Source organism: Martelella limonii (assembly GCF_013344475.1).
Lineage (GTDB): Bacteria > Pseudomonadota > Alphaproteobacteria > Rhizobiales > Rhizobiaceae > Martelella > Martelella limonii.
In genome coordinates this window covers 1-111,218 of the sequence record NZ_JABUOU010000003.1, presented here as the reverse complement: position 1 = coordinate 111,218, position 111,218 = coordinate 1, and the positions used below count along the sequence as shown (strand labels likewise).

General features: G+C 61.6%; 111 protein-coding genes, 1 tRNA gene and 1 pseudogene (1 of these 113 running past the window's edge). 54 read left to right on the top strand and 59 right to left on the bottom strand.

The features are described from left to right. Positions 1-51 carry the beginning of an NAD(P)-dependent oxidoreductase gene (locus tag HPQ62_RS08270; RefSeq protein WP_174802074.1) on the bottom strand. 816 nt of this gene lie to the left of the window's left edge, so 51 of the gene's 867 nt are visible here — the first part of the coding sequence; it begins with the start codon at positions 49-51; the stop codon falls past the left edge of the window. Between the two features lies 1 nt (position 52). Next, positions 53-1,636, bottom strand: a complete 1,584-nt coding sequence (locus HPQ62_RS08265) for a peptide chain release factor 3 (protein WP_174802073.1) — start codon at positions 1,634-1,636, stop codon at positions 53-55. Between the two features lie 347 nt (positions 1,637-1,983). Here HPQ62_RS08265 and dut point away from each other — a divergent pair, with 347 nt between their 5' ends. Together dut and HPQ62_RS08255 are read left to right on the top strand one after the other, a co-directional pair. After that, the gene (dut, locus tag HPQ62_RS08260) at positions 1,984-2,442 is read left to right on the top strand and encodes a dUTP diphosphatase (RefSeq protein ID WP_174802072.1); all 459 of its coding nucleotides are present in this window, start codon (positions 1,984-1,986) and stop codon (positions 2,440-2,442) included. Next, complete coding sequence (locus HPQ62_RS08255) at positions 2,442-3,329, top strand: GNAT family N-acetyltransferase (RefSeq protein ID WP_174802071.1); 888 nt, start codon at positions 2,442-2,444, stop codon at positions 3,327-3,329. Before dut ends, HPQ62_RS08255 begins: the two co-directional genes overlap by 1 nt. Before the next feature lie 6 nt (positions 3,330-3,335). Here the strand turns inward: HPQ62_RS08255 and HPQ62_RS08250 are convergent, their stop codons facing one another. After that, positions 3,336-3,968: a LysE family translocator gene (locus tag HPQ62_RS08250; RefSeq protein WP_174802070.1), complete on the bottom strand. Its 633-nt coding sequence runs from the start codon at positions 3,966-3,968 to the stop codon at positions 3,336-3,338. A 226-nt stretch (positions 3,969-4,194) separates the two neighbouring features. On the opposite strand from HPQ62_RS08250, the gene cysK reads away from it, so the two are divergent. Next, positions 4,195-5,163 (top strand): cysteine synthase A, encoded by a 969-nt coding sequence (gene cysK, locus HPQ62_RS08245; protein ID WP_174802069.1) that lies wholly within the window; start codon positions 4,195-4,197, stop codon positions 5,161-5,163. A gap of 350 nt (positions 5,164-5,513) precedes the next feature. Here cysK and HPQ62_RS08240 read toward each other — a convergent pair whose 3' ends face one another. Beyond that, positions 5,514-6,416, bottom strand: a complete 903-nt coding sequence (locus HPQ62_RS08240) for a response regulator (RefSeq protein WP_342343689.1) — start codon at positions 6,414-6,416, stop codon at positions 5,514-5,516. Next, complete coding sequence (locus HPQ62_RS08235) at positions 6,409-9,780, bottom strand: hybrid sensor histidine kinase/response regulator (RefSeq protein ID WP_174802067.1); 3,372 nt, start codon at positions 9,778-9,780, stop codon at positions 6,409-6,411. The genes HPQ62_RS08240 and HPQ62_RS08235 overlap by 8 nt, the downstream gene beginning before the upstream one ends. A 167-nt stretch (positions 9,781-9,947) precedes the next feature. Here HPQ62_RS08235 and olsC point away from each other — a divergent pair, with 167 nt between their 5' ends. Together olsC and HPQ62_RS08225 are read left to right on the top strand one after the other, a co-directional pair. Next, a complete protein-coding gene (gene olsC, locus HPQ62_RS08230) occupies positions 9,948-10,760 on the top strand; it encodes an ornithine lipid ester-linked acyl 2-hydroxylase OlsC (protein WP_244629609.1) in 813 nt (270 codons plus the stop codon). 242 nt (positions 10,761-11,002) lie between these two features. Next, the gene (locus HPQ62_RS08225; RefSeq protein ID WP_174802066.1) at positions 11,003-12,391 is read left to right on the top strand and encodes an MATE family efflux transporter; all 1,389 of its coding nucleotides are present in this window, start codon (positions 11,003-11,005) and stop codon (positions 12,389-12,391) included. A 47-nt stretch (positions 12,392-12,438) separates the two neighbouring features. On the opposite strand, the gene HPQ62_RS08220 is transcribed toward HPQ62_RS08225, so the two are convergent. Genes HPQ62_RS08220 through HPQ62_RS08210 form a run of 3 tightly spaced genes read right to left on the bottom strand, consistent with a single transcriptional unit; the run spans position 12,439 to position 15,735 of the window. Beyond that, a complete protein-coding gene (locus HPQ62_RS08220) occupies positions 12,439-13,305 on the bottom strand; it encodes an alpha-1,2-fucosyltransferase (RefSeq protein ID WP_174802065.1) in 867 nt (288 codons plus the stop codon). Between the two features lie 21 nt (positions 13,306-13,326). Then, on the bottom strand, positions 13,327-14,751 hold the full coding sequence (locus HPQ62_RS08215; RefSeq protein WP_174802064.1) for an FAD-binding oxidoreductase: 1,425 nt from the start codon (positions 14,749-14,751) through the stop codon (positions 13,327-13,329). Further along, on the bottom strand, positions 14,752-15,735 hold the full coding sequence (locus HPQ62_RS08210) for an L-threonylcarbamoyladenylate synthase (protein ID WP_174802063.1): 984 nt from the start codon (positions 15,733-15,735) through the stop codon (positions 14,752-14,754). A 67-nt stretch (positions 15,736-15,802) separates the two neighbouring features. Between HPQ62_RS08210 and HPQ62_RS08205 the strand changes: the two genes are divergently transcribed. The 5 genes from HPQ62_RS08205 to HPQ62_RS08185 all read left to right on the top strand — a co-directional run bounded on the left by HPQ62_RS08205 (position 15,803) and on the right by HPQ62_RS08185 (position 20,758). Next, positions 15,803-16,171 (top strand): RidA family protein, encoded by a 369-nt coding sequence (locus tag HPQ62_RS08205; protein WP_174802062.1) that lies wholly within the window; start codon positions 15,803-15,805, stop codon positions 16,169-16,171. Between the two features lie 116 nt (positions 16,172-16,287). Then, on the top strand, positions 16,288-17,532 hold the full coding sequence (locus HPQ62_RS08200; protein ID WP_174802061.1) for an aromatic ring-hydroxylating oxygenase subunit alpha: 1,245 nt from the start codon (positions 16,288-16,290) through the stop codon (positions 17,530-17,532). A 1-nt stretch (position 17,533) separates the two neighbouring features. Then, positions 17,534-18,619 carry an FAD-binding oxidoreductase gene (locus HPQ62_RS08195; protein ID WP_280516263.1) on the top strand — a complete coding sequence of 362 codons (1,086 nt, stop codon included), beginning with the start codon at positions 17,534-17,536 and terminating at the stop codon, positions 18,617-18,619. A gap of 78 nt (positions 18,620-18,697) precedes the next feature. Next, positions 18,698-19,930, top strand: a complete 1,233-nt coding sequence (locus HPQ62_RS08190; RefSeq protein ID WP_174802060.1) for a Zn-dependent hydrolase — start codon at positions 18,698-18,700, stop codon at positions 19,928-19,930. 66 nt (positions 19,931-19,996) lie between these two features. Next, the gene (locus HPQ62_RS08185; RefSeq protein WP_174802059.1) at positions 19,997-20,758 is read left to right on the top strand and encodes a Stf0 family sulfotransferase; all 762 of its coding nucleotides are present in this window, start codon (positions 19,997-19,999) and stop codon (positions 20,756-20,758) included. On the opposite strand, the gene HPQ62_RS21180 is transcribed toward HPQ62_RS08185, so the two are convergent. Continuing rightward, complete coding sequence (locus tag HPQ62_RS21180; RefSeq protein WP_280516262.1) at positions 20,743-20,874, bottom strand: hypothetical protein; 132 nt, start codon at positions 20,872-20,874, stop codon at positions 20,743-20,745. The two genes, HPQ62_RS08185 and HPQ62_RS21180, sit on opposite strands and share 16 nt — an antisense overlap. Before the next feature lie 199 nt (positions 20,875-21,073). Here HPQ62_RS21180 and HPQ62_RS08180 point away from each other — a divergent pair, with 199 nt between their 5' ends. From HPQ62_RS08180 to upp, 3 genes are all read left to right on the top strand, one after another. Next, positions 21,074-22,294 (top strand): phosphopentomutase, encoded by a 1,221-nt coding sequence (locus HPQ62_RS08180; RefSeq protein ID WP_174802058.1) that lies wholly within the window; start codon positions 21,074-21,076, stop codon positions 22,292-22,294. Next, positions 22,291-23,253 carry an adenosine deaminase gene (locus HPQ62_RS08175; RefSeq protein WP_174802057.1) on the top strand — a complete coding sequence of 321 codons (963 nt, stop codon included), beginning with the start codon at positions 22,291-22,293 and terminating at the stop codon, positions 23,251-23,253. Before HPQ62_RS08180 ends, HPQ62_RS08175 begins: the two co-directional genes overlap by 4 nt. Positions 23,254-23,358: 105 nt before the next feature. Continuing rightward, complete coding sequence (gene upp / locus HPQ62_RS08170; protein ID WP_174802056.1) at positions 23,359-23,988, top strand: uracil phosphoribosyltransferase; 630 nt, start codon at positions 23,359-23,361, stop codon at positions 23,986-23,988. Between the two features lie 63 nt (positions 23,989-24,051). Here upp and HPQ62_RS08165 read toward each other — a convergent pair whose 3' ends face one another. Both HPQ62_RS08165 and HPQ62_RS08160 read right to left on the bottom strand, forming a co-directional pair. Beyond that, positions 24,052-24,498 carry a GNAT family N-acetyltransferase gene (locus HPQ62_RS08165; RefSeq protein ID WP_174802055.1) on the bottom strand — a complete coding sequence of 149 codons (447 nt, stop codon included), beginning with the start codon at positions 24,496-24,498 and terminating at the stop codon, positions 24,052-24,054. Beyond that, a complete protein-coding gene (locus tag HPQ62_RS08160; RefSeq protein WP_174802054.1) occupies positions 24,495-25,445 on the bottom strand; it encodes an aldo/keto reductase in 951 nt (316 codons plus the stop codon). Before HPQ62_RS08160 ends, HPQ62_RS08165 begins: the two co-directional genes overlap by 4 nt. A gap of 135 nt (positions 25,446-25,580) precedes the next feature. Here HPQ62_RS08160 and HPQ62_RS08155 point away from each other — a divergent pair, with 135 nt between their 5' ends. Then, positions 25,581-26,570, top strand: a complete 990-nt coding sequence (locus HPQ62_RS08155; protein WP_174802053.1) for a Gfo/Idh/MocA family protein — start codon at positions 25,581-25,583, stop codon at positions 26,568-26,570. A 27-nt stretch (positions 26,571-26,597) separates the two neighbouring features. On the opposite strand, the gene HPQ62_RS08150 is transcribed toward HPQ62_RS08155, so the two are convergent. Genes HPQ62_RS08150 through HPQ62_RS08140 form a run of 3 tightly spaced genes read right to left on the bottom strand, consistent with a single transcriptional unit; the run spans position 26,598 to position 28,553 of the window. Continuing rightward, positions 26,598-26,948, bottom strand: coding sequence for a hypothetical protein (locus HPQ62_RS08150; RefSeq protein WP_174802052.1), 351 nt, complete (start codon positions 26,946-26,948; stop codon positions 26,598-26,600). Further along, positions 26,941-28,290 (bottom strand): phage head spike fiber domain-containing protein, encoded by a 1,350-nt coding sequence (locus HPQ62_RS08145; RefSeq protein WP_174802051.1) that lies wholly within the window; start codon positions 28,288-28,290, stop codon positions 26,941-26,943. Before HPQ62_RS08145 ends, HPQ62_RS08150 begins: the two co-directional genes overlap by 8 nt. Then, the gene (locus HPQ62_RS08140) at positions 28,290-28,553 is read right to left on the bottom strand and encodes a spike base protein, RCAP_Rcc01079 family (RefSeq protein ID WP_174802050.1); all 264 of its coding nucleotides are present in this window, start codon (positions 28,551-28,553) and stop codon (positions 28,290-28,292) included. Before HPQ62_RS08140 ends, HPQ62_RS08145 begins: the two co-directional genes overlap by 1 nt. Positions 28,554-28,675: 122 nt before the next feature. Between HPQ62_RS08140 and xseA the strand changes: the two genes are divergently transcribed. Next, on the top strand, positions 28,676-30,136 hold the full coding sequence (gene xseA, locus HPQ62_RS08135) for an exodeoxyribonuclease VII large subunit (RefSeq protein WP_174802049.1): 1,461 nt from the start codon (positions 28,676-28,678) through the stop codon (positions 30,134-30,136). 111 nt (positions 30,137-30,247) lie between these two features. On the opposite strand, the gene HPQ62_RS08130 is transcribed toward xseA, so the two are convergent. The 7 genes from HPQ62_RS08130 to dapF form a co-directional block, all read right to left on the bottom strand. Beyond that, positions 30,248-31,504 (bottom strand): aminopeptidase, encoded by a 1,257-nt coding sequence (locus tag HPQ62_RS08130; protein ID WP_174802048.1) that lies wholly within the window; start codon positions 31,502-31,504, stop codon positions 30,248-30,250. A 112-nt stretch (positions 31,505-31,616) separates the two neighbouring features. Then, positions 31,617-32,264 (bottom strand): septation protein A, encoded by a 648-nt coding sequence (locus tag HPQ62_RS08125; protein ID WP_174802047.1) that lies wholly within the window; start codon positions 32,262-32,264, stop codon positions 31,617-31,619. Positions 32,265-32,423: 159 nt separating this feature from the next. Continuing rightward, positions 32,424-33,845: a signal recognition particle-docking protein FtsY gene (ftsY, locus tag HPQ62_RS08120; protein WP_174802046.1), complete on the bottom strand. Its 1,422-nt coding sequence runs from the start codon at positions 33,843-33,845 to the stop codon at positions 32,424-32,426. 108 nt (positions 33,846-33,953) lie between these two features. Then, complete coding sequence (mtaB, locus tag HPQ62_RS08115) at positions 33,954-35,216, bottom strand: tRNA (N(6)-L-threonylcarbamoyladenosine(37)-C(2))-methylthiotransferase MtaB (protein WP_174802045.1); 1,263 nt, start codon at positions 35,214-35,216, stop codon at positions 33,954-33,956. 59 nt (positions 35,217-35,275) lie between these two features. Continuing rightward, positions 35,276-35,782 (bottom strand): hypothetical protein, encoded by a 507-nt coding sequence (locus HPQ62_RS08110; RefSeq protein WP_174802044.1) that lies wholly within the window; start codon positions 35,780-35,782, stop codon positions 35,276-35,278. Positions 35,783-35,794: 12 nt separating this feature from the next. After that, positions 35,795-36,307: a hypothetical protein gene (locus tag HPQ62_RS08105; protein ID WP_174802043.1), complete on the bottom strand. Its 513-nt coding sequence runs from the start codon at positions 36,305-36,307 to the stop codon at positions 35,795-35,797. A gap of 51 nt (positions 36,308-36,358) precedes the next feature. Next, a complete protein-coding gene (gene dapF, locus HPQ62_RS08100; protein WP_174802042.1) occupies positions 36,359-37,249 on the bottom strand; it encodes a diaminopimelate epimerase in 891 nt (296 codons plus the stop codon). Between the two features lie 276 nt (positions 37,250-37,525). Between dapF and HPQ62_RS08095 the strand changes: the two genes are divergently transcribed. Together HPQ62_RS08095 and HPQ62_RS08090 are read left to right on the top strand one after the other, a co-directional pair. Beyond that, on the top strand, positions 37,526-38,419 hold the full coding sequence (locus tag HPQ62_RS08095) for a DMT family transporter (RefSeq protein WP_174802041.1): 894 nt from the start codon (positions 37,526-37,528) through the stop codon (positions 38,417-38,419). A gap of 29 nt (positions 38,420-38,448) precedes the next feature. Then, a complete protein-coding gene (locus tag HPQ62_RS08090; protein WP_174802040.1) occupies positions 38,449-39,138 on the top strand; it encodes a DNA alkylation repair protein in 690 nt (229 codons plus the stop codon). A gap of 51 nt (positions 39,139-39,189) precedes the next feature. Here the strand turns inward: HPQ62_RS08090 and HPQ62_RS08085 are convergent, their stop codons facing one another. Then, positions 39,190-40,218: an MBL fold metallo-hydrolase gene (locus tag HPQ62_RS08085; protein ID WP_174802039.1), complete on the bottom strand. Its 1,029-nt coding sequence runs from the start codon at positions 40,216-40,218 to the stop codon at positions 39,190-39,192. Between the two features lie 309 nt (positions 40,219-40,527). Here HPQ62_RS08085 and ffh point away from each other — a divergent pair, with 309 nt between their 5' ends. The 7 genes from ffh (at position 40,528) to rplS (ending at position 45,456) form a co-directional block, all read left to right on the top strand. Beyond that, positions 40,528-42,069 carry a signal recognition particle protein gene (gene ffh / locus HPQ62_RS08080; protein WP_174802038.1) on the top strand — a complete coding sequence of 514 codons (1,542 nt, stop codon included), beginning with the start codon at positions 40,528-40,530 and terminating at the stop codon, positions 42,067-42,069. Further along, positions 42,070-42,381, top strand: a complete 312-nt coding sequence (locus tag HPQ62_RS08075; protein ID WP_174802037.1) for a chorismate mutase — start codon at positions 42,070-42,072, stop codon at positions 42,379-42,381. It begins immediately after the preceding gene. Between the two features lie 30 nt (positions 42,382-42,411). Further along, entirely contained in the window at positions 42,412-42,795 is a 384-nt protein-coding gene (rpsP, locus tag HPQ62_RS08070; protein WP_174802036.1) for a 30S ribosomal protein S16, read from the top strand. A 230-nt stretch (positions 42,796-43,025) separates the two neighbouring features. Beyond that, on the top strand, positions 43,026-43,592 hold the full coding sequence (gene rimM, locus HPQ62_RS08065; protein WP_174802035.1) for a ribosome maturation factor RimM: 567 nt from the start codon (positions 43,026-43,028) through the stop codon (positions 43,590-43,592). Between the two features lie 4 nt (positions 43,593-43,596). Then, complete coding sequence (gene trmD / locus HPQ62_RS08060; RefSeq protein ID WP_174802034.1) at positions 43,597-44,292, top strand: tRNA (guanosine(37)-N1)-methyltransferase TrmD; 696 nt, start codon at positions 43,597-43,599, stop codon at positions 44,290-44,292. Next, positions 44,285-44,830: a GNAT family N-acetyltransferase gene (locus tag HPQ62_RS08055; protein WP_174802033.1), complete on the top strand. Its 546-nt coding sequence runs from the start codon at positions 44,285-44,287 to the stop codon at positions 44,828-44,830. The genes trmD and HPQ62_RS08055 overlap by 8 nt, the downstream gene beginning before the upstream one ends. 158 nt (positions 44,831-44,988) lie before the next feature. After that, a complete protein-coding gene (rplS, locus tag HPQ62_RS08050) occupies positions 44,989-45,456 on the top strand; it encodes a 50S ribosomal protein L19 (RefSeq protein WP_174802032.1) in 468 nt (155 codons plus the stop codon). 193 nt (positions 45,457-45,649) lie between these two features. Here rplS and HPQ62_RS08045 read toward each other — a convergent pair whose 3' ends face one another. The 7 genes from HPQ62_RS08045 to urtA form a co-directional block, all read right to left on the bottom strand. Beyond that, complete coding sequence (locus HPQ62_RS08045; protein ID WP_174802379.1) at positions 45,650-45,985, bottom strand: FmdB family zinc ribbon protein; 336 nt, start codon at positions 45,983-45,985, stop codon at positions 45,650-45,652. Between the two features lie 274 nt (positions 45,986-46,259). After that, complete coding sequence (gene fmdA, locus HPQ62_RS08040) at positions 46,260-47,489, bottom strand: formamidase (RefSeq protein WP_174802031.1); 1,230 nt, start codon at positions 47,487-47,489, stop codon at positions 46,260-46,262. Positions 47,490-47,529: 40 nt separating this feature from the next. Then, on the bottom strand, positions 47,530-48,219 hold the full coding sequence (urtE, locus tag HPQ62_RS08035; RefSeq protein WP_174802030.1) for an urea ABC transporter ATP-binding subunit UrtE: 690 nt from the start codon (positions 48,217-48,219) through the stop codon (positions 47,530-47,532). Positions 48,220-48,230: 11 nt separating this feature from the next. Continuing rightward, on the bottom strand, positions 48,231-48,986 hold the full coding sequence (gene urtD / locus HPQ62_RS08030; RefSeq protein ID WP_174802029.1) for an urea ABC transporter ATP-binding protein UrtD: 756 nt from the start codon (positions 48,984-48,986) through the stop codon (positions 48,231-48,233). Between the two features lie 11 nt (positions 48,987-48,997). After that, the gene (urtC, locus tag HPQ62_RS08025; protein ID WP_174802028.1) at positions 48,998-50,131 is read right to left on the bottom strand and encodes an urea ABC transporter permease subunit UrtC; all 1,134 of its coding nucleotides are present in this window, start codon (positions 50,129-50,131) and stop codon (positions 48,998-49,000) included. Positions 50,132-50,142: 11 nt separating this feature from the next. Further along, positions 50,143-51,069 carry an urea ABC transporter permease subunit UrtB gene (gene urtB, locus HPQ62_RS08020; protein WP_174802027.1) on the bottom strand — a complete coding sequence of 309 codons (927 nt, stop codon included), beginning with the start codon at positions 51,067-51,069 and terminating at the stop codon, positions 50,143-50,145. A gap of 81 nt (positions 51,070-51,150) precedes the next feature. Further along, entirely contained in the window at positions 51,151-52,407 is a 1,257-nt protein-coding gene (urtA, locus tag HPQ62_RS08015) for an urea ABC transporter substrate-binding protein (RefSeq protein ID WP_174802026.1), read from the bottom strand. 350 nt (positions 52,408-52,757) lie between these two features. Here urtA and HPQ62_RS08010 point away from each other — a divergent pair, with 350 nt between their 5' ends. From HPQ62_RS08010 to HPQ62_RS07975, 8 genes are all read left to right on the top strand, one after another. Then, the gene (locus tag HPQ62_RS08010) at positions 52,758-56,132 is read left to right on the top strand and encodes an ATP-binding protein (RefSeq protein ID WP_174802025.1); all 3,375 of its coding nucleotides are present in this window, start codon (positions 52,758-52,760) and stop codon (positions 56,130-56,132) included. Beyond that, on the top strand, positions 56,125-57,051 hold the full coding sequence (locus tag HPQ62_RS08005) for a response regulator transcription factor (RefSeq protein WP_174802024.1): 927 nt from the start codon (positions 56,125-56,127) through the stop codon (positions 57,049-57,051). Before HPQ62_RS08010 ends, HPQ62_RS08005 begins: the two co-directional genes overlap by 8 nt. 141 nt (positions 57,052-57,192) lie before the next feature. Further along, positions 57,193-57,375 (top strand): hypothetical protein, encoded by a 183-nt coding sequence (locus HPQ62_RS08000; protein WP_174802023.1) that lies wholly within the window; start codon positions 57,193-57,195, stop codon positions 57,373-57,375. 101 nt (positions 57,376-57,476) lie between these two features. Further along, on the top strand, positions 57,477-58,271 hold the full coding sequence (locus HPQ62_RS07995) for a transporter substrate-binding domain-containing protein (RefSeq protein WP_174802022.1): 795 nt from the start codon (positions 57,477-57,479) through the stop codon (positions 58,269-58,271). A gap of 7 nt (positions 58,272-58,278) precedes the next feature. Further along, entirely contained in the window at positions 58,279-59,145 is an 867-nt protein-coding gene (locus HPQ62_RS07990) for an amino acid ABC transporter permease (RefSeq protein WP_174802021.1), read from the top strand. 249 nt (positions 59,146-59,394) lie between these two features. Further along, entirely contained in the window at positions 59,395-60,804 is a 1,410-nt protein-coding gene (leuC, locus tag HPQ62_RS07985; protein ID WP_174802020.1) for a 3-isopropylmalate dehydratase large subunit, read from the top strand. A gap of 315 nt (positions 60,805-61,119) precedes the next feature. After that, positions 61,120-61,824 (top strand): 5-oxoprolinase subunit PxpB, encoded by a 705-nt coding sequence (gene pxpB / locus HPQ62_RS07980; protein WP_342343688.1) that lies wholly within the window; start codon positions 61,120-61,122, stop codon positions 61,822-61,824. Next, positions 61,821-62,759, top strand: coding sequence for a 5-oxoprolinase subunit C family protein (locus HPQ62_RS07975; RefSeq protein WP_174802018.1), 939 nt, complete (start codon positions 61,821-61,823; stop codon positions 62,757-62,759). The genes pxpB and HPQ62_RS07975 overlap by 4 nt, the downstream gene beginning before the upstream one ends. A 40-nt stretch (positions 62,760-62,799) precedes the next feature. On the opposite strand, the gene HPQ62_RS07970 is transcribed toward HPQ62_RS07975, so the two are convergent. Beyond that, on the bottom strand, positions 62,800-64,284 hold the full coding sequence (locus tag HPQ62_RS07970) for an NAD-dependent succinate-semialdehyde dehydrogenase (RefSeq protein WP_174802017.1): 1,485 nt from the start codon (positions 64,282-64,284) through the stop codon (positions 62,800-62,802). A 392-nt stretch (positions 64,285-64,676) separates the two neighbouring features. Between HPQ62_RS07970 and HPQ62_RS07965 the strand changes: the two genes are divergently transcribed. Continuing rightward, entirely contained in the window at positions 64,677-64,919 is a 243-nt protein-coding gene (locus HPQ62_RS07965; protein WP_174802016.1) for an Lrp/AsnC ligand binding domain-containing protein, read from the top strand. Positions 64,920-64,975: 56 nt separating this feature from the next. Here the strand turns inward: HPQ62_RS07965 and folD are convergent, their stop codons facing one another. From folD to HPQ62_RS07930, 7 genes are all read right to left on the bottom strand, one after another. Next, positions 64,976-65,875 carry a bifunctional methylenetetrahydrofolate dehydrogenase/methenyltetrahydrofolate cyclohydrolase FolD gene (gene folD / locus HPQ62_RS07960; RefSeq protein ID WP_174802015.1) on the bottom strand — a complete coding sequence of 300 codons (900 nt, stop codon included), beginning with the start codon at positions 65,873-65,875 and terminating at the stop codon, positions 64,976-64,978. 108 nt (positions 65,876-65,983) lie between these two features. Continuing rightward, complete coding sequence (locus tag HPQ62_RS07955; RefSeq protein ID WP_174802014.1) at positions 65,984-66,469, bottom strand: F0F1 ATP synthase subunit B; 486 nt, start codon at positions 66,467-66,469, stop codon at positions 65,984-65,986. Positions 66,470-66,473: 4 nt separating this feature from the next. After that, the gene (locus HPQ62_RS07950; protein WP_174802013.1) at positions 66,474-67,058 is read right to left on the bottom strand and encodes a F0F1 ATP synthase subunit B; all 585 of its coding nucleotides are present in this window, start codon (positions 67,056-67,058) and stop codon (positions 66,474-66,476) included. 87 nt (positions 67,059-67,145) lie between these two features. Further along, positions 67,146-67,373, bottom strand: coding sequence for a F0F1 ATP synthase subunit C (locus HPQ62_RS07945; RefSeq protein WP_018063478.1), 228 nt, complete (start codon positions 67,371-67,373; stop codon positions 67,146-67,148). A gap of 88 nt (positions 67,374-67,461) precedes the next feature. Further along, a complete protein-coding gene (locus HPQ62_RS07940; protein ID WP_174802012.1) occupies positions 67,462-68,214 on the bottom strand; it encodes a F0F1 ATP synthase subunit A in 753 nt (250 codons plus the stop codon). Positions 68,215-68,284: 70 nt separating this feature from the next. Then, positions 68,285-68,620 (bottom strand): AtpZ/AtpI family protein, encoded by a 336-nt coding sequence (locus HPQ62_RS07935; RefSeq protein ID WP_174802011.1) that lies wholly within the window; start codon positions 68,618-68,620, stop codon positions 68,285-68,287. 186 nt (positions 68,621-68,806) lie between these two features. Beyond that, positions 68,807-69,784, bottom strand: coding sequence for a magnesium transporter CorA family protein (locus HPQ62_RS07930; RefSeq protein ID WP_174802010.1), 978 nt, complete (start codon positions 69,782-69,784; stop codon positions 68,807-68,809). Positions 69,785-69,993: 209 nt separating this feature from the next. On the opposite strand from HPQ62_RS07930, the gene HPQ62_RS07925 reads away from it, so the two are divergent. Beyond that, on the top strand, positions 69,994-70,662 hold the full coding sequence (locus HPQ62_RS07925; protein WP_174802009.1) for a phosphoribosyltransferase: 669 nt from the start codon (positions 69,994-69,996) through the stop codon (positions 70,660-70,662). Between the two features lie 54 nt (positions 70,663-70,716). On the opposite strand, the gene HPQ62_RS07920 is transcribed toward HPQ62_RS07925, so the two are convergent. Both HPQ62_RS07920 and HPQ62_RS07915 read right to left on the bottom strand, forming a co-directional pair. Then, complete coding sequence (locus tag HPQ62_RS07920; protein ID WP_174802008.1) at positions 70,717-71,736, bottom strand: PRC-barrel domain-containing protein; 1,020 nt, start codon at positions 71,734-71,736, stop codon at positions 70,717-70,719. 214 nt (positions 71,737-71,950) lie between these two features. Then, the gene (locus HPQ62_RS07915; RefSeq protein WP_174802007.1) at positions 71,951-73,456 is read right to left on the bottom strand and encodes an HWE histidine kinase domain-containing protein; all 1,506 of its coding nucleotides are present in this window, start codon (positions 73,454-73,456) and stop codon (positions 71,951-71,953) included. A gap of 329 nt (positions 73,457-73,785) precedes the next feature. Here HPQ62_RS07915 and HPQ62_RS07910 point away from each other — a divergent pair, with 329 nt between their 5' ends. The 5 genes from HPQ62_RS07910 to dgcA all read left to right on the top strand — a co-directional run bounded on the left by HPQ62_RS07910 (position 73,786) and on the right by dgcA (position 79,492). Further along, entirely contained in the window at positions 73,786-74,190 is a 405-nt protein-coding gene (locus HPQ62_RS07910) for a ferritin-like domain-containing protein (RefSeq protein WP_342343696.1), read from the top strand. A gap of 136 nt (positions 74,191-74,326) precedes the next feature. After that, positions 74,327-75,745, top strand: a complete 1,419-nt coding sequence (locus HPQ62_RS07905; protein ID WP_174802005.1) for a phosphomannomutase — start codon at positions 74,327-74,329, stop codon at positions 75,743-75,745. A gap of 77 nt (positions 75,746-75,822) precedes the next feature. Next, positions 75,823-77,256: a mannose-1-phosphate guanylyltransferase/mannose-6-phosphate isomerase gene (locus HPQ62_RS07900; RefSeq protein WP_174802004.1), complete on the top strand. Its 1,434-nt coding sequence runs from the start codon at positions 75,823-75,825 to the stop codon at positions 77,254-77,256. A gap of 251 nt (positions 77,257-77,507) precedes the next feature. Further along, on the top strand, positions 77,508-78,509 hold the full coding sequence (gene dgcN / locus HPQ62_RS07895; RefSeq protein WP_174802003.1) for an N-acetyltransferase DgcN: 1,002 nt from the start codon (positions 77,508-77,510) through the stop codon (positions 78,507-78,509). Continuing rightward, positions 78,506-79,492, top strand: coding sequence for an N-acetyl-D-Glu racemase DgcA (gene dgcA / locus HPQ62_RS07890; RefSeq protein ID WP_174802002.1), 987 nt, complete (start codon positions 78,506-78,508; stop codon positions 79,490-79,492). The genes dgcN and dgcA overlap by 4 nt, the downstream gene beginning before the upstream one ends. Before the next feature lie 6 nt (positions 79,493-79,498). On the opposite strand, the gene HPQ62_RS07885 is transcribed toward dgcA, so the two are convergent. The 4 genes from HPQ62_RS07885 to HPQ62_RS07870 all read right to left on the bottom strand — a co-directional run bounded on the left by HPQ62_RS07885 (position 79,499) and on the right by HPQ62_RS07870 (position 84,062). After that, positions 79,499-80,710, bottom strand: coding sequence for a GTP-binding protein (locus tag HPQ62_RS07885; RefSeq protein ID WP_174802001.1), 1,212 nt, complete (start codon positions 80,708-80,710; stop codon positions 79,499-79,501). Between the two features lie 354 nt (positions 80,711-81,064). Then, positions 81,065-81,721, bottom strand: coding sequence for a GntR family transcriptional regulator (locus HPQ62_RS07880; RefSeq protein WP_174802000.1), 657 nt, complete (start codon positions 81,719-81,721; stop codon positions 81,065-81,067). Then, a complete protein-coding gene (argE, locus tag HPQ62_RS07875; RefSeq protein WP_174801999.1) occupies positions 81,718-82,875 on the bottom strand; it encodes an acetylornithine deacetylase in 1,158 nt (385 codons plus the stop codon). Before argE ends, HPQ62_RS07880 begins: the two co-directional genes overlap by 4 nt. Positions 82,876-82,877: 2 nt before the next feature. Beyond that, a complete protein-coding gene (locus HPQ62_RS07870) occupies positions 82,878-84,062 on the bottom strand; it encodes a M24 family metallopeptidase (RefSeq protein WP_174801998.1) in 1,185 nt (394 codons plus the stop codon). 369 nt (positions 84,063-84,431) lie between these two features. Here HPQ62_RS07870 and HPQ62_RS07865 point away from each other — a divergent pair, with 369 nt between their 5' ends. From HPQ62_RS07865 to hisG, 3 genes are all read left to right on the top strand, one after another. Continuing rightward, positions 84,432-85,802 (top strand): aspartate aminotransferase family protein, encoded by a 1,371-nt coding sequence (locus HPQ62_RS07865; RefSeq protein ID WP_174801997.1) that lies wholly within the window; start codon positions 84,432-84,434, stop codon positions 85,800-85,802. A gap of 78 nt (positions 85,803-85,880) precedes the next feature. Next, positions 85,881-87,002 carry an ATP phosphoribosyltransferase regulatory subunit gene (locus HPQ62_RS07860; RefSeq protein WP_174801996.1) on the top strand — a complete coding sequence of 374 codons (1,122 nt, stop codon included), beginning with the start codon at positions 85,881-85,883 and terminating at the stop codon, positions 87,000-87,002. Between the two features lies 1 nt (position 87,003). Continuing rightward, entirely contained in the window at positions 87,004-87,705 is a 702-nt protein-coding gene (hisG, locus tag HPQ62_RS07855; RefSeq protein WP_174801995.1) for an ATP phosphoribosyltransferase, read from the top strand. A gap of 188 nt (positions 87,706-87,893) precedes the next feature. Here the strand turns inward: hisG and efp are convergent, their stop codons facing one another. Further along, entirely contained in the window at positions 87,894-88,463 is a 570-nt protein-coding gene (efp, locus tag HPQ62_RS07850; protein ID WP_174801994.1) for an elongation factor P, read from the bottom strand. Between the two features lie 133 nt (positions 88,464-88,596). Here efp and epmA point away from each other — a divergent pair, with 133 nt between their 5' ends. Further along, complete coding sequence (gene epmA, locus HPQ62_RS07845; protein ID WP_174801993.1) at positions 88,597-89,676, top strand: EF-P lysine aminoacylase EpmA; 1,080 nt, start codon at positions 88,597-88,599, stop codon at positions 89,674-89,676. Between the two features lie 24 nt (positions 89,677-89,700). Here epmA and HPQ62_RS07840 read toward each other — a convergent pair whose 3' ends face one another. Continuing rightward, positions 89,701-90,804: a glycoside hydrolase family 5 protein gene (locus tag HPQ62_RS07840; protein ID WP_174801992.1), complete on the bottom strand. Its 1,104-nt coding sequence runs from the start codon at positions 90,802-90,804 to the stop codon at positions 89,701-89,703. A gap of 298 nt (positions 90,805-91,102) precedes the next feature. Between HPQ62_RS07840 and purU the strand changes: the two genes are divergently transcribed. The 6 genes from purU to HPQ62_RS07810 all read left to right on the top strand — a co-directional run bounded on the left by purU (position 91,103) and on the right by HPQ62_RS07810 (position 94,815). After that, positions 91,103-91,987 carry a formyltetrahydrofolate deformylase gene (purU, locus tag HPQ62_RS07835; RefSeq protein WP_174801991.1) on the top strand — a complete coding sequence of 295 codons (885 nt, stop codon included), beginning with the start codon at positions 91,103-91,105 and terminating at the stop codon, positions 91,985-91,987. Positions 91,988-92,479: 492 nt separating this feature from the next. Beyond that, positions 92,480-92,686 carry a hypothetical protein gene (locus tag HPQ62_RS07830; protein ID WP_174801990.1) on the top strand — a complete coding sequence of 69 codons (207 nt, stop codon included), beginning with the start codon at positions 92,480-92,482 and terminating at the stop codon, positions 92,684-92,686. Positions 92,687-92,780: 94 nt separating this feature from the next. Further along, on the top strand, positions 92,781-93,110 hold the full coding sequence (locus HPQ62_RS07825) for an ElaB/YgaM/YqjD family protein (RefSeq protein ID WP_244629608.1): 330 nt from the start codon (positions 92,781-92,783) through the stop codon (positions 93,108-93,110). Further along, entirely contained in the window at positions 93,110-93,529 is a 420-nt protein-coding gene (locus HPQ62_RS07820; RefSeq protein WP_174801988.1) for a hypothetical protein, read from the top strand. The genes HPQ62_RS07825 and HPQ62_RS07820 overlap by 1 nt, the downstream gene beginning before the upstream one ends. A 68-nt stretch (positions 93,530-93,597) precedes the next feature. Continuing rightward, the gene (locus tag HPQ62_RS07815; RefSeq protein WP_174801987.1) at positions 93,598-94,416 is read left to right on the top strand and encodes an aldo/keto reductase; all 819 of its coding nucleotides are present in this window, start codon (positions 93,598-93,600) and stop codon (positions 94,414-94,416) included. Between the two features lie 126 nt (positions 94,417-94,542). After that, positions 94,543-94,815 (top strand): usg protein, encoded by a 273-nt coding sequence (locus tag HPQ62_RS07810; protein WP_174801986.1) that lies wholly within the window; start codon positions 94,543-94,545, stop codon positions 94,813-94,815. Here the strand turns inward: HPQ62_RS07810 and HPQ62_RS07805 are convergent, their stop codons facing one another. The 10 genes from HPQ62_RS07805 to msrA all read right to left on the bottom strand — a co-directional run bounded on the left by HPQ62_RS07805 (position 94,816) and on the right by msrA (position 104,279). Further along, positions 94,816-95,337, bottom strand: coding sequence for a hypothetical protein (locus HPQ62_RS07805; RefSeq protein WP_174801985.1), 522 nt, complete (start codon positions 95,335-95,337; stop codon positions 94,816-94,818). It abuts the gene before it with no gap. Between the two features lie 53 nt (positions 95,338-95,390). Further along, positions 95,391-96,701 (bottom strand): thymidine phosphorylase, encoded by a 1,311-nt coding sequence (deoA, locus tag HPQ62_RS07800; RefSeq protein WP_174801984.1) that lies wholly within the window; start codon positions 96,699-96,701, stop codon positions 95,391-95,393. Positions 96,702-96,704: 3 nt separating this feature from the next. Next, entirely contained in the window at positions 96,705-97,478 is a 774-nt protein-coding gene (gene deoC / locus HPQ62_RS07795) for a deoxyribose-phosphate aldolase (protein WP_174801983.1), read from the bottom strand. 3 nt (positions 97,479-97,481) lie between these two features. Then, positions 97,482-98,279, bottom strand: a complete 798-nt coding sequence (locus HPQ62_RS07790; protein WP_174801982.1) for a purine-nucleoside phosphorylase — start codon at positions 98,277-98,279, stop codon at positions 97,482-97,484. Beyond that, on the bottom strand, positions 98,276-98,674 hold the full coding sequence (cdd, locus tag HPQ62_RS07785) for a cytidine deaminase (RefSeq protein ID WP_174801981.1): 399 nt from the start codon (positions 98,672-98,674) through the stop codon (positions 98,276-98,278). Before cdd ends, HPQ62_RS07790 begins: the two co-directional genes overlap by 4 nt. Further along, positions 98,674-99,645, bottom strand: coding sequence for an ABC transporter permease (locus tag HPQ62_RS07780; protein WP_174801980.1), 972 nt, complete (start codon positions 99,643-99,645; stop codon positions 98,674-98,676). The genes cdd and HPQ62_RS07780 overlap by 1 nt, the downstream gene beginning before the upstream one ends. Positions 99,646-99,648: 3 nt before the next feature. Further along, positions 99,649-100,761 (bottom strand): ABC transporter permease, encoded by a 1,113-nt coding sequence (locus tag HPQ62_RS07775; protein ID WP_174801979.1) that lies wholly within the window; start codon positions 100,759-100,761, stop codon positions 99,649-99,651. 7 nt (positions 100,762-100,768) lie between these two features. After that, complete coding sequence (locus tag HPQ62_RS07770) at positions 100,769-102,274, bottom strand: ABC transporter ATP-binding protein (RefSeq protein WP_174801978.1); 1,506 nt, start codon at positions 102,272-102,274, stop codon at positions 100,769-100,771. 127 nt (positions 102,275-102,401) lie between these two features. Next, on the bottom strand, positions 102,402-103,394 hold the full coding sequence (locus HPQ62_RS07765) for a BMP family lipoprotein (RefSeq protein ID WP_174801977.1): 993 nt from the start codon (positions 103,392-103,394) through the stop codon (positions 102,402-102,404). A 234-nt stretch (positions 103,395-103,628) separates the two neighbouring features. Continuing rightward, positions 103,629-104,279 (bottom strand): peptide-methionine (S)-S-oxide reductase MsrA, encoded by a 651-nt coding sequence (gene msrA, locus HPQ62_RS07760; RefSeq protein ID WP_174801976.1) that lies wholly within the window; start codon positions 104,277-104,279, stop codon positions 103,629-103,631. Positions 104,280-104,529: 250 nt separating this feature from the next. Here msrA and HPQ62_RS07755 point away from each other — a divergent pair. The 3 genes and pseudogenes from HPQ62_RS07755 (at position 104,530) to HPQ62_RS07750 (ending at position 106,026) form a co-directional block, all read left to right on the top strand. Then, positions 104,530-104,619: transfer RNA gene (locus HPQ62_RS07755), tRNA-Ser, on the top strand. 141 nt (positions 104,620-104,760) lie between these two features. Beyond that, positions 104,761-104,922, top strand: a pseudogene (locus tag HPQ62_RS21220) (DUF6538 domain-containing protein); the annotation flags it as partial. A gap of 192 nt (positions 104,923-105,114) precedes the next feature. Continuing rightward, a complete protein-coding gene (locus tag HPQ62_RS07750; protein WP_244629607.1) occupies positions 105,115-106,026 on the top strand; it encodes a tyrosine-type recombinase/integrase in 912 nt (303 codons plus the stop codon). 22 nt (positions 106,027-106,048) lie between these two features. Here HPQ62_RS07750 and HPQ62_RS07745 read toward each other — a convergent pair whose 3' ends face one another. Together HPQ62_RS07745 and HPQ62_RS07735 are read right to left on the bottom strand one after the other, a co-directional pair. Further along, on the bottom strand, positions 106,049-106,363 hold the full coding sequence (locus HPQ62_RS07745) for a hypothetical protein (RefSeq protein WP_174801974.1): 315 nt from the start codon (positions 106,361-106,363) through the stop codon (positions 106,049-106,051). Positions 106,364-106,578: 215 nt separating this feature from the next. After that, positions 106,579-107,706: a hypothetical protein gene (locus tag HPQ62_RS07735; RefSeq protein WP_206678056.1), complete on the bottom strand. Its 1,128-nt coding sequence runs from the start codon at positions 107,704-107,706 to the stop codon at positions 106,579-106,581. Between the two features lie 286 nt (positions 107,707-107,992). Here HPQ62_RS07735 and HPQ62_RS07730 point away from each other — a divergent pair, with 286 nt between their 5' ends. Together HPQ62_RS07730 and HPQ62_RS07725 are read left to right on the top strand one after the other, a co-directional pair. Continuing rightward, complete coding sequence (locus HPQ62_RS07730; RefSeq protein WP_174801973.1) at positions 107,993-108,322, top strand: hypothetical protein; 330 nt, start codon at positions 107,993-107,995, stop codon at positions 108,320-108,322. Then, on the top strand, positions 108,319-110,331 hold the full coding sequence (locus tag HPQ62_RS07725; protein ID WP_174801972.1) for a hypothetical protein: 2,013 nt from the start codon (positions 108,319-108,321) through the stop codon (positions 110,329-110,331). The genes HPQ62_RS07730 and HPQ62_RS07725 overlap by 4 nt, the downstream gene beginning before the upstream one ends. Here the strand turns inward: HPQ62_RS07725 and HPQ62_RS07720 are convergent. Beyond that, positions 110,328-110,741 carry a hypothetical protein gene (locus HPQ62_RS07720; protein ID WP_174801971.1) on the bottom strand — a complete coding sequence of 138 codons (414 nt, stop codon included), beginning with the start codon at positions 110,739-110,741 and terminating at the stop codon, positions 110,328-110,330. The two genes, HPQ62_RS07725 and HPQ62_RS07720, sit on opposite strands and share 4 nt — an antisense overlap. A 61-nt stretch (positions 110,742-110,802) precedes the next feature. After that, positions 110,803-111,218: hypothetical protein (locus HPQ62_RS07715; RefSeq protein ID WP_174801970.1), on the bottom strand; the 416-nt coding region annotated here is incomplete at its 5' end.

Sequence of the window (111,218 nt, the reverse complement as noted above, 5' to 3'; positions counted from 1 at the left end):
GCCCATGCGGCCCATGCCGCAAATCCCGATCACTTCCTTGCCGGCTGTCATGTCACGCTGCCTTCGACTGATGGTATTCCTTGATCGCGATCATGCGGATATCGGGCGCGCGTTCGCTCTCGTAATTCAGCGAGAAGCCGTCCTGCGCCAGGAACACCGGATCACCGTCGAGATCGCGAGCAATATCGCCGCGATGGCTGGAAATGAACTTTTCGAGGTCGGCCGTCTTTTCCGCCGAAATCCAGCGGCAGATCGAGAACCGCGCCATTTCGAACGACACCGGCAGACCGTATTCGGCCTTCAGCCGCTCCTTCAGCACGTCGAGCTGCAGCGCGCCGACGACGCCGACGATCGCGGGCGAGCCGTCCTCCGGCGTGAACAATTGCACCACGCCTTCCTCGGCCATCTGCTGAAGGGCTTCCTTCAGCTTTTTCGCCTTCATCGCATCTTCCAGCCGCACGCGGCGGAGGATTTCCGGCGCGAAGTTCGGCACGCCCTGAAACACCAGCGCCTCGCCATCGGTCAGCGTGTCGCCGATGCGGAGCGCGCCGTGGTTCGGGATGCCGACGACATCACCGGCGTAAGCGGTATCGGCAAGCTGGCGCTGCGAGGCGAAGAAGAATTGCGGCGCAGTCAGCCCCATCTGCTTGCCGGTGCGGGCAAGCCGCGCCTTCATGCCGCGCGTCAGCGTGCCGGAGCACACGCGCACGAAGGCGATGCGGTCACGATGGTTGGGGTCCATATTGGCCTGGATCTTGAACACGAAGGCGCTCATCTTGGGGTCGGTGGCTTCCACGGTGCGGATATCGGCCACCTGCGCGCGCGGCGCGGGTGCGAAATCGGAGAGCGCGTGGATCAGGTCGCGCACGCCATTGTTCCTGAGCGCCGAGCCGAAATAGACCGGCGTCATGTGGCCCTCGAGAAACGCCTGCCGGTCAAAGACGGGATAACCGTCGATGGCGAGCTCCGCCATTTCCGACCATTCCTGCCGTTCGTGGCCGGGCAGCTTTTCGGCGACCACTTCCGGACCGTTGACCTTGGTCAGCGTCTTTTCGCTGTCGCCGTAGCGCACGGCGCTTTCCTTCAGATGATAGGTGCCGCAGAAGCTCTTGCCCTGTCCGATCGGCCAGGTCATCGGCACGGTGTCGAGCGCGAGCTTCTCCTGCACTTCCTCGAGAATCTCGAAGGTATCGCGGGCTTCCCGGTCCATCTTGTTGACGAAGGTGATGATCGGGATGTCGCGGAGCCGGCAGACCTCGAAAAGTTTCAACGTGCGCGGCTCGATGCCCTTGGCCGCGTCGATCACCATGATCGCGGCGTCGACCGCCGTCAGCGTGCGATAGGTGTCGTCGGCGAAGTCTTCGTGGCCGGGGGTGTCGAGCAGGTTGAAGACGGTGTTCTCATATTCGAAGGTCATCACCGAGGTGACCACCGAAATGCCGCGCTCGCGCTCGATCTTCATCCAGTCCGAGCGGGTCTGGATCCGGTCCTTCTTGGCCTTCACCTCGCCGGCAAGCTGGATCGCGCCGCCGAACAGCAGCAGCTTTTCGGTCAGCGTGGTCTTCCCGGCGTCGGGATGCGAGATGATCGCGAAGGTGCGGCGGCGGGCAACCGCCTCGGCAAGCGTTTCGGGCATCGGTCGAATATCCTGTTGATGGCGGCCTATGTAGCGATTTGGGCCCGAAGATGCAATTGACCTGTCGCGCGGCGATGGCGAAGGATGCAGCCGAGATAAGCACGGCGCGAAATGCGCAGGATTGATATCGGGTATTCGAGGTCGGCCCGCCCCTTTCTTCTGCGTCATCCTCGAGCTTGACCCGAGGATCCACTCACGTCTCCACGCGACAGGCGTGGGTTGTCGCAATTGGCCCTACGGCGCAAGACCCGCAGGCTCCGCGCGCGACAATTGTGGTTAGATGCTCGGGTCAAGCCCGAGCATGACGCAGAAGGTGAGTGTGGCGAACAGCCGCGAGGACAAAAGCAATGAACACGGACAACGAGATGACACTGAAGCTGAAACGGCTCGAACACGCAGACGGAATCGAGCCCCCGGCCTATGAAACGTCCGGCTCCGCAGGCATGGACATCCGCGCGGCACTCGACGCGCCGATGACGCTTCAGCCGGGCAAGCGCGCGCTGGTGCCGACCGGCTTCATCTTCGAAATCCCGGAAGGCTACGAGGCCCAGATCCGCCCGCGCTCCGGCCTCGCCTTCAAGAACGGCATCACCTGCCTGAACACGCCCGGCACCATCGACAGCGATTACCGCGGCGAGGTGAAGGTGCTGCTGGTGAACCTTGGTGAAGAGGCCTTCATCATCGAGCGCGGCATGCGCATCGCCCAGGTCGTCATCGCCCCGGTCACCCAGATGCCGGTTTCCGTCGTCGATGCCGTGACCGACACCAAACGCGGCGCCGGCGGGTTCGGCTCGACGGGCGTGTGATGGCCGAAGGCCTCTCCTTCCGTCAGGACTATCTCGTCGATCCCGCCGCTTTCGAGGCACTGGCCGCGCTTTTGCAGGATACGTTCGGGATCGACATCCGCCCCGCCCTGACGCTCGCCGGCATGGATCGCACCACCGTGCCCTTCGGCTATTTCGACGAGGACGGGCGGTGCGTCGCCAATTTTTCTATGTTCTCGATGCCGCTGATGGTCGATGGCGAACGGGTGATGGCGGCAGGGTATCAGTCCGGCGCGGTCCGTCCGGAGCATCGCGGCAACGGGCTTTATCGCGACCTGATGCGCCGCGCGTTTGCCCACGCCCGCGCGACCGGCCACGCTGCCGATATCCTGATAACCGACAAGCCGGGGCTTTACGAGCCCTATGGCTTCCGGCAGGTGCGAACCTTCGGGTTCCGGGGCAAGGCGCCGGCCGCGCAACCGGGCGCCGTGCCGGGGCGCGGGGTCTCCCCGGAAAATGCCGACGACGTCGCGCTGATGGTCGGCCTACTCGCGCGCCGGGAGCCGGTGTCGCAGCGTTTTTCGGTTATGGACATGCGTGAGCTCTTCCTGCTGAACGCGCTCTGGCAGAAGGACGACACGCGACTCACCCACCTTCCGGCGCATGATGCCGTGGTCGCGTGGAAACGGGATGGAGCTCGGCTGGAGCTCCTCGATATCATCGCGCCTTCGATTCCGCCGCTTGCGGCGATCTGCGCCGGGCTTGGCGGCGGATTTGCCGAGGTCGAAAGCCGCTTCGGACCGGACCAGCTCGACTGGCCGGGGGCAGAGGCGATTGCCGATAACCATCTTCACCTGATGGCCTCCGGGCCACTTGCCGACAGGCTCAATGCCGGCCCGGTCGGCTTTACCACGCTTTCGGACTTCTGAAGCGCTCTACCGCCTCGCTTCGAACAGCATTCGGGAAACAAGGCCGAGCAGGACTGTGCCCATCAAATAGCGCTGTATGGCTGACCAGAATGGTCGTTTGGCAAGGAACAGCGCAATCCGGCCCGCGGCGATAACGATGAGTGCGTTGACCGTGAGGCTGACGGCGATCTGGCTGAAGCCGAGCACCAGCGATTGTGAAAGAACATGGCCGCGCGCCGGATCGACGAATTGCGGCAGCAGCGAGAGATAGAGCACGGCCGTTTTCGGGTTCAGGAGATTGGTCATCAACCCCATCATGAACAGCTTGCGCTTGCTGTCGCGCGGCAGTTCCTTGACCGCGAAGACGGCCCGTTCTCCGGGTTTCAGCGCATTCCAGGCGAGATAGACGAGATAGAGCGCCCCCAGGATGCGGATCGTGTCATAGGCATAGGGGACCGCCAGCAGAAGCACGGTCAATCCGAACACCGCGGACAGCATATAGACGACAAAGCCGAGCGCGACGCCGGCAAGCGAAACCAGACCGGCCATCGGCCCCTGCGAGATCGAGCGCGAGACCAGATAGATCATGTTCGGTCCGGGCGTCATCACCATCGCCAGGGCGACGAGGACAAAGGCGAGAAGGTGATGCGGTTCGGGCATAGCGGCGTCCTCTATCAGATTGTTTGCCGACGTTAGGCGGCGATTGCAGTCGATGCAACTTGCCTGCTGCCGTTCAGGCAATGGGCTGACTGGAATAAAATTTCGTGATTTCACCGATAAACGGAAAGCATTGCCTCCCGTCTCTGGCTTGCCATTGTTTCATGCCTCGAAACCGGGCCCCATCCGCCCTACCTAGTGGGTCAAGACATTCAAGGGAGCAAACAGCATGGAACAGAACGGCAAACCCGGCCGCGGGAAGGTTTACGGATCCATCCTCGAAACCATCGGCGATACACCGCTCGTGCGTCTCGACAAGCTGGCTGAAGCCAAGGGCGTGAAGGCCAATCTTCTCGCCAAGCTCGAATTCTTCAATCCGATCGCCTCCGTCAAGGACCGTATCGGCTTCGCGATGATCGAATCGCTCGAGAAGGCCGGCAAGATCACCCCAGGCGTCTCGGTTCTGGTCGAGCCGACCTCGGGCAATACCGGCATCGGCCTTGCCTTTGCAGCCGCCGCCAAGGGTTATCGCCTGATCCTCACCATGCCGGAATCGATGTCGATCGAGCGCCGCAAGATGCTGGCGCTGCTCGGCGCCGAACTGGTGCTGACCGAACCGCCCAAGGGCATGAAGGGCGCGGTCGCAAGAGCCGAGGAAATCGCGGCCGAAACCGAAAATGCGGTGATCCCGCAGCAGTTCGAAAACCCGGCCAACCCGGAAATCCACCGCAAGACGACGGCGGAGGAAATCTGGAACGACACCAATGGCGAGGTCGACATCTTCGTGGCCGGCATCGGCACGGGCGGCACCATCACCGGCGTCGGACAGGTGCTGAAGCAGAAGAAGAAGGGCGTGCATGTGGTTGCCGTCGAGCCGACGGCATCACCGGTTCTTTCCGGCGGCCAGCCCGCGCCGCACAAGATCCAGGGCATCGGCGCCGGTTTCGTGCCGGGTGTGCTCGATACCTCGGTCTATGACGAGATCGTCAAGGTCGAGAACGACGATGCCTTCGCGCTTGCCCGCGAAGTCGCCCGTCTGGAAGGCGTCCCCGTCGGCATTTCGTCGGGTGCCGCGCTGAAGGCTGCGATCGAGGTCGGTTCGCGTCCGGAAAACGAAGGCAAGACCATCGTCGTCATCATCCCGTCCTTTGCCGAGCGCTATCTCTCGACGGCGCTGTTCGACGGCCTCGGGCAGTAACGACGCTTCGGTTTTGATGGAAGGCGCGTGGCGAGAGCTGCGCGCCTTTTTTGTATGCACAGGGGCTGTATTGCTCGCTGTTCGCCCGTTTCGCCCGCCTGAGTAAAAATCGATGGCGGTTGGACTTGCTCCCAATACTCTCTCCCGCTGGCGGGAGAGATGCCCCGAAAGGGCAGTGAGGGTGGCGCGGCATTTCCAAATCTGAGGGCGTTCGAGTGGATAGACTCCCCCCTCACTGTCGCTTTCGCGACATCTCTCGCCTCCGGGGCGAGAAGATTGGAGTGGCTATGCGATGGAGGCCGCCCAAGGAAGGCAGAGTCGCGCCGGTTTCTCGACTGAGTCGGCCCCGCTCACAACCCATGCAGCACATAGGCGGCCTTGACCGCCGCCGAGGCGCGGTTTTCGACGCCGAGCTTCACATAGATGGTTTCGAGATGCTTGTTCACCGTGCGGGTGGAAAGGCCGAGAATATCGCCAATGTCGCGGTTGGTCTTGCCCTTGGCGATCCAGAGCAGCACCTCGGATTCGCGGACTGTCAGCGGGAACTGCCTGCGCAGCGTCTCGTCCTCGCTAACGGGGTTTAGCGGCGTCACGCGGAACAGGAATTCGTTGGCCCCGGTCTGCTCCAGATAGGCGATCTGGAACAGCTTGCGGTCATTGTCGGAAATCGCAAGGTTTGCACCGGCCTCCGGGTCCTCTGCGCCGAGCCAGTCGCCGATCTGGCGGGTGAGGAAGCCGAGGTCCGCACCCATGCCCGCCGCATCGGCAATCAGCCTGCCCGCCTGCGGCGTCATCCAGGCGATGCCGCCTTCGCCATCGGTTGCCAGCAGATGCCGCCCGGTCGCATCCAGCGCCACCCGCGCGCTCTGGGTCGAGCGGGCATTGGCAAGGTGAACCCGGATGCGGGCGCGCAGCTCATCGATATTGATCGGCTTTGTCAGATAATCGACGCCGCCGGATTCCAGCGCATGAACGATATGTTCGGTTTCCGAAAGCCCGGTCATGAAGATCACCGGTGCGGCCGAAGAGGGGCCGGCCTTCAGCCGCCGGCAGGTCTCGAAGCCGTCCATGTTCGGCATCACCGCATCCATCAGCACCAGATCCGGCGTGATTCTTTCGGCGATCGACAGCGCGCTTGCGCCGGAGGTCGCAATCAGCACCGAAAAGCCGGAGGTCTCCAGCGCCTCGGTCAGAAAGCTCAGCGCATCCGGGCTGTCATCGACGAGCAGAATGATTTCCCGTGCATCAGTCACTGTCGGCCTCCGGCAGTTGATCCATGAAACGGAGCAAGCCTTCGAGATCGAAGCGATCGACATAGGCCGAAGCCGCAGTCACGAATGGCTTGTGCGTGGCGGAAAGCGCCTGCAGTTTCTCCCTGATGCCGCGGTGATAGCCGATCCCGGCAAGCCGGATCAATTCCGCCCGGTCGCTTTCCGGAGGGGCCGCGGGTTCTTCCGCGGGCGTGGGGATGTTCGATGTGGCTTCCGCCTCCCGCCAGGTCAGTCCCAGCTGATGCGCCAGCACATCCTTCAGCCGCTTGATGTCGACGGGTTTTGAAAGCGTGTCATTGTGGCTGTCGTCACCGCGTCCGATCACGGCGTCGTCGCCGATATTGGCCGACAGCATGATGATCGGCCGGCCATTGCCGCGTTCGCGAAGTGCGGTGGCGAGCTGCCAGCCATTCATGCCGGGCATGCGGATGTCGAGCAGGAAAAGGTCGGGCCTTGCCGTTTCAACCTGCTGCAGGCAATCGGCGCCATCGCTTGCCAGCAGCACCTCGAAGCCCAGCTGGCGCAGGATCTCCGCCATCATCACGCGGTGATCGGCATTGTCGTCCACCACCATCAAGGTTAGCCGCGGTCCGGCATAGGAACCTGCGCCAATCCCGGCATGGACACGGATCGGGGCCAGGCGGTCGATGGAGGCAAGCATCAGCCGGACGGAGAATGTGGTGCCTTCGCCGGGCCGGCTCTTCACCGCGATGTCGCCGCCCAGCGTATTGACGAGAAGCCTTGTGATGGTGAGGCCGAGACCCAGGCCCGGCTGGTCGGCGGGCTTTGCGCCGCCGCGCTCGAACGGCTCGTAGATCCGGCCGAGATCCTGTTCGGCAATGCCGTTGCCGGTGTCGGACACGGTGAAGGTCGCCACCTGGCTGCGGTAGCGCGCATGGAAGGTGACGGTGCCGCTGTCGGTGAATTTCACCGCATTCGACAACAGGTTGACGAGGATCTGGCGCAGCCGCTTTTCGTCCGTGCGCACATAGGCCGGCAGGTTCGGATCGCGCCCATAGCGGAAGGCTAGCCCCTTGGTGCGGGCCTGGCTCTCGAACATCTCGACGATCTGGTCGAGGAATTCGGCAAGATTGATCTCGTTTGAAAACACCTGAAGCCTGCCGGATTCGATCCGCGAAATATCGAGCAGCCCGTCGATCAGGCCGGAAAGATAATCGGCCGAGCGCCGGATCGACTGGATTGCCGGCTGCCGCGCCTCAGGGATCGTCGGATCGCGCTCCAGCAGTTGCGCATAGCCCGAGACGGCGTTGAGCGGGGTCCTGAGCTCGTGGGAAAGGCCCACGACATAGCGGCTCTTGGCGCGATTGGCGGATTCGGCGGCTTCCTTGGCGGCCTGGAGGGCGGCGTCGGTCTTTTCGTGCGCGGCGATTTCCTTGAGCAGAAGCGTGGTCTGGCGCGAGGATTCCTCCTCTGCCACCTTGCGGCTGTCATGGGCGAGCACGAAGAACCAGGCGACGACGCCGGTGATCAGGGCGAACACGAAAAACACAATCAGCGCGGTATTGTAGACCACGATTTCGGTTTCCGGCGCGGCGCGGGCGGTCTGATAGGCAATCATCGCCAGGATGGCGCCGATGGCCGTGATCGAAAGCGACAGCGTGATGCCGTAGCGGCCGAGGCGGGTGGCAAGCTGGGCAACGATGCGGGCCGGCAGCAATGTGTGGGCAACGGCTGCAAGCTGCGCCTCGAACTTTGCATCCGGTTTGCAGAGATCGTGGCAGCGGCTGTCGAGCGAGCAGCAGAGCGAGCAGATCGGTCCGGCATAGGCGGGACACCAGGCCATGTCCTCGGGCTCGAACGGATGCTCGCAGATCGAGCAGGTGATCGACGGCTTCGACTGCCAGCCCTTGCGCTGACGGCGCGCGAGGTAATAGCGCCCGCCGGTGGCAACCGCGATCGCCGGTGAAGCGACAAAGGCAACGCCAAGCGCGATGAAGGGCGCGAAGGAAATGGCAAGCGTTCCGAAAAGCCCGAAATGCGCGGCGAGCGCCACCGCTCCCGACAGCGTCATCGCGCCGAGCCCGACCGGATTGATGTCGTAGAGATGGGCGCGCTTGAACTCGATGCCGGGGGGCGACAGGCCGAGCGGCTTGTTGATGATCAGGTCGGCGGATATCGTCGACAGCCAGGCCATGGCGACGATCGAGAACACGCTGAGCGAGGCCTCCAGCAGCCGGTAGATGCCGAGCTGCATCAGGAGGAGGGCGATCGCGACATTGAAGACGAGCCACACCACGCGTCCGGGATGGCTGTGGGTGAGGCGCGAGAAGAAGTTGGACCAGGCGAGCGAGCCCGCATAGGCGTTCATGACGTTGATCTTGAGCTGCGAGATCACCACGAAGGCGGCCATCAGCAGCAGCGCTGCGGTCTCGTTCGGGATCATGTAGCCGAAGGCAGTGAGATACATATGCGCCGGGTCGGCGGCCTCTGTGGCCGGAACGCCGGTGGAGAGCACCAGCACGGCCAGAAACGAGCCCGCCATCAGCTTGGGCACGCCGACGATCACCCAGCCAGGACCTGCCAGAAACACGGCAATGCGGTGATGCAGCTTGCGCGTGCCGCTGGCCGGCAGAAACCGCAGGAAGTCCACCTGCTCGCCGATCTGCGGCATCAGCGCGAAGATGACGCCTGCGGCAGCGGCAAAACCGGCGAGCGTGAAGGGCGCCGCCGTGCCGGGGGCGGCCGCTGCAGCATCCACACCGCCGAAGGCGCGCCAGAGCTCGAACTTCTCGACATCCATGAAGGCGATGAAGATGAAGGGGGCGATGTTGAGGATGATCCAGAATGGCTGGGTGACAAGCTGGAAGCGCGAAATCATTCTCACGCCATAGGTCACGAGCGGGATTACCACCACGGCGGAAATCACGTAGCTGATCCAGAGCGGGATGCCGAAGGCAAGCTTCAGCGCGCCGGACATGATCGAGGCCTCGATCGCAAACAGGATGAAGGTGAAGCTCGCATAGATCAGCGAGGTCACCGTCGAGCCGATATATCCGAACGAGGCGCCGCGCGTCAGGAGATCGATGTCGACGCCGTGGCGGATCGCATAGCGGGCAATCGGAAGGCCCGCGAGCAGCATCACGGCGGAGGCGACGATTGCGGCGTAAAAGGCATTGGTGGTGCCATAGGACAGGGTGATCGTGCCGCCGATCGCTTCCAGCGCCAGAAACGAGATCGCCCCGATCGCGGTCTGCGAAATCCGGCTCGACGAGAACCGCCTGGCGCTCTTGGCGGTAAAGCGCAGCGCATAGTCTTCCAGCGTCTGGTTGGCCACCCAGCGGTTATACTCGCGCCGGACGGGAATGATGCGTTGGCGTGGTGTCATGCAATTGCCTGAGATCAAGGTTTACCGGACTGTTTCGGCATCGCTGGCGCTTGGCAAGCAAAAACGCGTGGATATCCGTCTTTCCCGCCGCACTTTTTCCTTTTTTGTTACAATGTTAGGATCGTCGCGCGCAGGACGGTTCCATGTGCCGTATGAGAGAGGGCCCCATGACAAGAACAAACAATAACATCGCCGATCAGACCTTCGGTACCGAGGGCATCGCGCCGATGGAGCGGCCGAGTGCGGTGACGCGCTTTTTCATGGGCATCGTCAACTGGGCCGAGAAGCTCAATCTGAAATATGCGATCCACGGCAATCCGCCGGTCTATGACAATGCCACCTTCCCCTGGTCGAAGGAGATCGAGGCGGCTGCGCCCGCGATCCGCGCCGAACTGGACAAGGTGCTGCTGCGCCAGAGCGAGCTTCCGAGCTTTCAGGATATCTCCACCGATGTGAAGACGATCTCCAGCGACAATCACTGGAAGACGTTCTTTCTGCTCGGCTACGGGCTGAAATCGGAGCAGAACATCAAGACCTGCCCGGACACCTGGGCGGCGATGCAGAAGATACCGGGGCTGACGACGGTCATGTTCTCGATCTTCGAGCCGGGCAAGCATCTGCCCGCCCATCGCGGGCCCTATAACGGCGTGCTGCGCCTTCATCTCGGCATGATCGTGCCGGAAGCAGCGCCCGGTGAGCTTGCGATCCGCGTCAAGGACCAGATCTGCCACTGGGAAGAGGGCAAGGTGCTGATCTTCGACGATGCCTATGAACACGAAGCCTGGAACCATACCGACAAGACCCGCGTGGTGCTGTTCGTCGATTTCGTCAAGCCCACGCGCTTTCCCGCGAAGCTCGTCAACTGGATGCTGATGAACCTTGCCGTGTTCACGCCCTTCATCCGCGAGGGGCTGGATAACCACAAGGACTGGGAAAAGAAGTTTTATGCCGAGGCCGAGGCGCTCAGGAACCGGCCTTAGGGTCAGCGGATTGGTCGGCGGGCACTGACGCATGAGTGCGACGGCGCCCGCTTGACTTGCAGGTTGTCGCAGGCTAACCGGGCTTGGCTGCTGACGCCTGCCGCCCGCACGCCTGCAAGGGCGTTGGTGAAGTCAGTTCGATCTTCGCGTTTTCCTTTTTGAGCGACACTCGAAGCTTTCGGCAATGCGGGTCCCGCAACGCACCGTAAACCCGGCATGAGTGTCCTTGAAGGGCAACGACAATGACCGACAACGCGTCCACCACCGCGCGCGCGAACCCCTATCTTTCGGGTCCGCTTGTTCCTCTCTTTATGAAAACCGCAGCACCGATCGTGCTGCTGATGCTCGTCAGCGGTCTTTATACGATCGTCGACGCCATCTTTCTCGGCATCCTGGTCGGGCCGCGTGCGCTCGCCGCCGTGACGCTTGTGTTTCCGATCTTCATGGCCGTCAACGCGCTGTCGACGCTGGTCTCCTCCGGCATGGCCTCGATCCTGGCCCGAAGGCTGGGTGCCGGCGATGACAACGGCGCCCAGGCAACCCTGCAGTCGGCCATGGCGCTGGCAATGGTGGCGGCCGTTTCCCTGATGGTTCTCTACGTGACGCTCGGCGTCAGGCTGGTCGACTTCTTCGCGGAGGGCGATACGGGGCTTTCAGCCATGGCGAAGACCTATCTTGCGCTTCTGGTGTTCGGCAGTCCGCTTCAGTTTCTGATCGCGATCCAGGGCGATGCACTTCGCTCGGAAGGCAAGCCGGCCGTGATGGCATTGATCGGCGTGCTGGTGACCCTTGCCAATATCGGCTTCAATTATGTCTTCATCGCGGAACTCGACATGGGCGTCGCTGGTTCTGCGATCGGCACGCTTGCGGCGCAGATCGTGGCGCTTGGCGTTGCGGTCTGGCTTCGTGTATCCGGCCGCACGCCGCTGAAGCTTCTTGCGCGAACCGGCCATCGCTTCACCGAAGCGTGGCCGCGCATCCTGGCGCTCGGCCTGCCGGCCTCGCTCGGTCTTGCCGGCACCAGCCTGTCGGCCGGTTGCTACATCATCGGCATCGGCATCTGGAGCGGCGACAATCATGATGTCGCAATTGCGGCTTATGGCATCGCCTCCAGGCTTCTGACCTTCGCCTTCCTGCCGCTGCTCGGGCTGAACTTCGCCTGCCAGTCGATCGTCGGCAACAATTTCGGCGCCGGCGTCTATGAGCGTTCGGACCGCACACTGACAATCGGTCTTTTAACCGGGCTCAGCTACGGGCTTGCCGTTGAGCTTCTCTGCCACTTCGCGGCAGAGCCGATCAGCGCGATGTTCGTGTCCGACCGGGTGGTGATCGCCGAGGCGGTCCATATCGTCAGGATCGTGACGGCGGCCTATATCGTGGTGGCGCCGCTGATGGTGCTGGCCGGTTACTTCCAGGCGCTCGGCATGGCAAGCCGGGCGGCCGCGATCACGCTTGGCCGCACCTATGCCTTCACCATCCCGATGATCTTCATCCTGCCGTTCATCTTTGGTGAGACCGGCTTGTGGATGGCGGCGCCGCTCAGCGATCTCGGCATGCTGGCCGTTGCCGTCGTCGTGCTGTGGCTGAACCGAAACCGCGCCCGTTACGGGGTACTTTACGGGAAGGGCTGAGGACTTCGGTTTGGAGGCGTGCCGAGGTCGGTCCTCCGGCATCCCTGTCAGAGCCGGTCCCAGCTTGCAGGCACGATGTCGTCGCCGCAGATTGCTTCGGAGCGAAACCAGCGGGACGGGGCGATGACGTGCTTGTCGGGGCGGCTGTCGAGCCAGGCGCCCCACCAGCTAAAGGTGCTGTTGGACAGGATGTGAGCATCGCAATGGCTCATCAGCACCATGTCCTCGAAATGCCGGCCGTCATCCTGCGGATCGACAAAGGTGACCGGCCGGTTCGAGCGGATATTGTCGCGCACCCATTGTGGATCGTCGGAAAACACGAAATAGCGCGCTTCCGGCATGCGGGTTTCGATCCGCGCCATTGCCGCATGATACCATTCCGGCGAGAACGTGCCGAGCATGTCGGCAATGTCGGGGCTCAGGACGTAATCGCCGCGGCGCACATGCAGCGAAACCGCATTGCCCGACGCCATATCGTTGGCGACCGCCTGGCGCGCCGGCGCGAAAGGTTCCTTCAGCGTGAGCTCGCGGCGGATCGCATCCTGCTGATCGAGGAAATAAAGCTCGCTCTGCCAGAAGCCCGTCAGGTAGAGACGCTTGTTCAGCCTCGCGATCTCGGGAGAGAAGCCGTGTCCCGCTTCGGACACTCTTTTCTGCTGTCCCAGGCAGGAGAGGATGTGGTTCGCGATGGTCTGCTGCAGGCCGGACTTGAATTTCGGCGGGCGTTGCCATTTGCTGGTCAGCACCCGCGCCTCGATGTTGAAATGGGGCAGCTCGAACTTGCGATAGGCATCGCGCTTCATGCTGGTGATGTCGAGCGCGGTGCTGCGGCCCGTGCGCAGGCCGAGCGCGCGCGCCATGGCGTACTGGAACATCTGGTTGCCGAGGCCACCCTTGATCTGCGCCGTAATCATTGTGGTCCGGTCATGTGCATGTCAGGCCTTCAGAACCTTGTCCGGGTTCATGATGCCTGCCGGATCGAATGCCTTCTTGATGCGCTGCATCATTTCGATCTCGATCGGCTGGCGGATCCGCGCCAGCTCGTCGCGCTTCAGCCTGCCGATGCCGTGTTCTGCGGAAATCGAACCGCCATGGGCAAGCACGATCGCGTGGACGATCTCGTTGACCTCGCCCCAGCGGGCAAGGAACGCCGCCTTGTCCGCGCCTTCCGGCTGCGAGATGTTGTAGTGGATATTGCCGTCGCCGATATGCCCGAACGCGCAGATTCGTGCGCCTGCTACGGCCCGCATGACAGCCGCGTCCGCCTCATGCAGGAAGGCGGGCACGGAGGAGACCGGCACGGAAACATCGTGCTTGATCGATCCGCCTTCAGGCTTCTGCGCTTCCGACATGGTTTCGCGCATGTGCCAGAGTTCTGCGATTTCCGCTTCAGACTTGGCGATCACGGCGTCTTCGACGATGCCTTTCTCGAAGGCTTCCTCCAGCGCGGCGGTGATCATCCGGTCGGCGGAATCCTGATTGTCGAAGGTCGATATGTCGATCAGCGTGTACCACGGATAGGAGCCCGACAGCGGATTGCGCGCGCCATCGGTATGCTTCACGGTGAAGGCGAAGGCCATTTCGGCCATGAGTTCGAACCCGGTCAGCGCGGCGCCGCAGCGATTGCCGAAGAGATTGAACAGGGCAAGCGCCTGTTCGGGTGAGGAAACCGCGGCAAAGGCCACCTGATGCCCCTTCGGACGCGGGAACAGCTTCAGTACCGCGCCGGTGATGATGCCGAGCGTGCCTTCCGCGCCGATGAAGAGGTCGCGCAGATCATAGCCGGTATTGTCCTTCTTCAGCGATCGAAGGCCGTCCCAGATTTCGCCGGTGGGCAGCACGACTTCGAGCCCGAGGCAGAGATTGCGCATATTGCCATAGGCAAGCACCGCCGTGCCGCCGGCATTGGTCGCAAGATTGCCGCCGATCCGCGCCGATCCTTCGGAGCCGAGCGAGAGCGGAAACAGCCGGTCGACCTCTGCCGCCGCCTTGTGCACGTCGGCAAGGATCACGCCGCCATCGACCACCATGAAATTGCCGGAGGCATCGACCTTGCGGATCGCCGTCATCCGCTCCATCGACAGCACGATATCGGTGCCCGCCTCGCGCGGAACCGCGCCGCCGACATGGCCGGTGCGTCCGCTCGCCGGGACCACCGGCGTGCCGGTTTCGCTCGCAAGCTTCAGGATCGCCGACACCTCTTCCGTCGAACCGGGCTTCAGCACCAGCGATGTCTTGCCGTGGTAAAGGCCGCGGGTTTCGATGAGGAAGGGGGCGATGTCGCTTGCTTCGGTCAGCGCATGGCGCGCGCCGACAATGGCTGAGAAACGGGCGATCAGGTCAGCGGAAGGTCCGGTCATTCAGGCATTGTCCTCGGGGCGCGGGGCGGCAGCGCGGGCAAGGCGGTCGTTGATCGCCTCGCCGATGCCATCATGGGGGATCGGCGTTACGGCTATGGAGGTGGCGCCGCTCTGATCGGCCTGCTTCATCACGTCGTAAAGCCTGCTTGCGGCTTCGGCGGTGTCACCCGTTTCGGAAAGCTGCAGGGTGACGTGGGCGCCTTCCGCATTGCCGACCTCAGGCGCGCCGAACAGGATCAGCGCCTCTCCGGGTTCGACATGGGTCGCGTTGAGCCTGACGGCCGCGTCCGGGGCGTAATGCGATGCCATCATGCCGGGGGCTTCGATCGCGCCAGACATGGCCGGTCGCACAATGTCGAAGCCTGTCAGGCGCTCGACGGCCTCCGCCGGAATGCCGCCGGGCCGGAGAAGCGTGATGGTGTCGTCCTCGACCTTCAAAATGGTCGATTCCACGCCGACGATCGAGGGACCTGCGTCGATGATCAGCTCCAGCCGGTCGCCGAGATCGGCCTCGACATGCTGCGCCGTGGTCGGGCTCAGCCTGCCGGAGCGGTTGGCGCTCGGCGCTGCCAGCGGGCGGTCGGCTTCGGCAATCAACCTACCGGCAAAGCCGCGCGGCACCCTGACGGCGACGGTCCTGAGGCCGGCCGTTGCCGCTGGCGCGATCCCGGCATCCGGTTTCAGCGGCAAAACCAGCGTCAGCGGACCGGGCCAGAAGGCCTCTGCGAGTTCACGCGCAAGCGGGGAAAAGTCGGCATAGCGCTCGGCCATGGCAAGATCGGCCATATGGCAGATCAGGGGATTGAAGGCGGGCCGGTTCTTGGCGGCATAAATCTTCTGGATCGCCGCGCCATCGGTCGCGTCGCCCGCCAGACCGTAGACGGTTTCCGTCGGAATGGCGACCAGCTCGCCTGCAACCAGCAAGCGCCGGCCCTCGGCCAGCGCCAGGTTCTCGTCCCGGCTGATGTCGATGATCCGCGCCATGGATTTTCCGCCCTTCCTGTTTCACACTCGTTTAAGACAACAGGGCTTTCGAAAAAAGGATTTTCTGATGCGCCGGATATTCTCGGGTGGAATTTATGAGGCAAGGATCGGCTATTGCCGCGCCGTGGTCGCGGGCGGCTTCGTCCATGTCGCCGGCACGACCGCGCAGGGGACGGACATCCCCGACGATGTGGTCGGCCAGTGCCGCTCGGCCCTTGCCGCGATCGAGATGGCGCTGTTCGAGGCGGGCTCGGGCTTCGACGATGTCGTGCGGGTCACCTATTATCTTCCGAAAGCGTCCGACTTCGAGGCCTGCTGGCCGCTTCTTTCCGAAACCTTCGGCGCCAATCCGCCAGCGGCGACCATGCTTGAATGCGGTCTGATCGATCCGAAATACCGGATCGAAATCGAGGTGACGGCGCTTGCCCGCGCCTGATGCGTGCACGGCAGACGTGTCGTCTTTTCCGAAAGTCATGTCGTGATTGGAATGCATGCGGGCGGGGGCTGGTGATTAAATGAGCCATACCGCACGTCTTCGCCCCGGAGGCCGCCATGACGATACGCCAGAAAATGCTGCACGCGCTGCAGAACCGCCGTGACGGCTTCACGCTTTCCCAGCCGTTTTACACCGATCCGGATTATTTCCGCGTCGACATGGAAAACTTCTACTACCGCGACTGGCTGTTCGTCGCCCATGACTGCGAGTTGCCGCGTCCGGGCAATTATCTGACGATCCAGATCGGGGATTATTCGGTGGTGCTGACGCGCGGCCGCGACAAGGTCATCCGGGCGCTGCACAACTCCTGCCGTCATCGCGGTTCGCGGGTCTGCTCGTCGGAGAAGGGCACAACCGCCAAGCTCGTCTGCCCCTATCACCAGTGGACCTATGATCTCGACGGTTCGCTGCAATATGTCCGCCATATGGGCGAGGATTTCGACAAGGCGCAATATGGGCTGAAGCCTGTGCATTGCGAGAGCATCGAAGGCTATATCTTCATCTGTCTTGCCGAAAACGCGCCCGATATTGCGCCGCTGCGGGAAAAAATCGCGCCCTATCTCGCGCCGCACAATATTCCGGAAACCAAGGTCGCCTTCAAATCCTCGATCGTGGAGAAGGGCAACTGGAAGCTCGTCTGGGAAAACAACCGCGAATGCTATCATTGCGCGGCCAACCATCCGGAACTCTGCCGCACCTATCCGGAAGCCGCCTCCGTCACCGGCGTGCAGGGCATGGCCGATGATCCGGAAATCCAGGCGCACTGGGCCCATTGCGAGGCGGCGGGACTGGAGGCGAAGTTTTTCATTGCCCCGGATGGCCAGTTCCGCATCACGCGCATGCCGCTGATCCAGGGCGCGGAAAGCTACACCATGTCGGGCCAGCGCGCGGTGAAGCGGCCGATGGGTCCGAAGACCACAGCCGCCGGCATCGGCGCGCTGCTGCTGTTTCATTACCCGACCACCTGGAACCATTTTCTGGGCGACCACGCCATCTCCTTCCGCGTGCTGCCGCTGGGGCCGGAAGAGACCGAAGTCACCACCACCTGGATGGTGCCGAAGGACGCGGTCGAGGGGATCGACTATGATCTCGAGGAACTCACCCATGTGTGGAAATTCACCAATGATCAGGACCGCCAGATCGTCGAGGAGAATGCCCGCGGCATCCGCTCGCCCGCCTATGAGCCCGGCCCTTACTGCGCCGAGGATGAAGGCGGGGTGATGCAGTTCGTCGAATGGTATGCGAACACCTCGATTTCGCGCCTTTCCGACAAGGCCTCGCCGCTGTCGATCGTTGCCTGACATGGCGAAAGCGAAGCCCTTCAAGCATATCGACGAGATGGTGCCGTGGAATGGCCGCGAGCATATGCTCGAATGCGTGGCCTGGACGCCGGAAGCACCGGATGTGATGACCTTCACCTTCAAGGCGGAAGAGGAAAACATCTGGTTCCGCTACATGCCGGGTCAGTACATCACGCTTGAGCTGCCGGTCGGGCCGGAACCGGTTCTTCGCACCTACACCATCTCCTCGAGCCCGACCCGGCCCTTTACCATCGCCGTCACGGTCAAGGCCCAGAAGGACAGCATCGGCACGCGCTGGATGTTCGAGAACCTGCATCCCGGCATGAAGCTGAAGGCGATCGGTCCGCTCGGTGATTTTTCATACGTCACCAAGCCGGCGGACAAATATCTGTTCATCTCGGCGGGTTCCGGCATCACGCCGATGATGTCGATGACGCGCGATCTCGGCGACCGCGATCCCGATACCGATATCGCCTTCATCCATTGCGCCCGATCTCCGAACGACATCATCTTTCGGTGGGAGCTGGAGTACAAGGCGCGCTACATGCCGTTCTTCAATCTCGGCTTCATCGTGACCGAGATTGAACGCACCCAGCTCTGGTCGGGGCTGAAGGGCTTTATCGACCGTGCCAAGATCGCGCTGCTGGTGCCGGACTTCATGGAGCGCCGGGTGTTCTGCTGCGGTCCTGATCCGTTCATGGCAACGGTCAGGGAATCGCTGCAGAGCTCCAGCTTCGACATGGAGAACAACTACTTCCAGGAAACGTTCAAGCCGGAAGCCCCGCCGCCGACCGTGGTTATCGGCGATAGTCCGGACGACGACAAGCGGCTGGTGATCGAATTTGCGGAATCCGGGGTGAAGGCGGAGGTGCCGCCGGGCTTCACGATCCTCCAGACTGCGCGCAGCGCCGGCGTGCGCATTCCCGCCGCCTGCGAAAGCGGCATCTGCGGCACCTGCCGCACATTCTGCAAGTCCGGCAAGGTCGACATGCAGCATAATGGCGGCATTCTCGATGACGAGATCGAGGAGGGTTATATCCTTGCTTGCTGTTCCCGTCCGCTGACGGATGTGGAAGTCGAAGCCTGACACCTCGGTAATTTATTATAAAAATTTGCGACGGAAGCATATTTATAATAATAAATTATCCTCAGAAGGAGGGGCTTGATGAAACCCGTCGTCAACATGGAGCGGCTGCGGTCGCTTCTCAATGGCATCAATGCTTTCGGGCGTCTTGAGACCGGCGGCTTCAACCGCATCGGCTTCAGCGATGCCGACATGGCTGTGCGCGACTGGTTCGCAGCGGAGATGCGGGCGGATGGGCTGACGGTTACCCGCGACGGCGCCAATTCCGTCTTCGGCCGCTACGGCGCGGCGGATGCACCTTCGATCATGGCCGGCTCCCACCTCGACACCGTTGCAAACGGCGGCGCCTTTGATGGCGCGCTCGGCGTTGCCGTGGCGCTCGAATGCGTGCGAGCGATGAAAGATGCCGGCATCCGGCCCGCCTTCCCGATCGAGATCGTTGCCACCAGCGAGGAGGAGGGGCGTTTCGGGGGAATGCTCGGATCGCAGGCGATCGCCGGGCTCGTGACCCGTGACTGGCTTGATCACGCCGCCGATGCCGATGGCGTGACGTTGAAGGACGCGATGCGCGCCGGGGGACTTGATCCGGATGCCGTGCTCGCTTCGGCCCGCAAGCCGGGATCCGTCAAGGCCTTCCTCGAACTCCATATCGAGCAGGGACCTGTGCTGGAGCGTGAGGGCACCGCGATCGGTTTACCGGAAGGCGCGACCGGCATCGTCAATCTTCAGGTCCGCCTCCGGGGAACCGCCAATCATTCCGGCACGACGCCGATGGATATGCGCGCCGATGCCTTTGCAGGGCTTGCCGAAATCGCGGTCGCCATACCGCAGTTGATTTCCGAATCAGGCTCCGACATCGCCCGCATCACCATCGGCAAGGTCGAGCTCGCGCCAAACCATCCCCATACCATTCCCGGCGATGCGGTGTTTTCGGTGATCATTCGCGATGCCGCCGAAGAGGTGATGCGCGGCCTGCAGGCGGCTTTCGGCGAGACCTGCGCCCGGGTCTCGGGAAAGCACGGACTTGCCTTTGCAATCGAGGAAAAAAGCTTCATCCCACCGGTCGCCTTCGACCGCGAACTGGCCGCCCTGCTGCACGAGGAAGCAGGCAGCCTCGGTCTTGCCGCCCGACCGATGATCTCTGGCGCCGGCCATGATGCGCAAACGATGATGACGCTCTGCCCTTCAGCGATGATCTTCGTGCCGAGCCGGCACGGCATATCGCATGCGCCCGAGGAACACACGGATTGGCACGACATCGAAAAGGGCGCGACGCTGATGCTCGCGGCGCTGATGCGGCTTTCGGCGGGCTGACAAGGCCGTGGTGCCGCAACCGGTCTTCTGCTAGGGACACGGTCGGAGAGATGGTCGGAGACACCGATGGCAAGCCCCTACAGATCCTACATCATCTGCACCTCGCCCCGCAGCGGCAGCACGCTGCTTTGCAGGATGCTCTCTGCGACCGGCATCAGCGGCGCGCCAGATTCGCATTTTCACCGCCCCTCCGTTGAGGCATGGATGAAGAGCCATGGGGTGACGTCGGGTGAGGGAGAAGACGCGGCGGCAAGGCTTACGCGCGTCTTCGACGCGGCAGTCGCCACCGGTACTGCAGGCACGGGGATGTTCGGGCTGCGCCTTCAGTGCGGCAGCTTTCCTTACTTCATGGAGCGGCTGGCAGAGCTTCATACCGGCCTTTTTTCAGACATGGCCCGAATTGAAGCCCGATTCGGGCCGACGCGCATCATTCATCTGACGCGCACCGACAAGGTGGCCCAGGCGGTCTCATGCGTGAAGGCGGAGCAGACCGGGCTCTGGCATGTGGCGCCGGATGGCACCGAGATCGAACGCCTCGGGAACCATCGCGATCCGGTCTATGACGGTAAAGCGCTTCAGGCATGGTACGACACCATGGTTAATTACGAGCGCCAATGGGAGGACTGGTTTGCAAGGGAAGGGATCGCGCCGCTGCGGCTTGACTATGATCGCCTCTCGCTAGACCCGCGCGGCACGCTGCGGGACGTATTGCTGGCGCTCGGGCTTGATGGCAGTGCTGCCGATCGGGTTTCGCCGGTTGTGAAGAAGATCGCAGACGATATCAACGACGACTGGGCGGTAAGGCTGAGGGCTCAGATCGCCGAATAGAACTGGAACGTTGCAAAACCGACGGCGAGGATGGCCGCAAGGACGACGCCGGCGATCAGCGCGAATTCCGCACTGTGGCCGAAAGTGTTCGAACGGCGTAAGGATCGGTGTTGCATGACAGTTCTTGCTTGGGCTGCTTCGGTGACTGTCATCATCGTTGGTTTGCCTTCTTGCGGCGTTAACAGACATGGTTACTGTTCTGTAAAACTCTTGAAAGCTTGAAAGTGTTCCCGCATACCCTTGAAGAAGCTTGTGGTTTGCCAAGAGGGAAGGCAGGCGCTAGACAGACGAACCCATTTTTATCGGAAGTATTTCATGGCGCGTGCCTTTCTTTACGTCCTCGATTCCTTCGGCATTGGCGGTGCGCCGGATGCCCGCGCCTATGGCGATCTCGGCGCCGATACCCTCGGCCATATCGCAGAGTTCTGTGCAGCAGGCCTTGGCGACAGGGACGGGCTCAGATCCGGTCCGCTGGCGCTTCCCAACATGGCCGCCCTAGGACTTCTGGATGCGGCAAGGCTGGCGACTGGCAACGCAGCTGCAGGCATGACGCCGCCCGAACGTCCGCTTGGTCTATACGGTGCGGCAAGCGAGGTGTCGCGCGGCAAGGACACGCCTTCGGGTCACTGGGAGATCGCGGGCACGCCCGTTATGTTCGACTGGGGCTATTTCGCGGATGGCGAGAACTGCTTCCCTGAGGATCTGCTTGCGACAATCTACCGCGAGGCCGACATTCCCGGCAGTCTCGGCAATTGCCACGCGTCTGGCACCGAGATCATCAAGCGTTTCGGACAGGAGCATGTCTGGACGCGCAAGCCGATCTTCTACACCTCGACCGACAGCGTGTTCCAGATCGCCGCACATGAATATCATTTCGGCCTCGACAGGCTGATGAAGCTTTGCGCCGTGGTGCGCGAACTGACTTATGACCTCAATATCGGCCGGGTCATCGCCCGCCCCTTTACCGGCGAGACTGCCGAGACCTTCAAGCGGACCGCAAACCGGCGCGACTTCTCGATCGAGCCGCCGGAGCCGACGCTGCTTGACCGGGTGGAAGAGGCGGGCGGAAGCGTGCACGCGGTCGGCAAGATCTCGGATATCTTCGCCGGCAAGGGCGTCACCAAACTCTACAAGGGCGATGGCAATGCGGCGCTGGTCGATGCCAGTCTGAAGGCGATCGGGGAGGCCCGCAGCGGCGATCTCGTCTTCACCAACCTGGTCGATTTCGACATGCTTTACGGGCACCGGCGCGATGTGCCGGGCTATGCCGCAGCGCTCGAAGCCTTCGATGCCCGCATTCACGATATTGCCGAAAGACTGCGGCCCGGCGACGTGGTGGTGCTGACGGCCGATCACGGCTGCGATCCCACCTGGCGAGGATCCGACCATACGAGGGAGCGTGTGCCGGTTCTGGTCTTCGGCCCGGGCATTGTACCCGGTTCCCTCGGCGTGCGCGATACCTTCGCCGACATCGCCCAGAGCATTGCCACGCACCTGGGTCTTGCGCCCTTCAACAATGGAAGGTCCTTCCTGTGATCAAGGCCGAGCTTCACTGCCATATCGAAGGCGCCACGCCGCCCGCACTCGCCGCCCGTCTTGCCGATAAATACGGGCTCGACCTGTCGCGCTATCTCGCGGATGGCCGCTATCTGTGGAATGACTTCTCCAGTTTCATCGCCTGCTATGCGGCCATCGCAAACGTCTTCCGCTCGGAAGAAGACTTCGCAGCGCTTGCCGAGGCCTATCTCACCGAGCTTGCGGCGGTCGACACGATCTATGCCGAGCTGTTCGTGTCGCCGGAGCAGGGGCTTCTTGCCGGGCTTTCCAGGGACGGATACATGCGCGCGATCACCGCGGGCATCGAGACCGCACGCGACAAGACCGGTATCGAGGCCCGGATGGTGATGATCGGCGAGCGCCATATGGGCCCGGAACAGGTGGAAGGGGCGGCACGCTATGCTGTTTCCTGCGATTTCCCGCTGCTGACCGGCTTCAACATGGCGGGCGACGAGCGCATGGGCACGGTTGCCGATTTTGCGCGCGCCTTCGAGATCGCCCGCGATGGCGGGCTCGGCCTCACCATTCATGCGGGCGAAGTCTGCGGCCCGTTCTCGGTGCGCGATGCGCTCGATCTCGTCCGTCCGGAGCGCATCGGCCACGGTGTGCGGGCGGCGGAAGAACCCGACCTCGTGAAAAGGCTTGCCGATGAAGGCGTGGTGCTCGAGGTGTGTCCGAGCTCCAACATCGCGCTTTCGGTCTATCCGGACCTCGCAAGCCATCCGCTGCGCAGGCTTCACGATGCCGGCGTGAAGGTGACGCTGAATTCCGACGACCCGCCCTTCTTCGACACATCGCTTGAAGCCGAGTATGCGGCGGCGCGTGACGAGATGGGCTTTTCGCCTGCCGAGATCGATGGCATGACGCGCACCGCCATAGAGGCAGCCTTCGTCGACGAGGCCACCCGGGCGCGTCTCCTGGCGCGGCTTGCCGGCTGAACACGGGAAAACCGGGCGCAAGGTCCGGTTTTGCCTGGCGCATGCTTGCCGGGCGCAAGGCTTTTGCGCCATAAAGCCTCAGTGCACACAAGACGGGACATCAAAATGGACGGCGTAACGGTCATCGATCATCCTCTGGTTCAGCACAAGCTGACGAAGATGCGGCAAAAGGAAACCTCGACGGCAGGCTTCCGGCGGCTTCTGCGGGAAATCTCGACATTGCTCTGCTATGAAGTGACCCGCGATCTCGAACTGACCATGGAAACCATCGAAACGCCGATGACGACCATGCAGGCGCCGGTTCTCGAAGGCAAGAAGCTGGTCTTCGCCTCGATCCTGCGCGCCGGAAACGGGCTTCTGGAAGGCATGCTCGATCTGGTGCCGTCGGCCCGCGTCTCCCATATCGGCGTCTACCGCGACCACGATACGCTGGAAGCGATCGAATACTTCTTCAAGGCGCCCGAAGATATCGGCGAGCGGCTGGTGATCGTGGTCGATCCGATGCTCGCAACCGGCAATTCCTCGATTGCCGCCATCGACCGGCTGAAGGAGCGCGGCGTCAAGAATATTCGGTTCCTCTGCCTGCTCGCAGCACCGGAAGGTATCGAGAATTTCCGCAAGGCCCATCCCGATGTCGCGGTCTATACCGCCGCCATCGACAGCCACCTCAATGAAAAAGGCTATATCGTTCCGGGCCTCGGCGATGCCGGCGACCGGATGTACGGCACGAAATGACGATTTCGGGACGGGTTCGAGACGGGTTCTGGCACCTCTGCATGAACCCGTCCCGCCTATCGCTCAGAGCTTGAGCCGATATCGCACATAGCCGTCGGCCTCGTCATAGCTGTCATAGAGCTTACGGGCGTTCGCATTGTCGTGGTTGGTGTGCCAGTAAAGGTTGGACCAGCCGTCGCGCTTGCCTGTCGCGATCAGATCGTCGATCAGCGCCCGTCCAATGCCCTTGCCGCGATGCGCAGGGCCGACAAACAGGTCTTCCAGATAGCAGACGGGCTCCACAGACCAGGTTCTGGGATGGAGAACGCGCGTTGCAAAGCCGGCAACCGCGCCATCGGCGACCGCAAGGCGCGCGTGAACGCTGCTGGTCGGATCGATGATCCGGTTCCAGGTCATGGCCGTCACGGCATCATCGAGCTCTGTCTCGTAGAATGCCAGATATCCATTCCAAAGGGCACGCCAGTCTTCCCTGTCGCCCGGCGCCGCATCGCGGATGACCAGACCGCTCATTCCCCTGCCTCCTGCAGGAGCTGCAGATGCTCGGCAGAAAGCATCACCTCGGGCGCCCGGATCAGGCTTTCCATCTGCTCAAGCCTGGAGGCGCTGGCAATCGGCGCCGTGACGCCGCGCCGCGTCATCAGCCAGGCAAGCGCGATCGCGGCCGGCGCTTCGCCGGTCTCGGCACTCACCTTTTCGAGCGCTGCGAGGATGCGCCTTCCGCGATCGTCGAAATATTTCGCAACGCCACCGCCGCGCGCGGTTCCGGCGGCATCGTCGGCGGATTTGTATTTGCCCGTCAGGAAGCCGGATGCGAGGCTGAAATAGGTGATCACGCCGATGTCATGGTCGACGCAGAGATCGGCCAGCGGCCCCTCGAAGGATGAGCGCTCGTAGAGATTATATTCCGGCTGCAGCACGTCATAGCGCGCCCGGCCGGTATGTTCGGCAACCTTCAGCGCCTCGGCAAGCTGGGCTTCATCGAGATTGGAGGCGCCGATCGCGCGTACCTTGCCCTGTTCCCGCAGCCGCGTGAACGCGCCGATGGTCTCGTCATAGGATGTGTTTTCATCCGGCCAATGGGCGAGATAGACGTCGATATAGTCGGTCTGAAGCCGTTTCAGCGATGCCTCGACAGCTCTGGAAATCCACTGTTCGGAAAGCCCTTTCTGCCCGTCACCCATGTCGGAGCCGACTTTTGTGATGATCACCACATCCTCGCGTTGCACGCCACCGCGCTTCAGCCATTTGCCGATGATCGTCTCGGATTCGCCGCCCTGGTTGCCATCCACCCAGCGCGAATAGACATCCGCTGTGTCGATCGCATTGAAACCGGCATCGACAAACCGGTCGAGAAGGGCAAACGAGGTCTGCTCGTCAGCCGTCCACCCGAACACGTTGCCGCCGAAGACGACAGGAGCGATGGCGATATCCGTGCGGCCCAGGATTCGTTTATGCATGTTGTTCTCCGGCTCGTGAAATTGATATCTCCTGTCAAGATAGGCCCGCCTGCGTTGAATGCAAACCGGGTGAGGCAATGCTTGCGCTACCCGGATCGGGTTTTTATGCTGACACCGAACAGGTGAGGAAACTTCATGCTACGCTTTGGAATCATATCGACGGCCAAGATCGGCCGTGAACTCGTCGTACCGGCCATTACCGATGCGGAAAACTGCGTGCTTTCGGCCGTTGCCAGCCGGGATCTCGGCCGCGCGCGCCAGATGGCGGACCGCTTCGGCGCGCCGCACGCCTTCGGCTCCTACGAGGAAATGCTTGCAAGCGACGTGATCGATGCGGTCTACATTCCGCTGCCCACCTCGCAGCATGTCGAATGGGCGATCAAGGCGGCGGATGCCGGAAAGCATGTGCTGGTCGAAAAGCCGCTGGCGCTGAAGGCAGAGGATATCGCCCCCGTCATCGCCGCGCGCGACCGCAACAAGGTGCTCGTCAGCGAAGCCTACATGGTCACCTATACGCCGGTGTGGCGCAAGGTTCGTGATCTTCTTTCGGAAGGCGCGATCGGCGATCTGGTTCAGGTGCAGGGCGCCTTTACCTATTTCCTCCGGGATGCGACCAATATGCGCAACATTCCCGAGCTTGGCGGTGGCGGGCTGCCCGATATCGGCGTCTATCCGAGCGTCACCACCCGGTTTGCAACCGGCAAGGAGCCTGAGCGCGTACAGGCGACGGTGCGCTACGACAAGGAATTCGGCACGGATATCTACGCCTCGGTCCGCGCGGAATTCGAAGGCTTCGAGTTGAGCTTCTATATCTCGACCCAGCTTGCCAACCGCCAGACCATGGCCTTCCATGGCACGGACGGGCTGATCGAGGTGGTCTCTCCCTTCAATGCCGACCGCTGGGGCGAGGAGACGGTTCTGCTCTCCAACCGCGGCCACAACGAAACGAGGGCGTTCCGCTTCCAGGACAGCCGTCAGTATGTGCGCGAGGTCGAGGCATTTGCGCGCGCCGCCATGGGCGAGAATGAAGCCGTGTTCGCGCTCGAGGATTCGGTGCGCAACCAGCGCTTCATCGATGCGATCTACCGGGCCGGTAAAGCCGATGGCGGCTGGACCGAGGTCTGACCGCCAAAGGCCGCTTCTTCTTCAGGCTCAGGAAAATGTCTCCGCCGGGGTGACCGGCGGCGGCACGATGATGAAGGCGGAAAGGCTTGCCGGCAGAAGCGCGTCTTCGGCAAGCCGAAGGTTCACGTGGAATCCCGGAACGGGCGCAAGCGCGGGCTGTTCCGAGGCCTCCATGTCGACGCGCCATTCGACCGTCCCGGCTAAAACGACGCCGTCGCAGCCAGCGCCCACCGCCTTGATGGCCGTCATGCCGTCCGGCAGGCCGGTGTCGAGACAGGCGATGCGGCCGTCTTCGTCGGGCGGGATGATCGCTCCGGCCGCCTGGAGCGCCGCCAGCGCTTCCGCATGGTCGGCGAATTTCAGGAACACATCATGCATGGGGCACCGCCTTTGTCTGAAGATCGGCATCTGTCATCCGGAAGGGCCAGATCACGAGCTGGTCATACCAGCCATTGGCGAAACGGTCGGGCGACGCCGTTTCGTCCCGGCCGATATAGGCCTTGGTGAGGGTGGCATTAAGCTGAGTGGCAAGCGATTGCGGTGGGCTGGCGTTGTAACTGCCCGACCTGATCGGCCCGGTGCGGTCGATGCTGATCGCCACCCCGAAGCTTGACGTCGGTTGGGTTACGCCGGATTTGATGATCATCGACGGATCAAAGCGCAGATCACCCGTCTGGTTCAGCGATATGATCGGAAAATAGTCCTCCGCGCCCATCAAGCGCATGGTCCCGACACCGGAGAGATTTTGTCCCTGCAACAGCACGCTCGCCGCGCTTCGGCGCAGCAAAGCGACAACAGGTGCCGCCAGCTGCGCCTTGTCGGCAGGGCGTGTGACGGCGCTGCCTGCCGTCGCAATGTAGGAGGTTGGACGCGGTCCGCTCTCAAGCTGGGCGCCAAAGATCACGACTTCCTCGACACCCGTCGGGGTCCAAGATTCAGCTGAGGACGCTGTTCCTGTTTGATTGAGGCCGAGCCAGATGGTGCCAGAGGCGGCAAGCGTATTGGCGCTGACGCTGACGCGATAAAAGCCGCTTGCCTGCAGCTCTATCGTTCCCGTTGCGCCTGCCGATGCACGCGAAACCACTCCGTTCTGCAGGTCGAAACAGACGAAGAATGAACTGGCGCCATCGAAGATGCGTGCGAAGAACCACCGATGGTTCCGATGTTTCACAAACAGGGAGAGGGAATGGACGCCGGCGCTGACAGGCGTTGAAGCCGTTGTGTAGTGCGCCCCTGTCGCCGTCGTGGCAACCAGCCTGCAGGCGCTGTTTGCAATCCCGTCCGGTCCGACCTGATCGGCGATCGTCGATACGCGCCCCTTTCCCCAACCGGCGCCTGCAAAGTCGGAGCTGGCCGGCAAGAGATTTGTCGCCGGCCCCTCCAGCAGCAATTGCCGCCGGCCATTCGTGTAGTCGAAACGCGGATGATCGGCCGGCGCCGTTTTGAGGAGGCCATCCGCATCGACGTAAGTGGCCGCTCCGGGGCGGGTGATGCTCAAAAGGCTGGAAAGCGGTTTCGTCTCCAGCGTGTTCAACAGCGCAGCGGGCGCGGTGGCGATCTCGGTTGCCACGGTCAACGCGTAGCGCTCCTTGGACAGATCCAGTAAGGCGGCCGGGCCGTTGTCAGCGCCGCCGCCCGCAGGCGATGCCAGGTAGAAAGGCGTCTGCCAGAAGGATGAGGCGCTTCTCCCGCCAGGCACCGCAAGCGAGATGCCGATCATCAAATCAGCCCCACGAGAGCTGCAGCCGTGGTGCCGGTGGAAAGCACATGGCTGACGCGGATGGGAAGAATGGTGCCTGCAGCCACATTCTGGAAGGTTACCGTCTCGCCCGCGGCAAAGGTAACGGCAAGGTCTCCGGCCGTGCCGACATAGATCGCACGGGTAACCTCCTGAACGGGCGCTGCGTCATTGGCGGCAATCGGGAAGCCGTCATAGGCCGGGCTGGTGAGCGTTGCGTGGCGCGATGCAAATCTGTCCGTCATGTCGCTTCTCCTTGGTTTGCGCTGACTGTGACAATTCTGGCGCCGGGCGCGGCGAGGGGGATTTGCGGGGAGAAAAAACGTTCCGTTGTGCAACGGAAAGCAGGATCGGCTACACTCATTCCATGAGCAATCTCTTCGAGGCCGAATCGGCCACAAACCTTACGGAATTTACGGTTTCGGAGCTTTCCGGATCGATCAGGCGCACCGTTGAGGATCGCTTCGACCGCATTCGCCTGAGGGGCGAAATCTCCGGCTATCGCGGACCACATTCCTCGGGTCACGCCTATTTTTCCATCAAGGATGAGCGCGCCCGCATCGATGCCGTGATCTGGCGCGGAGTGTTTTCGGGCCTCAAGATCAAGCCGGAAGAGGGCATGGAGGTTATTGCCACCGGCAAGGTCACCACCTTCCCCGGCGCATCCAAATACCAGATGGTGATCGAGGCGCTGGAGCCCGCGGGCGCCGGCGCGCTGATGGCGCTTCTGGAAGAGCGCCGGCGAAAACTGGCGACCGAGGGCCTCTTTGACGACGCTGCCAAGAAGCCGCTTCCCTTCATGCCGCGTGTCGTCGGCGTGGTGACATCGCCGACAGGCGCCGTCATCCGCGATATCCTGCACCGCATCACCGACCGTTTTCCCGTTCACGTCGTGGTCTGGCCGGTGAAGGTTCAGGGCGAGGGCTCGGGCGATGCGGTTGCCGCCGCCATTCGCGGGTTCAACGCTCTCGGGCCCGATGATGCCGTCCGCAGGCCGGATGTGCTGATCGTCGCGCGCGGCGGCGGCTCGCTGGAGGATCTCTGGAGTTTCAACGACGAGGCCGTCGTCCGGGCGGCCTATGAAAGCAAGATCCCGCTGATCTCGGCCGTCGGCCACGAGACCGACTGGACGCTGATCGATCACGCAGCCGATTACCGCGCGCCGACGCCGACGGGGGCTGCCGAACGCGCGGTTCCGGTGAAGGCCGATCTGGTCGCCGACCAGGCAAGGCTTGCCGCCCGCCTTGCCAGCGCTGCCTCCCGCCTGATGGATTATCGCCGCCAGACGCTTGCGGGCCTTGCCCGCGGTCTGCCCTCTCTCGATCAGCTTCTCGCTTTGCCGCGCCGGCGCTTTGACGAAGCCGGGCTCAGGATCACGCGGGCGCTGGAACTCAACACGATCAACAAGCGCCGGGCCTTCGAACGCAGCGCCTCGGGTCTCTCATCCACGCCACAGCGCTTGATGATGATGATTGCGCGCGATCGCGACAAGTTGGGGGTGCTTTCGAGACGATCGGCAACGGCGATCGACAGTGCACTCAAGGCCCACCGCGCCGCCATATCCGGCCAGGAGCGCGTCCTGAATTCGCTGTCCTATCGCAATGTGCTGGCCCGTGGATTTGCGGTCATCCGCGATCAGGACAACAGACCGGTCTCACGCGCTGCAGCCCTTGCCGCCGGCGCGCCGGTCGAGATCGAGTTTGCCGATGGCAGGGTGAAGGCCGTGACGGGAGAGGGCGGAGCGTCGTCCGGGGCCCCGACGCCGTCCAAGCCGAAGAAAAAGGCCAGCGGCCCTTCCAAGCCGCCGACACAGGGAAGCCTGTTCTAGATCGGCGAAGGCCTCAGGCAGCCTTCGCGAGCGCATCATGCGCGGGTTTGTCCCGCGCATGAAGGTCTTGTGCCGGCGCCCGCTGATTTCCGGGCTGGCATGGCGCTTCGCCTATTCGGCCCACTCGCCGCCGCGCATGACCGGCGTGGCGTTGCCATCGGCGTCGATGCCGTCGATATCCACCTTGTCGGACCCGATCATCCAGTCGATGTGGATCAGCGATGAATTGCCGCCGCGCGATGCGATCTCGTCGGGCGACAGCGCTGCGCCATTCAGGAAGCACTTCGAATAGCACTGGCCGAGCGCGATATGGCAGGAGGCGTTCTCGTCAAACAGCGTGTTGTAGAACAGGATGCCGCTTGCCGAGATCGGCGAGGAATGCGGCACCAGTGCCACTTCGCCAAGCCGGCGCGCGCCTTCGTCGGTGTCGAGCACCTTGTTCAGAACAGCTTCGCCCTTGGCGGCCCTGGCGTTGACGATCCGGCCCTCGCTGAATTCGACGCGAATATCATCGATCAGCGTGCCCTGGTGCGACAGCGGCTTGGTGGAGGAAACGTGGCCCTCGACCCTCAGCCGGTGCGGCGTGGTGAACACTTCCTCGGTCGGAATGTTCGGATTGCAGATGATGCCGTTCTTGGCCATCGATGCGCCGCCGTGCCATTCATGGTCATCGGCAAGGCCGATGGTGAGATCGGTGCCGGGACCGGTATATTTCAGCGCGGAAAAGCGCTTGGCGTTCAGCCATGCGGACCGGGCATGGAGATTGTCGTTATGCTCGCGCCACGCACCGACCGGATCGGGACGGTCGACGCGCGATGCCGCAAAGATCGCCTTGGAAAGCTTGGCAACGGCGATCGGATCGGGATCGTCGGGAAACACTGCCTTTGCCCAGGCAAGGGTCGGGTAGGAAACGATGGTCCAGTTGATGTCGAAACCGGCGATCTTTTCCAGTGCCGGCTTGTAGGCCGTGGACATCGCCCGGTTGGCGCGCGACACCTTGTCTGCATCCTGCGCCGAAAGCAGCATCGGGTCGTCGCCTGCAATCGCAAGGCGGGCGGCGCCATCGGCAAAGGCCTTTCCCATGCCTTCGTATAGCCAGTCGGCGGCCTTGTCGAAGCTTGCTTCATGGCCGTTTTCGAACCGCTCCAGCGTCGCTTCCGGATCGGAAAAAAGGGTTGTCACCACTCCCGCTCCGGCCTTGTAGGCATGGCGGCTGATCAGGCGGGTGAGAGGCTGCGCCTCCAGCGGCGCGGTCATTACCAGGTCCTGGCCCTCTGCCAGGTTGAGCCCGACCTTGACTGCCACTTCGGCAAGCTTTTCAAGCTTTTCCAGATCGATCGGATGGTTAAGCCGTGTTGAAACGTTCATCGTCGCCTCGCATGGAATTGAATGTGTCGCGTTCTGTCTAACGCATTTCGAAGCCCGGTGAAATCACCGCAAGGGCAGGGCCATGGCCGAAGCGGCGTGATGACGGGAACACTCAGTGTTCCACCGTCTCCTCGTCGGCAGGGTTCACCGTGTGGCGCGTGATCAGCGGCATCTGGCAGAGGGTGAAGAAGATCGTGATCGGCATCGTGCCCCAGACCTTGAAGTTCACCCAGAAATCGGCCGAGAAATTGCGCCAGACCACCTCGTTCAGGATTGCCAGGAACACGAAGAACAGGCCCCAGCGGAAGGTCAGCTTGCGCCAGCCTTCATCGTCGAGCTTGAAGGCGGAATGAAAGACATAGCCCAGCAGCGAACGCCCGAAGACAAGCCCGCCCAGCAGCACGGCCGCAAACAGGCCGTTGACGATGGTCGGCTTCATCTTGATGAAGGTTTCGTCCTGCAGCCAGATCGACAGCGCGCCGAACACCATCACCACCGCGCCGGAAACCAGCGGCATCAGCGGCACGCTGCCGAGCACGATGCGCGAGCCGACCAGCGAGATCACGGTGGCAATCATGAACAGGCCCGTTGCCACCAGAAGCGGCGTGCCGAATACTGAAAGCACGGGAAAGGTCTTCAGCAGCCATTCGCCGCGGAAATTGGCAAAGAAGAACACCAGCAGCGGGCCGAGTTCGAAGGCGAGCTTCAGGAAGGGCTCTTCCTTTTGCGCAGTCGTGAGTTTCTTGGTTTGCTCGGTCATGGTCCCGCCGGATGGATTGGTCAGTGTCGTAATTGGCCTGTCGGCTGCGCCTCATCAACCCCAAAAGCGGCGAATTTGGGTTTATGTGGCTGAAAAACGGCTTCTGTCGGTCGCGTTCAGCCAGCCGGACAAATGCGCACGCACTGGAGCGGCCGCTCTTCAGTCCTGCTCTTCCACCTGCCGTCCGGCAATCGCCTCGGCAAATTCGGCCGCCTCGAAGGGCTCGAGATCGTCGATGCCTTCGCCGACGCCGATGAAATAGACCGGCAGCTTGTGTTTCGCGGCGATCGCCACCAGGATGCCGCCGCGCGCCGTGCCGTCGAGCTTGGTCATGACGAGGCCGGAAACGCCCGCGACATTGCGGAAGATCTCCACCTGGTTCATGGCGTTCTGGCCGGTGGTGGCATCAAGCGTCTGCAGCACGGTGTGCGGCGCGTCGGGGTCGAGCTTGCCCAGCACACGCACGATCTTGGCGAGCTCGTCCATCAGCTCCGCCTTGTTCTGGAGACGGCCGGCGGTGTCGATGATCACGACGTCGGAGCCGTTTTCCTGCCCGCGCTTGAAGGCGTCATAGGCAAGGCCTGCGGCATCCGCGCCAAGCTTGGTGCCGACGAATTCCGCGCCGGTGCGCTCCGACCATATCTTCAGCTGCTCGATGGCGGCCGCACGGAACGTATCGCCCGCCCCAAGCGTCACCTTCAGCCCAGCGCGCGTCAGCTTCGCCGCAAGCTTGCCGATCGTTGTGGTCTTGCCGGTGCCATTGACGCCGACGACCAGGATCACATGCGGCTTGTGCGAGAGGTCGAGCTGCAGCGGTTTTGCCACCGGGGTCAGCACCTTGGTGATCTCGCCCGCCATGATGCGGACGACATCATTGCCGCTGACATCCTTGCCATAACGCTCGGACGAGAGCGTATCGGTGATCCGCATAGCGGTCTCGACGCCGAGATCGGCCTGGATCAACAGGTCTTCCAGCTCCTCCAGCGCATCCTCGTCGAGCTTGCGCTTGGTAAAGAGCGCTGCGATCTGGCCGGAAAGCTGCTGCGAGGTGCGAAACAGCCCGGCGCGCAGGCGCTGGAACCAGGAGGCTCGCTTTGCCGGCTGCGGCTGCGGCGTCTCGACCTTCGGTCCGGTGACGATTTCGAAACCCTGGTTGCGGATGGCGGGCTGTTCGGCAGCGGGCTCTTCCTCAGGCTGTTCTTGCGGAGCGCTGGCCTCGACCGGCGCTGCTTCCGGAGGCACCACAGCTTTCGGTGCTTCTACAGGCCTCTCGATGGCTTCAGTGACTGTCGGAGCCGGCGCCTCAGGCGGCGTCTCCGGTGCGGTCTCTTCCCTGCTGCCCGGTCCCACCACGCCGCCAACAATGCTGTCATCGTCCCAGGGGTCGATGCTGTCTTCCTCGGCGGGCGTTTGCGGGGCGGCGTCCGCCTCCGTCAGGCGGGCGTCTTCAGCCGTCTTTTCGGCCGACGTGGCGTCTGCTTCAACGGCTTCTTCAGGCGAAACCGGTTCCTCGGGTTTCTGCTCTTCCGCGGCCTGTTTCCTGCCGAAGCTGAAGACGTTTTTCATGAAGCCAAGGGCCATGGGAATTTTTTCCTGTTTCGGGCCGGTCGCGCACCGGCCGCAAGCATGTTGCCCCTATATCCGTGTTGCGGAGGAGGCTTGTCAACGCGCCGCACGGTAAAACCGGGCTCAGACGGGGGCAAATTCCGCCGTCAGCCGCTTGCCGTCATGGCCGGTGATGCGTGCGCTCACGAACCGGCCGGGCTCAAGGCCAGCGGTCCGTACCGGGGTGAAGTTCTCGCTATGGCCGTTTTCGCCGCGTTCGGTCAGCACCGTTACCGTCGCACCGGTCATGGCTTCGAGATGGCCGGCCTTCAGCCGTTCGCCGGTCTCGCGCAGCCGCCGCGCCCGTTCCTTCACCACCACCCGGTCGAGCTGCGGCATCCGGGCGGCAGGCGTGCCGGGGCGGGGGCTATAAGGGAAGACGTGAAGCTGGGCGATATCGGCCTCTTCGGCAAAGCGCACCAGATTGACGAAATGGTCTTCCGTCTCGGTCGGAAAGCCGGCGATGAAATCGGCGCCAAAGGCGATGCCGGGGCGCAGTTCCCGCGCCTTTGCGATAAAGGCCAGCGCATCGGCCGACAGATGCCGGCGCTTCATCCGCTTCAGCATCAGGTCGTCGCCATGCTGCAGCGACAGATGAAGGTGCGGCATGAAGCGCGGCTCGTCGGCGAGAAGATCGAGGAGATGATGGTCGACCTCGATGCTGTCGATCGAGGAGAGCCTGAGCCGGGCAATCTCCGGCACCTGTTTCAAAAGCGTCTTTGCAAGCAGGCCGAGCGAGGGTTGTCCGGGAAGGTCCGCGCCGTAGGAGGTCGCGTCAACGCCGGTCAGCACCACTTCTCGGTAGCCCTGTTCCGCAAGCGTGCGGGCCTGATCGATCACCGCACCCATGGGAACCGAGCGCGAATTGCCGCGGCCATAGGGTATGATGCAGAAGGTGCAGCGGTGGTCGCAGCCATTCTGCACCTGCAGGAAGGCGCGGACATGCCCGTCAATGCTCTCGACCATCTGCGGCGCGGTCTCGGTCACGCTCATGATGTCGTTGACGATCAGCTTTTCTTCCGCCGAAACGCCAAAATCCGGCAGCGCGCGATAGTGATCGGCGACGAGCTTTTCCGCGTTGCCGAGCACCGCGTCGACCTCGGGCATCGCCGCGAAACGCGCCTTGTCGGTCTGCGCTGCACAGCCCGTCACGACGATCCGCGTCTTCGGGTTTTCCCGGCGCGCCCTCCGGATCGCCTGCCGCGCCTGTCGCACCGCCTCGCCGGTCACCGCGCAGGTATTCACCAGGATCGCATCCTCAAGCCCCGCTTCGTTCGCGGCCTTGAGCATGACTTCGCTCTCATAGGTGTTCAGCCTGCAGCCGAATGTCAGGGTTCGGACGGTCATCTGTCTCGGGTTCCGGTTCGCCCGCTATATGGCGCAGTCGGCCGCCAAATGAAAGGCCGTCAGTAAAACCGCCAGAGATTGATTGCGATTGTCGCGGCATCAAAAGGGAAGCTGAAGAGCATCGGCAGTATTCCGACCCCGCCGAGCGGAAGAGCGAGAAAATTCGCGGCGAACACGAACAGCAACAGCCGGCGGCGCTCGGGATAGGACTGCATGGATTTCAGATTGATCGCCTGCACGACGATGAATGTCAGTATCAGCAGCTCTGCCGTGAAATACTGCAGCACGAAGGATCTGGTCTTTTCGGCGTAGAGCGGGTCTGCCGCGCCGTCTGCCACCGCGCCGAGAGGCGCTGTGGCCGCCATCTGCACCCAGAACCCGATGCGGCGGATAAAGAGCGTGAAGACGGCCGGAATGATGAAATTGGCCCAGAATAGCGTCCTCAACGCCGGATCGATCGTTCTGGCCTTGCTGACAAGCGTTTCTATGAACGGCTCATCTCTGCGGCGTGCGTGGTCGAGCCGGGTTCTGATATATGTCGAAAGACGTTCTGAGGGGCTCGCCATGGCTCTATGGTCTCACAGAATGAACTGGCCGCCCGTCAGCGTCAGCAGCAGTGAAAGGGGTGATAGGGCACCTGAGCGCGCAAGCATCCAGCTCTGCGGTATGATGTCCGTCCAGACGGGCAGGATGTTGAACAGGGCTGGAATGAAACCGCAGATGCCGGTCGGCAATGCAAGGAAATTGAGCGCAAAGATCGCAAGGAAGATTGTTCCCCCTGCCGGATAGCAGCGTGCGGCCTTGAGGTTCATCCACTGAAGCGCTGAAAAGCACACCAGTCGCACCGCAATGTCCACGATCACAGCGGTCTTCAAGAACGGAAAACCCTTGTCGATCGTTTCCCCGAGATTGCTGATCGAGAAAATCGTGCGCGAAACCAGAAAATAGAAAAGCGCAGGCAAAACGAAATTGATCAGGAAGAACGCAATGGCCGGCGCTGACGGCTGCGAAAGCGCATGACCAAACACGCCGCCGTGATGCCGGGTCTCCTCTTGGAGAGTGTCGTCACTGTCAGCGCTGCGGTTGATCACGGTGCCCTCTTGTTCGCGATATCATACGCGAATTCTGATCAGAATATACATCTAAGGTTGCAGCCAGGCGCGTGTCCAATCCCCGGTCTCGGGGTCAACGCTTCCCGCCCATTCGCGCTCGGCAGGCCCGGTCATGATCACGTGGCCGTCTTCCTCACGCCAGTCGATCTCAAGCGCACCGGCGGGGAGGTAGACGGTGACCTTGCGTCCGGTTCGGCCGGTGCGCGCCGCCGTCACGGCGGCAGCGCAGGCGCCGGAACCACAGGCAAGCGTCAGGCCCGCACCGCGTTCGAAGGTTCGCAGCGACAGCGACGATGGCGAGGTGACCTGCGCGAGCGAGATATTGGCACGCTCGGGAAACATCTTGTGATGCTCGTAGCGGGGGCCAAAATTCAGGATATCGTAGCTTTCGACATCGCGGGGGACGAAGAACACCGCGTGCGGATTGCCCATGGAGGCGGCCGAAAAACGCTGCAGCGCCGGGTCGCCTTCATGCGGTTCGGGAAGGGCGATATGGGTCGTGTCCCCGGGCGTGCCGGCAAGCGGGATCTTTTCCCATGCAAATTCGGGCGGTCCCATGTCCACCGAAATCCGGCCATCGCCGAAATGGTCGGCAACCAGCCGCCCGGCAATCGTGCGGAAGTCGAAATGGCTGCGGCCATCGCCGGCATGGAGATACTCGACGACGCAGCGCGTGCCGTTGCCGCAGGTCTGCGCCATCGAGCCATCGGAATTCAGAATGTCGATCCAGCCGTCTGGCGCGTCCTCGCGCGGATCGTAAAGCGCCATGATCTGGTCGAATGCGGTGTCGGGATCGGAGTCGAGGCGCATGGCAGCCTTCGGGGTCACCTTGTCGTTGCGGCCGCGCATGTCGATCACAAGGATCTTGTTGCCAAGCCCGTTCATCCGCATCATCGGCGCAAGATTGTCGCGGTCCGCCATCGTCGGCTCTCCGTTGCTGTCAGCGCAGCTTATAGGGTGATATCGCGGCGGCGTCACCATTGTGCCGCACCAAAATCGGCAAAATTCGGCTGGGGAGAACCGCAAGCTTTCAACGCGGCCTTTGCCGGCGCCCTTATTCGTGATTAGTTCGCCGTGAGATACTGCCAATGCGGCTTGCCCCAGGGGCCCAGCCTTCGAAAGTCCACCGGAAATGCCCGCCAGCGCCATCGATCCGAACCGTCCCTCAAGTCCCGCCGCGCGGGCTGGAGCGCTGGCATGAAGGTGTCCGGCATCCTTCTTGCCTTTGCTGCGGTCTCGATCTTCTCCGCGCAGGATGCGATCACCCGTCACCTCGGGCCGCTCTATTCGCCGTTCTTCATTGCCATGGTGCGGTTCTGGGCGTTTGCCGCCTTTGTGGTGGTGATGGCCGCACGAGGGCAGGGCGGTTTTTTCGCGGCGATCAGGACCGAGCATCTCGGGCTGCAGATCGGGCGCAGCTTTCTCCTGGTCGTGCAGATCCTTGTCTCGATCTTCTCCTTCGCGATCGTGGGCCTTGCGCAGAGCCAGTCGATCTTCATGGCCGCGCCGCTCGTCGTGGCGCTGCTTTCCGTGCCCATCCTTGGCGAAAGGGTTGGCTGGCGTCGGTGGCTCGCCATCATCACCGGCCTTGTCGGCGTGCTGATCATCATCGATCCGCTGGGAGAGCAGTTCTCGTCGGCCACGCTGATCCCGGTTGCAAGCTGCTGCATCTTTGCCTTCTATTCGCTTTTTACCCGGCTTGCGGGTCGCTATGACGGCGCCGAGGTCAGCCTGTTCTACACGGGCATCGTCGGCATGGCGGTCACCAGCCTGATCGGGCCGTTCTTCTGGCAGGAACTGCTGCTTGTGGACTGGTTCTGGCTGATCGCGCTCTGCTTTACCGGTATTGCCGGCCATTATTGCCTGATCCGCGCGCTCGAAATCACCGAGGCCGTCACGGTCCAGTCCTTCATCTACCTGCAGCTCGTCTATGGCCTGCTGTTCGGCGTGCTTCTGTTTCACGAAACGCTGACCACCAACATGATCATCGGCGCGCTGATCGTCGTGGGTGCCGGCCTGTTCACCATCTGGCGCGAGCATGCGCTGAAGAAGCGCCAGGCCGTCCTGTCAATGCCATCGGGAGGGCGTTGACGGGCGCGCTTGCTTTTGGAGGCAAGACAATGCTGTCACGTGGTTCATCGGCGGAGGCTGTGATCGCAGCCCTGAATGAAAGGGCAGACCCTGCGCTGATCGCCGGCATGGACCGGGTCGGCATCAGGACCGAAAGCGCAATCGGGCTTTCCAATCCGGCCCTCCGCCAGATCGCCCGCGAAATCGGAAACGATCATGCCCGCGCGCTGGAACTTTGGCAAAGTCCGGTCCGCGAGGCGAAGCTGCTTGCCCTGCTGACCTTTGATCCTCACCGGCTCACGGCCGAAACGATGTTTGCGCTCGCCGGAGATTTCACGTCCTGGGAGACCGTGGATATGGCCGCCGACCTGTTCGTGGAGGCGGGCCTTGATCCGGCGATGATCGCCCGCTTTGCCGCAGATGACCGCGAATTCGTCCGCCGCACGGCCTTTGCAATGATCGCGGGCGCCGCCGTTCATTGCAAGGAGGCGCCGGATGAAACCTTTGTTTCCTTCCTGCCGCTGATCGAAGCCCATGCCGGCGACGATCGCAATTTCGTCAAGAAGGCCGTCAACTGGGCGCTGCGCAATATCGGCATGCGCAACATGGCCTGTCATGAGGCGGCGATGGCGGTCGCGCAGCGTCTGGCGCTTTCTGACGACCGTACCCGGCGCTGGGTCGGCCGGGATGCGGAGAAATATCTCTGTGACCCGAAACGCCTCTCGCGGCTCAAAAGCTGAAAAAAGTCCAGCATGCTGTCGGCGCGCAGCACATGGTCTGCCCCTGCTTTTCTAGCTTTCGCCTGTCTCCGGAATGTCGAAGGCCTCGCCGGGCGTGAGCGGGTTGAAGCGGCTTTCATCGATGCCTGCATCTCTCAGGGCGGATTTCAGAAGCTTCACCGGTGCGTCGATCGCCTCATCGGTCAACTGGAACGTGCCGAAATGGTGGCCGCATGCATAGGCCGCGTTGCAGAGCTGAAATCCGGTGACAGCCTCGACGGGATCCTGATGCTCGTTCTTCATGAAGAAGCGCGGCTCATAGGCGCCGATCGGCAGGTTGGCGAGCCGGAAGCCGCCATATTTCTGGGCAACGGCCCTGTAGTGGCGGCCATCGTCGAAACCGGTGTCGCCGATATGGTAGATCAGGCCTGCGGGCGTCTCGATCACGAAGGCGGCCCAGAGCGCCATGCGCCGGTCGGTGATGCCGCGCGCGGACCAGTGGTGGCAGGGTTCTGCGAAGATGCGCAGGCCGTCCTTCAACGGCGCCTGGCCGCCCCAGTCGAGAACCGTGATATCGGCATCGGGCAGCCTGGAACGGATGATGGTGTCATTGCCGAGCGGCGTGATGATCCGGGCCTTGTGGACCTTGTCGAGCCGTTCCAGCGTCGGCAGGCTCAGATGGTCGTAGTGGTTGTGGGTCACCAGCACGATGTCGATCGGCGGCAGGTCGTCGAAATTGATACCCGGCTTGGCAACCCGCCTCGGTCCGAGCGAATCGAGCGGGCTTGCGCGCTCGGTGTAGATCGGATCGGTCAGGATATTGACGCCCGCAACCTGGATCAGCAGCGTGGCATGGCCGACGGACGTGACCCGCATCCCATTGCCGGTGACCCGCTCGTCCGGCTTTGCGGGCGTGTAGCGGTGTTCGACATGTTTGGGCCAGGGCGACTTCTTGTGGTTCACCTGCCATTTGACGACTTCGCGGAAACCGGGCGGGTTCATGCCCTGCGGATTGAAGAACAGCGTCCCGTCGAAATGGTCGCTTTTCGGACCGGTGTAATAGCGATTCTTGAGTTGAAAAATGGTTCTGGCCGGTATCATGTGAAGTAACGCCTTCCTTGCCCCGTTGCGGTGCGGATACCGTTATATGTTGCAGCCGGCGTGAAAGTTCCATGGGCAGGCCGGCCACAAGACTTGACTTTGCCGCGTACTTCCTGTTTATCCGCCCTCAATTAGCTGACAGACAAGACGTTCAGCAGCCGACCGGGACCCGAAAAGGTATAAAGAGAGCCCGGAGGTCAACATCCGACAGCGCGATGCGCCCTCGGATGGATTTTTGCTTTGCGTCTTGTATTTGGCGGCTGCTGTGCCAACGTTTCGGCCTGAGCTGAAACGAAAAGGGAATGGGCCATGTTTGAAAACCTCCAGGACCGCCTTGGTTCCGTCCTCAAGGGACTGACCGGACGCGGCGCGCTTTCGGAAGCCGATGTTGCGGCTGCCCTGCGCGAGGTTCGCCGCGCCCTTCTGGAAGCAGACGTTGCGCTGGAAGTCGTGCGCGACTTCACCGCGAAGGTGAAGGAAAAGGCCGTTGGCGCGGATGTTCTGAAGTCGATCAAGCCCGGCCAGATGGTCGTCAAGATCGTTCATGACGAGCTGGTCGAGATGCTGGGCGCCGAGGGCGTCACCATCGATCTCAACGCGCCGTCGCCTGTCGTGATCATGATGGTCGGCCTGCAGGGCTCGGGCAAGACCACGACCACCGGCAAGATCGCCGCGCGGCTGACCAATCGCGACCGCAAGAAGGTCCTGATGGCCTCGCTCGACACCCGTCGTCCGGCCGCCCAGGAACAGCTCAAGCAGATCGGCGAACAGACCAAGGTCGACACGCTGCCGGTGATCGCCGGGCAGGATCCGGTCGCGATCGCCAAGCGCGCCGTCCAGGCCGCCAAGCTCGGCGGCCATGACGTGGTGATTCTCGATACCGCCGGCCGCACCCATATCGACGAACCGCTGATGGTCGAGATGGCGGAAATCCGCAAGGTCTCGAACCCGCATGAAATTCTGCTGGTGGCTGACTCACTCACCGGTCAGGACGCCGTCAATCTGGCGCGCAACTTCGACAGCCGCGTGGGAATCACCGGTCTCGTGCTGACCCGCATGGACGGCGATGGCCGTGGCGGCGCGGCGCTTTCGATGCGCGCGGTCACCGGCAAGCCGATCAAGCTGATCGGTACCGGCGAAAAGATGGATGCGCTCGAGGAATTCCACCCGAAGCGCATTGCCGACCGTATTCTCGGCATGGGCGATATCGTTTCGCTGGTGGAGCGGGCCGCCGAGACGATCGACGCTGAAAAAGCCAAGGCCATGGCCGAGAAGATGGCCAAGGGCAAGTTCGACCTCGACGACATGGCCGAGCAGCTGAAGCAGATGCAGAACATGGGCGGCATGGGCGGCATCATGGGCATGATGCCAGGCATGGGCGGCATGAAGGACAAGCTCGCCGCCGCCGGCATGGACGACAGCGTCTTCAAGCGCCAACTCGCCATCATTTCCTCGATGACGAAATATGAGCGCGCCCATCCCGACGTTTTGAAGAATTCGCGCAAGAAGCGCATTGCCGCGGGCTCGGGCACGTCCGCTGCCGACATCAACAAGCTTTTGAAGATGCACCGCCAGATGGCCGACATGATGAAGGCCATGGGCGGCAAGGGCAAAGGCAAGATGAAGCAGATGATGAGCATGCTCGGCGGCGGTGGTGGAATGCCGGGTGGTCTTCCGGGTGGAATGGGCGGCATGCCCGACCTTTCCAAGCTCGATGCCAACCAGCTTGCCGAACTGCAGAAACAGGCCGGAAGCCTTGGGGGCGGCCTGCCGTCCGGTGGTCTTCCGGGTTTGGGAGGGCCGAAACTTCCGGGGCTTGGCGGCTTCGGTTTCGGCAAGGGGAAGAAGTAAATGAACGAAACGGAAATCCGCCGAGAGCTTTTGCAATACCGCCAGTCGATCGACAATCTCGATGCCGCACTGGTGCATATCCTGGCCGAACGGTTCCGCTGCACCAAGGCAGTGGGCCACCTGAAGGCCGAGCATGACCTTCCCCCCGCCGATCCGGCGCGCGAGGAACAGCAGATTTCGAGGCTTCGGGCTCTGGCGAAAAGCGCCGACCTCGATCCCGACTTTGCCGAGACATTCCTGAATTTCATCATCAAGGAAGTCATCCGGCACCATGAGCAGATCGCCGCCGAACACAGCGGCATCGAAAAGTAAAAGGCCAAAAGGCCCTAAGGAGAAAAGAAAATGGCTATCAAGATTCGTCTCGCCCGCGGTGGCTCCAAGAAGCGTCCGTACTACCACATCGTTGCTGCCGACGAGCGCGCCCCGCGCGATGGTCGCTTCATCGAGAAGCTCGGTTCCTGGAACCCGATGCTGCCGAAGGACGCAGAAGACCGCGTCGTGTTCGATGCCGAGCGCGTGAAGTACTGGCTTGGCACCGGCGCTCAGCCGACCGACCGCGTGCTGCGCTTCCTCGCCGAAGCCGGCATTGCCGAGCGCAAGGTTCGCAACAACCCGAACAAGGCAAAGCCCGGCAAGAAGGCCGAAGAACGCGCTGCCGAGAAGAAGCAGAAGGCTGAAGAAGCCGCCGCTGCTGCCGCTGAAGCAAGCGAAGGCGCTGCTGAATAAGCAAGGTCTCTCGGCGTGGTTCATCGTGGGGTCGTCCCGTTGTGATCCGCGCCGCCGCCGTCCTTATGCCATGCCCTCAGCCGTCATGCCCGGGTCGAGCCCGCGGGTGGCTGAGGGACGGGGATGCGGGACGGACGCTTTCTCAAGAAGTCTGAGGCCGGGCGCTTGCGTCCGGCCCTTTTCCTTTGCCCAGAAAGGGCATAGAAACATCTGAAACGGAACGTTCGATCATGGCGAAGCTGAAAGACCCGGTATTGATGGCAACCGTCGGCGCGGCGCAGGGGCTGCGCGGTGAGGTGAGGGTTCGCTGCTTCACCGCCGATCCGCTGACGGTCGGCGATTACGGCCACCTCCATGCAGAAGACGGACGCTCCTTCGAAATCCTCGAAACCCGGCCGGGCAAGAACAACATGATCGTGATCCGCTTTCGCGGGGTCAATGATCGTGACGCCGCCGAGGCGCTTCGCGGCCTCGACCTGTTCATCGAGCGCGAAAACCTGCCGGATGACGAGCTTGATGACGAAGAATATTTCTACGCCGATCTCGAAGGCCTCGATGTCTTCGATGAGGCCGGCAATGCCTATGGCGCCGTCAGCGCGATCTTTGACTTCGGCGCGGGCGACCTTCTGGAACTGAAGGGCCCGGGCCGCCGTCCTGTCCTGATCCCGTTCAACGAGAATGCCGTGCTCGAAGTCGACTTCGAGGACGGGCGTATCCTGATCGATCCTGTCGCTGCCGGCCTGATCGACGAGAACGACGGGGACGGCCCCGACTTTCCCGGCACGCGCGGCAACTGACGCGATGTCCTTCAAGGCGACCGTACTGACGCTCTATCCGGAAATGTTTCCGGGCCATCTGGGTTTTTCGCTGGCCGGAAAGGCTGCCGGGCGCGGCGACTGGTCGCTCGAGGCCGTCAATATCCGCGATTTTGCCGACGACAAGCACAGAAGCGTTGACGATACGCCGGCCGGGGGCGGCGCCGGCATGGTGCTGCGCGCCGATATACTGGCAAAGGCGATCGATGCGGTCTCTGCCGATGACGGCCGGCCGCGCCTGCTGATGAGCCCGCGCGGGCGGCCGCTGACGCAGAAGCGGGTGCGCGAACTTGCTGCAGGCCCCGGCGCGGTGATCGTCTGCGGCCGCTTCGAGGGCGTCGACCAGAGGGTGATCGACGGCCGCGCGCTCGAGGAAGTTTCGATAGGCGACTACATCCTGTCGGGCGGCGAGCCCGCAGCGCTCACGCTTCTTGATGCCGTCGTCCGGGTTCTGCCCGGCGTGATGGGGAACGCCGAATCGGGCACCCACGAGAGCTTCGAGGCGGGGCTTCTCGAACATCCCCATTATACGCGGCCTGCCGAATGGGAAGGCCGAACCATCCCGGAGGCGCTGACCTCGGGCAACCATGCTGCGATCGACAGGTGGCGCACTGCAGAGGCTGTGAAGCTCACCGGCGCGCGCAGGCCCGACCTTCTGCCTGCAGGCAGCAGCGATGACTGATCAGGTCCGGCTTGTTGCATTCGGCGAGGATGATTTCGATCTGCTGGCAAGCTGGTTCGACAATGCCCGCGCTCTGGCGGAATGGGGCGGAACACGGCTTTCCTTCCCACTGGACCACGCACAGCTTTCCGCCATGGTGATGCGTTCCCGGGGCGAGAGGCCGGAATGGCCGTGTTACAAGGTGATGCAGGGCGACCAGGTGATCGGTCACGGCCAGCTGGCCCTTGACAGGGCCGATGGTATCGCGCGGCTCTGCCGGATTGCGCTTTCGCCCGAGATGCGGGGGAAGGGGCTTTCCCGCCCGCTGCTTGCCTGTCTCGTCGATGAAGCGCTGAAGGACCCGGCGATCGAGCGGCTGGAGCTCAACGTCTACGATTTCAATGAAGCGGCGATCCGCGCGTACCAGGCCTTCGGCTTCAGGCTGGAAGGGGTTCGAAGGTCTTCCGCCCGCTTTGCCGATGCGCGCTGGAACACGGCGATGATGGGGCTCCTGCGTCCGGAGTGGGAAAACCGCGCGAAAAAGGGTGACAGGGCCTGAAAAATCGTCTATAGGCCCGCCCTGACCGGTGTTTTCCGGTTACCCAAATGAAGAACCGCGTAACGCCCCGGCCGAGAAGGCCAATCCGGCGGCTTTGACCAAAGGATGATTGTCGGGCGCTCTGGCTGTTGAAGCAAGACTGACAAGAGGTAAGACCGATGAACATCATCGAGCAGCTCGAAGCTGAAGAAACCGCGCGCATCAATGGACTGCGCGAACTGCCCCCGTTCGAAGCCGGCGACACCGTGCGCGTCAACGTGCGCGTGACGGAAGGTACCCGTACCCGTGTACAGGCCTTCGAAGGCGTCTGCATCGCCCGTTCCGGCGGCGGCATCCACGAGAACTTCACCGTTCGCAAGATCTCCTACGGCGAAGGCGTCGAGCGCGTATTCCCGGTTTACTCGCCCCAGGTCGAAGGCGTTGAAGTCGTTCGCCGCGGTAAGGTCCGTCGCGCGAAGCTCTACTACCTGCGCGACCGTCGCGGCAAGTCGGCCCGTATCGCCGAGAACACCTCGATCCGTTCGCGTCGCCTGAACGACGACGCCCGCGAAGCAGCAGCGTCTGCCCGCGCTGCCGCCAAGGCCGAGAAGGAAGCCGCTGCCGCCGAGAAGGCGAACGAAGCGTAAGCTTTCCTTTTTTCATGAAGTTTGAAAGGAGCCGCCACCGTGCGGCTCTTTTTTTTCGTTTGCACCCTGTGCGCGATCGCTGCCGCACAAGCGGTGTTTCAGCGCGCGCCGCAGGGCGAGGGCGCCCGGGCCCAGCCCGCGCATGGCGCCGTTTGGCCGGGTGAAGACCGCCGGAACTGCAGCGTCTGGCGGATCAGTGTCCGATCATCCAGGGCCGCGCCGAGGGGAAGCTCTTCGCGCCGTCTGCGCGATAGACTGTCTTCGACGCCTTCTTGCCGCCTCCGCAGCACCCGCAACCCGGGCCGTGACCGAGCGATTTCGAGGTCTTGGGGGCATGGGAGGAGCGCTCATTGGTGGCAAGCGCCGTGCGGGTCGCGCCATCCATCATCGCGAAGAACGGCGTGGTGAAGAAGGCGCGCGGCGAGGCCGTGCCGCATGCGGGACAATCGCAGGGCTCGCCGGAGAGTGCCATCGGACGGGTTTCGGTGAAGGATCCGCAATCGGGGCAGTTGTAATCGTAATTCGGCATGTTCTGGTCCTCGTGAATGTGCATGAGCAGGTCATGTGACCGCTGTACTTTCGTCGCGATCGCCTTTCGTCTTGAACTGAAGATGCCAGGACGCAGGAGCATGCGCGGCTCTTCCAAAGAAAGGGGCGTTGCCCCACTTCCGGGTGTCACCCTCGGGCTTGACCCGAGGGTCCAGGCGACATCCTCCGCATGGCCTGGATGCTCGGGTCAAGCCCGAGCATGACACCCGAGAGAGCGGAAAGGCGGCGTCCGCAAGAACGGCCGCCCCTCCCCATCAGAGATCCGGCGCAAGCGGAATGTCGATCGCGCCGTCGAGGAATTTCTTCGGTCCATCGGCGCCCGGCATCATGTCGAATTCGAAGATGTCGAGCGGCAGCCACAGCGTGGCGCAGGAGTTCGGAATATCGACGACGCCGGAGATATGCCCCTGCACCGGCGCTGTGCCGAGGATCGCGTAAGCCTGGGCGCGGGTGTAGCCGAACTTGGTCATGTACTCGATCGCGTTGAGGCAGGCCTGGCGGTAGGCGACATTGACATCGAGATAATGCTGCTTGCCGCTTTCATCGACGGAGATGCCCTCGAAGATCAGGTAGTCGTCATATTTCGGCACGATCGGCGACGGCTTGAAGATCGGGTTCTTGATGCCGTATTTGGCCATGCCACCCTTGATCAGGTTGACCTTGATATGCAGCCAGCCGGCCATTTCGATGGCGCCGCAGAAGGTGATTTCGCCGTCGCCCTGGCTGAAATGCAGGTCGCCCATGGAAAGACCGGCGCCGTCGACATAGACCGGGAAATAGATCTTCGAGCCGCGCGACAGATCCTTGATGTCGCAATTGCCGCCATGTTCGCGCGGCGGCACGGTGCGCGCGCCTTCCGCTGCCGCCTTGTCGCGTTCCTCGCCCTTGAGCTTGCCCATATGGGCGGACTTGGTGTTCGGCAGTTCGCAGAGCGCAGGCACCCGGTTCGGATCGGTGTCCTTCAGCGCCTTCTCGCGGGAATTCCACATGTCGAGCATGGGCCGGTCCGGCAGGCAGCCGATCAGGCCGGGATGGATCAGTCCGGCATAGCGCACGCCCGGAACGTGGCGGGATTTGGTGAACATGCCCTCGAAATCCCAGATCGATTTCTGTGCTTCCGGGAAATGCTCGGTCAGGAACCCGCCGCCATTCTTCTTGGAGAAAAAGCCGTTGAAGCCCCAGAGCATGTCTTCCTTGGTGCCGATATCGAGAATGTCGACCACCAGAAGATCGCCGGGCTCCGCGCCCTTCACGCCGATCGGGCCGGAGAGATAGTGGACCTGTTCCAGCTCGACATCGCGCACGTCCGCGGCATCATCGTCGTTCTTGATCTGGCCGCCGGTCCAGTCATAGGTCTCGACCTTGAAGTCGTCGCCCGGCTCGACCCAGCAGGCCATCGGAATATCGGGATGCCAGCGGTTGTGGATGTTTTCGTTGGTGTGGGGCGATTGGCTGAGATCGACCTTGATCAGCGTGTCTGTCATTTCTGCTACTCCTTCAGTTGCTGGGCGGTGGTTTTTGAAGTCAGACGGAGAGGAAGCCGGCGACGCGGGCTTCGTCGATGCCCGCACGCGGGCTTTCATGGACGATCTCGCCCTTCTCGATGACGAGCACGCGGTCGGCCATGTCGAGGGCGAAGCTCAGCACCTGTTCGGAAACGAGAATGGAAAGCCCCATCTCGTCGCGGATGCGGCAGAGCGTGCGGGCCATTTCCTTGATGATCGAGGGCTGGATGCCTTCGGTGGGCTCGTCGAGGAGCAGCACCTTGGGCTTGGAAGCGAGCGCGCGGGCGATCGCAAGCTGCTGCTGCTGTCCGCCGGAAAGATTGCCGCCGCGACGGCCCTTCATCTCCAGAAGCACGGGGAAGAGTTCGTAGATATGCTCCGGTACGGTGCGCTCGTCGGTGACGGTGAGGCCCGTCTCGATATTCTCCTTCACCGTCATCGACGAGAAGATCATCCGGCCCTGCGGCACATAGGCAAGGCCTGCCGCCACCCGCTGGTAGCTCTCCATCGTCTGCACCGGCGTATCGCCGATGCGGATCACGCCGGAGGACGACGGCAGCACGCCCATCAGCGATTTCATCAGCGTGGTCTTTCCCATGCCGTTGCGGCCCATGATGGCGACGATCTCGCCCGGCTGGAGGGCGAAGTTCATGCCGTGGATGACCGCGCTCTGGCCGTAGCCGACATGCAGGTTCTCGATTGCAAGCATGATTGTGCCTCCTAATGCCCGAGATAGACTTCGATGACCTTGGGGTCGTTCTTCACATGCGCCATCGAGCCTTCCGACAGCACCTTGCCCTGGTGCAGCACCGTCACCCGGTGGGCGATGTCCTCGACGAACTTCATGTCGTGCTCGATCACGATCACAGACTGGTTGCGGATGATGGTGTTCAAGAGATCCGCGGTCTTGATCCGCTCGGCGACGCTCATGCCGGCGACCGGCTCGTCAAGCATCAGGAGCTTCGGGCTCTGGATCAGCAGCATACCGATTTCGAGCCACTGTTTCTGGCCGTGGCTGAGGATTGCGGCCTCGGTGCCGAGATGATCCTTCAGGAAGATCATCTCGGCGACCTCCTCCACCCGGTCGCGCACCTCGGCATCGCGGCGGAAGAACAGCGCGCCAAAGACGTTGCGGCCGCGCGGAAACGACAGTTCGAGGTTTTCAAAGACGGTCAGGTCTTCGTAGATCGAGGGATTCTGGAACTTTCGGCCGACGCCTGCATGCACGATCTTGTGCTCGGCCATGCCGGTGAGTTCATGGCCGTCGAAGCGGATCGTGCCTTCGGTCGGTCGCGTCCTGCCGCAGATAAGGTCCAGCACCGTAGTCTTGCCGGCGCCGTTCGGGCCGATGATCACGCGGATTTCGCTTTCATCGACATAGAAGGAGAGGTCGTTCACCGCCTTGAAACCATCGAAGGAAACGGTCAGCCGGTCGACGCTCAAGAGAAAGTCTTTCTGTTCGGTGGGGGCGTTCATGATCGTCTACCTCACTGGGCCGGTTCGGTGGCGGGGGTGTCGTCGGAACGGGAGGAGCGGAACTTTCCGAAGGCGCGGCCGAGCGCGGGTTCCACATGGTCGTGGAAGAGACCGGCAAGACCGTTCGGGAAGGCCATGACGACGCCGATGAACAGGCCGCCCATGGCAAACAACCAGAGCTCCGGGAAGCTCTCGGAAAAGGTGGTCTTGGCGTAGTTGACGATCAGCGCGCCGTAGATCGCGCCGAACAGCGACAGCCTGCCGCCGACCGCGCAGAAGATCACCATTTCGATCGAGGGCACGATGCCGACGAAGGAGGGCGACATGAAGCCGACCTGGAGCGTGAACATCGCCCCGCCGATCGCCGCGAGACCGGCCGACAGGCAGAAGATGAAGATCTTGAAGTTCGCGACGGAATAGCCGGAGAACCTGACCCGGTCCTCGCGGTCGCGCATGGCGACCAGCAGCCTGCCGAACTTGGAGATGCGCACGCCCTGGGCGAGGATCAGGCAGGCAAGCAGCAGCAAGGCGTTGACGAAATAGAGCACCACCTTGGCATCGTCGGTGCGGATATCCCAGCCGAGCAGGGTGCGCAGGTCGGTGATGCCGTTGACGCCGCCGGTATAGCCCTGCTGGCCGATGATCAGGATCGTCAGGATCGCGGCGATCGCCTGGGTGATGATCGCGAAGTAGACGCCACCGACCCGCCGCTTGAACATCGCAGCGCCAATGATGAAGGCGAAGATCATCGGCACCGCGATGATCGCGACCAGGGTGAAGGCGAGCGAGTGGAAGGGCTGCCACCAGATCGGGAGTGCCGTAATCTGGTTCCAGTCCATGAAATCCGGAATGCCGGGGGTGGACTGGATCGCGGTCGCTTCCGGCGTCGAGGCCTCGAGCTTTAAAAACATCGCCATGCAGTAGCCGCCCAGGCCGAAGAAGATGCCCTGGCCGAGGCTCAGGATGCCGCCCATGCCCCAGCAGAGCACGAGGCCGAGGGCGACGAAGGCATAGGTCAGGTATTTGCCGACAAGGTTGAGGCGGAACACGTCGAGCAGGCTTGGCAGCACTACCAGGATGAGGGCTGCGAGGATGAAGAAGGCCACCCACTCGCGTTTGGAAAACAGCACGTCAAAGGCTTTCATGACTTATCTCCTCAGCGGCGGATCTTGAGGGTGAACAGGCCCTGCGGACGGATCATCAGGATGCCGACGACGGCGAGCAGGGTGAGGACCTTCGCCATCGAGCCGGACATGAAGAACTCCATGGTCGACTGGGCCTGGCTGATGGTGAAGGCGGATGCGATCGTGCCGATCAGGCTGCCCGCGCCGCCGAAGACGACCACGAGGAAGGTATCGACGATATAGAGCTGGCCGGCGGTCGGCCCGGTCGAGCCGATCATGGTGAAGGCGGCACCGGCAATGCCGGCAATGCCGCAGCCAAGGCCGAAGGTCATCCGGTCGACGCGCTTGGTGTTGATGCCGACGGCACCTGCCATCACGCGGTTCTGCAGCACGGCGCGCACCTGCTTGCCGAAGGATGAACGAAACATGATGAAATAGACGACAAAGGCGACGATGAAGGTCAGCACCATCACGAACAACCCGTTGATCGGGATTTCGATCAGGTCCGTCAGCGCCACTGAGCCCATCATCCAGTCGGGCAATGTGACGCCGACCTCGCGCGCGCCGAAGACCGAGCGATAGACCTGCTGGAGGATCAGCGACAGGCCCCAGGTGGCCAGCAGCGTATCGAGCGGCCGCCGGTAGAGATGGCGGATCATCGCCCATTCCACCAGGACGCCGAGCGCGAAGGTGGCCATGAAGGCAAGGATCATCGCGATGAAGAAGTAGATCGGAAACAGCGCCGGCGCGTATTCCGTCACCACATGCGAGCACATGTAGGTGACATAGGCGCCGAGGATCATGAACTCGCCATGGGCCATGTTGATCACGCCCATCTGGCCGAAGATGATCGCAAGGCCGAGCGCCATCAGCACGAAGACGGAGAACAGGCTGAGGCCGGCAAAACCCTGCATGGCCATGATGGAAGAGAATTCGCCAATCGTATAGTCGCCAATCATCGTGGCCTCACCGGTTGGAAACGTGTCAGATCAATGCGGGAAGAAAGGCGCTGCCCGTTTTCAGGGCAGCGCAGGCCAGGCTTATTGATAGCCTTCGGGGAATGGGTTCGGTTCCATCAGCTCTTCGGTCTCGTAGACGACCTCGTACTGGCCATCGTCGAGGGCGTGACCGACGCGGGTCTTGGACCAGAGGTGGTGGTTGTCGTGGATCTTGACGTAGCCTTCCGGCGCGGTCGTCAGCTCGATGCCGGGTGAGGCTTCCTTGATCTTGTCGATGTCGAAGGAGCCGGCCTTTTCAACCGCGGCCTTCCAAAGCCAGGGGCCGAGATAGGCGGCCTGGGTGACGTCGCCGATGACGATGTCCTCGCCCCACATGTCCTTGAACGCAGCCACGAATTCGGCATTGTTCTCGTTCTGCAGGCTCTGGAAGTACTTCATCGTGGCGTAGGCGCCGACGATGTTCTCGCCGCCGATCCCGAGGATTTCGTCTTCGGTGACCGAGATGGTCAGCAGAAGCGGCTTTTCCTTGGTGAGGTCGATACCGGCAGCCTTGAGCTGCTTGTAGAACGCAACGTTGGAGCCGCCGACGACGATCGCGTAGATCACATCAGGCTTTTTCAGCTTGATCTTGTTGATGACCGAGTTGAACTGGGTGTGGCCGAGCGGATAGTATTCCTCGCCGACGACTTCGAGACCCAGCTTTTCGATGTGCTTGCGGGCGATCTTGTTGGAGGTGCGCGGCCAGATATAGTCGGAGCCGAGCAGGTAGAAGCTCTTGGCGCCCTTTTCCTTCACCACCCAGTCGATGCCGGCGATGATCTGCTGGGTCGCTTCCTGACCGGTGTAGATCACGTTCGGGCTCTCCTCGAGGCCTTCGTAGAAGGTCGGGTAGTAGAGCATGCCGTTATACTGCTCGAACACCGGCAGCACGGCCTTGCGCGACGCCGACGTCCAGCAGCCGAACACGGCAGCGACCTTGTCCTGCACCAGCAGCTTCTTCGCCTTTTCGGCAAAGGTCGGCCAGTCGGAAGCACCGTCTTCCTGGATGTATTCGATCTGGCGGCCAAGCACGCCGCCGGAAGCATTGATCTGCTCGATGGCAAGCTTTTCGGCCTGCACCGAGCCGGTCTCGCTGATCGACATCGTGCCGGTGACGGAGTGGAGGATGCCGACCTTCACGGTATCGTCCGTCACCGCAAGCCCGGTCGTGTTGACCTCGGCTGTCGGATACTCCTGTGCCGCTGCGGGGAATGCCGCAGTGGCAATCAGCGGCAGCGCCGCCAGCCCGGCAAGCAGAGCCCGCCGCGCAATCGATAGTCTCTTAAGTTCGTCCCTCATGGCAGAGCCTTTTCATGTCTCTGGGTTTCGGTCTTGCGCTGGCTGTTGCCGCCAACTGAGGGGAAGTTCGCCAGCAATGAGCCGGCGCAACAATGGAGCGTTTGACGTATATGCCCTGGAGCGTTTTACCCGTAGCATCGGGGACAGTTGGAAGGCAGAAGGCCCTATCAGGCTGAAACGACAGGCCAATTCGCCCGAGGGACAAATGGCCGGTTCTGCATCCGACAGGGGTTAAATTTTTATCGAGCGCGGCTTGCCGTGATCTGGAACGGAACTTGCGTCTTTTGATGTGAGATCCCGCCCGGAAGGTGCGCAACAAAGGAGAGTGGGATGACGGGGGATATCGGGGCGTGACAACCGCCGAGCGTATTCCGCGCAACCGGCGGACCTACAACAAGTGGGTGGCGAACCAGACGCTGGAGGACTACGCGCTCAGGTTCACAGCCTACAAGGTACGCCGTTTTTCAAACTGGCGGATCGCCAATACGGCGCTTGGCGCGATCTCGTTTCTGGCGCTTGAGGCGATCGGCGGCGCGATCACACTCAACTACGGGTTTTCCAACGCAGTCACCGCGATCGCTGTGTGCTGCCTGATCATCTTTCTGATGGGCGTTCCGATTGCCTATTATGCAGCCAAATACGGCGTCGATATCGATCTTCTGACGCGGGGCGCCGGCTTCGGCTATATCGGCTCCACCGTCACCTCGCTGATCTATGCGACCTTCACCTTCATCTTCTTCGCCATCGAGGCGGCGATCGTTGCGACCGCGCTGCAGCTTTGCACCGGATTGCCGCTGTCGATCGGCTATATCGTCAGCGCGCTGGTGATCATTCCGCTGGTCACCCACGGGGTCACCTTCATCAGCCGGTTTCAGGCCTGGACCCAGCCCTTCTGGGTGGTGCTGCAGCTTGCGCCCTTCATCTTCATCGCGCTGCAAAGCCATGATTCGATCCGCCAGTGGACAGGCTATTCGGGGCTGTGGGGCTTTGCGGACGGCAGCGCCGACATTGTCCATTTCGGCGCTGCCTCGGCTGTCCTGTTTTCGCTCGTCGCACAGATCGGCGAACAGGTGGATTTCCTCCGCTTCCTGCCGCGCCGCACCAGGGGCAATCACCTGCGCTGGTGGGCTGCACTTCTGGCGGCAGGTCCCGGCTGGATCGTGATCGGCGGGCTGAAGATCCTCGGCGGCTCTTTTCTCGCCTTCTTTGCCTTCAAGCAGGGTGTGCTGTTTCACGATGCCTCCGATCCGACCCAGATGTATCTGAGCGTGTTCCGCGAAATGCTCGGTTCTCCTGAACTGGCGCTCGGCGTGGCCGGCATCTTCGTGGTCATCTGCCAGATGAAGATCAACGTCACCAATTCCTATGCCGGGTCGATCGCCTGGTCGAACTTCTTCTCGCGCCTGACCCACAGCCATCCCGGCCGCGTCGTCTGGCTGGTGTTCAATGTCATGCTCGGCCTGCTTTTGATGGAATTCGGGGTCTACAAGGCGCTGGAACAGACGCTCGGCCTCTATTCCATCGTGGCGGTCGCCTGGATGGCGACGATCGTGGCCGATCTCGTGATCAACAAGCCGCTCGGTCTGTCTCCTGCAGGCATCGAGTTCAAGCGCGCGCATCTCTATGACATCAACCCGGTCGGATTCGGCGCCATGTGCATGGCGGCGCTTCTCGGCCTTGCCGCCTATTTCGGCTTCTTCGGCGAGACGCTTGCCCATGTCTATATCTATGTCGCGCTGACGGCGCCCTTTCTGCTTTCACCCGCGATCGCGCTTGTTACCCGCAGCCGGTTCTACATCGCCCGCACGCCGCCCTCGGAGTGGAAAAGCGCCGAGCGCATCCAGTGCTGCCTGTGCGAGCATCATTTCGACAGCGAGGACATGGCGCGCTGCCCGGTCTATGCCGGACCGATCTGCTCGCTCTGCTGCACGCTCGATGCGCGCTGCGGCGATGCTTGCAAGACCGATGCGCGGCTGAAGGACCAGATCCGCACCTTCGCAACCGCCTTCCTGCCGAAAAGCCTCGCGGCCTTCCTCGAAAGCCGGCTTGCGCGCTATATCGCGGTGCAGACCATCGTCACCGCGCTGATCGGCACCGTGTTCTGGCTGATCTATTTCCAGTCCACCTTCGACCCGTCGCTGCCCGCCCACCACATCGCCGCGGTGATGTGGAAATTGTTCGTGATCCTGTTCATCATCTCCGGCATCATCGTCTGGCTGTTCGTGCTGGCGCAGGAAAGCCGGAACTTCGCCGAGGACGAGTCGCGCAAGCATACCCGCATGCTGATGGACGAGATCATCGCCCATGACGAGACCGGCAAGCTTTTGCAGAAGGCCAAGGAGCAGGCCGAATCCGCCAATCAGGCGAAAAGCAAATATGTCGTGGGCCTGAGCCACGAACTGCGCACGCCGCTGTCGGCGATCCTCGGGTATGCGCAGCTGCTGGAGCGCCAGAAGGGGCTGCCGGTCTATATCCACAACGCCGCCCGCACCATCAAGAGGAGCGGGGAACATCTGGCCGACATGATCGAGGGTCTGCTCGATATTTCCAAGATCGAGGCCGGCAGGCTCGAGATCTTCCGCCACAAGATCGCGCTGCGTCCCTTCCTCGACCAGATCGTCGACATGTTCGCGCTGCAGGCCAAGGCCAAGGGCATCGGCTTCGAATTCAACGCCACCTCCAACGTGCCGGATTACGTCTTCACTGACGACAAGCGGCTCAGGCAGGTGCTGATCAACCTTCTGTCCAACGCGATCAAGTTCACCGATCAGGGTGAGGTGCGGCTGACCCTTTCCTATCGCGGACAGGTGGCGACCTTCGAGATCGAGGATACCGGCATCGGCATTTCAGACGCGGATATCGAGCGCGTGTTCCTGCCGTTCGAGCGCGCTGAACAGCCCGCCAACGCGTCGCGCCCGCCGGGAACGGGTCTCGGGCTCACCATCACCAAGCTTCTGGTGGAAATCATGGGCGGCGAGCTTGTGGTGCGCAGCCGCTACGGCAAGGGCACCTATGTCTCGATCCGTTTGATGCTGTCATCCGCCAAGGAGCCGGTCGAGACCTCGTCCTCGATCACTTCGGTCAGCGGCTATGAAGGGCCGCGCCGCACCATTCTGGTCGCCGACGACGATCCGGCGCAGCGGGCACTTCTCGAAGACGTGCTGCGGCCGTTGGGCTTCACAGTCCTCACAGTTTCCGACGGTCCGGCCTGCCTTTCGGCGCTCGCCCTTTACGCGCCCGATCTCCTGATCCTCGATATCGCCATGCCGACCATGACGGGCTGGGAGGTGGCGCGCCAGGTGCGCAAGCGCTTCGACCGCGCGCTCCCGATCGTGATGGTCTCGGCCGATGCCGGCAATGAGCGCACCCGGCCGGACTATGCCGGCCTCTGCGACGCCTATCTGGTCAAGCCCTTCAGCTTCGAGGAACTGTTCGAGCATTTTGCGACCCTGATCCCGCTCGTCTGGACCGATGACGAGCGCAAATCCGACCTGCTCGATGCCGGCATGGCTTTTTCTGCCGGGGAATTGCCGGAGACCAGCAAGCTCAACCAGCTTCACACGCTCGCCCGCATGGGCTTCATCCGCTCGATCGAGGCGATGCTTACCGAGATCGAGACCTCGACACCGCAAACGAAGCGGTTCTGCGCCCATATGCGCCAGCTCCTGGACGACCACCGGCTGAGCGATTTCCTGTCTGTCCTTGATGAGGTGAACCATGCCTGACAAAGCCGAAACAAGCCGGGTACTGGTGGTCGATGACAGCGCCGATGCGCTGTGCATGCTCTCCGACGCGCTGACGCTCGAGGGCATGGACGTGATGACCTGCAGCAGCGGGCGGCAGGCGATCTCGCTTGCCAACTCCACCGCGCCCGACATCGTGCTGATGGACGCGATCATGCCCGGGCTCGACGGCTTCGAGACCTGCCAGATCCTGAAGGCCGAGCAGGGCTTCGAGGACACACCGGTGATCTTCATGACCGGCTTCAACGAGAGCGAACATGTGGTGAAGGCGCTGACGGCCGGCGGCGTCGATTTCATCAGCAAGCCGATCATGCTCGACCAGCTCTTTGCCCGCATGCGGGTCCATCTCGGCAATGCGCGGCGCGCCCGTTCCGCCCGCAAGGCGCTCGATTCCACCGGGCGCTGGATCGTTGCCTGCGACCGCAACGGCAAGATCTTCTGGTCGACCCCGCAGGCCGCGGAACTGATGCAGCGCGCGGGCATCCGCGCCGACCAGAACGCCTATCTGCCCTGGGAAATCGTCGAATGGCTGTCGGGGCTGGAGGGGCAGGGCGCCAAGGGCGCCGTCAGCGAAAGCACGCGCTATTCCCGCAACGGCCACGACATGGAATTCCGGCTTCTGTCCGACGATGGCAATGAGGAGGTGCTGCTGCGCCTGGTCGACCGCCAGCGCGGCACCGATGAGGAACAGCTCGCCAAGGCCTTCGGCCTGACGCTCCGGGAAGCCGAAGTGCTGCTGTGGATCGCCCACGGCAAGACCAACAAGGAAATCGCCGACATCCTCGCCATGTCGCCACGCACCGTGAACAAGCATCTGGAACAGATCTTCAACAAGCTGATGGTGGACAAGCGGACCTCGGCGGCGACCATGGCGGTCAGGGTGCTGTGGCGCGACAGCTAGGGCGGCGACTGCATCCCCCAATATGCATGGCTGGGTTGCAACTTCGGGTTTGACAAGAAAAAGTCGAAATCAGAGCCTATCTCCTGCAGCCTTGGAACAAGAAGTCCGGCGCCGCATCGGTGCCGGCGAAACGGAGCAGAAATGTTCATTCGACGCGCCAGAATGGCTGGCGCAGCCCTGATACTGGGAACGATTGCCACACCCGTCCTGACCAAAAAACGCGCGACCCGCGACGTGTTCGAATTCCTCAGGGAAAGCGAATTCGAAGCTTACGAGGCTCGACTGAGCGCGCCGGCTATGCCGAAAAGCGCAACGCTTCACTGACGACGCCTGCGCTTTTCGCTCTCCCGTATCTCCGGCGCTCTTGCGCTTTGAAGCCGAGATATGACACCCTGCGGCCTTCATCTGCTGCAAGGAGTCATGAAATGCTGTCTCGACGCGCCCTTTGTGCTGCGGTTCTGGTGCTGTTCAGCGCGGCCGCAGCGCCTGCTGCCGAACTGCCGGATATGGAAGGACGCACCATCAGCGTCGTGTCGGAAAACACCTATCCGCCGCTGCAGTTCATCGATCCCAAGACCGGCGAGGCGATTGGCTGGGAATATGATGCGATGGCGGAGATCGCCAAGCGCCTCAACCTCAACATCGATTATGCCACTGCAAGCTGGGATGCGATGGTGCAGGCGATCCATGACGGTCAGTATGATGTCGCCATGAACGGCATCACCATCCGCGACGACCGCAAGGAGATGGTGGATTTCTCCGCGCCCTATCTGCATTCGGAAATGCTGATGCTGGTGCGCGGCGACGAAGACCGGTTCAGCGACGCGGAGAGTTTCGCAGCCTTTGAAGATGGCCTGATCGGCTCGCAGGCGGGCACCACGCCGTTCTACACCGGCGTCTACGAGGTGCTGGACGGGAACGAGCAGAACCCGCGCATCAAGCTTTACGAGACCATCGGCGCTGCCGTGCAGGCGCTCAGGATCGGCGATGTCGATCTGGTGCTGTCCGACAGCACGGCCGCAAACGGCTATGTCAATGTGTCCGATGGCGCCTTGAAGCTCATTGGCTCGCCGATGGGTGCCGAGGATTTCGGCTTCATCTTCCAGAAGGGCTCCGACCTTGTCGGCCCCTTTGATGCGGCCATCGGCTCCATGGCGGCCGATGGCACGCTCGACGCGCTGAACCAGAAATGGTTCGTCGACTACGCGATGGGGCAGTAGCACCGGAATGGGCTTCCAGAAACTGCCCGCGGGCAATGCGGGCGAGCGGCCGTGGTGGCTTTATGCCTTTCTGGCACTTGCCGCGGCGGCCGCCATCGCCATTGCCGCAAACAGGCTTTACGCCGAGGTGTTCGCGATCGTTGCCAAGGGCATCGGCGTTACCGTGTTCGTCACGCTGGTTGCCTTCGCGCTGGCGACCGCCTTTGGCATGATGCTGGCGCTTCTCGGGCTCTCGCGCCATGTCGCGCTGCGCCAGATTGCGCGCTTCTATGTCGAGATCATCCGTGGCATCCCGATCATCGTCTTGTTGTTCTACGTCGCCTTTGTCGGCGCCCCGGCGCTTGTGGGGCTTGCCAACACGGTGTTCTCGCCGCTGATCGACGCCGGCATGATGGATGCATTCGTGGTCCGCGACTTCTCGCTGATGTGGCGGGCGATCATTGCGCTCACGATCGGCTATGCCGCCTTCATTGCCGAAATCTTCCGCGCCGGAATCCAGGCCGTGGACGAGGGCCAGATCGAGGCGGCACAGGCGCTGGGGCTCAGGCGGTTCCAGCGCTTCCGTCTGATCGTGTTTCCGCAGGCGATCCGCACGATCTTTCCGCCGCTTTCCAACGACTTCGTCTCGATGGTCAAGGATTCCTCGCTCGTTTCCGTTCTCGGCGTCGCCGATATCACCCAGATGGGCAAGGTCTATGCCGCAAGCTCGTTCCGGTTCTTCGAGACCTATTCGATCGTCGCCTATGTCTATCTGCTGCTGACGATTGGCCTGTCGCTGATCCTGCGTGGCATCGAACAGCGGATGCGCAAGAAGAACGGCTTCAGCCGCTATGGTGCGGAACGGGCGAAAGCCGGAGGGCCGGGCCAGTTTTGAACCATTCTCGGAAGTGATTGCCGCGCTCCCAGAAAGCTGGTAATAACGCGCCCCATGAGGACCATTGACCATCGCAATCCGGCCGTTACTTTCCGGCCCTTCGTTCTGCAGGACAGAAAACGCCTGCCGGGACGGTTCTTTGCGATGATTTCCGGCGCGCTCAACGCCCGACTTAGCTGATCGCCTCCAGCTGAACGTTGGCGCTTTCGCCGCATTTTCCTTTTTCTTCGACATATGGGTCATGAAATCATGAGCAAGGCTCGCACACTTTACGACAAAATCTGGGACGATCATCTGGTTGACCAACAGGATGACGGCACCTGTCTCCTCTATATCGACCGCCATCTGGTGCATGAAGTCACCAGCCCGCAGGCGTTCGAAGGCCTGAGGCTTGCCGGCCGCAAGGTCCACGCGCCGCTGAAGACGCTGGCTGTCGTCGACCACAACGTGCCGACCACGCCGGACCGCGTCAACGGCATCAAGAACGAGGAAAGCCGCATCCAGGTGGAAGCGCTTGCCCAGAATGCCGCCGATTTCGGCGTCGAGTATTATTCCGAGAAGGACAAGCGTCAGGGCATCGTCCACATCGTCGGTCCCGAGCAGGGCTTCACGCTGCCCGGCATGACGATCGTCTGCGGCGACAGCCACACCTCGACGCATGGCGCCTTCGGCGCGCTGGCGCATGGCATCGGCACGTCGGAAGTCGAGCACGTGCTCGCTACCCAGACGCTGATCCAGAAGAAGGCCAAGAACATGCTGGTGCGTGTCGATGGCAAGGCGCCGGAAGGCGTCACAGCCAAGGACATCATCCTGGCGATCATCGGCGAGATCGGCACCGCCGGCGGTACCGGCCATGTGATCGAGTTTGCGGGCGAAGCGATCCGCGACCTGTCGATGGAAGGCCGCATGACCGTCTGCAACATGACGATCGAAGGCGGCGCCCGCGCCGGCCTGATTGCGCCGGATGAAAAGACCTTCGAATATATCAAGGGCCGCCCGCGTGCGCCTGAAGGCGAGGCCTGGGATCGTGCCGTCGAATACTGGAAGTCGCTGACGACCGATGAGGGCGCGCATTACGACCGCGTCGTCACGCTCGATGCTGCAAGCCTGCCGCCGATCGTCTCGTGGGGCTCTTCGCCTGAAGACGTGATCGCGGTCACCGGCGAAGTGCCGAACCCGGATGATATCGAGGACGAGAACAAGCGCACGTCGAAGTGGCGCGCGTTGAAATATATGGGCCTCGAGCCGGGAACCAGGATGACCGACGTTGCAGTTGATCGCGTGTTCATCGGCTCCTGCACCAATGGTCGCATAGAGGATCTGCGCGCGGCAGCAGCCGTTGCCAAGGGCCGCAAGGTGGCGTCCACCGTGAACGCCATGATCGTGCCGGGCTCGGGTCTCGTCAAGGAACAGGCGGAAGCCGAAGGCCTCGACAAGATCTTCATCGAGGCCGGCTTCGAATGGCGCGAGCCGGGCTGCTCCATGTGCCTTGCCATGAACGACGACCGGCTGAAGCCGGAAGAGCGTTGCGCATCGACCTCGAACCGCAACTTCGAAGGCCGTCAGGGCTACAAGGGCCGCACCCATCTGGTGTCGCCCGCGATGGCCGCCGCTGCCGCAATCGAAGGCCACTTCGTCGATATCCGCGACTGGAAGTAGTCGCAGGGTCCTGCAGACTTGCCGTATGACTGAGGGGTGGAGCAATCCGCCCCTTAGTTTGTTTTAGCGCATGTCCTTGAATGCTGCCTGGATGCTCGGATCAAGTCGGAGCGTGATCCCTGTGGGTGAGGCTGGCGTGAGTGATTGTCTCAAAAGCGCTGGCTTGGCCAGCTGTCTGAGGGGCGGTCGGATCCACACCCTTTTGTATTGAAGGCAACCGCTGCAAAGGCAAATCGTGAAACTTGCCATTTCGCTTGCGCCTTGAAAGCTGCTAGCCTTTCACGATTGCAGAAATGAGGGGCGGGGAGGGCAGTGGTGAGGATAAGGGCGGCCGGAGATCAGGCCATCAGCGTCGAGTTTGAGGATGCGATCGATCCTGCGGTCCATGCCCGTGTTGTCGCGCTCGATCGCGCGCTGAAGGAGGAGCCGATCGCAGGCATCGTCGAGACCGTGCCGGCCTATCGTTCGCTGCTCGTCTATTATGATCCTGGCCGGATTCGTGCGGCGGCCCTGGTGCCGCTTCTGGAGGAGCGTGCCGAACAGGCGGTCGGGGACATGGAAAGCGCTCGCCGGTTCAATGTGCCCGTCTGCTATCACGGCTCGCCGGATCTCGCGGCGCTCGCCGAGATGAAAGGGTTAGATGCCGAAGAGTTGATCGCGCTTCATACCGGAGCAGAGTACCGGGTTTACATGATCGGCTTTGCGCCGGGCTTCACCTATCTCGGCGGGCTGCCGGAGGCGCTGCATACGCCGCGCCTTGAGGTTCCCCGCCAGAGGGTGGAGGCTGGCGCGGTCGGCATTGGCGGTGCGCAGGCGGCGATCAATTCGGTCACCGGGCCCAGCGGCTGGCGTTATATCGGCCGCACGCCTCTCAATCTTTTCGATCCCGAACGTCCGGAACCATCCTTCTTTCGGGCGGGTGACATGATCCGCTTTTTCGAGATTTCTCCGGACGAATTCGAAGCGCTTCAGCGCCGAGCGGATGCTGGCGAGGCAATCGTTGAGGCGGAGGCATCATGAACGCGCTGGAGGTGATCAGGGCCGGACTTATGGTGTCTGTCCAGGCGAAGCCGCGTACCGGCTATATGGCCGCAGGCGTTTCTCCCTCCGGCCCGATGGACGAGGCCGCGTTCAGGATTGCACAGGCCCTTGTCGGCAATGATGGGGATGCGGCCGCGCTCGAATTTGCCCAGTTCGGCGGGCGCTACCGTGTCACCGAGGCCTGCATGGTAGCCGTTACCGGCGGCGCTGCCGCGCTCGCCATCAATGGCCGGCCGATGCCGCTATGGGAAAGCCATGCGGTGCGTCCCGGCGAGGTGATCGACATCGGCCCGATGCGCGGCGCGGTCTGGGGTTATATCGCCTTTTCCGGCGGCATCGCCGTGCCGGCGCTGCTCGGCTCGCGCGCAACCCATGTCAGAAACGGCATGGGCGGTTTCGAGGGGCGGGTGCTTGCCGATGGCGATATCCTGCCGCTCGGGGAAAGCGCGCCCGGACCCGTCCATCGCCTGAGCGGGATCTTCCACCGGCCGCACGGGCCGATCCGCATCGTTGCCGGGCCCCAGGCGGAGCGGTTCGATCGCTATGCCTGGTCGCAGCTGCTCGGGGAAGCCTTTGCTGTCTCGCCGCGCCGCGACCGCATGGCAAGCCTGCTTGACGGGCCGCTTCTGCGCACCACAGGCGGCCATGACATCATCTCGGACGCGACGCCTGCAGGCTCCATCCAGGTGCCGGGCTCGGGCATTGCGACGGTGCTGATGGCAGAGCGGCAGACAACGGGCGGTTATCCCAAGATTGCCACCGTGATCTCGTCCGATCTCGGACGTCTGGCGCAGATGCCCGCGGGCGCACCCTTCCATTTCGTGGCGATCACGCAGGACGAGGCCGAGATGAGACTGCTTGCCGAACGGGAGCGGATCGAAACGGCGATCCGCTCCATCGCCACGCCCGCCTGACAGGCAAGCGAAGGGGAAGCGCCGGGCTCCCCCCTGTCATTCAGGCGATGCCGCCGAGGCAGATATATTTCAGCTCGGTATAGTCATCGAGGCCGTATTTCGAGCCCTCGCGGCCGAGGCCCGACTGCTTGACGCCGCCGAAGGGCGCGACTTCGGTCGAGATCAAGCCGGTATTGACGCCGACAATGCCGTATTCCAGCGCCTCGGCAACGCGGAAGATCTTCGCCACATCGCGCGAGAAGAAATAGGAGGCGAGGCCGAATTCGGTGTCGTTGGCCATCGCGATCACGTCTTCCTCGCTGTCGAAGCTGAAGAGCGGCGCGACGGGGCCGAAGGTTTCCTCACGCGCGCACTTCATGTCCGGCGTGACGCCGGTGAGCACGGTCGGTTCGAAGAACAGGCCGCCGCGTTCGTGCGCCTTGCCGCCGAGCTTGATTTCCGCGCCCTTGGACGTGGCGTCCTCGATATGGTCCTTGACCTTCTCGACGGCAGCTTTCTCGATCATCGGGCCGATCTCGGTGCCATCCTCCATGCCGTTGCCGACCTTGAGCTTGGCCACGCGCGCTGCGAGCTTTTCGGCGAAGGCATCATAGACGCCGGACTGGACATAGAGCCGGTTGGCGCACACGCAGGTCTGGCCGGCATTGCGGAACTTGGATGCGATCGCGCCTTCGACGGCGGCATCGAGATCGGCATCGTCGAAGACGATGAAGGGCGCGTTGCCGCCGAGTTCGAGGCCCATCTTCTTGATCTGGTCGGCGCCCTGACGCATCAGGATCCGGCCAACTTCGGTGGAGCCGGTGAAGGTGATCTTGCGGACGCGGTCATCCTCGCTGAACACCTTGCCGACCGTCGAGGAGCTGGTTGAGGTGATGACCGACAGAAGGCCCTTGGGAACGCCCGCCTGTTCGGCCAGCAGCGCCATGGAAAGGGCGGAGAGCGGGGTTTGCTGCGCCGGCTTGCAGACGATCGAGCAGCCTGCGGCAAGTGCGGGCGCCATCTTGCGTGCGAGCATGGCATTCGGGAAGTTCCAGGGCGTGATCGCGCCGACGACGCCGACGGGCTGGCGAATGACCATGATGCGCTTGTCTGCCTGATGGCCGGGGATGATGTCGCCATAGGCGCGCTTGGCTTCTTCACCGAACCATTCGATATAGGCGCCGCCATAGAGGACCTCGCCGCGGGCCTCTGCCCAGGGCTTGCCCATTTCCATGGTCAGGATGGTCGCGAGATCATCGGCGTTTTCGACCATCAGATCGTAAAGTTTGCGCAGCACCGCGGCGCGCTCCTTGCCGGTCTTCTTCGCCCAGGCCTTCTGCGCCTCGTAGGCAGCTGCGACGGCCTCCTCGACGTCTTCCTTGCCGCAGTCGGGAAGCGTTGCGATGACGTCGCCATTGGCCGGGTTCACGACGTCGAAGGTCTTGCCGCTTGCCACCGCATCACGCCATTCGCCCGCGACGAGCGCGCGCGATACTGCAAGTTCGGTTCTGGTCAGTTTGTCGGAAAGCGCTTTCGCGATCGTCATGATGGAATTCCCTCTATGCTTTGCTCTTTGCCGCACGCCTCCGTGCGATGTGTCAGACCATGCATATAGATCAGCACCAATGTTCGCCAAATGAAATCTTCCAAAATTTCTGCGCGCGGTCATGAGGCATGCAGTCGCGTGGGCAGGGCTGCAGGATGCCGATCGGAATCAGCGCTACCGCATGATAGAGGCCTCCGGGGCCCCTTTGGAACGCCAGCGCACGCAACCGTGCGGGGGCTGGTTTCAGGCGGGCGCGAAATGCTATAGGTCAGCCATGATGCGCGATGGGCCCGCGGAAGAAGATGCGGAGCCCAGCGAGTTTTGACGCATGTTCGCAAGCCGGCGGCAATTCCGTCCGTCACGCTGCGGGATGCTCTTGGAAAAGGTGCCAGATGCAGACGATTTTCGTTCAGTTCAAATGCCAGCCCGGCCACGCCTATGACGTTGCCGACCTCGTCGTGCGCACGCTCGAGGAGACCTCGGAAATCTATTCGACCTCCGGCCATTACGACCTGCTTGCCAAGTTCTATCTGGGCAAGGACGCCGATATCGGGCATTTCGTGACGAGCAAGCTGCAGACGATCGAGGGCGTCAAGGAAACCTTCACGATCGTCACCTTCAAGGCGTTCTCGTAACGCTTGCAGGGTGATTGAGCGGTGCGGGCCGCGAGGCTGTCGCACCGCCAGTTCGATCAGAATTCGGGTGCGGCAAGGCCGTTTGCGCGGTATGCGGCGATCACCGTATTGGCCATCAGCATTGTGATCGTCATAGGGCCAACGCCGCCCGGAACCGGCGTGATGGCGCCTGCGACCTTCTCGGCCGCCACGAAATCCACATCGCCCAGAAGCCGCGTCTTGCCTTCGCCCCGCTCGGGCGCCGGTACGCGGGTGATGCCGACATCGATCACGGTGGCGCCGGGCTTGACCCAGTCGGCCTTCACCATCTCGGCACGGCCCGTGGCGGCGACGAGAATATCGGCGCGGGCAGCGATTTCTGCCAGGTTTGCGGTGCGCGAATGGGCCATGGTCACGGTCGCATTCGCCTGAAGCAGCAATTGCCCCATCGGCTTGCCGAACAGGTTGGAGCGGCCGATGACGACGGCATTGAGGCCGGAGAGATCGCTGCCATGGACGGAGCGGATCAGCACCATGGATCCGGCGGGCGTGCAGGAGATCAGCCCGGTCTTCATGTCGCCCAGCGCAAGCTTGCCGGCATTGACGACGGAGAGGCCGTCTACATCCTTCTCGGGACGGATGAGCTGGATGACGGGCGCTTCATCGAGATGGTCGGGGAGGGGAAGCTGGACCAGAATGCCGTGGATGTCGGCATCGTCGTTGAGTTCGCGCACGACCTTTTCCAGCTCGTCCTGGCTGGTTTCTGCGGGAAGGGTGATCTGGACAGAGTGGAAGCCGCATTCCTTGGCGCGCTTGCCCTTGGCGGCGACATAGGTGTGGCTTGCCGGGTCATCGCCCACGATCACCACCGCCAGACCGGGCACGACGCCCTTTTCGTCCTTCAGCCGATCGCTCGCTTCCCTGACCTTCGAGATCACATCCGCTGCGATCGCTTTTCCGTCAATCCGCTCTGCCATGCCACTCACCATTCAATGGGCGCCGCAGACACAGGATAGAGGGCGCCAGAAACAAAAACGGCAAGCGCCGGAACGCTTGCCAATATCTTGACCAGTAAACAGGACCGATCAGTTCAGGCGGTTCTTGACCGCATCGACAGACTGCGAGAACAGCTTCGACTGAACAGCCGGCGTTGCCTTCTTGTCCAGCACGATGCGGGCAGCTTCGACGGCGACGTCGACGGCAGCACCGCGAACGGCGGCAACAGCTTCCTGCTCGGCCTGGCGGATCTTCTGTTCGGAAAAGGCGGTGCGACGCTCGACATATTCTTCGGTCTTGCGGCGGGCTTCTTCCTTGATCGACTGGGCTTCGCGTTCGGCTGCGGCGACGATGTCCTTGGCCTCTTCCTCGGCTTCGCGGCGCTTGCGCTGATAGTCGGCAAGCACATGCTGGGCTTCTTCGCGAAGACGCTTGGCTTCCGCCAGTTCGTCGCGAATTTCATTGGCGCGGGAATCAAGCGACCGCAGCAGAATGCCGGGAACCTTGAAATAGGCGACCACGATGAAGAACAGGATCAGGCCGACAAATGCGTAGAATGTTGCATCAAGTGACATCGGCTCAGCCCTCCCTGACGGTCGAAACCGCGCTTTCGATTTCGCCCTTGGCGATCCGACCACCGATCAGGTGGGTCACGATCAGCGACGCTGTTTCCTCGGCGATTCCGCCGACTTCCTGAAGCGCTTCGGCGCGAACGGCGGCAATGCGCTCGTTGGCGGCTGAAAGCTTCTTGTCGAGTTCTGACTCAAGCTGTTCGCGTTCTGCTTCAGCTTCGGCGCGGGCCTTGTCGGCGGCGGCGGCGGAAATCCGGCGCGCCTCGCTGCGGGCTTCCGCGAGTTCTTTTTCATAGGCCGCGATCGCGGCGTCAGCCTCGTTGCGAAGCCGGTCGGCTTCATCGAGGTCCTGAGCGATCCGGTCGTGGCGGTCTTCAAGAATCGAACCGACGCGCGGAACGATGACTTTCTTCATGACCAGATAGAAGAGACCGAACGTAATGGCCAGCCACAGGATCTGCGACGGAAAGGTCGCAAAATCGAACGGCGGGAACACCTGCTGTTCGTGATGCTCAAAATCGGCCAGCGTAGTTTCCGTGTGCTGCTCTTGTGCACCATGCGACGTCTGGGCCAAAGCCGGGGTCACAAACATGCTCACCTCCAAAGGTGTTCGACAAAAGGACTCGCGACGCCAGCCTCAGGCCGGTCGCCGCGAGCGATAGTCGTACCGTTCAGTAAATTAAACGGCGAACAGGAGGAGCAGGGCAACGAGCAGCGAGAAGATGCCGAGCGCTTCGGTAACGGCGAAGCCGAAAACCAGACGGCCGAACTGGCTGTCAGCGGCAGACGGGTTGCGCAGGGCACCGGTGAGGTAGTCACCGAAGATGCGGCCGAGACCCATGGAGGTTGCACCCATGCCAAGGCAGGCAATACCGGCGCCGATGAACTTTGCTGCTTCCGCTTCCATATGAGAACTCCTTAGAAGAATTGGGTTGTTGCGGCTTAATAGCGATGCCGGTTCCGCCTGTCCAGACGAAGCCGGCGACTTTTCTATCCTAGTGATCGCCCGCGTTGACGGCGTCGTTGAGATACATGCAGGTCAACACTGCAAACACATAGGCCTGCAGGAAGGCTACCAGGAATTCGAGTGCCGTCAGTGCCACGGTCATGGCGAGCGGCAGGATGGCGCCGCCGGTACCGATCGTGCCGATCGAGATCAGCGAGACCACGAAGCCGGCAAACACCTTCAGCGTGATGTGGCCTGCCAGCATGTTGGCGAAAAGACGGACGGAAAGGCTGATGGGACGCGAGAGAAACGAAACGATCTCGATCGCGGTCACCAGGGGAAGAAGCGCAACCGGAACGCCGGAGGGCACGAACACCTTGAAGAAGTGCAGGCCGTGCTTATAGAGGCCGTAGCCGACGACGACGCCCATCACCATGAGCGCGAGCGAGAAGGTCACCACGATCTGGCTGGTTACGGAGAAGAAATAGGGGAACATGCCGATCAGATTTGCCGTCAGCAGGAACATGAACAGCGTCAGCACGAAGGGGAAGAACACCATCCCCTTGGTCCCGGCACCCTCGCGCAGCATCGAGGCCACGAATTCATAGAGAAGCTCGGCGATCGACTGGGTGCGCGAGGGGATCAGGCCGCGCTTTGCCGTTGCAAGGTAAAGAAACGCGGCAGCGGCGCCAGCGGAAATCACCATGAACATCGAAGCGTTGGTGAAAGACAGGTCCAGCCCACCGACATTGATCGGAACAATGTTGTGAATCTGAAACTGATGGGTCGGATCGTTTGCCACCTAAATCTCTCTCTTCTTGCCTTGTTCGCAGCCTGTCACAGCCGTCAAACAACCAAAACCTTACGCACCGTCATTTTTCAATGCGGTCTTCCGGCTCCGCCACATAACCCACGGAGCGCATGACATTCAATACCCCGGCGCAAAATCCAAGGAGAATAAAGACGATCAATCCCCAAGGTCCGGTTCCGGCGAAGCGATCCAGCAGATAACCGAGCATGAAACCGACGAATATCGCCGCCATGAACTCGCTTGAAAGCTTCAGCCCCTTCGACATTTCCTTCCGGTCATTGCTGGCGGAGCTGTTGATCTTTGCCTGTTCGTCCGGCTGCTCCTTGCGCAGCGAACCCAGTTCATCGGCCAGCCGCTTGCGGCGGGCTTCCAGATCTTCCTGTCCGTCATCAGCCATGACAACCCCTTCCCGACCGTCCCCTGTCCCGAGGGGCAAGGGCCACGCGATAAAGCGCTATTGAGGCCCGGTCAAGTCGCGCGCACCATAGTTTTCATCACCCCGCTAGTCAAGCCGCAGGAGCGTTGCCCGAAAGCAGGCCGGAAGACGTTGAATTTGCTTCAGGAAAAGCCGAAAAAACGCGGGCTAGAGCCAGCCGCGCCGCCGCAGCCAGTAGACGGCAGCCGCGCCCGTCACGAACATTGCGCCGATCGCGGCAGGATATCCGAACGGCCAGTGCAGTTCCGGCATGCGATCGAAGTTCATGCCGTAGATGCCCGCAATCAGCATGGGCGGCGCAAACACGACCGAGACCACCGAGAACAGCTTCATGATGTTGTTCTGTTCAAGGTTGATCAGGCCCAGCGAGGAATCGAGCAGGAAGGTGATGTTGGAGGCAACGAAGCCTGCATGCTCCGAGAGCGACTGGATGTCGTGCGAAACGATGCGGCAGAGATCCTTGGTCGGCTTGTCGTCGCGTACCCTCCGCAATGTCTGGACGTAGGTGGCAAGGCGCGAAAGCGTTGTCAGGCTGTCGCGCGTCTTGCTGACGAGCCGGTGATAGGTCGAAATCTCGATCAGGCGTTCCTCAAGGAGCGCCGGCGAGCGTCTTCGCCCGCGCACGCCTTCGCCGAAGACGGCGATGGAAATATTGTCGATCTTTGCAACGGCAAGCTCGAGAATTTCGGCGGTACGGTCGACTATGGTGTCAAGCAGGTGGGCGAGCACCTTGACGCCCTGGCCGGGCTCGATCTCCAGACGTTTCAGATCCGCAGCAAAGAGGAAGAACGGCTTTGGCTCGGCATGGCGGATGGTGATCAGGCGCCCCTCGACCAGAATGAAGCCGATATCGGTCAGGTGGGCGAGGCCGAAATCCACATTCATCACGATCGACGCGGTCATGTAGACGGCATTGCCTTCGGTGTAGAAGCGGCTCGATGGCTCGATGTCCTTGAGCGATTCGCGGGTGGGAAGCACAACGCCCAGGAGCGCTTCCACCTGGCGCATGTCGTCGTCCGTCGGATCGAGCATGTCGACCCAGATCACATCGTCGGAGATCGGCTCTGGCGTGCCGAGCGGCGACATCGGCGTCTTTGCCCCGCCGATCTTGTAGAGGTGGATCATTCAAACCCCGCTTCCTGCGCTGCGGCCCTGTTCTAGATCATTTCGCGGCCGGGTTAAATCATCTGACCGGTGTGAAATGATCCGGGCAGAAAGCTCAAGCGCGGCTCATGGCGCCCGCACGTTTTTCGGGACGCCTTGCCTCAAACGGCTAGCGAAGCCTAAAGGGGAGGGCAAGTCTGTTTTGATGCAAGCGAGAGATTTAGAGAACCATGGAAGGTCACGACTACTGGCAGTCGTTCCTGCCACCCGGGCGTTCCCCCGGGGAGGCTTACGGGAACGCCTTTCCCGCAAGCCTTGCCGATGGGCGCCGGCTGATGCTGCCGATCCGCGCTCTCGGCGACACTGGCAGCGGGCTCGCATCGCTGATCATCAACCAGGCGTCGTTCACGGTCATGCGTGCCTTGGCCGATGACCTCGCACAAAGGCTTGCCGCGCTGAAACCTGAGATCGTTGTCGGCATGCCGACACTGGGCCTGACGCTTGCAGCCGCCGTTGGCGAGGCGCTCGGGCACGCCCGGTATGTGCCGCTCGGCAACTCGCGCAAGTTCTGGTATCAGGAGCGCCTGTCGCTGCCGGTGCAATCGATCACGACGCCCGGCGCCGGCAAGCGGCTTTACATCGACCCGCGCATGCTGCCGCTGATTGCGGGAAAGCGGATCGTGCTCGTCGATGACGTGATTTCATCCGGCCAGTCGATCGTGGCCGGTCTCGCGCTTCTTGATCTTTGCGGGGTACGGCCAATCGCGGTTGGCGCTGCGATGTTGCAGACGGATCGCGCCGCCGATGCGCTTGGCGCAGCAGGGTGGAGCGGGCCGGTGCACACGTGTCTGAAGACGCCGATGCTCCGGCGTGGGAATGACGGTTTGTGGCGCGCATGAAAAAAGCCCGCGATCTTGCGATCGCGGGCTTCCTGCATGGTGATGCAATCCGGATTACTTCAGAAGAACGGCGTCCGGATTATCATTGAGGCTCTGCTCGGTATATTCCGGCTGGTTTTCAAGCGTCTCGCGATCGTACATGGTCTTGACGACGTAGCTGTCGCCATCGCTCATGATCGTGGTGCTGTCTGCCGAAATGGCGACCGGCTTTTCACCGATGCCGAGGAAGCCGCCGACGTCAACGATGAAGATATTCTCGTTGTTGTCGCCGAATGCGAGGATGTCGGAAATTTCGCCGACGCTGTCGCCCTCCGCGCCAAGCACCGGCGCATCTTCGAGGTCGTCATAGGAAATCGTCGCGGTGTCGACTTCACTCATGCCTTCCAGCATCGGATTTTCGGCGGTGTCGGCCGTCATTGAGGCATCAGAATTCATGCCGTCTTCGTTGGCAACGTCATTTGCTGTCTCTGCAGTGGCATTGCCAGCCTGGTCGAGTGCCGTGCCTGCCGTATTGGCGAGGTCATTCGGCTGATCCTGATTGGTCTCACTTTCCGGAACAGAGCCGGCTTCCATCAGGTTTTCGTTGTCGGATTCAAACTCCGGAGCGGCTTCCAGCTCCTCCTTGGTGGCGTCGATGCTGAGCCACTGGCCCTCGCCTTCAGCACCGGGCTGCCAGGACAGGCGATCGAATGAAACTGCCACTGCCTTTTCGCCCATACCGAGGAAGCCGCCGACGCCGATCACGGCAGCATTGGCCGTCCCGTCGGTGTTCATCACGATATTGTTGATGTCGCCGACCTGTTCGCGTTCGCCGTCTTCGGCGTCCAGGCCATAAACAGGCCATCCGAGGAGCGAGCTCGCCAGAATCTGCTGGTCCGATGCGCCATAGAAGCTTTCAGCATTTTCGCCGGCCGCCTGACGATCAGGGAAAACCCTCATCGAGCCATTATTTTCCATGGTTGCAGAAGCTTCTGGCTGCTTTACAGGGTCAGCCGTCTTGGTTTCATCGGCAAAAGCAACGCCGGTGGAAACAACAGCTACAAGTGCGGTGGTCGAAAGAATCTTACGAAGCATTGAAATACTCACTTCTCTTCTTGTTTGATTCAGTAAAGGTGTGACTATTTGTTTTGAGTTATTGGTTTCATCTCACCCGTCTCACAGCAATAAAACGCCCTCAGAGATTCCTTGTTCCTAAAGCAGTTGCTTTTTTTCGAAAAAAATTGTGTCGAGAATGAAAAAGCCCGCCGCGCATGGGATGCGGGCGGGCCGAGGGCAAAAAGGGCTGGTCTCAGCAATATCGCAGGGGCATGCTGATGCGAACCTTGAGGCCGGTTTCGGCATAGTCCACGGCGACCTTGCTGCCGATCACCTTGTCGAGACTGCGCTCGATCAGGACCGAGCCGAAACCGCGCTGTTCCGGTTTTGAGACATGCGGCCCACCGACTTCCACCCAATCGAGCAGCAGGCTGGTAACGCCGCCCTGTTCCTGGCAGGCAACCGAGATGTCGACGATCCCGGAGCGCGTCGAGAGTGCGCCGAACTTCGCCGCATTGCTGGCAAGTTCGTGGATGACGAGACCGAGCGCGAGCGCCTCGTCGGGATCGAGATAGACGGCGCTGCCGTGAATATCCACCTGGCGTCCGGAGCTGTCGATATAAGGTGCGATCTGCGACTTCAGCAGGCGATCGAGCGCGATCGCGCCCCACTGCTCGTCGGAAAGAAGCGTGTGAGAAGCCGAAAGCGCCTGCAATCTTGCCGAAAACGACATGTTGAATTCGGCCGATGTCCGCGAACGCCGCAATGTCTGGCCGGCGATCGACTGGACGATGGCCAGCGTGTTCTTGACGCGGTGGTTGAGCTCACGCAGCAGAAGGCGGGTCTTCTGCTCAGACTCCTTGGTGGTGGTGATATCGACGACGACGCCGAAAACCGGACCGCGCCTGTCTTCCGACATTGCGCTCTCGTAGGCCCCGCCGAGCGAGAGGAGCCAGCGGCCGGTCGATTCCACCTTGAACTCGCACTGGTATTCCTCGCCCCGTTCAAGGGCAGCCTTGAAACGGCGCATCAGGGAAAACCGCATGTCGGGCTGGATTGCCCCGAGGACACGGCGGCACGTCACCTTTTCATGCGATGAAAGCGCCAACATTTCCCGCAGAGTGTCATCGCAATCCACGGTTTCGCTGACGCCGTCCCAGCTCCAGGCTGCAATGTTTGCGGCCTTCATCGCGATCGAATGGCGACGCTCCGCCTGGGAGAGTGCGAGATCGGCCGAGGCCTTGGCGCGGGCCGCGTGCTTGAGTTCGTAAAGAGAGCCGGAAAGATTTGCGAGCCGGCGCAGTGCGTCTGCATCCGCATCGGTGATGTCGCGGTGGTTTTCCCCGTCGATCACGCAAAGCGCGCCGGCATTGACGCCATGGACCCGGATTGCGCAACCCGCGAAGAACCGGACGGGCTCGCCCTCATACGAGGGCACCGAAAGCGAAAGGTCGGCATTGTCTTTCGGGTTGTTGAGGATCAGCGCCTTTTCCTTCTTCAGGGCGATCGGATAGACAAACAATCCGGAACGGGTCGGCACATCGTCGATCTTGATGCCATGGGCAGCCTGAACCCAGTTCTCTTCGGCATCGGCAATCACGATCAGGGCTGCGGGACAATCGAATCTTTTTGCAGCCGACTCGACGATTGCAATGAAATCATCGTCTTCTTCGGCAACGCGCATGATGGAATGAGAAAGGGTGCGCAGACGATCCTCGTCCTTGATCGCCTTCACAATTTCCGCTGGCAGATGTTCCACAGGCTCAAGCTCTTTACTACTCGCTTGGAGAGCATGTCCGCCCTCCGCGCAGGTCTATTAGGTCACCATGCCGCAATCACGCAAGGGATTACGACCTCGCTCCGAAACGCCCAAGTTACGGTCTGGTTCCCGCGCGAGGAGATTTTTCTCACCGTGTGTCACTTTTTTTGAATTTTGCCGGAACAAACCCACGCCCTCTGCGTTGGCTTGAGGGAGATAAATAGCTGTCGGAGGGCGGCATGTCAGGCGGAGCGCCACGGTTCGAGATGATAAGCCAAGAGGGATTGCAGACGGCGAATGGCGTTTCGGAGCGCTATTGCTCCTTGATCGTGCAAGACCTGAGCAGCGTCATCGCAAGAATGCATCGCCTCATCCGCAACACCCGCAGCAATCGCGCCAAGGTTGTCTCGTCTCCTCATTTCCAGGCCATGCTGGAGCGTCACCATGCGGAACTCGACAATGCCGTCGGGATGATTGTCCAGCGTGCCTTCGCGCTCGGCAAGGGCCATGAGCTCAAAGCGCAGACGGTCGAGGCTGAAGACGTTCATCACGAGCCCTCTCAGGATCCGATCGGCGCATTGATCGATGAGCATGAACGCGTCGTCTCTGCAATGCGTCGGGCGGCAGATGTCGCAGGCGATTTTGGCGATCTTGTCACCGAAGATCTACTCAGCCAGCGTATCGTTTTTCACGAACAGGCAATACCAAGCCTCAGATCGCTCGGTCGTGGCTGACGGCCGTTACGCGGCCTTGACTTGCGTGCGTGAGAAAACACATCGAAAGTGGCCTTGTCCGCTTCCACATCTGCAAACGGCGATGCCCGGCCTTCTGACGGGTATGAGCATTTGAAAACCGGGATTAAGTGTATCTATGAGCGTCAAATTCGGCACGAGCGGCCTGCGCGGCCTATCGACTGATCTTCTCGGCGAGCCTTCCTCGCTTTACGCCAAAGCCTTCTGCCTCCATCTTCAGGAAGCTGGTCATGCCAAGCCGGGCGATCCCGTCCTGGTCGGGCAGGACTATCGCCAATCCAGCCCGGCGATTGCGGCCAACTGCATGGGGGCCATTGCGGAGGCAGGTTTCACGCCCGTCGATTGCGGCGCGCTGCCGACACCGGCGCTTGCCTTCTATGGATTGAAACGTAAGGCGGCGTCCCTGATGGTGACAGGCTCCCATATTCCCGCCGACAGAAACGGCATCAAATTCTATCTTCCCACCGGCGAAATCACCAAGGAAGACGAAAACGCGATCTCTGCCTTTGCGGAGAAGCTGAAGGGTGCGCCTGCTGCAGCCCCGCAGGAAGGCGAGGACGAGGCGAGCGAGGCGCTTGCAGGATTTGGCGCGCGCTGCACGGCTATCCTTCCCGATGAGGCCCTCTCCGGCATGAGGATCGGCGTCTACCAACATTCGACGGTTGCGCGCGACCTGTTCATCGCGATCCTGGAACATTACGGTGCAGAGGTCACGCCGCTTGGTTTTTCCGAGGAATTCATTCCTGTCGACACCGAAGCGGTTTCGCCGGAAACGGTCACGCGCCTGAAAGGCTGGGCCGGCGAGCACGGTTTCGACGCGATCATTTCAGCGGATGGCGATGCCGATCGCCCGCTGGTCGCCGATGAGACCGGAACGCCGCTGCGCGGCGATCTGATCGGGCTTATGACCGCGAATTTCCTCGGCGCCAAGGTGGTTGTGACGCCGGTGACCTCCAATTCCGGGATTGAAAAGAACGGCGACTTCGAGGTGATCCGCACCGAGGTCGGTTCGCCCTATGTCATCGCAGGCATGGAAAAGGCGATCGCCGAAGGCAAGGAGGGCGTGATGGGCTTTGAGGCCAATGGCGGCCTGCTGACCGGTTCGCCGTTCCGCCCGGCCGATGAAACCATTGCCGCGCTGCCGACGCGCGATTGCTTCCTTCCGGTGCTATCGGCGCTCTACCTTGCGCATCGCGACAAGCGACGCATGTCGGAGCTTGCCAAGGCCTACAGCTTGCCGGTGGCCGATGCCGACCGGATCAAGGATTTTGCCCAGGCCCGCAGCGCCGCATTGATGGAGCATCTGCGCGCAAGCGGCGAGAACCTGGAGGCGTTTCTCGCGCCTGTCGGCATGGTTGCGGAAACGAGCGATATTGATGGTTTGCGGGTTGCGCTTGCCGATGGCCGCATCATCCATTTCCGGCCCTCCGGCAATGCGCCGGAAATGCGGTGCTATGTCGAGGCATCCACGGCGGAAGAGGCTGCTGACCTGTTGAAGCAGGGGCTCGGCCTGATCGAGAATTTCAAACCAGCCTGACACATGTTTTTCGCGGGCTCGCCTCTCGGGGCGAGCGAAATCTTATCACCATTCAATTTATCAGGAGATTTATCGCTATGACCAGCAAGATTGTTCCCGTCATCATGGCCGGCGGCAAGGGCACGCGCCTTTGGCCGCTGTCGCGCTCTGCAGCGCCCAAGCAGTTCATCCGCTTTCTCGGCCCGAAGACCCTTTATCAGAAGACGCTCGAGCGTGTTTCCGATCCCGAGCGCTATGAGGCCCCGATCATCCTGACCAATGAAGATTTCCGATTTCTCGCCGCAGAACAGGCCCGCGAACTTGGCATTGAACTCTCCGGCATCATTCTGGAACCGATCGCGCGCAACACCGCGCCTGCCGTTGCCGCAGCTGCCGCGCTGGTGCGCAACAATTTTGGCGAGGATACGGTGATGCAGGTGCTTGCCTCCGACCACGAGATCGACGCGGGCGAGGATTATTTTGCTTCCATCGACATGGCAGTCGCAGCCGCCAGGTCCGGCAAGCTCGTGACGTTCGGCATCGAGCCGACCGAGCCTGCAACCGGATACGGCTATATCGAGGCCGGCGAGGAACTGGCGTCGGGCGCGCGGACCGTTCAGCGCTTTGTCGAAAAGCCGGAAAAGGCCAAGGCGGAAGAGATGATTGCCGCCGGTAACTATACCTGGAATTCGGGGATGTTCATGTTCCCGATCGCCGTCCTGGTGCGGGAGCTTGAGAAATATGCGCCCGACGTGTTCCAGTTCGCCGAACAGGCAGTGCTGAAGGATGAGAGTGATCTCGATCTTGATTTCACCCGTCTTGACAAGGAGACCTTCAGCCAGTGCCCGGATATTTCGATCGACTACGCGGTGATGGAAAAGACATCCGAAGCGGCAGTCGTGCCATCGCCGTTCACCTGGTCCGATCTCGGGTCTTGGGATGCGATCTGGAAGGATGGCGAGCAGGATGACGACGGCAATGTGGTGGCGGGCGATGCCACGCTGGTCGACAGCCGCAATTCGCTGGTAATCTCGCGCGACATGCATGTTGCCATGCAGGGGATGGAGGGCATGGCGGTGATTGCATCCGAGGATGCCGTCTATGTCGGCAAGCTCTCCGACAGCCAGAATGTCGGCAATATCGTCAAGCTGCTGAAGGCCAAGACAGAGACCCGCGCGCTTGCCGAGGACCATCCGACGTCCTACCGCCCCTGGGGCGGCTATACCTCTATCATCAAGGGCGAGCGTTTTCAGGCGAAACGCATCTTCGTCAAGCCCGGCAAGAAGCTTTCCCTGCAGAAGCATCATCATCGCGCCGAGCACTGGATCGTGGTCAAGGGCACGGCCGAGGTGACGGTGGACGAAACCGTGAAGATGCTCACCGAAAACCAGTCGGTCTATATTCCGCTCGGCGCCGTTCACCGCCTGTCGAATCCCGGCAAGATCACGCTGGAGCTGATCGAGGTGCAGACCGGCTCCTATCTCGGCGAGGACGACATCATTCGCATATCGGATGATTTCGGCCGCGGCTGATCGTTGCTTCCGGATGCCGGCCTGCTCCGGCATCCGGGCTCTTTCAAGGTGCGTGAGACACGCATGGGCGCTGCCGTAGTATTGCGTCAGATGTGCAAAAAGCCGTCGAAACGATATCCTAATATATAAAAATTCGGGAATTCTGCATTTTGAGCGGTAATTCGCGCAAACTTTGATCGCATCCGCTTGACCGCCGCCGTGTGCCCGCATATCGTCGTGGCACTTATGTTTTAAAGCCGGTGGTCGAACACATGATCGAAACTCCCTATCTTCTTTTCCTGGGCGATGCGCCCGATGGTCTTGCTGCCAAGGTGGCTCAGGGCATCAAGGACTGGCGTCCGGAATATGCTCTCGGCCAGTTCCGGCTTGAAGGGTGCAAGGCGGACATGAAACTGCCTGACCTCACCATTGCCGAGGCTGTGGAGAAGGGCGTCAAGACGCTGGTCATCGGTGTCGCAAACCGCGGAGGCGTGATCTCGCCGTCCTGGAAGAGCGTGTTGATCGAGGCCATGGAAGCCGGTCTTGACCTGGCATCCGGCCTGCACAACCTGCTGCGCAACGAGCCCGATCTTGCCGCAAAGGCCCAGGAACTGGGGCGGACGCTGCATGATGTGCGCATTCCCGCCGTCCAGTATCCGATCGCCAACGGCAAGAAGCGGACCGGCAAGCGCATGCTCGCCGTCGGCACCGATTGCTCGGTCGGCAAGATGTACACCGCGCTCTGTGTTGAAAAGGCCATGCGTGACAAAGGCATGAAGGCAACCTTCCGCGCGACCGGCCAGACCGGGATTCTGGTGACCGGCGGCGGCGTGCCGCTCGATGCCGTGATCGCCGATTTCATGGCCGGCTCGATCGAATATCTGACGCCCGACAATGATGCCGACCACTGGGACCTGATCGAGGGTCAGGGCAGTCTGTTCCACGCTTCCTATTCGGGCGTGACGCTGGCGCTGATCCATGGCGGGCAGCCGGATGCGCTGGTGCTCTGCCACGAGCCGAACCGCGCCCATATGCGCGGCCTGCCTGATTATCAGTTGCCCGAACTCGAGACGCTGCGCGATGTCGCGCTGCAGATGGCGCGGATCGTCAATCCGGAGTGCAAGGTCGTCGGCATTTCGCTCAACACCTCCGCCATGTCGGATGAAGAATCGCTGGACTATTGCCGGAAGACCGAGGAGCGCATGGGGCTGCCGACCGTCGATCCGTTCCGCCATGGCGCGGAGCGTCTTGCCGAAGCGTTGGCGGCGGTATGACGGATCTTTACATTTCCGCCCGCGAGGACGTGTTTCCGGTCGCCGGGTCGTTCACCATCTCGCGCGGGTCTCGCACGGAAATCCGGGTGGTCACGGTCACGCTGACCGATGGCACCCATACCGGGCGCGGCGAATCGGTTCCTTATGCCCGCTACGGCGAGACGGTGGATGGCGTCATCGCCGACATTCTCTCGCTCGAAGCCGAGATCCGTTCAGGCCTCGACCGTGAAGCGCTGCAGGAGCGAATGAAACCGGGTGCGGCGCGCAACGCGCTCGACTGTGCCTTCTGGGATTTTGCTGCGAAGGTGAGCGGCAAGCCGGTCTGGCAGCTCGCCGGGCTTCAGGAGCCCGGACCGCTGACGACCGCCTATACCGTATCGCTCGGCACGCCCGAAAAGATGCAGGCGCAGGCCGCCGAGAACGCCCATCGGCCGCTGCTGAAGGTCAAGCTCGGCACGGATGACGATCTCGGCCGCATCGAGGCGGTGCGCGCCGGCGCGCCGAATGCCACGATCATCGTCGATGCCAATGAGGGCTGGAGCGTCGAGGCCTATCAGGCGCTTGCGCCGCAGCTCGTTCGGCTCGGCGTTGCGCTGGTGGAGCAGCCACTGCCGGCGGGCGAAGACGAGGCGCTGCGCCATATCGACAGGCCGCTGCCGGTCTGCGCCGATGAAAGCTGCCATGCCCGTCCCTCGCTTGCCGATCTCAAGGGCAAATATGATGCGATCAACATCAAGATCGACAAGACCGGCGGTCTGACCGAGGCGTTGCTGCTGAAGCAGGAAGCGCTCGCCATGGGCTTTCAGATCATGACCGGCTGCATGCTCGGCACGTCGCTTTCCATGGCGCCTGCCATGCTGGTGGCCGAAGGTGCTGCGTTCGTCGATCTCGACGGCCCGCTGCTGCTTGCCGAGGACCGCATCAACGCGATCACCTTCGACGGCTCCGTGATGCACCCGGCCGATCCGCTGCTGTGGGGGTAGCGAAAGCTACCCTCGCGTCCAGCTCGGGAATGGGTCGGTCAGGCCTTCGAAATCAAGCGCGTTGAAGGCGGCGCCAGTATCGATCAGGCAGTCGTCCAGTGCCTGGCGGATCGCGTCCTGATCCATGCCAGCGCCGATGAACACGATTTCCTGGCGGCGGTCGCCATAGGTTTCGTCCCAGGAGGCATCGATCATCTGCTTCAGTTCCGGCGCGTCTGGCCAGCGGCTCCGCGGCACCGCCGCCCACCAGCGGCCGAACGGACCGCTGCGCACGATCGCGCCGGCAAGCGAGAACTCGCCCGCGAAACCCGGCCTTGTTGCCAGCCAGAAATGGCCCTTGGCGCGGATCAGGCCGGGGAAGGTCATCCGTGTGAACGCGTCGAATTTCAGCGGATCGAAGGGCGCGCGCGCCCGGTAGACGAAGCTTGAAATGCCATATTCCTCCGTTTCCGGCACATGATCGGCGAAGCCGTAAAGCTCCTTGGCCCAGAGCGGATGCTGGCGCGCCTTGTCCTCGCTGAAAAGGCCGGTGTCGAGGAGATCGTCCAGATCGACGCGGCTGAAGTCGGTCTCGATGACCTTCGCATCGGCGTTGAGTGCGCGGACGATCTTCACCACGTTTTCGCGTTCGGCGGGCGTTACCTCTGACGCCTTGTTGACGACGACGACATCGGCGAATTCGATCTGCTCGACATGGAGATCGACCAGCGTGCGTTCGTCGCCTTCGCCGGCAACTTCGCCGCGACTGCTGAGAAATTCATGGCTGCCATAGTCGCGCAGCAGGTTCGCCGCATCGACTACCGTCACCATGGTATCGAGCCGGGCGAGATCGGAGAGGCTCCGTCCATGCTCGTCGCGCCACGAAAAGGTCGCCGCCACCGGAAGCGGCTCGGCAATGCCGGTTCCCTCGATCAGCAGGTAGTCGAAGCGTTTCTCTTCCGACAGCCGCCGCACCTCCGTCAGAAGGTCGTCGCGCAGCGTGCAGCAGATGCAGCCATTGGTCATCTCGACCATGGTCTCCTCGGTGCGTGAAAGATCCGCCCCGCCCTCGCGCACCAGATCAGCATCGATATTGACCTCGCTCATGTCATTGACAATGACGGCGACCCGCCGGCCTTCGCGGTTGTTGAGAATGTGGTTCAGCAGCGTGGTCTTGCCTGCGCCGAGAAAGCCCGAAAGCACGGTGACCGGAAGGCGATTGTCGTTGTTTTGCAGCATGGGCTGGATCCTGAAAGTGGGAGGAGAGGCTATGAGTCTCACTCCGGTTCTCTAAATGTTATAACGTTACATCAATATTGAAAATCAGGCCGGACGTCAACGCGCTGCAAAAGCTGCCGCTTAGCCCCCCAGATCTTCTCGCCCCGGAGGGGAGAGATGTCGCGACAGCGACAGTGAGGGGGGAGGCTGTCCTCACGAACGCCGTCCGCTTTGAAATGCTGCATCACCCTCACTGCCCCTTTCGAAGCATCTCTCCCGCAAGCGGGAGAGAGTATGGTGCACAAGCGGAAAGGGTTTATCGGTACTCGGATTTGGGTGAGGATGGAAACTTCGCACGAGGCCTGCCGGACCCGATCACCGCATCCGCGAAAAGCTCATCGCAATATGGGCGCGGCGGAGGTGGCTGAGGGCGTCGAGATTGAGGGCTTCGACGGCGGCAAGGATTTCGGCGGTCTCGCGGCAGTAGATTTCGGCCTCGTTTTCGAGGTCGATATCGGACGCGGTGATCGCCTGCAGCCAGATGCGGGCGGTCCGGAAATAGAGGCGTTCGCTGGTGTCCCGCAGCGGCTGGTTGCCGGAAAGCGCGTTCAACGCCAGGAACATGTCGCGGTCGAGCGCTGCGAAGTCACGCGCTGCAGGTGCATGCCGGAGCGCGAGCGCACGCTGGTGCAGTTCGCGGAAACCGGAAATCACTTCCGTCGTGACGGGCAGCGGATCGAGCCTGGGGATCAGCACGATCAGCTCCATTCTGAGGCGATAGACCTGGGCCAGTTCCTCCAGATCGACATCGGTAACGATGGTGCCGACGCCGTGCACGGAGCGCAGCAGGCCCTCATCCTCGAGGCTTGCGAGCACGCGCCGGAGCGGCGTGCGGGAGACCCCGAATTCCGCGGCGAGCGCTGCCTCCGAAAGGCGCTCGCCCGGCGGATACTCGAGCATCATGATCCGCTCGCGGATGAGGTCGTGGATCTGGGCGAGCCGGTCGCGGCCGGTTGCAGGCTCCTCGCTCATCGCCACGAATCCCCGAGCCGGTTCAGCATCGCAAGGCATTGGCCAAGCTGGTCGGCGCTCAGATATTCATCCGGCTTGTGGGCCTGATCGATCGAGCCCGGGCCGCAGACCACAGCATCCATGCCGATTTCCTGGAAGAAGCCGGCCTCGGTGCCGAAGGGAACCACATCCGCCCTGTCCTCGCCCGTCAGCCTGAAGGCGAGGTCGCGGGCGGCGTTCTCGTTTTTCGGAAACAGCGCCGCTGCCTCGCCGATGATCTCGGTTTCGATGTCTGCTTCAGGCGCCACCGCGCGCATCGCCGGCAGGAGTGTGTGGGCGCAGTAATCGGCAAGCCCGTCCTTGACCAGCGACAGGTCCTCGGCAATCACCGGCCGGGTCTCCCAGCGCAGCACTGCGCGCGGCGCAATCACATTGTGCGACAGCCCGCCTTCAAGTCCGCCGACATTGAGCGTCGCATAGGGCGGCTGGTAGCGGGAGCCCTCCGGCACCCGCGAAATCAGCCTTTCCCTGAGCTCCATCAGCCGGGCGATATAGCGGGCGGCGTATTCCACGGCATTCACGCCGGCCTCGGGGGCGGAGGAGTGACCCGATCGGCCGGTGAAGGTGACGGTATATTCGCAGCAGCCCTTGTGGCCTTCGATTACCCGCATCATCGTCGGCTCGCCGACGATCGCGAGTGCCGGGCGGGCCTCGCGCGCCTTCAGCCATTCGGTCAGCGCCCGCGCGCCGATGCAGCCGACCTCCTCGTCATGGGTGAAGGCGAAGTGGATCGGTTTTGCGGCGGCGATCTCGGCCAGCCGCTCACGCTTTGCAAGGCAGGCGGCGATGAAGCCCTTCATGTCGCAGGTGCCGCGGCCGAAATATTTGCCGTCGCGTTCGGCAAGGGTGAACGGATCGCTGGTCCAGTTCTGGTCATCCACCGGCACGACATCGCTGTGGCCCGAGAGCATCAGCCCGCCGGGGCGATCGTCGCCAAGCGTCGCGAACAGGTTGGCCTTGGCGCCGGTGGAATCGGTCAGGATTTCGACCCGCGCCCCGCAATCGGAGAGCCGCTCGGCAATATAGGCGATCACCGGCAGGTTGCTTTCCGACGATACCGACGGAAAGGCAACCAGATCGGCGAGAATATCGCGGGCGGTGGCAAGGTCGCTCACGATCAGTCCTTCACGAACAGCTTGCGTTCGACGCTGCAGAGCGCCTCGGCAGGGCCGTTTTCGGTGATCAGGATGGTCTCGGTGATTTCCAGGCCCCAGTCATCCATCCACAGACCCGGCATGAAATGCAGCGTCATGCCGGGCATCAGCAGCGTCTCGTCGCTGGTGCGGATGCTGACGGTGTGCTCGCCCCAATCCGGCGGATAGGCAAGGCCGGTCGCATAGCCGCAGCGGTTCGGCCGCTCGATGCCGACCTTCCAGAGTTCCTTTTCGAGCGCTGCGGCAATGTCGCCCGCCCGGTTGCCCGCCCGCGCCGCCTCGATGCCTGCATTGAGGCCATCGACCAGCGCTGCCGCAGCATCGGTCATGAATTGCGGCGGCTTGCCGAAGAACACGGTGCGCGACAGCGGTGCATGATAGCGGCGATAGCAGCCGGCCTGCTCGATGAAGGTGGCCTCTCCACTCTTGAATTCGTCGCCGCGCCAGGTGAGGTGCGGTGCCGAGGCATCGGCGCCCGACGGCAGCAGCGGCATGATCGCCGGATAATCGCCCCAGATGTCGCCGACGCCGGTGATCGCGGTCTTCATCAGCTCGCCGACGAAGTGGTTCTTCTTCATGCCCGGCTCGGCAATCTCCATCGCGTGGCCCATCACCCGGTCGGAGATCTTCGCCGCCTTGCGCATGAAGGCGATTTCCTCGTCCGATTTGACCACGCGCTGCCAGTCGACAAGTCCGGAGCCGTCTTTGATCGTCGCGCCCGGCAGGCCCTTCACCAGCGCGGCGTGGCCTGCGGCGGAATAATAATAGGCATTCATCTCGACGCCGATGCGAGCCTTGTCGAGGCCGAGGCCCGCAAGCTTCTCGGCAAGGTCATCCATCGGGTGGATGCCTTCCGCCTGGATATAGCGGTCGGCATACCAGAGGATGTGGTCCTCATCGAGGAAGGAGGTGCGGCGCGCGCCATTGGCGTCCATCAGCCGGCCCCACCAATAGGGCATGCCATCGCCGGTGACGATCACGGCCTGATCGACATAAAAGGACCAGCCGTCATAACCGGTGAGCCAGTTCATGCCGGCCGGCGAGGTGACCACCAGCGCATCGAGGCCGTATTCCTCCATCGCCCTGCGGGTCAGGGCGATCCGCCGGTCATATTCAGCTTTCGAAAAAGGCAGTTCCATCGCCGCCATGGCTATCCTCGTTTTGTTGTGCACAACGCCTTTGGCCGCGTTGTGGGTAAAGGTCGAACCGCCTTCTCAGGTTGCTCTCTATCTCTCCGGGTCATCCTCGGGCTTGACCCGAGGATCCAGGCGATTGTGCGCGCGGACTATGCGTGCGGGGCAGGCTTTCTCAACCGTTCTCAGCCTATTCGCCATGCATATGCATTTGGCTGTGGCCGTGATGGATCCTCGGGTCGAGCCCGAGGATGACTCAGAAAGACAGGCGATTGAGGCGCGCCCCACAGTCTCGAAACGTTCCGCTTTGCATTCTCGCTCAAAGTTGTATACAACACCGTTTCATCACGGCGCGCAAGCCCTTTCAAACCGAACGAGGATACGATGCTCACCAACGATCAGCTCGACCGTTTCGACCGCGAGAATTTCTTTCACCCTTCGACCCATCTCGCCCAGCATGCGCGCGGCGAGAGCCCGAGCCGGATCGTGAAAACGGCGAAGGGCGTATTCATCGAGGATCGCGACGGCAAGAAGCTGCTGGATGGTTTTGGTGGGCTTTACTGCGTCAATGTCGGCTACGGGCAGGAGAGCATCATCGAGGCGATGGCCGAGCAGGCACGAGAGCTTGCCTATTACCATGCCTATGCCGGTCACGGCACGGAGGCCTCGATCACTCTGGCAAAGATGGTGATCGACCGCGCGCCGGATCACATGTCCAAGGTCTATTTCGGCCTGTCGGGGTCGGATGCCAACGAGACCAATATCAAGCTCGTCTGGTACTATAACAACATCCTCGGCCGGCCGGAAAAGAAGAAGATCATCTCGCGCTGGCGCGGCTATCACGGCTCGGGCCTGATGACGGGCTCGCTGACCGGGCTTGCCGGCTTCCAGAAAAAGTTCGACCTGCCGCTGGAACGGGTGTTCCACACCACCGCGCCCTATTATTACCGCCGCGCGGATCTTTCCATGAGCGAGGCCGATTTCGTCGCCCACTGCGTTGCCGAGCTCGAAATGCGGATCGAGCGCGAGGGCGCGGACACGATCGCGGCCTTCATCGGCGAGCCGGTGCTGGGCACGGGGGGGATCGTGCCCCCGCCGGAAGGCTACTGGAAGGCGATTTCAGCGGTGCTCGAAAAGCACGATATCCTGCTGATCGCTGATGAGGTCGTCACCGGTTTCGGCCGGCTGGGTTCGATGTTCGGCTCCGAGCATTATGGCCTGAAGCCCGACCTGATCACCATCGCCAAGGGGTTGACGTCGGCCTATGCGCCGCTGTCGGGCACGATCGTTTCCAACAAGGTCTGGAAGGTGCTGGAACAGGGCACGGATGAAAACGGTCCGATCGGTCATGGCTGGACCTATTCCGCTCACCCGATCGGGGCTGCGGCGGGCGTTGCCAATCTGAAGCTGATCGATGAGCTGGGTCTGGTGAAAAATGCCGCCGAAACCGGCGCTTATCTCCGCGCCGCGGCAAGGGATGCGCTTTCCGATCATCCCCATGTCGGGGACATTCGCGGCGAAGGCATGCTGATGGCGATCGAGTTTGTCAGGGATCGCGACAGCCGCACCTTCTACGATCCGTCGGAAAAGATCGGCCCCAGCCTTGCCGCCGCGCTGATTGCCGAAGGCGTGATCGCGCGCGCCATGCCGGAGGGCGATATTCTGGGCTACGCTCCGCCGCTCTGCCTGACGCGCGAGGAAGCCGACCAGATCGTCGCGGCGACGAAGAAGGCGGTGACGGCGGTTCTGGGCTGAGCTTTTCAGCCCGCAATCGTTGACATTTGGGCGAAAGGATGGTCATCGGGGGCGGCAAACAGAAGAGACGATCCATCCATGCCGTCCACCAGCCTGCCGGATTGCGCCGGCACCATTCTTCAAGCCTTTGCGGCGCGCGATACGGCCCTGACCGATATTCCGGTCATCCAGCCTGCCGCGCCGTTTCTGGATATGGCGGGCGAAGCCTTGCGCCGCCGTATCTTCATGACGGAAAGCGAGACGGGTGAAAGCCTGTGCCTCAGGCCGGAATTCACCATTCCCGTCTGCGCCCACCATATTGAGAAGAATGCCGGCACCCCGAAGCGCTATGCCTATTGCGGCATGGTGTTCCGCCAGGCCCGCGATGACGGCGCATCCGAATTCTTCCAGGCCGGCATCGAGGATCTGGGCAGCGCCGATTTTGCCGCCGCCGATGCCCGCGCGATCGCGGATGCGCTTGCAACGCTCGAGGATTGCCTGCCGGATGCCGCGTTCACGGTCACGCTCGGCGACCAGAACCTGTTCGAAGCCGTGGTGCGGGCGCTCGGCCTTCCGGGCGGCTGGCAGAAGCGTCTGATCCACGCCTTCGGCAACCATCAGCGCCTCAACGCACTGCTTGCGGCGCTGGCAAAACCGCAGCCGGTTGGCGGACTGGACCGGCGCGTCGCAGGCTTTCTCGCCGATGGTGACGAGGCCGGGTTGATCGCCCATATCGACGAAACTATGCAGGCGACCGGCTATTCCACCAATGCCAGCCGCAGCCCGGAGGAAATCGCGCGACGGCTGAAGGAGAAGCTGGCGCTGTCCGTGACCAGCCTTGATGCGGACGCGCTTGATGCGCTGACGAGCTTTCTGGATCTGGAAATCAGCCTCGACCGCTCGGCGGAAGCGCTCACGGCGTTTTCGGAAAAATTCGGTCTCGATATCGGCGCGGCGATTGCGGCCTTCGAAAGCCGGATCGAAGCCATTTCCGCAAGCGGCGTTGCCGCCGATGCAATCACCTATCGCGCGGCCTTCGGCCGTCCGCTCGATTATTATACCGGGCTCGTATTCGAGATCAGCGCGGCCAATGGCGCGCTTCTGGCCGGTGGCGGGCGCTATGACCGGCTGCTGACGCTGCTCGGCGCCGGCGATCCGATCCCCGCCGTCGGCTTTTCGCTGTGGCTCGACCGGATCGAGCGCGCGGCCGGGAGAATTTGACATGACCGTCACCATCGCTCTGCCCTCCAAGGGCCGCATCAAGGAAGGCGCAGAAGAGGCGCTGAAGAAGGCCGGCTTCACGGTCGCCACCAATGGCAACAGCCGCTCCTATCGCGGCGTGATCGCAGGCCGCGACGATATCGAGATCGCGTTTCTCTCGGCGTCCGAAATCGCGCGCGAAGTCGGCAGCGGCGCTGTCGATTTCGGTGTCACGGGTGAAGATGTGGTGCGCGAGAATGTCGCCAATGCCGATGCCCGCGTCGAGATCGTCTCGCGCCTCGGCTTCGGTCAGGCCGATGTCGTGGTTGCCGTGCCGGAAATCTGGCTCGATGTCGATACCATGGCCGACCTCAACGATGTCGCCGCCGAGTTTCGCAGCCGGCATGGCCGCCGGCTTGCGATCGCCACCAAGTTCTGGCGGCTGACGCAGCAGTTCTTCACCGCCACCCACGGCATCCAGCTCTACCGGATCGTCGAAAGCCTTGGCGCCACCGAGGGCGCGCCGATGGCGGGGCAAGCCGATATCATCGTCGACATCACCTCGACCGGCTCGACGCTCAGGGCCAATCACCTGAAGATATTGTCCGACGGGCTGATCCTGCGCTCCGAAGCCTGCTTCGTGCGCGCGAGGAAGGTGGAGCATGAAGGCGATGCGGTGGTTGCGGAAATTGTCGCGGCCATGCGGGCGGAAAGCCTGGCGTGATCTGGGGCGGGCAGTCCTGCCCACGCGCATGACGCGCTTCGCTGCCTATTCGCCGGGTCATGCTCGGGCCTGACCCGAGCATCCAGACAACACGGAGAGCCTGGCCTGAACCCTCGGGTCAAGCCCGAGGGTGATGCGCAAACGAAGGGGAGGTGTTGTAACCCGCTCCCTCGGCATGCTGACAGACGTCAGTCCTTGGCGCGCTCGACGTAGGAGCCGTCCTCGGTGAGGATCACCACGCGGGTGCCGGCATCGATATGCGGCGGCACCATGGTGCGCAGGCCATTGGAGAGCATGGCGGGCTTGTAGGAGGACGAGGCCGTCTGGCCCTTGACCACCGGTTCGGTCTCGGTGATTTCGAGCGTGACCTGGCGCGGAAGCTCGATGGCAATCGCAACGCCTTCATGGATCGACAGGACGACGGACATGCCTTCGGAAAGATAGGCCGCCGCATCGCCGATATCGTCGGGGCTCATGGTGAGCTGGTCGTAGGATTCCGGGTTCATGAAGTGATAGCCTTCGCCATCGGCGTAGAGGAAGGTGTGGTTGTTGTCCTCGACGAAAGCGCGCTCGACCTGCTCGGTTGTCTTCCAGCGTTCGGAAACCTTGACGCCGTCGGCGATCCGGCGCATGTCCACCTGGGTGACGGGCGTGCCTTTGCCGGGATGAAAATTCTGGGCGGTGAGAACGACGTAGAGCCTGCCGTCGACATCGACGACATTCCCCTTGCGCAGCGACGAGGCGATGACCTTGACCATGAAACTTCCTTGCGTTCAAAGCGCGGCCCAAGGCCGCAATCCTTCTTGAATTGTGAGTGCGGCACTAACGCAAATTGCGCCTTAATGCCAGTGCCAAACGCCTCAAAGCGCCTTCGAGACCATGGAAAGCCCGATGAACAAGCCTGATCATGACAAGAGTGCCGCAGTCGAAGCCTGGTGGCAGCCGGATCGCCATGCCGACCGCAGGCCCGCACTTCTGGCCCGCAATCGGGTGAAGGCGGCGATGCGCGCCTGGTTTGACGGCGAGGGTTTCATCGAGGCGGATGTGCCGGCGCTTCAGGTGTCGCCCGGCAATGAAACCCATCTCCACGGGTTTTCGACCACCATGATCGGCAATGACGGCAGCGGCGAGACGATGTATCTCCACACCTCGCCGGAATTTGCCGCCAAGAAACTGCTGGCCGCAGGCGAGGCGCGTCTGGTCTGCTTTTCGCCCGTTTACCGCAACCGCGAGCGCGGGCCGCTGCATCATCCCGAATTCACGATGGTTGAATGGTACCGGGCCCGTGAACCCTACGAGACGCTGTTTTCCGATTGTCAGGCGCTTCTGGCGCTTGGCGCCGAGGCGGCAGGCACCACGGTGCTCTCATGGCGCGGCAGCACCTGCGATCCGAAAGCCCCGATCGTCCGCTTGAGCGTGACTGAGGCTTTCGAGCGCCATGCCGGCATCGATCTGATGGCGACGATCGGGCCGGACGGGGAGGGGCAGGCGGGCGCGCTCGGCGCGCAGATGCAGGCCGCCGGTCTCAGCTTCGGCGCCGATGACAGCTGGTCGGACATGTTCTCCCGCGTGCTGGTGGAAAAGGTGGAGCCGCAGCTCGGCCATGGCGCGGCGACCGTGCTCGACGCCTATCCGGCCTCGGAAGCAGCCCTTGCGCGCCGCAATCCCGCAGATCCCCGCATCAGCGAGCGCTTCGAACTTTATGTCTGCGGGGTGGAGCTTGCCAATGGCTTCGGCGAGTTGACGGATGCGGCTGAGCAGCGCCGCCGGTTCGCAGCCGACATGGCCGAAAAACAACGTATCTACGGCGAGCGCTATCCGATCGACGAGGATTTTCTTGCGGCGCTCTCGATCATGCCGCCTGCAAGCGGCATCGCGCTCGGCTTCGACCGGCTGGTGATGCTCTGCACCGGCGCGAGGCGGATCGAGGATGTGCTCTGGGCGCCGGTTGCACAAGGCGGGGCAGGCTAGCCCACCCCGCCGGAAGGGCAGGCTCTACGATTTTCCGTTGCAGACCTGGCGCGTGGTGTTCGGATCGTCGAGGACGGTCTTCAGCGTGCTGAGCTGCGCACTGCCGCCATTGCGCAGATCCGGCTGGATGATCATCGGCGAGTTCTTGGGCCACCAGTCGCCGCTTGCCCAATAGGCCCAGCCGATCCAGGCATTGGGATTGCTCTCGATGATGTCGACCATCTGCTTCAGGCCCTTCAGGCACTGGAGGTCGCTGGTCGTGCCGAATTCGCCGAGAAAGCCCTGATACCTGTTGGTGTTGAGCCAGTCGGTGAAGCTCTGGATCGCGCTGACCGCACCCGCCATCTGGCTGCAATTGGCGTTCTTGCCGGAATAGTCGCCATCGGCATATTGGTGGACCTCGAAGGCGAAATTGTTGAGCGGATCCTTCACGCCGGTCATGACCGAGGCGTTGGAACTGCCGTAGAAATCCTGGCTCCAGCTGTGGGCGCCAGACCAGGCGGTGCCCGAGACCAGCACGAGATTGCCGGCGCCGATATCCCGGATCGATTTCAGCGCGGCATTGGCCGCCGTCAGCCAGTCCTCTGCTGCGATGTTGTGCGGCTCGTTCATCAGTCCGAAGATGATGTCCTGATCATTGGCAAAGACGGCGCTGAGGCGTTTCCAGAAATCGGCAAAGGCCGTCACCGGCACATTGGGGCTGCCGATCAGCTGGCCGCCATAGCGGGCATAATTGTGTGGGTCGAGGATCACCACCATCTTGTTCGCCCGCGCTTCCTCCACCGTATTTTGAAGACGCGACAGCTCGGTCGGGTCGAGGATGCCGTTGAGCTTCGGCTGCAGCCGTTCCCAGAGGAAGGGGAGGCGGATGGCGTTGAACTTGTCTGCCGCCAGCGAATCAATGGTTTCCTGGGCGGGGTAGATGTAGCCCTGGCCGTATGGGTCGCCGGGCTTGCCGAATTCGGCGCCGGCGACATTGATGCCACGCAGGCTCATCTCACAGTCCGCCGCCATGCCTGCCTGAACGGAGAGGGAAAGTGCGGTCAGCGAGACCGCCGTCGCGTAGAGTGTCTTCCGGAGGGTCGAAAAGCCAAAGCGGCACGGCGTGGATCCTTTCAGACGTCGCATTCAGATATCTCCGGGCAGTCAGGGCAAGGGTTACACATATAGCAGCGTTGCGTGAACAGTAACATAGCGCGCTGGTCGCGCCAGATAAGGCGGCGCGTGATTTTTGATTTTTGCGCGCGAGGGCCTTCCCGTCAGCCGCTGTCGGCAATCGGCTTGTTTGCGTCGCCGACGCAAAAGTGCCGGCTGCCAGGCCATTGTCTGATGTCAGCGAACTGGCGACGGTTGAAAGCGCTGCCGCAACCTTTTAAGACCGTTCGGCTGCCGCGCTCCGCCGCCGCTTGAGAAATGGAAAACGACGATGAATGATTACGTGCTGACGGTGACCTGTCCTTCAACCCGTGGAATCGTTGCCGCGATCTCGGGTTATCTGGCGGCAGAAGGCTGCAATATCATCGACAGTTCGCAATATGACGATCTCGGCACGGGCCGGTTCTTCATCCGGATCAGCTTCATTTCTGAAACCGGCGCTGAACTCGATAGTCTGAGTGAAGGCTTTGCGCGCATCGGCGCCGATTTCTCGATGGATTACAAATTCCATGACGGGTCATACAAGCTGAAGGCGTTGATCATGGTGTCGCGCTTCGGCCATTGCCTGAACGATCTGCTGTACCGCTGGCGCATCGGCGCGCTGCCGATCGATATCGTCGGCGTGGTTTCCAACCACCTCGATTACCAGAAGCTCGTCGTCAATCACGACATTCCCTTCTTCCATATCCCGGTCACGAAGGACACCAAGGCGCAGGCCGAGGCCCGTTTGATGGAGCTGATCGATCAGACCGAGACCGAACTCGTCGTGCTCGCGCGCTACATGCAGGTTCTGTCGGATACGCTCTGCCGCAAGATGATGGGCCGGGTGATCAACATCCATCACTCCTTCCTCCCGTCCTTCAAGGGGGCAAATCCCTACAAGCAGGCCTATCAGCGCGGCGTGAAGCTCATCGGTGCGACCGCCCATTACGTGACGCCCGATCTCGACGAAGGTCCGATCATCGAGCAGGAAACGGTGCGCATCACCCATGCGCAGAGCCCTGAAGACTATGTGGCGCTCGGCCGCGATGTCGAGGCCCTGGTGCTGGCGCGTGCAATCCACGCGCATATCCACCATCGCGTCTTCATCAACGGCAACCGAACCGTCGTCTTCCCGCCTTCGGCCGGCTCCTACGCTTCCGAGCGCATGGGCTGATCTGCAGCCTTTGGCTGTATTTGATTCAATTGATTAGATTTTGGATGCCGGCCCCTTGTCCGGCATCAGCCTGGCGCTATCTCTCATCTGGTGAGAGGATGGCTACACGTTCGTGCAGGCGAGCCGGAAACAAATTCCGCATTTTCGTCCCTTTGTGACATGAATTTGAAGAACATCCCCGATATCTGCAAAATATAAGTCTGGTATTCGTTTTGTCCTTTGGTTAAAACGGCACCCGACGAGCGGATTTATGCCGCTATCAGGAGAGGAAACGACAATGCCCGTTGAGATGCTTACATCGAAAAACAATCAGCACCGTCATCTCATTCGTTCCATGTTTTGTGACTGTCATTCGGTAAATCTTGAAATGTGAATGATCTTTTGGGCGCGCGCTTCGGCGAGCTCTCGAAAAGGATACAATTTCAAGTCGTTATCGCTTCACAATCAGATCCAGGAAGGCCGGCCCAAACCTGATGGCCGGAGGTGCGTTTCATGAAAAAGCAGATGGTCGAATTTGCCGGCCAGTCGGTCGGCATCGTCGTTCCGGAAAACGGAAGGCTGAAATTCGTCGCGGTCAAGTTCCATGTGCATGGTCTTGATGGCGGCCTTTACGAGACCATGGACGAGCTGCGCCGGGCAATTCGCGCGCATGTCGAGGATTTCTACCGCAACGGCTCGAAACAAGCGCTCGCAGGCTGATTTTTTACTCAAATACCGTTGAGTTGCCGTGGAACAAGCGGCATGCTTGCACGTTGTTGAAGAGTGCGAATTTTCATATTTTAAGGAGTTCATGATGTCTGCCGAAAAGACCACCGGCGCCCCGACGGGCAAGACGACCGAAGCTGATATTCAGGCGCAGATCGATCAGCTTCGCGGCGATATCGCGGAACTGACCAAGTTGATCGGCTCGCTCGGAAACCAGAAGGCTTCCGAGGCGCGCGCAAAGGCCGAGCAGTTTAAGGACGAGGCAATCCGGACCGGGCAGGACGCCTATGACCGTGCCCGCGATGAAGCGCTTTCCTTCGAGGAAGATGTTGAAGATCACATCCGTAACCGTCCGCTTCAGTCGATTATGATGGCCGCCGGCTTCGGCTTCCTGATGGCGCTGCTGACGCGTCGCTGATGATGGATCGTCTCATATCACTGGTGGCGACCGCGATGGCTCTCGACGGTCGCCTCGTCGCGCGTTCTGCCAAGCGGAATGCGATCGTCAGTGTTATCCTGGTCTTCCTGTTTCTGTCCGCCTTTGTCAGCGGCGTTGCCGCGCTTGCGATCTACCTTGCCGAAAGGCTTGGCCCGCTTGGTGCAGCGCTGACCATCGCGATCGCCTCTCTCGCCCTTGCCCTGTTCGTCCTTGCCTATGGCATGATGATGAACCGGATGGAGCGCCGGCGTTTCCGGGCGGCCAAATATGCGACCGAGGATATGCTGCAGAGCGTTGCCGGCGTTGTGCCGACGATCATCCGCGAGAAGCCCATTTCGGGCATGGGTGCTGTCGCAGCCCTCGCTTTCGTGATGATGCGCGCCTATCAGAAGAAATAGCCGGTCGCCTCAGCGTGCACCGGAAGGCCCATGCGGCTTGATCCTGCTTTGGCGGGAGGAGAAAAATCATGACCATGAATACGATCAACGGCATTCCGCAGATGGGTTTCGGAACCTGGAAGCGGAAGGGGAATGAAGCTTACGATACCGTTCTGGCAGCGCTCGAGGCCGGCTATCGGCATATCGATACCGCTCAGGCCTATGACAATGAAAGCCAGGTCGGTCAGGCGATCTCGGATTCAAGCTTCACCGGCAGCGACATCTTCGTCACGACCAAGGTCTGGATCGACAATTACGGGCCTGCCTCCTTCCGTCCCAGCGTCGAGGAAAGCCTGGCGCGGCTGAGGCTCGACAAGATCGACCTGTTGCTGCTGCACTGGCCGGGACGCAAGGATGGGCCTGCATTCGAGGACTATATCGGCGAGCTTGCAACAGTCTATGACGAAGGTCTGACGGAGCGGATCGGCGTTTCGAACTTCACGATCGATCTGATGGAAAAGGCGGCCAAGCTTCTTGGCGACCGCAAGATCTCCGCAAACCAGGTCGAATGCCATGTCTTCCACCAGAACCAGAGCGTTGCCGATTATTGTAAACAGAACGAGATCGCGTTCACGGCCTACTCACCCCTTGCCCAGGGCAAGGTCGTGGGCAATCCGATCCTGAAGGAAGTGGCCGAAGCGCACGAGACGGGCGAAGGCGAGATCGCGCTTGCGTTTCTGATGGCCGAAGGCCATGTCGTGATCCCGACGTCGTCGCGGCCCGAGCGCGTCCGCTCCAATCTCGAAGCGGCATCGATCGCGCTTTCGGGTGAGGAAATCATGCGCATTCGCGAACTCGATGCAGGCATGCGAATGATCGATCCGGAATGGGCTCCCGAATGGGACTGAGCTGGCAGCACTCCGGGATGAATGCTGCCAAGATATTGAAATTGTTATCCAAAAACAATTTTCAGGATTGAAGCCGACGGCAAAATACGTCAGCCTTGCTCATTGTCAACGACAATGAGGTGGATCATGAAAATTGCTTCGGACTTCGAACTGCAGCTTGCCGGCTACGGACTTACGACCGCGCATATCCTCTACCGCCTGCCGGATTTCGAAAGCCTGCTCCAGACCTATGTCTGGCAGGCCTACGATCTCGCGCCGGACTTCCCCGAGATGCACAAGTTTCTCGACTTCTGGAAAGAGAAGCTCGATGGGCCGTTGCATTCTGTCCGCTATGCCCACAGACGGCTGATCGGCCCCAATGAATGGCGGCAGGTTTCAGGGGAATTCACGATCCACTGATCACTCGCCCGCGTCGATGACAGCCTGCAAGTTTTCCTTTGCCGACATCATCTGGCCGATGGGGCTGATTGCGACGATGTCGTCGATCCGCTCTTCACCGTTCTCCTCGACCATCGAGAAACGGGCGGTGGAATAGGCCTGGTATTCGTCCGCATCTCCGGCGCAGGCGAGCGTCTGGAACCGCGCGGTGACATGGAACACGTCGCCAACCGGTTGCGGCTCGGAGATCGTCACATTTTCGAGCGGGCATCCGTCCTGCGCATTGGTCACGACATCATAGTCGAAGGGCGAGCCGGTCTCCTCGGCAAAGCCGGTCCTCATGGCTTCCGCATAGCGCGTCTGGAAATCCTTGCTGAACAGACGCGACAGGCGATCCTCGGTAAACAGAGGCTCATAGACCGCGCCCTCCGTGGCCCAGTTGTTTTCGGTCACGGTCATGACTTCGCGAACCGGCTCAGGCGGCTCCGCGGCGAGAGCGGGAGAGGCGAGAAAGAGGGTTGCGATCAGGGCTTTGAAAGACATTGGAACGGCCTCCTGCTGGCGAGTGTCATTCCACACTATCCTTCGTCATGCCTTCAGTCGACCCGCTCCAGCACCAGAGGCCGGGTGGAGGGCGGATTATTTCCGATGGTGATGGCGTCGCTGAGCGTCGCGGCGGCGGCCTGCCAGCCATCTTCCGTGGCGGCATGGACAAGGGCGAGCGGTTCTCCCTCCTCGACCCACGTCCCAAGCGGCTTCATCATGGAATAGCCGACGCTGTGATCGATGCGGTCGGATGGCCGCTTTCGCCCGCCGCCGAGCGATACGACGCTTAGCCCGATTGCCCGCGCGTCCATTGCGGTGAGATAGCCGGAGAGGGGTGCCGCGACCGCACGGATCACATTGGCCTTCGGCAGATAGAATTGCCACCGTTCGACGAAATCGGACGGGCCGCCAAGGCCTGCCACCATCCTGCCGAAAACTTCCAGCGCCCTGCCGCTTGAAAGGACCTCACGGGCGATGTCGCTCGCGCTTTCCCGGCTGTCGGCGAGCCCGGCATTGGCGATCATCTCCGCGGCGAAGGCAAGTACCACCGTTTCAAGCCGCGTTCCGGCTTTCTCGCCGCTGAGGAAAGACAGCGCGTTTTCGATCTCGACCGCATTGCCGACCGCATCGGCGAGCGGCTCGTTCATGTCGGTAACGAGTGCCGTGGTCGGAAGACCCGCTCCGTTTGCGACCTGCACCAGAAGGCGGGCAAGGGCCCTGGCGTCATCCGGCTCGGCCATGAACGCGCCGTTGCCGAACTTCACGTCGAGCACCAGCGTCTGAAGCCCGGCGGCAAGTTTTTTCGACAGGATCGAGGAAACGATCAGCGGCATGGATTCGACCGTCGCCGTGACGTCGCGGATGGCGTAGAGCCGCTTGTCGGCCGGCGCGAGTTCCGCCGTCTGGCCGATGATCGCGCAGCCGGTGTCGTTTATGATCCGGCTGAGCGTGGCTTCGTCAGGAGCGATATTGTAACCCGGTATCGATTCCAGCTTGTCGAGCGTGCCGCCCGAGGCACCGAGGCCGCGTCCCGAGATCATGGGCACGGCAAGGCCGGCGGCTGCTGCGATCGGGGCAAGCATCAGCGAGACATTGTCGCCGATACCGCCCGTTGAATGCTTGTCTGCGATCGGCCGATCAATGCCGGGCCAAGAGAGAACATGGCCGGAATCGCGCATGGCAAGCGTCAGGGCCACCGTTTCGGCCGCGTCCATGCCGCGGAAGAAAACGGCCATGGCAAAGGCGGCGGCCTGCGCTTCGGACAGCGTCTCGTTGGCAAGCGCGTCGACAAAGACGGAGATCTCCTCACCCGAGAGCGTCAGCCCATCGCGCTTCCGGCGGATGATTTCCTGGGCGAGCATGGCTCAATAGCCGCTGCCGGCAGCCTTCGAGGGCCTGCCTGCGAGAACGTCCTGAATGTCGTTCAGAAGCCCCGAGGCGCCGAAGCGGAAGGTTGTGGGCATAACCCAGCCTTCGCCCATCACCGTCTCGGCCAGACTCAGATAGAGCTGGGCGTCGCGCACCGAGGATATGCCGCCTGCGGGCTTGAAGCCGACCTTGCGGCCGGATTGGCGGATGGCGCCGAGCATGATATCCGCCGATTCCAGCGTGGCGTTGACCTTCACCTTGCCGGTCGAGGTCTTGATGAAATCGGCGCCTTCGGCAATCGCGATTTCGGCGGCCTTTCGGATCAGGCCGGCATCGGAAAGTTCGCCCGTCTCCAGGATGACCTTGAGCTTGACCGGTTCACGGCAAACGCTCCTGACGGCGCGGACCATGTCGGTCACGGCGGTCTCGTCGCCCGCGTTCAGCTTTGCGTAAGGGATCACCAGATCGATCTCGTCTGTGCCGTCGCGGATCGCCTGTTCGGTCTCGGCCTCGACGTCCGCCACCGGCATCTCGCCCGACGGGAAATTCACCACGGTCGCAATCTTGATCAGATGGTCGGGCCCCAGCATCTGGCGTGCGAGGCTGACGAAGCGCGGCCAGATGCAGATCGCCGCCGGCGTGCCGTAAGGCGTATGGGCACGCTCCAGCAGCGCCTCGATGTCCTTTTCCGTGCAGTCCTCGTTGAGGTTGGTCAGATCGAGGAGCGAAAGCGAGACGGACGCTGCTTCCTGAAGCGTGTGATGTTTCATGGCCTACTCTCTCCTGCCAATCATGGCCTTTACGATCGCTGCAAGCTTCTCGCCCCCGATCGGCGCCATCTTCTTGGTTTCACCGTGGCCGAGTTCGCTCTGGTCCATGCCGGCGCCGAAATTGGTAATGACGGAGGCTGCCGATACCTTGAGGCCCAGAAACCGCGCGAGTATGACCTCTGGGACGGTCGACATGCCTACCGCGTCGGCGCCCAGTATCCGGGCCATGCGGATTTCAGCCGGTGTTTCGAAACTAGGTCCTGAAAACCACATATATATGCCTTCCGCAAGTTTTATGTCGAGCGCGCGCGCTGCATGGCGCATCGCATCGGCGGCTTCGCGGTCATAGGCATGGCTCATGCCGGTGAAGCGGCGGTCGGACATTTCACCGATCAGCGGGTTCATGCCGGAGTAGTTGATATGGTCGGTAATCAGCATCACCGAGCCCGGAGGCACGTCCTGATGGAGCGATCCTGCGGCATTGGTCAGAAACAGGTTCTCGACGCCAAGTGCTGCCAGCGTCTCGAGCGGCAGGCGCATCGCCGCCGCATCGCCCTGCTCGTAATAGTGCACGCGTCCGGAAAGAACGATGACGGGCGTGCCGGCGAGATAGCCGGCGACGAGACTGCCGTGATGGCCGCTGACGGCGCCCTGCGGAAAGCCCGGCAATTCGGAAAAGGCAAAGCGCCTGGCATCTTCCAGCTCGTCGGCAAGGCCGCCGAGGCCGGAGCCGAGGATCATCGCATGGCGCGGCGAAAAATCGCCGAGCGACTGCTTCAGCAGGAGCGCTGCCTCGGTCATCCTATGTTCTCGGTCTCGAAGGCGTGGGGCAGCAGCGCGCCGACGGTCACGGTCTCGCGCACGCCGGTATCATCGCACAGATAGACTTCGGTGCCGGCGTCGGAAAACTCCGCAAGCTTCTGGCGGCAGCCGCCGCAGGGCGGGCAGAGCGCCAGGCGCGGTGCGTAGACGGCAACGGCCTTGATGCTGGTTGTGCCGCCCATGACCATCTGGCCGATCGCGACGCCTTCGGCGCAGATGCCTTCAGGGTAGGCGAGATTTTCGACATTCGCACCGGTATAGATCGCGCCGTCTGCGGCCAGAATGGCGGCGCCCACAGGGAACTTGGAATAGGGCGAATAGGATTTCCCGCTTGCCGTGCGGGCAGCATCGAAAAGGTCGTTCGGGCTTGCCATTACCGTTCCTTGGTGTAGGGCACGCCGCCTGCCTTGGGCGGGCGCGCAGTGCCGATGAAGCCTGCCAGCAGAACGCAGGTGAGGATATAGGGCATGGCCTGGAACACCTGGACCGGCACTTCGCCGATCAGCGGCATCGACTTGCCCTGCATGAAGTTCGAGAAGGCATCGAGGAAGCCGAACAGCAGGCAGGCAAACATGACCGGCACGGGCTTCCACTTGGCAAAGATCAGTGCGGCGAGTGCGATATAGCCCTTGCCGGCCGACATGTTGCTGATGAAGGACGCCGACTGGGCAATGGCAAGATAGGTTCCGGAAAAGCCGCAGAGCAGGCCTGCGAGGATCACCGCGCGGTAACGAAGCCATGTCACCGAAATCCCGGCGGTATCGACCGCGCCCGGATTTTCGCCGACGGCCCGGAGCCGGAGACCGAAACGGGTCTTGTAGACCACCCACCACACGATCGGAACGGTGGCGAAGGCGATGTAGACGAGGATGTTGTTGCCGGAAATGACATCGGAATAGAGCTTGCCGAAAAAGCCCATCTGGCTTGCCGCTTCCGAACCCGGAAGGTCGATGCCGGTGAAGCGGGCGGAGTTTTCAAGCTGCGGCGTCCGCCCGCCCTGGCGGAACCAGGCATTGCCGAGAACGACGGTGAGACCCGCTGCAACGAAGTTCAGCGCGACGCCTGAAACGATCTGGTTGCCGCGCGCGGTGATCGATGCATAGCCATGGACAAGGCTGAAGACAATCGAGATCGCGATACCGCCGAGAAGGCCGAGCCACGGAGAACCCGTGTAATAGGCGACCACTGCGGAGGCGAAGGCGGAGGCGAGCATCTTGCCCTCGAGCCCGATGTCGAAAATGCCCGACCGTTCGGAGAAGAGACCGGCGAGTGCCGTGAAGATCAGCGGAATGGACAGCCTTACGGTGGAGCCGAGCATGCCGACGATGATGTCTGTATACTGCATGGCTCAGACCCCCGCCGCCAGCTGTCGTCTTGCAAATACCCTGACAAGTGCCGGGCGGTAGAGGAACTCCAGCGCGCCGGCAAACAGGATGACGAGCCCCTGGATCATCACGATCATGTCGCGGGTGATCTGCGGCATCATGAACGATACCTGCGCGCCGCCCTGGTAGAGAATGCCGAACAGGATGGCCGCCAGGACGATGCCCAGCGGATGGTTGCGGCCCATCAGCGAAACGGCAATGCCGACAAAGCCTGCCCCGCCGACGAATTCCACCTGCAGGCGGTCTGCCGATCCCATCACCACATTGAGCGCCATCATGCCGGCAAGGCCACCGGAGAGCAGCATGGTGATGATCACGGTCCGGGCATAAGGGATGCCGGCATAGGTGGCGGACGATGCGCTGAGGCCGAGGGCGCGGACCGAATAGCCGAATTTCGTGCGCCAGATCAGGAACCAGACCGCAACGCACATCACCAGCGCGATCAGGAAAGAGACGTTGAGCGGCGCAGGGCCGAGCCTGGAGCCGAACATCGCCATCAGCCAGTTGAGGCTCGGAAGCTGGCCGCCGGGCAGGAAGCCGCGGGTTTCGGGCGACATCGCGCCCGCAGGCTTCAGCACATGCACCAGCAGGTAGACCATCAGCGCCGCGCCGATGAAATTGAACATGATCGTGGTGATCACGATGTGGCTGCCGCGCTTGGCCTGAAGCCATGCCGGAATGAAGGCCCAGGCCGCGCCGAAGATCGCGGCGCCGAGAACGGCAAAAGGCATCGTCACATACCACGGCAGGTATTGATCGAGTGCCAGTGCCACCAGCGCGCAGCCAAGGCCGCCCACATAGGCCTGGCCCTCGGAGCCGATGTTGAAGAGCCCTGCGTGATAGGCCATCGCCACGGAAAGCCCGGTGAAGATGAAACTGGTGGCGTAAAACAGCGTGAAGCCGATGCCCATGCCGCTGCCGAGGGCGCCATTGATGAGAATGCCGAAGGCTTCCAGCGGGTTCTGGCCGATCATCCAGATCACGAACCCCGAAATCACCAGCGCGGTAACGAGGTTCAGGAGCGGCATCAGAAGAAAGGAAACCCAGGAGGGCAGGGGCGTGTTAGCGGCGCTCATGTCGACCTCAAGATGCTATCCCGGCCATCATCAGGCCGAGTTTCTGTTCATCCGCTTCCGGTGTGGTCTCGCCGACATTCTCGCCGGCGAACATCACCAGGATGCGATCGGAAAGCGCGCGGATCTCGTCGAGTTCCACGGACACGAGAAGCACCGCCTTGCCGCTGTCGCGCATGTCGATGATGCGGCTGTGGATGAATTCGATCGCGCCGATATCCACCCCACGGGTCGGCTGGCCGACAAGCAGGATGTCCGGGTCGCGCTCGATCTCGCGCGCCACCACGATCTTCTGCTGGTTGCCGCCGGAAAAATTGGCGGTCTTCAGCATCGGGTTCGGGGGGCGGATATCGTATTTTTCTATCCGTGCCTTGGCGTCTTCGAGGATCGCCTGACGGTCAAGCACGCCGCCGCGGCCATACGCGTCGCGGTGATGATAGCCGAGAATATTGTTCTCCCGCTCCTCGAAGGGCAGGATCAGGCCCATATGGTGGCGGTCTTCCGGAATGTGGGCGACGCCGATCTCCCGCATCTGGGCGGGATCGGCATGGGTAATCTTCTTGCCCTCGATCCAGATCTCGCCCGAATGCGGCTTGCGGATGCCCGACAGCGCCTCCAGAAGCTCCGACTGGCCATTGCCGGCAACGCCTGCAATGCCCACGATCTCGCCCTTGCGGACATCGAAGGAAACATTCTTCACCATCGGCACGCCGCGTCCGTCGTGCACGGTGAGATTGCGGACCGAAAGGGCGACCTCGCCCGGATTGGCCTCGCCCTTTTCGACGCGCAGCAGAACCCTGCGGCCGACCATCAGTTCGGCGAGTTCCTCGACGGTGGTTTCGGAGGTCTTGCGCGTTGCCACCATCTCGCCGCGGCGCATGACCGAAACATTGTCGGTGATCGCCATGATCTCGCGCAGCTTGTGGGTGATCAGGATGACGGTCTTGCCCTGTTCGCGCAGCATGCCGAGAATGCGGAACAGATGGTCTGCTTCCGCCGGCGTCAGCACGCCAGTCGGCTCGTCGAGGATCAGGATTTCCGCGCCGCGGAACATGGCTTTCAGAATTTCCACGCGCTGCTGCAGGCCGACGGGCAGTTCCTCGATCACGGCATCGGGGTCGACTTCGAGCCCGTATTCGCTTTCAAGCCGCTTCAGTTCCTTGCGGGCAGCGCTCGCGCCTTTGCCGAGCAGCGCTCCGCCTTCGGCGCCAAGCATGATATTTTCCAGCACGGTGAAATCTTCCACCAGCATGAAATGCTGATGCACCATGCCGATACCGGCATCGATGGCGACATCCGTGTCGGCGATCACGAGCTTTTCGCCGTTGACTTTGATTTCGCCGTTGTCGGCCTGGTAGAAGCCGTAGAGGATCGACATCAGTGTCGATTTGCCAGCGCCGTTTTCGCCGATGATGCCGTGTATGGTGCCCTTTTCAACCGTAAGGTTGATATCCTTGTTGGCCTTTACCGGTCCAAAGCTCTTGTCGATGCCGATGAGTTCGATCGCGGGGTTCAAATGCTCTTAAACTCCAACAGAAGATGAGGCAGCCTGCGCAAGGGTGCTGCCAAGATGCCGGTGCCACGGCTGCCGGATGTGAAAAGCCGGGCGTCGGCTTGGTTGTCCGACGCCCGGCTTCTTCAGATCAATAGGGGCAGGTGTTGTCGACCGAGTAGTCGTGAACCTCGATCTCGCCGGAAACGATGCCTTCCTTGGCCTTTTCGACCGCGGCCAGCATCTCTTCGGTGATCAGCGGCTTGTTGTCGTCGTCATAGGCCCAGCCCACGCCGTTTTCGGCAACGCCCAGGCTGTTGACGCCGGCCTTGAACGAACCGTCCTGGCTGCCCTTGAAGGCGTCATAGACAGCGTTGTCGACGCGCTTGACCATCGATGTCAGCACCGAACCCGGATGGACGTAGTTCTGGTTGGAATCGACGCCGATCGAATACTTGTCGGCATCGGCCGCAGCCTGGAGAACGCCGAGACCGGATGCGCCGGCTGCCGCATAGATCACGTCGGCGCCCTGGTCCATCTGGTTCTTGGTCAGCTCGCCTGCCTTGACCGGGTCGTTCCAGGCGGCGCCGGTGGTGCCGACGAAGTTGGTGACGACCTTGACGTTGTCATTTGCCGCATGCGCGCCCTGCGCATAGCCGCAGCCGAACTTGTGGATCAGCGGAATGTCCATGCCGCCGACGAAGCCGACCGTGCCGGTTTCCGATTTCATCGCGCCGAGAAGGCCGACAAGGTAGGAACCCTGTTCTTCCTTGAAGACGACGGACTGGACGTTCGGCGCATCGACGACGTCATCGACGATGTAGAACTGGGTGTCGGGGAACTGCGGCGCGATCTTTTCGACGGCCGATTTCCAGGCAAAGGACAGAGCGACGATCGGGCTGAAGCCCATCGACGCGAAGTTGAGGATCGCCTGTTCGCCCTGGGCGTCGCCGGTCGGCTCGAAGTCGCGGTAGTCTACGCCGGTATCGGCCTTGAACTTTTCCGCGCCGTTGTAACCGGACTCGTTGAAGGATTTGTCGAACTTGCCGCCGGTGCCGTAAACCAGCGCCGGCTTGAAATCGGCGGCCAGTGCGGTGGTCGACATGGCGGCTACAGCCATAAGGCTCAAAATCGTCTTTTTCATATTGCAGCTCTGTTCCCTGTGCGTGAAAACCTGAAATCCCGGCCGATATCCGGGAAGGTTGCCGGCGCTTGACGGCCGGCCCTGCTGTCATGGTTGCACGGCTCACACAAAATTTCACCACAAAATTTGCCCGAAGGGTAAAAATACGGAACAGTGCGGGCCTTGCCTGGGGACAAACGAAAAGGGAGCGCTAGGGCTCCCTTTTCCATATGCTTTTCAAGCGGCTCCGGCAGGTCAGCCGATCGGGCAGGAAACGCCTGTGCCGCGCAGCCCGCAATAGCCCGCGGGGTTTTTCGCCAGATATTGCTGGTGGTAATCCTCGGCCGGATAGAATTCCTGCGCGCGGGTGATCTCGGTGGTGATGACGTCGCCGCGTCCGCTGTCCTTCAGGGCCTGCTGGAACCGGTCGCGGACCGTCTCGGCAAGCTCCATGTCCTCTTCGCTTTCGAGATAGATCGCGGAGCGGTAGGTGGTGCCGATGTCATTGCCCTGGCGCATGCCCTGGGTCGGGTCATGGGCCTCGAAGAAGATCGCGAGCAATTGTTCGAGGCTGACCTCGGTCGGATCGTAGACGACGCGCACAACTTCGGTGTGGCCCGTGAGGCCCGTGCAGGTTTCCTCATAGGTCGGGTTAGGCGTGATCCCGCCGGAATAGCCGGCGACCGTCACGTAGACACCCGGCGTCTGCCACAAAAGCCGCTCAGCGCCCCAGAAACAGCCCATGCCGAGCATGACTTCCTTCAGGTGGGCAGGATAGGGCGGGGCAAGGCTGCGCCCGCTGACGAAGTGTTCGCGCGCCGTGGGGATCGGTTCGGAACGGCCGGGAAGCGCCGTCTCCGTGGTCGGCAGCGTGGTCTTTTCCTTCTTGAAGGTCGAGAGAAACATGTGATTCTCCTTTGATCGAGAGCGCCGTGCCTTTCACGCATCCATTGCGACGGCCGGCGAAACATGGCCAATAGATAGGCATGGAAACGCCTTCAGACAAGCAGCGGTTCCGGGGCAAAGGCCCAAACGCTGCGATCAGCGCGGCCATCGCGCCAGTCATTTCAGAAATCTGACAAATTCGGGTTGATCATCGCCCGTTCATCGGTATATATCGCGCCGTTCCCGCCGCTTCACGAAGCTGGCATTGGAAGGACAGGTGGCCGAGTGGTTGAAGGCGCACGCCTGGAACGCGTGTATACGGGAAACCGTATCGAGGGTTCGAATCCCTCTCTGTCCGCCATTAAACTTTATAGCTCATGTTAAATTTCGTCTTAATATCAATCTCTTAGACTTTTGTGCCGTTTACTGCCTTACGCGATTCTTCATTTCTGCTACACGATGTGCTACACATTCTGCTCCACTTTTCTGACGGGAGCATGCGATGCCGCTTATGCGAAGAGGATCGGTATTCTATATCCGGCGGCGTGTCCCGAAGCGCTTTGCGCCGGTCGAAAGTCGTAGCGAAATCTGGCTGAGCCTCCATACTGATTCCGAGACACAGGCCAAGGCCAAGGCACCGTTGATATGGGCCGAGCAGATCGAAGCCTGGGAAGCCCGACTTGCGGGCGATACCGATGATGCCGAGGCGCGGTTTCAGGCAGCTGCAGAACTGGCCCAGCGGCGCGGCTATCGCTATCTCACGGCAGAGAAGGTCGCCCAACTTCCCAGAGCCGAACTGCTGGAGCGCATCGAAACCGTAGCAGACCAACGGCACGCGCCACAGGAAGCGGCCGCTTTGCTGGGCGGCGTTGCCGAACCTCTCATTTCGGTCGAGCGCGCCCTCGAACTCTACTGGCCGCTGGCGAAAGATAGAATAGTTGGCAAGAGTGAAGATCAATTGCGCCGATGGCGCAACCCTCGGATCAAGGCCGTCAGGAATTTCATCTCGGTTTGCGGAAACCTTCCCCTGAACGAAATTTCCGGCGACGTCATGCTGGATTTTCGTGCGTGGTGGGTGGAGCGGGTCGATATCGAGGACATATCGCCCGACACAGCCAACAAGGACTTCATGCATCTTGGCGACGTGCTCAAGACTGTGAGCCGCATGAAGAGACTGGGTCTCGTTCTGCCCTTCACGGATATTGCCCTGAAATCCGGCGAGGCCAAGACCCGGCCACCTTTCTCACATGCCTGGATCCGGGATCAGTTATTGCGGCCTGGCGCGCTTGACGGGTTGAATGAGCAGGCGCGGGCAATTCTTCTCGTCATGATCAATACCGGCGCAAGACCGAGTGAACTTGCAGGCCTCACTCCAGAAGAGATCCATCTAGATGCCAATATTCCTCACATTTCGATCAAGCCGATCGGTCGGAAGCTGAAGAGCGGCAATGCAAGACGTGTCATACCCCTGATCGGCGTTTCTCTTGAGGCCATGAGGCCGTTCCCGGACGGCTTTTCAAGGTACCAGACGCGTTCGGCGGGCCTGAGTGGTACGGTGAACAAGTTTCTCAGGGAAAACGGTTTGTGTGAAACAGCAGAGCACACGCTTTATTGCCTGAGGCATTCCTTCGAGGATCGCATGCTGGCCGCTGGCCTTGACGAGCGCATCCGCCGCGATCTGATGGGGCATGCCCTTAATAGAGAGCGCTATGGCGCCGGAGCGAGCCTGAAGCAATTGAGTGATCTGTTGCAGCCATTGGCATTTTGAGCGATCAAGTGTTGCAGGTAGCTCAAGGTTTTGCAGGTACCATTTCTTTCTGACGCAGGACTGCGCGGGCGCGGGCCATTGTGTCGGCACGGTTTCTCTCCAGCTCGATCTCACGCTCCAGGCGTTCGAAGATCGGTAGGTAGACGGGATCATCGATCATGAGCGCGGCGATGGTCTCGATGGCGGTTTGCAGCCGCTCGCGTTCCGATGCCGTTGCTGCCGGGCGACGGGCGAAGCGAGGACGAGCAACTGATCGCTCCCGCACCGCCTCACTTTCGGCATGGCTTTCCCGTTCTCGCGCCATAGGCTGCAAGTCACTTCTATCGATGGAGGACATGCCTCCGCTGTTGCTGATGGAGGCATAGTACCCGATCAGAACAACAGATTTCCAACGGAAATCAGCTCGGAAATGTGGACAAGTGTATGATTTTATACGGAAAAGTCCTAACGCATTAGGAGTCCGCTATTTTGGGCTTATGTCGAGCAAGATGCGCTTGGGCAGAATGGCATGCTCGCAGATTGTGATGTGCGAGATCCGGAGCGCCCCAACGATCAGTCTCCGTACCGAAGGCCCGGCTTACCGCCATCGCAGGCAGGACATCTGCGCAGGTGAATGTCTGATCCGTTCGCACCATAATTGTGTCCGCAACGGCCGCAGCAGAGCTGGTAGATGCGCTGATTATGGTCTGTGCCGGGAAGACCGGTATCTGCAATGACGATCTGCCCATTGCGATTGCGATAGCCGGGACGCGTTGTCTTGGCATGTCGGTGTTGCTGCTGGCGTTCTGGATGCTGCTGGTGCATCCGCTCAGGTGCTGGCTTTGCGGTTTGGCGACGAGGATGCACTTTCCTGTCGGGCATCGCTTCCTCCACGCCAATGATCCACCCCTCATGTTTCGCCATTGTGCGAGCCCGATCAGATAGGTCAGGCTGGAGCGAGTTAACAAGTGTGCCTTGCTGGTCGGCGTCGCGCAGCCAGGATGCGATCGCGAAGGCGTCGTGCTGATCTTCGGTTCGATCGGCCCTGTCGTATTGGCTGGCATAAAGGCGGGGATAGGCTTCCACGAGACAAGAGCGTCCTGAGGGCACCTCCCAGCCATCGAAAGGCCAGATGTGCAGTTCCGGACATGCTTGCCGGATCTGCCTGAGAAACGGCAGGCCGCTATGGGTCGACTTTGCGACTTGGCCGGGGACGTCGAAATGAAAGACCGATTTAGCACGCGAGGCCTGTTCGCAAAGCCGCCGCCAACGCCGCTCGCCGGATCGCATGGCGCCGTTGCCGAAGCTGCCAAACCGCACGAAATCGACATAGAGGTTCGGTTCATCGAGGGGCCAGTGAAGGCTAAAATCGTCGAGAAACGCATCCCAGTCCGGTGCGAGATCGTGCCGCCTGAAATAGGCATCGGGGAAGGAAAAGGCATGATCGATCCCGACGATTGTCGGGAGAGGTTCGTTGAGGCGATCAATCAGCCAGGACGTCATGCGCCGACGCGACCAGTGCTTTGCGGCTCCCGAAGGAGGCAGGACCTCGGCCGCTTCGGCGCCGTCTTCGGACATGAAGACGCGCAAGCCCTTGAGGCTTGAATCGGCCGTTTCAGCTCCCGAATAGTCGATCCCGATCGTGCGTCGAAACTGCATCCACTGAGGTCCCTGGGCGTCTTTTTTGAGCGATTTGCCCATCGATCAGTACACCCGTGAAGCTAACGAGAGCAACATTCCAAGGTTGTGTTTCGACTTTGAATGCGGACTGCGAAAACATCCATTTCTCGGCTTGAAGCACACGAAAAAGCGAGAATTTCCGTCAACGCTTTCAAAGCCTGGAGTGCCTGTTCTGACCTCGCCGAAACTTTTTTCCAAAAGCTGTTTTGGTTTTTCGCAGAAATCGCTGACCATAAAGATCAAGGCTCCGCAAAGCACCGGGGGCGAAACCCGGCGACCGCTCTGGCCTTTCTGAGAGGATAGTACGATGGCGAGACCGCGTAAAGCAGAAGCTGAGATTGCCAGAAGACGCGAGATCCAGGTCGATGATGCGACATGGGCGGCCTTGAAAAAGGCAGCAGCTAAAGGTGGTATTTCGATATCCGAATATGTCCGCCGCTGCTGCAGTCAGCCTGGGGCAAATCCGGCGGATGGTGCTCGCATTCTGCCGGCCATACAGGCGGTCGAGATCGCGCTCGGCGAGGTTGCCGCGGCGCTGCGCGGTCAAGGGCATGCGGCGATCCCAGACCTTCTTCTGGAGCTTGTTGCAATCGAACGGCTCTGCGCGGACCTGCAGCGTCAGGGAGGGGGAAGATGATCTTCGGCTTTTCTCCCCATACCGGGAGCACGATCGATAGCGAGGTGCTGCGAGCCATCATCTACTACCTGCAGAAGATGGTGAGAAAGAACCTCGAGGGAAAGCGTGTCACGATCCGTCGCGATCCTGCACCGGAGCTTCTCCTTGGTCAGGCCGACCCGATGCGCGATCTCGTGCGCTCGCTGCGCAACAAGCATCGCTACAGCGCTATGACGATGTCCTTTCTCGCCGATGATATTCCGGTCCCTGCTTTCAACGCCGGAGACCGGGTGTTGCGTGATCAGGTCGGCAAGGCGCTGCGGCTCTTCAATGAGGTTGCCTATGCCGGGGTACCGCGCGCGGCGCGCTTCCAGCCGCTTGTCGGCACGCACACCCATACTGGTCGGCTCGAAGTGAATATTCTGATGCCGCGCGCCGTCTGCGCTTCGAACGGCAAGCTGCTTTCCTATAACCCCCATCCGCCGAGAGAAGGCAGCAGGCAATTGTGGGATGCGTTTCGTGACACGCTGAACGGCAGGTTCGGGTGGAGTGATCCACTGGAGTATGAGCGCAGGCGCAAGGTTATCCTGGCGGACTGGATATTGAAGCAGAGAAGCGAGGCCTGGAGAAATCTGGTCTTCGGAAAAGGCCTGCAAAGCTCCGAAGTCGCCACCTTGGCCGAATACCAGGGCGAAGGTGGTGCGCGCAACCGCGATACGATATTTGCCAATATAGCGGCGGAACTGGATGGGCTTGAAGTTATCAGTTTCGATCCACAATCGGTGACGATCTACGATCCGATAGCCGACCGCCCGATCACGATCAGCGGATATTGGATGTCGAAGGATTTCGACGATGGAAAGCCGTTTCTCGGCATGAGCGAGGACGCGTATCGGGCAGAGCGCGCGGCAAAGCTTGAACGGGCGCCGCGCCAACTGCTCGAAGGCATGCAAAAGCGGGCCGAGATGAATGCCGAGCGCTATGGATATCCACCAGAGCCCGTCCCTGATCCAGAAGACATTCTCGCCGGACCCGGCCTTCCGCTTCCGTCCTGTCATCCAGAATTCCTCCCCGGAGCACGTCATGGAAAAAACACTGAGCCTAATGGAACGAGAATTGGTCGCGTGCCTGAAGCAACGCGAGCAGGAGCAGGCATCGCGGATATCGGCGCTGGAGGCAGAGGTCAAAGAGCTGAAGGCGGATTTGAAGGCACTGACGGCCTGGCAGACGAAAATGATGCCGTCACTCCTGTACCTCAGCCAGATTTCGACCCCCGAAAGTTCCTTGCCGGACTGAAAAACCATCTGGGCATGATGGCGGACCGTTTGCGGCACAACCAGGCAACAGTTCTGTTGCTTGGCGAACTGGAGCGAGTGGGACTTGAGCGTTTCAAACGCATTGCCAAGACACTGGAGATGATCAATGAACGAACAAAACGCGCCTCTCAAAAGCGATCCCGAAATGCTGAAAGCCCTGATGACGATCTCATCTTTGGCGGGGCCACTGCAGCGAATGATAGAGCAGATGGAAAAGCCGAAGGTCGGCGACCGGCTGATGGAGTTCACGCAAGCCGTGGAAGCGATCGCCGTTCAACTGGAGGTGTTCAGCAAGACGGTAGAAAACGAGATGGAACTCCACGAAGTGGTCCGGGCAATTGGCTCGGTCGTCAAGCACCAGCACGCCGAACTGAAGAGGCTGAACGCCAACGTGGAGAAGATCCTCGCAGCACTGGGTCAACCCTTGGCGGAACGACAGCCGAGTTGAGCCGCGCGGATCTGATACGAAGAGTGTTGAGTTTGAAGGATCGCACGAACATTCATCCACGCATCTCGTTCGTTCATCATGAAGGCAGGGAATGGCTTCGCTTCGACACTGAGGACGGTCATGTGCTCTATGATGGCGAGACATTAATGGATTTTGATACTGATGGCATGCCGCTGTCATTGCGTTCCGAGCCGGAACCGGATTCTTTCGACAACGACAATGAGATTGATGACGACAACGACATAGATGACGGGCCGGGGTTTTAAGGCTGCAATTGGCCCGGGTGGTGCTCGGGGTGCTGGAGATTTTGACGCGCGCGGGAATTTCCAAAACGAGGATATTCCGTCAGCGATTTTTGCCGGCAGTGCGAGCTTGATTGAAGGCGGAAAACATCCCGAAAACGCGAATCTAACTGAACGATTTTGACATCGTCCTGCCGCTCGCGCGGGTGTCCGCGAAAGATTTTGATCCAGCCGAGTTGGTCTTTCGTGTCAGCAATGGTCGCGAAATCTTTTTTTCTGAAAAATATTGGTTTGGTTTTTTGGGCGCTCCGCAGGGTGAAAGCTCCGACTAACTTTTTTTCAGAAAAAAGGTTTTGATCTCCTTCGCGCCAGTTCCCGAGCCATTTTCTTTCGATAAATTTCAGTTTTGGGCTCTCGTCGAATTTTTTGCCCAAACTTTTTTCTGAAATAATTTACCTTTGGCTTTTCTGGCCCCCGGCGAGGGGAAAACGCCGACTAACTTTTTTCAGAAAAAAAGGTTTTGGTGTCCTGTGCGCCGGTTTTCGACCATTTTCTTCCAGAATTTTTGCGGCGGGCTCTCCGCCGCGCCCTTTTTTCCAAACCTTTTTTTCTCGAAAAAAATACTTTCGGGTTTTGTGCGGAGAATGTTGGCGGAGTGCCAACTAACTTTTTCAGAAAATTTAGTTTCGTACACCACGCGGCATCGCTCAGCTTCCAACCTTCGCGGGATCGGCACTGCCGATGCAGGCGCACTCTCTCTTTATTCTGAGTCTGTTTCCGCCTTGGGCGGAAACCTTCCAGCGTTGGCGATTGCCCGCGGAGCGGGATGGTGGCTGGAAGCGGCATGCGGCTTGGCCGCATGCTCTTGCGGGGTTGATCGAACCCATTGCCGACGCCGGCGTCGGCAATGG

Excerpts from the sequence above, each read along its gene's own strand:
- HPQ62_RS08265 (WP_174802073.1), bottom strand. The coding sequence starts at position 1,636 with ATGCCCGAAACGCTTGCCGAGGCGGTTGCCCGCCGCCGCACCTTCGCG.
- dut (WP_174802072.1), top strand. The coding sequence starts at position 1,984 with ATGAACACGGACAACGAGATGACACTGAAGCTGAAACGGCTCGAACAC.
- HPQ62_RS08255 (WP_174802071.1), top strand. The coding sequence starts at position 2,442 with ATGGCCGAAGGCCTCTCCTTCCGTCAGGACTATCTCGTCGATCCCGCC.
- HPQ62_RS08250 (WP_174802070.1), bottom strand. The coding sequence starts at position 3,968 with ATGCCCGAACCGCATCACCTTCTCGCCTTTGTCCTCGTCGCCCTGGCG.
- cysK (WP_174802069.1), top strand. The coding sequence starts at position 4,195 with ATGGAACAGAACGGCAAACCCGGCCGCGGGAAGGTTTACGGATCCATC.
- HPQ62_RS08235 (WP_174802067.1), bottom strand. The coding sequence starts at position 9,780 with ATGACACCACGCCAACGCATCATTCCCGTCCGGCGCGAGTATAACCGC.
- olsC (WP_244629609.1), top strand. The coding sequence starts at position 9,948 with ATGACAAGAACAAACAATAACATCGCCGATCAGACCTTCGGTACCGAG.
- HPQ62_RS08225 (WP_174802066.1), top strand. The coding sequence starts at position 11,003 with ATGACCGACAACGCGTCCACCACCGCGCGCGCGAACCCCTATCTTTCG.
- HPQ62_RS08220 (WP_174802065.1), bottom strand. The coding sequence starts at position 13,305 with ATGATTACGGCGCAGATCAAGGGTGGCCTCGGCAACCAGATGTTCCAG.
- HPQ62_RS08215 (WP_174802064.1), bottom strand. The coding sequence starts at position 14,751 with ATGACCGGACCTTCCGCTGACCTGATCGCCCGTTTCTCAGCCATTGTC.
- HPQ62_RS08210 (WP_174802063.1), bottom strand. The coding sequence starts at position 15,735 with ATGGCGCGGATCATCGACATCAGCCGGGACGAGAACCTGGCGCTGGCC.
- HPQ62_RS08205 (WP_174802062.1), top strand. The coding sequence starts at position 15,803 with ATGCGCCGGATATTCTCGGGTGGAATTTATGAGGCAAGGATCGGCTAT.
- HPQ62_RS08200 (WP_174802061.1), top strand. The coding sequence starts at position 16,288 with ATGACGATACGCCAGAAAATGCTGCACGCGCTGCAGAACCGCCGTGAC.
- HPQ62_RS08195 (WP_280516263.1), top strand. The coding sequence starts at position 17,534 with ATGGCGAAAGCGAAGCCCTTCAAGCATATCGACGAGATGGTGCCGTGG.
- HPQ62_RS08190 (WP_174802060.1), top strand. The coding sequence starts at position 18,698 with ATGAAACCCGTCGTCAACATGGAGCGGCTGCGGTCGCTTCTCAATGGC.
- HPQ62_RS08185 (WP_174802059.1), top strand. The coding sequence starts at position 19,997 with ATGGCAAGCCCCTACAGATCCTACATCATCTGCACCTCGCCCCGCAGC.
- HPQ62_RS21180 (WP_280516262.1), bottom strand. The coding sequence starts at position 20,874 with ATGCAACACCGATCCTTACGCCGTTCGAACACTTTCGGCCACAGTGCG.
- HPQ62_RS08180 (WP_174802058.1), top strand. The coding sequence starts at position 21,074 with ATGGCGCGTGCCTTTCTTTACGTCCTCGATTCCTTCGGCATTGGCGGT.
- upp (WP_174802056.1), top strand. The coding sequence starts at position 23,359 with ATGGACGGCGTAACGGTCATCGATCATCCTCTGGTTCAGCACAAGCTG.
- HPQ62_RS08165 (WP_174802055.1), bottom strand. The coding sequence starts at position 24,498 with ATGAGCGGTCTGGTCATCCGCGATGCGGCGCCGGGCGACAGGGAAGAC.
- HPQ62_RS08160 (WP_174802054.1), bottom strand. The coding sequence starts at position 25,445 with ATGCATAAACGAATCCTGGGCCGCACGGATATCGCCATCGCTCCTGTC.
- HPQ62_RS08155 (WP_174802053.1), top strand. The coding sequence starts at position 25,581 with ATGCTACGCTTTGGAATCATATCGACGGCCAAGATCGGCCGTGAACTC.
- HPQ62_RS08150 (WP_174802052.1), bottom strand. The coding sequence starts at position 26,948 with ATGCATGATGTGTTCCTGAAATTCGCCGACCATGCGGAAGCGCTGGCG.
- HPQ62_RS08145 (WP_174802051.1), bottom strand. The coding sequence starts at position 28,290 with ATGATCGGCATCTCGCTTGCGGTGCCTGGCGGGAGAAGCGCCTCATCC.
- HPQ62_RS08140 (WP_174802050.1), bottom strand. The coding sequence starts at position 28,553 with ATGACGGACAGATTTGCATCGCGCCACGCAACGCTCACCAGCCCGGCC.
- xseA (WP_174802049.1), top strand. The coding sequence starts at position 28,676 with ATGAGCAATCTCTTCGAGGCCGAATCGGCCACAAACCTTACGGAATTT.
- HPQ62_RS08130 (WP_174802048.1), bottom strand. The coding sequence starts at position 31,504 with ATGAACGTTTCAACACGGCTTAACCATCCGATCGATCTGGAAAAGCTT.
- HPQ62_RS08125 (WP_174802047.1), bottom strand. The coding sequence starts at position 32,264 with ATGACCGAGCAAACCAAGAAACTCACGACTGCGCAAAAGGAAGAGCCC.
- ftsY (WP_174802046.1), bottom strand. The coding sequence starts at position 33,845 with ATGGCCCTTGGCTTCATGAAAAACGTCTTCAGCTTCGGCAGGAAACAG.
- mtaB (WP_174802045.1), bottom strand. The coding sequence starts at position 35,216 with ATGACCGTCCGAACCCTGACATTCGGCTGCAGGCTGAACACCTATGAG.
- HPQ62_RS08110 (WP_174802044.1), bottom strand. The coding sequence starts at position 35,782 with ATGGCGAGCCCCTCAGAACGTCTTTCGACATATATCAGAACCCGGCTC.
- dapF (WP_174802042.1), bottom strand. The coding sequence starts at position 37,249 with ATGGCGGACCGCGACAATCTTGCGCCGATGATGCGGATGAACGGGCTT.
- HPQ62_RS08095 (WP_174802041.1), top strand. The coding sequence starts at position 37,526 with ATGAAGGTGTCCGGCATCCTTCTTGCCTTTGCTGCGGTCTCGATCTTC.
- HPQ62_RS08090 (WP_174802040.1), top strand. The coding sequence starts at position 38,449 with ATGCTGTCACGTGGTTCATCGGCGGAGGCTGTGATCGCAGCCCTGAAT.
- HPQ62_RS08085 (WP_174802039.1), bottom strand. The coding sequence starts at position 40,218 with ATGATACCGGCCAGAACCATTTTTCAACTCAAGAATCGCTATTACACC.
- ffh (WP_174802038.1), top strand. The coding sequence starts at position 40,528 with ATGTTTGAAAACCTCCAGGACCGCCTTGGTTCCGTCCTCAAGGGACTG.
- HPQ62_RS08075 (WP_174802037.1), top strand. The coding sequence starts at position 42,070 with ATGAACGAAACGGAAATCCGCCGAGAGCTTTTGCAATACCGCCAGTCG.
- rpsP (WP_174802036.1), top strand. The coding sequence starts at position 42,412 with ATGGCTATCAAGATTCGTCTCGCCCGCGGTGGCTCCAAGAAGCGTCCG.
- rimM (WP_174802035.1), top strand. The coding sequence starts at position 43,026 with ATGGCGAAGCTGAAAGACCCGGTATTGATGGCAACCGTCGGCGCGGCG.
- trmD (WP_174802034.1), top strand. The coding sequence starts at position 43,597 with ATGTCCTTCAAGGCGACCGTACTGACGCTCTATCCGGAAATGTTTCCG.
- HPQ62_RS08055 (WP_174802033.1), top strand. The coding sequence starts at position 44,285 with ATGACTGATCAGGTCCGGCTTGTTGCATTCGGCGAGGATGATTTCGAT.
- rplS (WP_174802032.1), top strand. The coding sequence starts at position 44,989 with ATGAACATCATCGAGCAGCTCGAAGCTGAAGAAACCGCGCGCATCAAT.
- HPQ62_RS08045 (WP_174802379.1), bottom strand. The coding sequence starts at position 45,985 with ATGCCGAATTACGATTACAACTGCCCCGATTGCGGATCCTTCACCGAA.
- fmdA (WP_174802031.1), bottom strand. The coding sequence starts at position 47,489 with ATGACAGACACGCTGATCAAGGTCGATCTCAGCCAATCGCCCCACACC.
- urtE (WP_174802030.1), bottom strand. The coding sequence starts at position 48,219 with ATGCTTGCAATCGAGAACCTGCATGTCGGCTACGGCCAGAGCGCGGTC.
- urtD (WP_174802029.1), bottom strand. The coding sequence starts at position 48,986 with ATGAACGCCCCCACCGAACAGAAAGACTTTCTCTTGAGCGTCGACCGG.
- urtC (WP_174802028.1), bottom strand. The coding sequence starts at position 50,131 with ATGAAAGCCTTTGACGTGCTGTTTTCCAAACGCGAGTGGGTGGCCTTC.
- urtB (WP_174802027.1), bottom strand. The coding sequence starts at position 51,069 with ATGATTGGCGACTATACGATTGGCGAATTCTCTTCCATCATGGCCATG.
- urtA (WP_174802026.1), bottom strand. The coding sequence starts at position 52,407 with ATGAGGGACGAACTTAAGAGACTATCGATTGCGCGGCGGGCTCTGCTT.
- HPQ62_RS08005 (WP_174802024.1), top strand. The coding sequence starts at position 56,125 with ATGCCTGACAAAGCCGAAACAAGCCGGGTACTGGTGGTCGATGACAGC.
- HPQ62_RS08000 (WP_174802023.1), top strand. The coding sequence starts at position 57,193 with ATGTTCATTCGACGCGCCAGAATGGCTGGCGCAGCCCTGATACTGGGA.
- HPQ62_RS07995 (WP_174802022.1), top strand. The coding sequence starts at position 57,477 with ATGCTGTCTCGACGCGCCCTTTGTGCTGCGGTTCTGGTGCTGTTCAGC.
- HPQ62_RS07990 (WP_174802021.1), top strand. The coding sequence starts at position 58,279 with ATGGGCTTCCAGAAACTGCCCGCGGGCAATGCGGGCGAGCGGCCGTGG.
- leuC (WP_174802020.1), top strand. The coding sequence starts at position 59,395 with ATGAGCAAGGCTCGCACACTTTACGACAAAATCTGGGACGATCATCTG.
- HPQ62_RS07975 (WP_174802018.1), top strand. The coding sequence starts at position 61,821 with ATGAACGCGCTGGAGGTGATCAGGGCCGGACTTATGGTGTCTGTCCAG.
- HPQ62_RS07970 (WP_174802017.1), bottom strand. The coding sequence starts at position 64,284 with ATGACGATCGCGAAAGCGCTTTCCGACAAACTGACCAGAACCGAACTT.
- HPQ62_RS07965 (WP_174802016.1), top strand. The coding sequence starts at position 64,677 with ATGCAGACGATTTTCGTTCAGTTCAAATGCCAGCCCGGCCACGCCTAT.
- folD (WP_174802015.1), bottom strand. The coding sequence starts at position 65,875 with ATGGCAGAGCGGATTGACGGAAAAGCGATCGCAGCGGATGTGATCTCG.
- HPQ62_RS07955 (WP_174802014.1), bottom strand. The coding sequence starts at position 66,469 with ATGTCACTTGATGCAACATTCTACGCATTTGTCGGCCTGATCCTGTTC.
- HPQ62_RS07950 (WP_174802013.1), bottom strand. The coding sequence starts at position 67,058 with ATGTTTGTGACCCCGGCTTTGGCCCAGACGTCGCATGGTGCACAAGAG.
- HPQ62_RS07945 (WP_018063478.1), bottom strand. The coding sequence starts at position 67,373 with ATGGAAGCGGAAGCAGCAAAGTTCATCGGCGCCGGTATTGCCTGCCTT.
- HPQ62_RS07935 (WP_174802011.1), bottom strand. The coding sequence starts at position 68,620 with ATGGCTGATGACGGACAGGAAGATCTGGAAGCCCGCCGCAAGCGGCTG.
- HPQ62_RS07930 (WP_174802010.1), bottom strand. The coding sequence starts at position 69,784 with ATGATCCACCTCTACAAGATCGGCGGGGCAAAGACGCCGATGTCGCCG.
- HPQ62_RS07925 (WP_174802009.1), top strand. The coding sequence starts at position 69,994 with ATGGAAGGTCACGACTACTGGCAGTCGTTCCTGCCACCCGGGCGTTCC.
- HPQ62_RS07920 (WP_174802008.1), bottom strand. The coding sequence starts at position 71,736 with ATGCTTCGTAAGATTCTTTCGACCACCGCACTTGTAGCTGTTGTTTCC.
- HPQ62_RS07905 (WP_174802005.1), top strand. The coding sequence starts at position 74,327 with ATGAGCGTCAAATTCGGCACGAGCGGCCTGCGCGGCCTATCGACTGAT.
- HPQ62_RS07900 (WP_174802004.1), top strand. The coding sequence starts at position 75,823 with ATGACCAGCAAGATTGTTCCCGTCATCATGGCCGGCGGCAAGGGCACG.
- dgcN (WP_174802003.1), top strand. The coding sequence starts at position 77,508 with ATGATCGAAACTCCCTATCTTCTTTTCCTGGGCGATGCGCCCGATGGT.
- dgcA (WP_174802002.1), top strand. The coding sequence starts at position 78,506 with ATGACGGATCTTTACATTTCCGCCCGCGAGGACGTGTTTCCGGTCGCC.
- HPQ62_RS07885 (WP_174802001.1), bottom strand. The coding sequence starts at position 80,710 with ATGCTGCAAAACAACGACAATCGCCTTCCGGTCACCGTGCTTTCGGGC.
- HPQ62_RS07880 (WP_174802000.1), bottom strand. The coding sequence starts at position 81,721 with ATGAGCGAGGAGCCTGCAACCGGCCGCGACCGGCTCGCCCAGATCCAC.
- HPQ62_RS07870 (WP_174801998.1), bottom strand. The coding sequence starts at position 84,062 with ATGGCGGCGATGGAACTGCCTTTTTCGAAAGCTGAATATGACCGGCGG.
- HPQ62_RS07865 (WP_174801997.1), top strand. The coding sequence starts at position 84,432 with ATGCTCACCAACGATCAGCTCGACCGTTTCGACCGCGAGAATTTCTTT.
- HPQ62_RS07860 (WP_174801996.1), top strand. The coding sequence starts at position 85,881 with ATGCCGTCCACCAGCCTGCCGGATTGCGCCGGCACCATTCTTCAAGCC.
- hisG (WP_174801995.1), top strand. The coding sequence starts at position 87,004 with ATGACCGTCACCATCGCTCTGCCCTCCAAGGGCCGCATCAAGGAAGGC.
- efp (WP_174801994.1), bottom strand. The coding sequence starts at position 88,463 with ATGGTCAAGGTCATCGCCTCGTCGCTGCGCAAGGGGAATGTCGTCGAT.
- epmA (WP_174801993.1), top strand. The coding sequence starts at position 88,597 with ATGAACAAGCCTGATCATGACAAGAGTGCCGCAGTCGAAGCCTGGTGG.
- HPQ62_RS07840 (WP_174801992.1), bottom strand. The coding sequence starts at position 90,804 with ATGCGACGTCTGAAAGGATCCACGCCGTGCCGCTTTGGCTTTTCGACC.
- purU (WP_174801991.1), top strand. The coding sequence starts at position 91,103 with ATGAATGATTACGTGCTGACGGTGACCTGTCCTTCAACCCGTGGAATC.
- HPQ62_RS07830 (WP_174801990.1), top strand. The coding sequence starts at position 92,480 with ATGAAAAAGCAGATGGTCGAATTTGCCGGCCAGTCGGTCGGCATCGTC.
- HPQ62_RS07825 (WP_244629608.1), top strand. The coding sequence starts at position 92,781 with ATGTCTGCCGAAAAGACCACCGGCGCCCCGACGGGCAAGACGACCGAA.
- HPQ62_RS07820 (WP_174801988.1), top strand. The coding sequence starts at position 93,110 with ATGATGGATCGTCTCATATCACTGGTGGCGACCGCGATGGCTCTCGAC.
- HPQ62_RS07815 (WP_174801987.1), top strand. The coding sequence starts at position 93,598 with ATGACCATGAATACGATCAACGGCATTCCGCAGATGGGTTTCGGAACC.
- HPQ62_RS07810 (WP_174801986.1), top strand. The coding sequence starts at position 94,543 with ATGAAAATTGCTTCGGACTTCGAACTGCAGCTTGCCGGCTACGGACTT.
- HPQ62_RS07805 (WP_174801985.1), bottom strand. The coding sequence starts at position 95,337 with ATGTCTTTCAAAGCCCTGATCGCAACCCTCTTTCTCGCCTCTCCCGCT.
- deoA (WP_174801984.1), bottom strand. The coding sequence starts at position 96,701 with ATGCTCGCCCAGGAAATCATCCGCCGGAAGCGCGATGGGCTGACGCTC.
- deoC (WP_174801983.1), bottom strand. The coding sequence starts at position 97,478 with ATGAAACATCACACGCTTCAGGAAGCAGCGTCCGTCTCGCTTTCGCTC.
- HPQ62_RS07790 (WP_174801982.1), bottom strand. The coding sequence starts at position 98,279 with ATGACCGAGGCAGCGCTCCTGCTGAAGCAGTCGCTCGGCGATTTTTCG.
- cdd (WP_174801981.1), bottom strand. The coding sequence starts at position 98,674 with ATGGCAAGCCCGAACGACCTTTTCGATGCTGCCCGCACGGCAAGCGGG.
- HPQ62_RS07780 (WP_174801980.1), bottom strand. The coding sequence starts at position 99,645 with ATGCAGTATACAGACATCATCGTCGGCATGCTCGGCTCCACCGTAAGG.
- HPQ62_RS07775 (WP_174801979.1), bottom strand. The coding sequence starts at position 100,761 with ATGAGCGCCGCTAACACGCCCCTGCCCTCCTGGGTTTCCTTTCTTCTG.
- HPQ62_RS07765 (WP_174801977.1), bottom strand. The coding sequence starts at position 103,394 with ATGAAAAAGACGATTTTGAGCCTTATGGCTGTAGCCGCCATGTCGACC.
- msrA (WP_174801976.1), bottom strand. The coding sequence starts at position 104,279 with ATGTTTCTCTCGACCTTCAAGAAGGAAAAGACCACGCTGCCGACCACG.
- HPQ62_RS07745 (WP_174801974.1), bottom strand. The coding sequence starts at position 106,363 with ATGTCCTCCATCGATAGAAGTGACTTGCAGCCTATGGCGCGAGAACGG.
- HPQ62_RS07735 (WP_206678056.1), bottom strand. The coding sequence starts at position 107,706 with ATGGGCAAATCGCTCAAAAAAGACGCCCAGGGACCTCAGTGGATGCAG.
- HPQ62_RS07730 (WP_174801973.1), top strand. The coding sequence starts at position 107,993 with ATGGCGAGACCGCGTAAAGCAGAAGCTGAGATTGCCAGAAGACGCGAG.
- HPQ62_RS07725 (WP_174801972.1), top strand. The coding sequence starts at position 108,319 with ATGATCTTCGGCTTTTCTCCCCATACCGGGAGCACGATCGATAGCGAG.